General features: G+C 61.7%; 105 protein-coding genes, 5 tRNA genes and 1 pseudogene (1 of these 111 running past the window's edge). 48 read left to right on the top strand and 63 right to left on the bottom strand.

Going from position 1 to position 111,155, the window contains the following annotated elements; all coding sequences use genetic code 11:
* From adk to ACFIQF_RS14805, 7 genes are all read right to left on the bottom strand, one after another.
* Positions 1-376 carry the 5' portion of an adenylate kinase gene (gene adk, locus ACFIQF_RS14835; RefSeq protein WP_393944007.1) on the bottom strand. It extends 281 nt beyond the left edge of the window, so 376 of the gene's 657 nt are visible here — the first part of the coding sequence; the start codon lies at positions 374-376; its stop codon lies beyond the left edge, outside the window.
* 240 nt (positions 377-616) lie between these two features.
* Entirely contained in the window at positions 617-1,405 is a 789-nt protein-coding gene (gene kdsB / locus ACFIQF_RS14830; protein WP_393944005.1) for a 3-deoxy-manno-octulosonate cytidylyltransferase, read from the bottom strand.
* Between the two features lie 198 nt (positions 1,406-1,603).
* A complete protein-coding gene (locus tag ACFIQF_RS14825; protein WP_393944004.1) occupies positions 1,604-2,263 on the bottom strand; it encodes a hypothetical protein in 660 nt (219 codons plus the stop codon).
* Positions 2,264-2,513: 250 nt separating this feature from the next.
* Positions 2,514-2,717, bottom strand: a complete 204-nt coding sequence (locus tag ACFIQF_RS14820) for a Trm112 family protein (protein ID WP_393944002.1) — start codon at positions 2,715-2,717, stop codon at positions 2,514-2,516.
* 13 nt (positions 2,718-2,730) lie between these two features.
* On the bottom strand, positions 2,731-3,822 hold the full coding sequence (lpxK, locus tag ACFIQF_RS14815) for a tetraacyldisaccharide 4'-kinase (RefSeq protein ID WP_393944001.1): 1,092 nt from the start codon (positions 3,820-3,822) through the stop codon (positions 2,731-2,733).
* A 75-nt stretch (positions 3,823-3,897) separates the two neighbouring features.
* Positions 3,898-4,314 carry an ExbD/TolR family protein gene (locus ACFIQF_RS14810; RefSeq protein WP_393943999.1) on the bottom strand — a complete coding sequence of 139 codons (417 nt, stop codon included), beginning with the start codon at positions 4,312-4,314 and terminating at the stop codon, positions 3,898-3,900.
* 19 nt (positions 4,315-4,333) lie between these two features.
* Positions 4,334-4,954, bottom strand: coding sequence for a MotA/TolQ/ExbB proton channel family protein (locus tag ACFIQF_RS14805; protein ID WP_393943998.1), 621 nt, complete (start codon positions 4,952-4,954; stop codon positions 4,334-4,336).
* A gap of 621 nt (positions 4,955-5,575) precedes the next feature.
* Between ACFIQF_RS14805 and xseA the strand changes: the two genes are divergently transcribed.
* The 3 genes from xseA to ACFIQF_RS14790 all read left to right on the top strand — a co-directional run bounded on the left by xseA (position 5,576) and on the right by ACFIQF_RS14790 (position 7,957).
* A complete protein-coding gene (gene xseA, locus ACFIQF_RS14800; RefSeq protein WP_393943996.1) occupies positions 5,576-6,916 on the top strand; it encodes an exodeoxyribonuclease VII large subunit in 1,341 nt (446 codons plus the stop codon).
* An 87-nt stretch (positions 6,917-7,003) separates the two neighbouring features.
* A complete protein-coding gene (locus ACFIQF_RS14795; protein ID WP_393943995.1) occupies positions 7,004-7,219 on the top strand; it encodes a hypothetical protein in 216 nt (71 codons plus the stop codon).
* Positions 7,220-7,372: 153 nt separating this feature from the next.
* Positions 7,373-7,957 (top strand): superoxide dismutase, encoded by a 585-nt coding sequence (locus tag ACFIQF_RS14790; protein ID WP_393943993.1) that lies wholly within the window; start codon positions 7,373-7,375, stop codon positions 7,955-7,957.
* Between the two features lie 140 nt (positions 7,958-8,097).
* Here the strand turns inward: ACFIQF_RS14790 and arfB are convergent, their stop codons facing one another.
* On the bottom strand, positions 8,098-8,514 hold the full coding sequence (gene arfB / locus ACFIQF_RS14785) for an alternative ribosome rescue aminoacyl-tRNA hydrolase ArfB (RefSeq protein ID WP_393943992.1): 417 nt from the start codon (positions 8,512-8,514) through the stop codon (positions 8,098-8,100).
* A 295-nt stretch (positions 8,515-8,809) separates the two neighbouring features.
* Between arfB and ACFIQF_RS14780 the strand changes: the two genes are divergently transcribed.
* The gene (locus ACFIQF_RS14780) at positions 8,810-11,041 is read left to right on the top strand and encodes an NADP-dependent isocitrate dehydrogenase (protein ID WP_393943991.1); all 2,232 of its coding nucleotides are present in this window, start codon (positions 8,810-8,812) and stop codon (positions 11,039-11,041) included.
* Positions 11,042-11,242: 201 nt separating this feature from the next.
* Here the strand turns inward: ACFIQF_RS14780 and ACFIQF_RS14775 are convergent, their stop codons facing one another.
* Positions 11,243-11,725 carry a DUF192 domain-containing protein gene (locus ACFIQF_RS14775; protein WP_393943989.1) on the bottom strand — a complete coding sequence of 161 codons (483 nt, stop codon included), beginning with the start codon at positions 11,723-11,725 and terminating at the stop codon, positions 11,243-11,245.
* A 190-nt stretch (positions 11,726-11,915) separates the two neighbouring features.
* Between ACFIQF_RS14775 and icd the strand changes: the two genes are divergently transcribed.
* Positions 11,916-13,175 carry an NADP-dependent isocitrate dehydrogenase gene (gene icd / locus ACFIQF_RS14770; protein ID WP_393943988.1) on the top strand — a complete coding sequence of 420 codons (1,260 nt, stop codon included), beginning with the start codon at positions 11,916-11,918 and terminating at the stop codon, positions 13,173-13,175.
* Between the two features lie 702 nt (positions 13,176-13,877).
* Here icd and ACFIQF_RS14765 read toward each other — a convergent pair.
* The 3 genes from ACFIQF_RS14765 to ACFIQF_RS14755 form a co-directional block, all read right to left on the bottom strand.
* Positions 13,878-14,078 carry a CsbD family protein gene (locus tag ACFIQF_RS14765; protein WP_393943986.1) on the bottom strand — a complete coding sequence of 67 codons (201 nt, stop codon included), beginning with the start codon at positions 14,076-14,078 and terminating at the stop codon, positions 13,878-13,880.
* 134 nt (positions 14,079-14,212) lie between these two features.
* Positions 14,213-15,409 carry a GNAT family N-acetyltransferase gene (locus ACFIQF_RS14760; RefSeq protein ID WP_393943985.1) on the bottom strand — a complete coding sequence of 399 codons (1,197 nt, stop codon included), beginning with the start codon at positions 15,407-15,409 and terminating at the stop codon, positions 14,213-14,215.
* A 66-nt stretch (positions 15,410-15,475) separates the two neighbouring features.
* Positions 15,476-16,537 (bottom strand): threonine aldolase family protein, encoded by a 1,062-nt coding sequence (locus tag ACFIQF_RS14755; protein ID WP_393943984.1) that lies wholly within the window; start codon positions 16,535-16,537, stop codon positions 15,476-15,478.
* Positions 16,538-16,713: 176 nt separating this feature from the next.
* On the opposite strand from ACFIQF_RS14755, the gene ACFIQF_RS14750 reads away from it, so the two are divergent.
* Complete coding sequence (locus ACFIQF_RS14750) at positions 16,714-18,378, top strand: NAD+ synthase (protein ID WP_393943983.1); 1,665 nt, start codon at positions 16,714-16,716, stop codon at positions 18,376-18,378.
* 116 nt (positions 18,379-18,494) lie between these two features.
* The gene (locus ACFIQF_RS14745) at positions 18,495-18,833 is read left to right on the top strand and encodes a P-II family nitrogen regulator (RefSeq protein WP_393943982.1); all 339 of its coding nucleotides are present in this window, start codon (positions 18,495-18,497) and stop codon (positions 18,831-18,833) included.
* 70 nt (positions 18,834-18,903) lie between these two features.
* Here ACFIQF_RS14745 and ACFIQF_RS14740 read toward each other — a convergent pair whose 3' ends face one another.
* From ACFIQF_RS14740 to ACFIQF_RS14705, 8 genes are all read right to left on the bottom strand, one after another.
* Positions 18,904-19,503, bottom strand: coding sequence for an LOG family protein (locus ACFIQF_RS14740; protein WP_393943981.1), 600 nt, complete (start codon positions 19,501-19,503; stop codon positions 18,904-18,906).
* A complete protein-coding gene (locus ACFIQF_RS14735) occupies positions 19,500-19,955 on the bottom strand; it encodes a diacylglycerol kinase (protein ID WP_393943980.1) in 456 nt (151 codons plus the stop codon). Before ACFIQF_RS14735 ends, ACFIQF_RS14740 begins: the two co-directional genes overlap by 4 nt.
* A 166-nt stretch (positions 19,956-20,121) precedes the next feature.
* Positions 20,122-21,450: an MFS transporter gene (locus ACFIQF_RS14730; protein WP_393943979.1), complete on the bottom strand. Its 1,329-nt coding sequence runs from the start codon at positions 21,448-21,450 to the stop codon at positions 20,122-20,124.
* A 107-nt stretch (positions 21,451-21,557) separates the two neighbouring features.
* Positions 21,558-23,048: an amidase gene (locus tag ACFIQF_RS14725; protein ID WP_393943978.1), complete on the bottom strand. Its 1,491-nt coding sequence runs from the start codon at positions 23,046-23,048 to the stop codon at positions 21,558-21,560.
* A gap of 198 nt (positions 23,049-23,246) precedes the next feature.
* Positions 23,247-23,807, bottom strand: coding sequence for an RDD family protein (locus tag ACFIQF_RS14720; protein ID WP_393943977.1), 561 nt, complete (start codon positions 23,805-23,807; stop codon positions 23,247-23,249).
* Between the two features lie 10 nt (positions 23,808-23,817).
* Positions 23,818-24,729 carry a DUF3106 domain-containing protein gene (locus ACFIQF_RS14715; RefSeq protein ID WP_393943975.1) on the bottom strand — a complete coding sequence of 304 codons (912 nt, stop codon included), beginning with the start codon at positions 24,727-24,729 and terminating at the stop codon, positions 23,818-23,820.
* Positions 24,726-25,172, bottom strand: coding sequence for a DUF3619 family protein (locus ACFIQF_RS14710; RefSeq protein WP_393943974.1), 447 nt, complete (start codon positions 25,170-25,172; stop codon positions 24,726-24,728). The genes ACFIQF_RS14715 and ACFIQF_RS14710 overlap by 4 nt, the downstream gene beginning before the upstream one ends.
* Positions 25,169-25,735: an RNA polymerase sigma factor gene (locus ACFIQF_RS14705; protein ID WP_393943972.1), complete on the bottom strand. Its 567-nt coding sequence runs from the start codon at positions 25,733-25,735 to the stop codon at positions 25,169-25,171. The genes ACFIQF_RS14710 and ACFIQF_RS14705 overlap by 4 nt, the downstream gene beginning before the upstream one ends.
* Before the next feature lie 340 nt (positions 25,736-26,075).
* Between ACFIQF_RS14705 and ACFIQF_RS14700 the strand changes: the two genes are divergently transcribed.
* From ACFIQF_RS14700 to ACFIQF_RS14670, 7 genes are all read left to right on the top strand, one after another.
* Positions 26,076-27,869, top strand: a complete 1,794-nt coding sequence (locus ACFIQF_RS14700; protein ID WP_393943971.1) for an acetolactate synthase 3 catalytic subunit — start codon at positions 26,076-26,078, stop codon at positions 27,867-27,869.
* Positions 27,870-28,033: 164 nt separating this feature from the next.
* Positions 28,034-28,525: an acetolactate synthase small subunit gene (gene ilvN, locus ACFIQF_RS14695; RefSeq protein WP_393943969.1), complete on the top strand. Its 492-nt coding sequence runs from the start codon at positions 28,034-28,036 to the stop codon at positions 28,523-28,525.
* A 347-nt stretch (positions 28,526-28,872) separates the two neighbouring features.
* Positions 28,873-29,889, top strand: coding sequence for a ketol-acid reductoisomerase (ilvC, locus tag ACFIQF_RS14690; protein ID WP_393943967.1), 1,017 nt, complete (start codon positions 28,873-28,875; stop codon positions 29,887-29,889).
* 243 nt (positions 29,890-30,132) lie between these two features.
* Positions 30,133-31,020 carry a CDP-diacylglycerol--serine O-phosphatidyltransferase gene (pssA, locus tag ACFIQF_RS14685; protein ID WP_393943966.1) on the top strand — a complete coding sequence of 296 codons (888 nt, stop codon included), beginning with the start codon at positions 30,133-30,135 and terminating at the stop codon, positions 31,018-31,020.
* Between the two features lie 499 nt (positions 31,021-31,519).
* Positions 31,520-33,235, top strand: a complete 1,716-nt coding sequence (gene leuA, locus ACFIQF_RS14680) for a 2-isopropylmalate synthase (protein ID WP_393943964.1) — start codon at positions 31,520-31,522, stop codon at positions 33,233-33,235.
* Between the two features lie 119 nt (positions 33,236-33,354).
* A complete protein-coding gene (locus tag ACFIQF_RS14675; protein WP_393943962.1) occupies positions 33,355-34,893 on the top strand; it encodes a 2-isopropylmalate synthase in 1,539 nt (512 codons plus the stop codon).
* Positions 34,894-35,010: 117 nt separating this feature from the next.
* Entirely contained in the window at positions 35,011-36,183 is a 1,173-nt protein-coding gene (locus ACFIQF_RS14670; protein WP_431193943.1) for a serine hydrolase, read from the top strand.
* Positions 36,184-36,274: 91 nt separating this feature from the next.
* On the opposite strand, the gene ACFIQF_RS14665 is transcribed toward ACFIQF_RS14670, so the two are convergent.
* From ACFIQF_RS14665 to aat, 3 genes are read right to left on the bottom strand one after another with little or no spacing between them, the layout of a single operon-like run.
* Positions 36,275-37,075 carry an IclR family transcriptional regulator gene (locus ACFIQF_RS14665; RefSeq protein WP_393943958.1) on the bottom strand — a complete coding sequence of 267 codons (801 nt, stop codon included), beginning with the start codon at positions 37,073-37,075 and terminating at the stop codon, positions 36,275-36,277.
* Between the two features lie 59 nt (positions 37,076-37,134).
* On the bottom strand, positions 37,135-37,896 hold the full coding sequence (locus tag ACFIQF_RS14660) for an arginyltransferase (RefSeq protein WP_393943957.1): 762 nt from the start codon (positions 37,894-37,896) through the stop codon (positions 37,135-37,137).
* Positions 37,889-38,668, bottom strand: coding sequence for a leucyl/phenylalanyl-tRNA--protein transferase (gene aat, locus ACFIQF_RS14655; RefSeq protein ID WP_393943955.1), 780 nt, complete (start codon positions 38,666-38,668; stop codon positions 37,889-37,891). Before aat ends, ACFIQF_RS14660 begins: the two co-directional genes overlap by 8 nt.
* A gap of 173 nt (positions 38,669-38,841) precedes the next feature.
* On the opposite strand from aat, the gene ACFIQF_RS14650 reads away from it, so the two are divergent.
* Positions 38,842-39,183: a hypothetical protein gene (locus ACFIQF_RS14650; protein ID WP_393943954.1), complete on the top strand. Its 342-nt coding sequence runs from the start codon at positions 38,842-38,844 to the stop codon at positions 39,181-39,183.
* Positions 39,184-39,240: 57 nt separating this feature from the next.
* Here the strand turns inward: ACFIQF_RS14650 and ACFIQF_RS14645 are convergent.
* The 5 genes from ACFIQF_RS14645 to ACFIQF_RS14625 all read right to left on the bottom strand — a co-directional run bounded on the left by ACFIQF_RS14645 (position 39,241) and on the right by ACFIQF_RS14625 (position 40,237).
* Positions 39,241-39,316: transfer RNA gene (locus tag ACFIQF_RS14645), tRNA-Asn, on the bottom strand.
* 55 nt (positions 39,317-39,371) lie between these two features.
* Positions 39,372-39,447 (bottom strand) — tRNA-Asn (locus tag ACFIQF_RS14640).
* A 55-nt stretch (positions 39,448-39,502) separates the two neighbouring features.
* Positions 39,503-39,578: transfer RNA gene (locus ACFIQF_RS14635), tRNA-Asn, on the bottom strand.
* A 55-nt stretch (positions 39,579-39,633) separates the two neighbouring features.
* Positions 39,634-39,709, bottom strand: a tRNA-Asn gene (locus tag ACFIQF_RS14630).
* 63 nt (positions 39,710-39,772) lie between these two features.
* Positions 39,773-40,237, bottom strand: a complete 465-nt coding sequence (locus ACFIQF_RS14625) for a YbaN family protein (RefSeq protein ID WP_393943952.1) — start codon at positions 40,235-40,237, stop codon at positions 39,773-39,775.
* 98 nt (positions 40,238-40,335) lie between these two features.
* Between ACFIQF_RS14625 and def the strand changes: the two genes are divergently transcribed.
* Positions 40,336-40,875: a peptide deformylase gene (def, locus tag ACFIQF_RS14620; RefSeq protein ID WP_393943951.1), complete on the top strand. Its 540-nt coding sequence runs from the start codon at positions 40,336-40,338 to the stop codon at positions 40,873-40,875.
* Between the two features lie 32 nt (positions 40,876-40,907).
* Here the strand turns inward: def and ACFIQF_RS14615 are convergent, their stop codons facing one another.
* Both ACFIQF_RS14615 and map read right to left on the bottom strand, forming a co-directional pair.
* Positions 40,908-43,532, bottom strand: a complete 2,625-nt coding sequence (locus tag ACFIQF_RS14615) for a [protein-PII] uridylyltransferase (RefSeq protein ID WP_393943949.1) — start codon at positions 43,530-43,532, stop codon at positions 40,908-40,910.
* 484 nt (positions 43,533-44,016) lie between these two features.
* Entirely contained in the window at positions 44,017-44,832 is an 816-nt protein-coding gene (map, locus tag ACFIQF_RS14610) for a type I methionyl aminopeptidase (protein WP_393943947.1), read from the bottom strand.
* A 181-nt stretch (positions 44,833-45,013) separates the two neighbouring features.
* Here map and purL point away from each other — a divergent pair, with 181 nt between their 5' ends.
* Positions 45,014-49,024: a phosphoribosylformylglycinamidine synthase gene (gene purL, locus ACFIQF_RS14605; RefSeq protein ID WP_393943946.1), complete on the top strand. Its 4,011-nt coding sequence runs from the start codon at positions 45,014-45,016 to the stop codon at positions 49,022-49,024.
* A 336-nt stretch (positions 49,025-49,360) separates the two neighbouring features.
* On the opposite strand, the gene ACFIQF_RS14600 is transcribed toward purL, so the two are convergent.
* Positions 49,361-50,269 (bottom strand): helix-turn-helix transcriptional regulator, encoded by a 909-nt coding sequence (locus tag ACFIQF_RS14600; protein WP_393943944.1) that lies wholly within the window; start codon positions 50,267-50,269, stop codon positions 49,361-49,363.
* 183 nt (positions 50,270-50,452) lie between these two features.
* Here ACFIQF_RS14600 and ACFIQF_RS14595 point away from each other — a divergent pair, with 183 nt between their 5' ends.
* The 9 genes from ACFIQF_RS14595 to ACFIQF_RS14555 all read left to right on the top strand — a co-directional run bounded on the left by ACFIQF_RS14595 (position 50,453) and on the right by ACFIQF_RS14555 (position 63,877).
* Positions 50,453-50,776: a hypothetical protein gene (locus tag ACFIQF_RS14595; protein ID WP_393943942.1), complete on the top strand. Its 324-nt coding sequence runs from the start codon at positions 50,453-50,455 to the stop codon at positions 50,774-50,776.
* A 406-nt stretch (positions 50,777-51,182) separates the two neighbouring features.
* The gene (locus ACFIQF_RS14590; RefSeq protein ID WP_393943940.1) at positions 51,183-52,595 is read left to right on the top strand and encodes an SWIM zinc finger family protein; all 1,413 of its coding nucleotides are present in this window, start codon (positions 51,183-51,185) and stop codon (positions 52,593-52,595) included.
* Complete coding sequence (locus ACFIQF_RS14585) at positions 52,592-54,259, top strand: DUF5691 domain-containing protein (protein ID WP_393943938.1); 1,668 nt, start codon at positions 52,592-52,594, stop codon at positions 54,257-54,259. The genes ACFIQF_RS14590 and ACFIQF_RS14585 overlap by 4 nt, the downstream gene beginning before the upstream one ends.
* A gap of 38 nt (positions 54,260-54,297) precedes the next feature.
* Positions 54,298-55,380: an ATP-binding protein gene (locus ACFIQF_RS14580; protein ID WP_393943936.1), complete on the top strand. Its 1,083-nt coding sequence runs from the start codon at positions 54,298-54,300 to the stop codon at positions 55,378-55,380.
* A gap of 33 nt (positions 55,381-55,413) precedes the next feature.
* Positions 55,414-58,017: a DUF5682 family protein gene (locus ACFIQF_RS14575; RefSeq protein WP_393943934.1), complete on the top strand. Its 2,604-nt coding sequence runs from the start codon at positions 55,414-55,416 to the stop codon at positions 58,015-58,017.
* Entirely contained in the window at positions 58,014-59,237 is a 1,224-nt protein-coding gene (locus ACFIQF_RS14570; RefSeq protein WP_393943932.1) for a VWA domain-containing protein, read from the top strand. Before ACFIQF_RS14575 ends, ACFIQF_RS14570 begins: the two co-directional genes overlap by 4 nt.
* A 154-nt stretch (positions 59,238-59,391) precedes the next feature.
* Positions 59,392-61,590 (top strand): 3-hydroxybutyrate oligomer hydrolase family protein, encoded by a 2,199-nt coding sequence (locus tag ACFIQF_RS14565; RefSeq protein ID WP_393943931.1) that lies wholly within the window; start codon positions 59,392-59,394, stop codon positions 61,588-61,590.
* A 431-nt stretch (positions 61,591-62,021) separates the two neighbouring features.
* The gene (locus ACFIQF_RS14560) at positions 62,022-63,029 is read left to right on the top strand and encodes a DUF808 domain-containing protein (protein ID WP_393943929.1); all 1,008 of its coding nucleotides are present in this window, start codon (positions 62,022-62,024) and stop codon (positions 63,027-63,029) included.
* Between the two features lie 233 nt (positions 63,030-63,262).
* Positions 63,263-63,877, top strand: coding sequence for an OmpW/AlkL family protein (locus ACFIQF_RS14555; protein ID WP_393943927.1), 615 nt, complete (start codon positions 63,263-63,265; stop codon positions 63,875-63,877).
* A 156-nt stretch (positions 63,878-64,033) separates the two neighbouring features.
* Here ACFIQF_RS14555 and ACFIQF_RS14550 read toward each other — a convergent pair whose 3' ends face one another.
* Positions 64,034-65,311 carry an O-acetylhomoserine aminocarboxypropyltransferase/cysteine synthase family protein gene (locus tag ACFIQF_RS14550; protein ID WP_393943925.1) on the bottom strand — a complete coding sequence of 426 codons (1,278 nt, stop codon included), beginning with the start codon at positions 65,309-65,311 and terminating at the stop codon, positions 64,034-64,036.
* Between the two features lie 164 nt (positions 65,312-65,475).
* Positions 65,476-66,570, bottom strand: a complete 1,095-nt coding sequence (locus tag ACFIQF_RS14545) for a YeiH family protein (protein ID WP_393943923.1) — start codon at positions 66,568-66,570, stop codon at positions 65,476-65,478.
* Positions 66,571-66,761: 191 nt separating this feature from the next.
* On the opposite strand from ACFIQF_RS14545, the gene ACFIQF_RS14540 reads away from it, so the two are divergent.
* On the top strand, positions 66,762-67,661 hold the full coding sequence (locus ACFIQF_RS14540) for a LysR family transcriptional regulator (RefSeq protein WP_393943921.1): 900 nt from the start codon (positions 66,762-66,764) through the stop codon (positions 67,659-67,661).
* 17 nt (positions 67,662-67,678) lie between these two features.
* On the opposite strand, the gene ACFIQF_RS14535 is transcribed toward ACFIQF_RS14540, so the two are convergent.
* From ACFIQF_RS14535 to cyoA, 7 genes are all read right to left on the bottom strand, one after another.
* On the bottom strand, positions 67,679-68,221 hold the full coding sequence (locus ACFIQF_RS14535; RefSeq protein ID WP_393943919.1) for a response regulator transcription factor: 543 nt from the start codon (positions 68,219-68,221) through the stop codon (positions 67,679-67,681).
* On the bottom strand, positions 68,184-69,482 hold the full coding sequence (locus tag ACFIQF_RS14530) for an ATP-binding protein (protein ID WP_393944185.1): 1,299 nt from the start codon (positions 69,480-69,482) through the stop codon (positions 68,184-68,186). The genes ACFIQF_RS14535 and ACFIQF_RS14530 overlap by 38 nt, the downstream gene beginning before the upstream one ends.
* 135 nt (positions 69,483-69,617) lie before the next feature.
* Positions 69,618-70,373, bottom strand: a complete 756-nt coding sequence (locus ACFIQF_RS14525; protein ID WP_393943918.1) for an SURF1 family protein — start codon at positions 70,371-70,373, stop codon at positions 69,618-69,620.
* A 68-nt stretch (positions 70,374-70,441) separates the two neighbouring features.
* On the bottom strand, positions 70,442-70,873 hold the full coding sequence (gene cyoD, locus ACFIQF_RS14520) for a cytochrome o ubiquinol oxidase subunit IV (protein ID WP_393943916.1): 432 nt from the start codon (positions 70,871-70,873) through the stop codon (positions 70,442-70,444).
* Positions 70,874-70,876: 3 nt separating this feature from the next.
* Positions 70,877-71,506, bottom strand: coding sequence for a cytochrome o ubiquinol oxidase subunit III (gene cyoC / locus ACFIQF_RS14515; protein ID WP_393943914.1), 630 nt, complete (start codon positions 71,504-71,506; stop codon positions 70,877-70,879).
* Entirely contained in the window at positions 71,499-73,502 is a 2,004-nt protein-coding gene (gene cyoB / locus ACFIQF_RS14510) for a cytochrome o ubiquinol oxidase subunit I (RefSeq protein ID WP_393943912.1), read from the bottom strand. Before cyoB ends, cyoC begins: the two co-directional genes overlap by 8 nt.
* A 29-nt stretch (positions 73,503-73,531) precedes the next feature.
* Positions 73,532-74,587, bottom strand: coding sequence for a ubiquinol oxidase subunit II (cyoA, locus tag ACFIQF_RS14505; RefSeq protein ID WP_393943910.1), 1,056 nt, complete (start codon positions 74,585-74,587; stop codon positions 73,532-73,534).
* Positions 74,588-74,773: 186 nt separating this feature from the next.
* On the opposite strand from cyoA, the gene ACFIQF_RS14500 reads away from it, so the two are divergent.
* Positions 74,774-76,117, top strand: a complete 1,344-nt coding sequence (locus tag ACFIQF_RS14500) for an MFS transporter (RefSeq protein ID WP_393943908.1) — start codon at positions 74,774-74,776, stop codon at positions 76,115-76,117.
* Positions 76,118-76,271: 154 nt separating this feature from the next.
* Here ACFIQF_RS14500 and ACFIQF_RS14495 read toward each other — a convergent pair whose 3' ends face one another.
* The 3 genes from ACFIQF_RS14495 to ACFIQF_RS14485 all read right to left on the bottom strand — a co-directional run bounded on the left by ACFIQF_RS14495 (position 76,272) and on the right by ACFIQF_RS14485 (position 79,793).
* Positions 76,272-78,275: a peptidase U32 family protein gene (locus tag ACFIQF_RS14495; protein WP_393943906.1), complete on the bottom strand. Its 2,004-nt coding sequence runs from the start codon at positions 78,273-78,275 to the stop codon at positions 76,272-76,274.
* Positions 78,276-78,344: 69 nt separating this feature from the next.
* The gene (locus tag ACFIQF_RS14490) at positions 78,345-78,965 is read right to left on the bottom strand and encodes a programmed cell death 2 domain-containing protein (protein WP_393943904.1); all 621 of its coding nucleotides are present in this window, start codon (positions 78,963-78,965) and stop codon (positions 78,345-78,347) included.
* Positions 78,966-79,049: 84 nt separating this feature from the next.
* The gene (locus ACFIQF_RS14485; protein ID WP_393943902.1) at positions 79,050-79,793 is read right to left on the bottom strand and encodes an NUDIX hydrolase; all 744 of its coding nucleotides are present in this window, start codon (positions 79,791-79,793) and stop codon (positions 79,050-79,052) included.
* A gap of 139 nt (positions 79,794-79,932) precedes the next feature.
* On the opposite strand from ACFIQF_RS14485, the gene ACFIQF_RS14480 reads away from it, so the two are divergent.
* From ACFIQF_RS14480 to ACFIQF_RS14445, 8 genes are all read left to right on the top strand, one after another.
* Positions 79,933-80,493 (top strand): RNA 2'-phosphotransferase, encoded by a 561-nt coding sequence (locus ACFIQF_RS14480; RefSeq protein ID WP_393943900.1) that lies wholly within the window; start codon positions 79,933-79,935, stop codon positions 80,491-80,493.
* Positions 80,490-81,095 (top strand): HAD family hydrolase, encoded by a 606-nt coding sequence (locus tag ACFIQF_RS14475; RefSeq protein WP_393943899.1) that lies wholly within the window; start codon positions 80,490-80,492, stop codon positions 81,093-81,095. The genes ACFIQF_RS14480 and ACFIQF_RS14475 overlap by 4 nt, the downstream gene beginning before the upstream one ends.
* A gap of 32 nt (positions 81,096-81,127) precedes the next feature.
* Positions 81,128-81,703: a riboflavin biosynthesis intermediates N-glycosidase gene (ybiA, locus tag ACFIQF_RS14470; RefSeq protein WP_393943898.1), complete on the top strand. Its 576-nt coding sequence runs from the start codon at positions 81,128-81,130 to the stop codon at positions 81,701-81,703.
* Entirely contained in the window at positions 81,700-82,608 is a 909-nt protein-coding gene (locus ACFIQF_RS14465) for an ADP-ribosylglycohydrolase family protein (RefSeq protein WP_393943896.1), read from the top strand. Before ybiA ends, ACFIQF_RS14465 begins: the two co-directional genes overlap by 4 nt.
* 157 nt (positions 82,609-82,765) lie before the next feature.
* Positions 82,766-83,395, top strand: a complete 630-nt coding sequence (locus ACFIQF_RS14460; RefSeq protein WP_393944183.1) for an FMN-binding negative transcriptional regulator — start codon at positions 82,766-82,768, stop codon at positions 83,393-83,395.
* Between the two features lie 31 nt (positions 83,396-83,426).
* Positions 83,427-83,681, top strand: a complete 255-nt coding sequence (locus ACFIQF_RS14455; RefSeq protein ID WP_393943894.1) for a hypothetical protein — start codon at positions 83,427-83,429, stop codon at positions 83,679-83,681.
* Positions 83,682-83,754: 73 nt separating this feature from the next.
* The gene (gene tadA, locus ACFIQF_RS14450; protein WP_393943892.1) at positions 83,755-85,131 is read left to right on the top strand and encodes a tRNA adenosine(34) deaminase TadA; all 1,377 of its coding nucleotides are present in this window, start codon (positions 83,755-83,757) and stop codon (positions 85,129-85,131) included.
* A gap of 76 nt (positions 85,132-85,207) precedes the next feature.
* Positions 85,208-86,455 carry a PLP-dependent transferase gene (locus ACFIQF_RS14445; protein WP_393943890.1) on the top strand — a complete coding sequence of 416 codons (1,248 nt, stop codon included), beginning with the start codon at positions 85,208-85,210 and terminating at the stop codon, positions 86,453-86,455.
* Between the two features lie 69 nt (positions 86,456-86,524).
* On the opposite strand, the gene ACFIQF_RS14440 is transcribed toward ACFIQF_RS14445, so the two are convergent.
* Positions 86,525-87,136 (bottom strand): arylesterase, encoded by a 612-nt coding sequence (locus ACFIQF_RS14440; protein ID WP_393943888.1) that lies wholly within the window; start codon positions 87,134-87,136, stop codon positions 86,525-86,527.
* Positions 87,137-87,215: 79 nt separating this feature from the next.
* Between ACFIQF_RS14440 and ACFIQF_RS14435 the strand changes: the two genes are divergently transcribed.
* The 3 genes from ACFIQF_RS14435 to ACFIQF_RS14425 all read left to right on the top strand — a co-directional run bounded on the left by ACFIQF_RS14435 (position 87,216) and on the right by ACFIQF_RS14425 (position 90,390).
* Positions 87,216-87,947: an ABC transporter ATP-binding protein gene (locus ACFIQF_RS14435; RefSeq protein ID WP_393943886.1), complete on the top strand. Its 732-nt coding sequence runs from the start codon at positions 87,216-87,218 to the stop codon at positions 87,945-87,947.
* Between the two features lie 220 nt (positions 87,948-88,167).
* Positions 88,168-88,752 (top strand): phosphatase PAP2 family protein, encoded by a 585-nt coding sequence (locus ACFIQF_RS14430; RefSeq protein WP_393943884.1) that lies wholly within the window; start codon positions 88,168-88,170, stop codon positions 88,750-88,752.
* Between the two features lie 3 nt (positions 88,753-88,755).
* Positions 88,756-90,390, top strand: coding sequence for an ArnT family glycosyltransferase (locus ACFIQF_RS14425; RefSeq protein WP_393943882.1), 1,635 nt, complete (start codon positions 88,756-88,758; stop codon positions 90,388-90,390).
* A gap of 21 nt (positions 90,391-90,411) precedes the next feature.
* Here ACFIQF_RS14425 and ACFIQF_RS14420 read toward each other — a convergent pair whose 3' ends face one another.
* Positions 90,412-91,050 carry a CDGSH iron-sulfur domain-containing protein gene (locus ACFIQF_RS14420; RefSeq protein ID WP_393943880.1) on the bottom strand — a complete coding sequence of 213 codons (639 nt, stop codon included), beginning with the start codon at positions 91,048-91,050 and terminating at the stop codon, positions 90,412-90,414.
* 249 nt (positions 91,051-91,299) lie between these two features.
* On the opposite strand from ACFIQF_RS14420, the gene ACFIQF_RS14415 reads away from it, so the two are divergent.
* Both ACFIQF_RS14415 and ACFIQF_RS14410 read left to right on the top strand, forming a co-directional pair.
* Positions 91,300-91,857: an NADPH-dependent FMN reductase gene (locus tag ACFIQF_RS14415; RefSeq protein ID WP_393943878.1), complete on the top strand. Its 558-nt coding sequence runs from the start codon at positions 91,300-91,302 to the stop codon at positions 91,855-91,857.
* 79 nt (positions 91,858-91,936) lie between these two features.
* The gene (locus tag ACFIQF_RS14410; RefSeq protein ID WP_393943876.1) at positions 91,937-92,596 is read left to right on the top strand and encodes an alpha/beta hydrolase; all 660 of its coding nucleotides are present in this window, start codon (positions 91,937-91,939) and stop codon (positions 92,594-92,596) included.
* 4 nt (positions 92,597-92,600) lie between these two features.
* On the opposite strand, the gene ACFIQF_RS14405 is transcribed toward ACFIQF_RS14410, so the two are convergent.
* The 5 genes from ACFIQF_RS14405 to ACFIQF_RS14385 all read right to left on the bottom strand — a co-directional run bounded on the left by ACFIQF_RS14405 (position 92,601) and on the right by ACFIQF_RS14385 (position 96,486).
* Positions 92,601-93,434: a M90 family metallopeptidase gene (locus ACFIQF_RS14405; protein ID WP_393943875.1), complete on the bottom strand. Its 834-nt coding sequence runs from the start codon at positions 93,432-93,434 to the stop codon at positions 92,601-92,603.
* Positions 93,435-93,437: 3 nt separating this feature from the next.
* On the bottom strand, positions 93,438-94,301 hold the full coding sequence (locus tag ACFIQF_RS14400) for a UDP-2,3-diacylglucosamine diphosphatase (protein WP_393943874.1): 864 nt from the start codon (positions 94,299-94,301) through the stop codon (positions 93,438-93,440).
* Positions 94,302-94,313: 12 nt separating this feature from the next.
* On the bottom strand, positions 94,314-94,820 hold the full coding sequence (locus ACFIQF_RS14395) for a peptidylprolyl isomerase (protein ID WP_393943873.1): 507 nt from the start codon (positions 94,818-94,820) through the stop codon (positions 94,314-94,316).
* A 72-nt stretch (positions 94,821-94,892) separates the two neighbouring features.
* Positions 94,893-95,477 carry a peptidylprolyl isomerase gene (locus tag ACFIQF_RS14390; protein ID WP_393943871.1) on the bottom strand — a complete coding sequence of 195 codons (585 nt, stop codon included), beginning with the start codon at positions 95,475-95,477 and terminating at the stop codon, positions 94,893-94,895.
* A gap of 424 nt (positions 95,478-95,901) precedes the next feature.
* Positions 95,902-96,486 carry a tetratricopeptide repeat protein gene (locus ACFIQF_RS14385; RefSeq protein WP_393943869.1) on the bottom strand — a complete coding sequence of 195 codons (585 nt, stop codon included), beginning with the start codon at positions 96,484-96,486 and terminating at the stop codon, positions 95,902-95,904.
* A 232-nt stretch (positions 96,487-96,718) separates the two neighbouring features.
* On the opposite strand from ACFIQF_RS14385, the gene cysS reads away from it, so the two are divergent.
* From cysS to ACFIQF_RS14350, 7 genes are all read left to right on the top strand, one after another.
* Complete coding sequence (gene cysS, locus ACFIQF_RS14380) at positions 96,719-98,095, top strand: cysteine--tRNA ligase (protein ID WP_393943868.1); 1,377 nt, start codon at positions 96,719-96,721, stop codon at positions 98,093-98,095.
* A gap of 60 nt (positions 98,096-98,155) precedes the next feature.
* Positions 98,156-98,806, top strand: a complete 651-nt coding sequence (locus tag ACFIQF_RS14375; RefSeq protein ID WP_393943866.1) for a DNA-3-methyladenine glycosylase family protein — start codon at positions 98,156-98,158, stop codon at positions 98,804-98,806.
* Between the two features lie 80 nt (positions 98,807-98,886).
* Positions 98,887-99,861 (top strand): acetyl-CoA carboxylase carboxyltransferase subunit alpha, encoded by a 975-nt coding sequence (locus ACFIQF_RS14370; RefSeq protein WP_393943864.1) that lies wholly within the window; start codon positions 98,887-98,889, stop codon positions 99,859-99,861.
* 72 nt (positions 99,862-99,933) lie between these two features.
* Complete coding sequence (gene tilS, locus ACFIQF_RS14365; protein ID WP_393943862.1) at positions 99,934-100,899, top strand: tRNA lysidine(34) synthetase TilS; 966 nt, start codon at positions 99,934-99,936, stop codon at positions 100,897-100,899.
* A 77-nt stretch (positions 100,900-100,976) separates the two neighbouring features.
* Positions 100,977-102,257 (top strand): aspartate kinase, encoded by a 1,281-nt coding sequence (locus ACFIQF_RS14360; protein ID WP_393943860.1) that lies wholly within the window; start codon positions 100,977-100,979, stop codon positions 102,255-102,257.
* A 28-nt stretch (positions 102,258-102,285) separates the two neighbouring features.
* Positions 102,286-102,378: transfer RNA gene (locus ACFIQF_RS14355), tRNA-Ser, on the top strand.
* A gap of 210 nt (positions 102,379-102,588) precedes the next feature.
* Complete coding sequence (locus ACFIQF_RS14350) at positions 102,589-103,782, top strand: tyrosine-type recombinase/integrase (protein WP_393943858.1); 1,194 nt, start codon at positions 102,589-102,591, stop codon at positions 103,780-103,782.
* On the opposite strand, the gene ACFIQF_RS14345 is transcribed toward ACFIQF_RS14350, so the two are convergent.
* The 13 genes and pseudogenes from ACFIQF_RS14345 to ACFIQF_RS14285 all read right to left on the bottom strand — a co-directional run.
* Positions 103,776-103,997: a helix-turn-helix transcriptional regulator gene (locus tag ACFIQF_RS14345; protein WP_393943856.1), complete on the bottom strand. Its 222-nt coding sequence runs from the start codon at positions 103,995-103,997 to the stop codon at positions 103,776-103,778. The two genes, ACFIQF_RS14350 and ACFIQF_RS14345, sit on opposite strands and share 7 nt — an antisense overlap.
* A complete protein-coding gene (locus ACFIQF_RS14340; RefSeq protein WP_393943855.1) occupies positions 103,994-104,203 on the bottom strand; it encodes a hypothetical protein in 210 nt (69 codons plus the stop codon). The genes ACFIQF_RS14345 and ACFIQF_RS14340 overlap by 4 nt, the downstream gene beginning before the upstream one ends.
* Before the next feature lie 161 nt (positions 104,204-104,364).
* A complete protein-coding gene (locus ACFIQF_RS14335) occupies positions 104,365-104,883 on the bottom strand; it encodes an HD domain-containing protein (protein ID WP_393943853.1) in 519 nt (172 codons plus the stop codon).
* Positions 104,884-104,886: 3 nt separating this feature from the next.
* Positions 104,887-105,324, bottom strand: coding sequence for a hypothetical protein (locus tag ACFIQF_RS14330; protein ID WP_393943852.1), 438 nt, complete (start codon positions 105,322-105,324; stop codon positions 104,887-104,889).
* A gap of 32 nt (positions 105,325-105,356) precedes the next feature.
* Positions 105,357-105,833 carry a hypothetical protein gene (locus tag ACFIQF_RS14325; protein ID WP_393943850.1) on the bottom strand — a complete coding sequence of 159 codons (477 nt, stop codon included), beginning with the start codon at positions 105,831-105,833 and terminating at the stop codon, positions 105,357-105,359.
* Positions 105,826-106,572: a hypothetical protein gene (locus ACFIQF_RS14320; RefSeq protein WP_393943848.1), complete on the bottom strand. Its 747-nt coding sequence runs from the start codon at positions 106,570-106,572 to the stop codon at positions 105,826-105,828. Before ACFIQF_RS14320 ends, ACFIQF_RS14325 begins: the two co-directional genes overlap by 8 nt.
* Before the next feature lie 158 nt (positions 106,573-106,730).
* Positions 106,731-107,171, bottom strand: coding sequence for a phage protein NinX family protein (locus ACFIQF_RS14315; protein WP_393943847.1), 441 nt, complete (start codon positions 107,169-107,171; stop codon positions 106,731-106,733).
* Positions 107,172-107,461: 290 nt separating this feature from the next.
* Positions 107,462-107,647, bottom strand: coding sequence for a hypothetical protein (locus ACFIQF_RS14310; protein WP_393943845.1), 186 nt, complete (start codon positions 107,645-107,647; stop codon positions 107,462-107,464).
* Positions 107,647-108,063, bottom strand: coding sequence for a hypothetical protein (locus ACFIQF_RS14305; RefSeq protein WP_393943844.1), 417 nt, complete (start codon positions 108,061-108,063; stop codon positions 107,647-107,649). Before ACFIQF_RS14305 ends, ACFIQF_RS14310 begins: the two co-directional genes overlap by 1 nt.
* Entirely contained in the window at positions 108,060-109,730 is a 1,671-nt protein-coding gene (locus ACFIQF_RS14300; RefSeq protein ID WP_393943843.1) for a hypothetical protein, read from the bottom strand. Before ACFIQF_RS14300 ends, ACFIQF_RS14305 begins: the two co-directional genes overlap by 4 nt.
* 38 nt (positions 109,731-109,768) lie before the next feature.
* The gene (locus ACFIQF_RS14295) at positions 109,769-110,173 is read right to left on the bottom strand and encodes a FaeA/PapI family transcriptional regulator (RefSeq protein WP_393943841.1); all 405 of its coding nucleotides are present in this window, start codon (positions 110,171-110,173) and stop codon (positions 109,769-109,771) included.
* A gap of 282 nt (positions 110,174-110,455) precedes the next feature.
* Positions 110,456-110,800: a hypothetical protein gene (locus ACFIQF_RS14290; RefSeq protein ID WP_393943840.1), complete on the bottom strand. Its 345-nt coding sequence runs from the start codon at positions 110,798-110,800 to the stop codon at positions 110,456-110,458.
* A 34-nt stretch (positions 110,801-110,834) separates the two neighbouring features.
* Positions 110,835-111,155: pseudogene (locus ACFIQF_RS14285) on the bottom strand (hypothetical protein); the annotation flags it as partial.

The raw sequence follows: 111,155 nt of genomic DNA, 5'->3' as shown, positions 1-111,155 counted from the left end.
GGCTGCGGCGGCCGCTCATGCGCTCGATGATGGCTTCAAAGGGGACGTCGATTTCGAGCACGTAGTCGAGCTTGACGCCGGCGGCCTTCATGGCGTCGGCCTGGGGGATGGTGCGGGGGAAGCCGTCGAACAGAAAGCCTTGGGCGCAATCGGGCTGGGCAATACGGTCTTTGACCAGATTGATAATCAGCTCATCACTGACCAGCTGGCCAGCGTCCATGACAGCCTTGGCTTGCAGGCCCAGCGGCGTGCCGGCCTTGACGGCAGCGCGCAGCATGTCACCGGTGGAGATTTGCGGAATACCGTATTTTTGGCAGATGAACGCGGCTTGCGTGCCTTTGCCAGCACCGGGCGCTCCCAACAAAATCAATTTCATGACGGTCCTTGAAGATACAAAACTTGCACGGCAAAAGCGGGCCACCTGAGCCCGCTTTTACACAAAGAAACTGGGCTTGAGCATATCACGCATCAGGCGATTGTCGCCAAAACGGCGGCAAAACTGGTGTCCCGAGTGTGCAATTGGTGCATGGTGCACCGTCTTGCTTACGAAGTGCTTGCATTTGGTGCATGAGCGCCTCAGGGTTGTCCCTGGGGCGGTACGGCACTGTGGCTTGCTTCAAGACATGGAGGCAAAGACCTGGCGCACGCGCACCAGGTCTTCAGGCGTATCGACGCCGGCGCCTGGGTGGTCGGGCGTGACATGGACCGCAATGCGGTAGCCGTGCCACAGGGCACGCAATTGCTCCAGCGATTCGATTTGCTCGGTGGGCGCTTGCGGCAGCTGCGGGAAGCTTTGCAGAAAGCTGGCGCGGTAGCTGTACAGGCCCATGTGGTGCAGCGGCGCAAAGCCGGGCGTGGTGGTAGTGCCGGGGTTTTTCCACCAGGCGGTGTTGACGTGGTCGCGCCCCCAGGGGATGGGTGCACGGCTGAAGTAGGCGGCCAAGCCTTTGGCGTCGAGCACCACTTTGACCACATTGGGGTTGAGCAGCGATTCCAGATCGGCGATGGGGTGGGCCACGGTGCCCATGCTGGCTTCGGGGCGCTCGCCCAGCAAATGGGCGACGGCGTCGATCAGGGCGGGCGCTATCAAGGGCTCGTCACCTTGCACGTTCACCACAATATCGTCGCCGCCCAGTTGCAGAAGCTTGCAGGCTTCGGCTAGGCGGTCGCTGCCGCTGGGGTGCTCGGCCGAGGTCAGCACGGCCTGGATGTCGTGCTGTTTGCAGGCTTCCAGAATCCGGGCGTCATCAGCGGCCACCACCACACGTTGGGCTGTGCTTTGCTGGGCGCGCTGGGCCACGCGCACGATCATGGGCAGGCCGCCGATATCGGCCAGCGGCTTGTTGGGCAAGCGCGACGAGGCCATGCGCGAGGGGATGAGGACGGTAAAAGGAGTGGGCGCCATGGAGCTGATAAGCAAAGAGCCGGTGGCTTTGCGGGCTGCTGGAGTGGGGCTGAAGCGGGCCGGCGCAAAGAGGCTGTCCAAAGAAAAAGGGTTGCAACCAGCGGATGCAACCCAGAGGCTTGAGGGCATTGTAGCGACGGCGTGGCCCGTCGCAGTCTCTCTTCTACTTGTTCGTTGGCGCTGCGGCGGTACGCAGGCTCAGGGAATGATGGCCGGCGAAGGCGCATTGCTGGCCGGAACGCTCACTTCGTCTGGTGCCAGCAGGATTTTTTCGACGGCGCGCAGTTTTTTGGCGTCGATCAGATCGCGCATGCGGGGCAGCAAGGCCACCAGGCCTTGGTAGCCCTGGGCTTTTTCCAGCATCAGCTGCAGGCGGAAGCCTCTGAGCCCCAGCTCGCTGACCAGCACGCTGGCCACGGCGTAGGCTTTCATATAGCGATCAGTGGGGTCGCTTACCTGCACCGGGGCGCTGGCGTGGCGCGATGCAGCGTGGCGCTCTTCGCGGCTCAGCGGCTGGGGGGCGGGTGTGGCGTGTGGCGCTTCTACTTCGGCTTGCACGGTGTCTTCCAAAAGCTGCGGTTCGCTCGCCGGGTTGACCGGGCTGGCCAGCCAGCCAGTCACTTCGCTGGCCGGGGCTGGGCGCAGCAGCTCCAGCAGGCCTTGCTGAACCAGGAGCTTGATGTCTTCGAGCACCTGCAGACGCCCGTTGGACGCGGGCAGCAGTGCCATGACTTGCTCGATGCTTTTGCTGCCGTCGAACATGATGAACGCAGGGCGCAGGCGTTGTGGCAGGGCAGGGTCGCGAGCGCGCAGTGCCTCCAAGCCTTTGTCGGTCTTTTTCAGAATGAGTGTTTGCATGGCAATTCGCTGTAAAAAAGAAGGTCAGACCTGGGGCAAGCGGGGTTGCCTGCCTAAAATTTCAGCGAATTGTGTCAAATTGCAAAGAATTCTGTATTGGGGATTTTCCTGATAAGTCAAATAATTTTTCAGTTTGATTGGGAAATGTCAATCAGAACTGATTTTATGCCGGGTGCAGGGCCTGCCGGGCAATAACGAAGTTGGATGGTGTTATTGCCGTGCCCGCCGCTGGAGACGGGCACGTGCCGCTTTACGCATTGTCGCCAGCGGCAATGGCGTCGATTTCGTCGTCGCTCAAGGGGCGGGCTTCGACTTCCAGCATCACCGGAATGCCGTCGCGCACCGGGTAGGCCAGGCGGGAGCTGCGCGATACCAGCTCTTGGCGCTCGCGGTCATAGCGCAGCGGGCCTTTGGTCACGGGGCATACCAGCAGTTCAAGCAGTTTCGGGTCCATGGGCAAATCTCTTTCATTGGGGGTGGCGGGGGCGCAGTGCTTGCAAGCGTTGCTCAACTTGCCGGGCAAAGCCGGCATCGATCACCACCTGCAGCGGCACAGCCAGGGCTTGTGGCGCAATGCGCCACAGCTTGTGGGCATCTTTTTCAGTGCATAAAAGCACCGGGGCATTTATTGTAGGCCCAGCCTCAGCGGTCAGCCCCAACTGCGCCAGCCATTGCGGGTCGGTCAGGTCGGCGTGGTCGGGCAGGGCGTCGCTGCGCTCGAGCTGCAGGCCGGCCGCTTGCAGCATGGCAAAGAACTCTTGCGGGTAGGCCACGGCGGCCAGGGCGCGCAGTTTGCGGCCACGCAGCTCGGTCAGCGGGATTGGCTGGCCGTTTTGGCCAAGGGCGTAGTCGGCCAATTGGCGCTTCACTGGCCAGGTGGCCGCGCCGCTGCTGGCCAGGCCAGCTGGGGGCTCGTTGGCGTAGAGCGCCATGTCGAGGCGACGGGGCCAGGCTTCGCGCAGCGGGCCCGCTGGCAATTGCCAGCCGTTGCCAACACCCAGGCGGTTGAAGACGGCAATTTCCAAGTCGCGCGCCAAGGCCAGGTGTTGCAGGCCGTCGTCGCAAATAAGAACATCGGTTTGCGGATGCGCAGCCAGTGCGGCTTGCGCAGCCAGTGCGCGCTTGTTGGCCACAAAAACTGGCACGCCGGTGCGTTGCGCAATCAGCAGTGGCTCGTCGCCCACCTGGCTAGGGTCGCTGGCGGCAGTTACGGCCAGCGCCGTGGATTCTGCCTGCTGGCTGCGGCCATAACCGCGCGATACCACGGCCGGGTGCCAGCCTTGTGCCTGCAAGGCCTGGACCAGATGCATGGTGACCGGGGTTTTGCCGCCGCCGCCAGCAATCACATTGCCAATCACGATGACGGGCACGGGCGCTCGGTAACTGTGCAGCCAGCCCAGCTTATACAGAGAGCGGCGTAGGCCATTGAGCCCGGCATAGATCCAAGACAGCGGCAGCAAGGCGCAGGCCAGCGGTCCGCGGTGCTGCCAAGCATCGGTGATGCGGGCAGACAGCGGGCGGCTGCCGGGGGTGGTTGGAGGTGCGGGGGGCTGGCTCATGCAGGTTCGCATGCTAGCACTGCTGGCTAGCAGAGCCGGGCAGGGCTGGGCCTGCCCTGGATCTGTCGCTGTGGCTCAGTTGGCAGCCGATTGGGTGGCGAAGGTGATCTGTTGCAGGCCCACGCGGCGGGCTGCTTCCATTACCGACACCACCGATTGGTGCGGCGCCATGGCATCGGCGCTGATGATGATCACGCTGTCTTTGCCAGCCGTAGCGGCTTCGCGCAAGGCGCTGGCCATGTCGGCCACGGTCTTGCCTTCGATAGCGGTTTTGTTCACCGCGTAACGGCCATCGGAGGCCACGGCCACGATGATTTCCTTGGGCCGGTCACGCAACTGCTCGGCGTTGGCAACGGGCAAAGTCAGTTGCAGCTCGGTGAACTTGCTGTAGGTGGTGGAGAGCATCAAAAAGATGAGCACCACCAGCAACACGTCGATGAAGGGGATCAGGTTGATCTCAGGCGCTTCCTGGGTGCGGGGGCGGAAGTTCATGCGCGGCTCCAGCGGGCGGTCAAGGCTTGCGCAGCTTGTTCAGGTGGCGCAGGAACTGCTCGGACGACAGCTCCAGCGTCAGCAAAAAGCCATCGACGCGGCTGCGGAAGTAGCGCCAGAAGATCAGCGTCGGGATGGCCACGATCAGGCCGAAAGCCGTGTTGTACAGCGCGATCGAGATGCCGTGAGCCAATTGGGCGGGGTTGTTGCCGCCGCCGCCCTGCGAGCCGAAGATCTCGATCATGCCGATCACGGTGCCCAGCAGGCCCAGCAGAGGCGCTGCCGAGGCAATGGTGGCCAGGGCGGTGAGGTATTTCTCGAGCTTCTGGGCCTCGCGGCGGCCGGCGCTTTCCATGCTGGCGCGCAGGTCGGCTTCAGAAATGCGGGGCTCCAGCGTGATGGAGCGCAGGCCGCTGGCCAGCACTTCGCCGAGGGCCGAGTTTTGGCCCAGCTGGTTCACCACTTCGGCGCTGGGCACGCCGTTGGCGGAGACGGACACCGCCTCTTGCAGCAGGTTGGGAGGAGCGACCTTGGCGGTCTTCAGGGCCAGAAAACGTTCAACAATCAGCGCCAGGGCCAGGATGGAGCAGGCGATCAAAGGCCAGATCGGCCAGCCTGCGGCTTGGATAATGGAAAACAAATCTCTCTCCGCTCGTTTCTTCTCAACTTTGCATTATGGCCCAAGCAGGCTCGCCGTCCGCCTAAAATTGTGCCAGTCGCAGCCTACAGCCAACAGGCTGAAGCGCGCACAGCGGAGGCGGCAAAAGTCTTCCACAGAATATGTGGATAACCATGTGGGCAATCTGTCATCAGCCGGAAAAATCGTTGCAATGACGGGCTTTTTGTTAGATTGCTTAAAAAATAAGCTGATAAAAATACTTATAAATCAATGGCTTGTACGAAGGTTCAATCTTTTGTGCTACAGAGTATGACGTGCTGATGACGCCCTGCGGCGCCCCGGTGGCTGTGGACTACCGGTGTCGCTCCTGTGCGGAACTGTGGCTGCAGCGCAGGCCATGGCCGGCTGCCTGGCCGGTATTTGGCCGCAGTTGCGCGGCAGATGGCAGCAAGATGGCGCTGGAATGCACTTGTTTGGTGCGTATGGGGAGGCTGCTCACTGCTGTCTCGGGCGCCTGGGTTGAGCGCACTGGCGGTGCTATGCTTGCGGCCTTGCTGGTGCCGGCTTGGGCAGCATTGGCATCACTCTCAAAAAAGAAGCTGCAAACGCTGGCTGGGTGGCGTGAAAGACGGTGTTATGGCTATGTTTGATTCGGATCAGTCTACTGCAATGGCGGCCCCACGTGTCTGGGATGTGGGCGCGCTGTGCCGCGCCGTGGGCGATGCCTTGGCGGCCCGCTTCAACCCGGTCATGGTGCGGGGCGAGCTCAGCGGGTTTTCGCGTGCGGCCAGCGGCCACTGTTACTTCAACCTCAAAGATGCCAATGGCCAGATCCGTTGCGCCATGTTCAAGCGTGCTGCCCAAGGCTTAGGCTTTGCGCCGCGCGATGGCGAGCTGGTGGAAGTGGTGGGCAAGCTGGGCGTGTACGAGCAGCGCGGCGATCTGCAACTGATCGTCGAAGACATGCGCCGCGCCGGTCAAGGCGCTTTGTTTGAGCAGTTTTTGCGCCTCAAGGCCCAGCTCGAATCCGAAGGTCTGTTCGCCGCCGAGCGCAAGCGCCCCTTGCCTATGATGCCGCGTGGCATTGGCATTGTTACCTCGTTGGGCGCGGCCGCTTTGCATGACGTGGTTACTGCCTTGCGTCGGCGCGTACCGCAACTGCCCGTGGTGTTGGTGCCGGCCCTGGTGCAAGGCGCGCAGGCCGCGCCTTCTATGGTCGATGCGCTGCAGCGCCTTTACCAGTTGGCGCTGGACCAGATTGCATTCGACAACGGCTTGCTGGAGCAAGCGCCAGCCCAGGCCATTGACGCCATCTTGCTGGTGCGCGGCGGGGGCTCGCTCGAGGACCTGTGGGCTTTCAACGACGAGCAACTGGCCCGCACCATTGTGCAAAGCCCGGTGCCGCTGGTCAGCGGCGTGGGCCACGAGACCGATTTCACCATTGCCGATTTCTGCGCCGACCTGCGTGCGCCTACGCCCACTGCGGCGGCCGAGCTGGTTTGTCAGCCGCGTGACGTTTGGCTGGGTGCTTTGGAGTTGCTGCAAGAGCGTTTGAGCGATGCGGTAGAGCGCCACATCGACCGCCAATGGCAGCGCCTCGATGTGGCCGCGCGCCAGATTGCCCGGCCTTCCGCCTTGGTGCACGGCCAGCAGCAAGTGCTGGATCGCTTGGGCCAGCGCCTGCAATCGGCCGTGCAAACGCATTTGCATGCGCAAGACAAGCGCGTACAGCATCTGGCCAGCACTTTCCCGGTCAGCGTGGAGCGCCGTGTGGAGCGCCAACAGCAAAACCTGGAGCGCCTGGGCGCCCGGCTGGAGCTGCTCAACCCGCGCCAGGTTTTGTCGCGCGGCTATGCGTTGCTGACCAGCATGGACGGCCAGGTTATCAGCTCGGTAACCCAGGCGACACCGGGCAAGGCCATGCACGCCGAGCTGGCCGATGGCAGCATGGACGTGGTCGCCACTCAGCGCTTGCTGGTGTAATGGCGCAGCAACCCGATCTGTATTTCTTGAACCACCAAGGCTGAGCGACGCGCTCAAAAGCCTGCTCCCCACCTGCCACCAATACCTGTGTCTACGCCCACTACAACCTCCGAGCTGCTTACCAGCTACCGCAAAGCCGCTGCCGAAGCGGCCAAGAAAACCGAACTTGTCAAAGCCGCTGCCGCCAAAGGCCCGCGCGCCATTGCCACCGCCAGCGAAGTGGCTGCCAAAGCGGTGCGCCGGCGCAATGTGCTGGCAGCCCAACTGGCGCAATTGGGCGTGGCCTTGCCAGACAAAGCCTGATATCGCGCCGCTTTGTAGCAAGCGGTATCCGTATTCGCCATCAGGTCGAAAATCCTTTCTACAATCGACTGCTGAACCCCGAAGGCGACGATACGCCCGCAAGCCGGCCGCGTCGCCCGCATTGCCAACCATACCAACCACGAGGAAACGACGATGGAACGTACTCTGCCACCCCTGCCATATGCAATCGATGCCCTGGCTCCCGCTGGCTACAGCAAGGAAACCATGGAGTACCACTACCTCAAGCACCACAATGCTTATGTAGTCAAGCTCAACGAACTGCAAAAGGGCACCGAGTTCGAAAACATGGAACTGGAAGACGTGGTCAAGAAGTCCTCCGGCGGCATGTACAACCAGGCAGCCCAAATCTGGAACCACACCTTCTTCTGGAACTGCATGGCCCCCAACGGCGGTGCAGAACCCACCGGCGCGCTGGCTGATGCCATCAACAAAAAGTGGGGCAGCTACGCCGAGTTCAAGAAGGCCTTCGTGGCTTCGGCCGTGGGCAATTTCGGCTCCGGCTGGACCTGGCTGGTGAAGAAGGCCGACGGCTCGGTCGACATCGTCAACATGGGCGCCGCCGGCACCCCGCTGACCACCGCCGACAAGGCCCTGCTGACCGTGGACGTGTGGGAACACGCCTACTACATCGACTACCGCAACCTGCGCCAGAAGTTTGTCGAAACCTTCTTCGACAAGCTGGTGAACTGGAAGTTTGCCGAAGCCAACTTCGCTTAAGCGAAGCCCGGCGCCTGCTGATCTGTTCAGCGCCTGAACAAGCCTCCTGCGGGAGGCTTTTTTGCGTCTGAAGCGTCTGCATGCAGGCTTTGCATCTTGATGCAATAGCGCGCAAAGCCTCAATGCAGCTACTGCGCCGTTTAATCGCGCACCTTGCCGCGCAGCGCTTTCACATTCGAGCGCAGGCTTTTGCCTTGCAGGCGGCGCTGCTGCGAGCCCCAGGTGGGTTTGGTGGCTTTGCGTTTGCGTGGCACATGGGCGGCTTGGGCCACCAGGGCATTCAGGCGCTCCAACGCGTCCCACAGGTTTTGCTCCTGCGTGCGGTACTGCTGGGCTTTGATGACGACCACACCCTCGGCGGTGATGCGCTGGTCGGCTGTTGCGAGCAGGCGCTCTTGCACGGCGGCCGGCAAGTGCGAGGCGCGGATGTCAAAGCGCATGTGCACGGCGCTGCTGACCTTGTTCACGTTCTGACCACCCGGGCCCTGGGCGCGCACCGCCGTCCATTGCACGTCGGCCTCGGTCAGGAGCAGCGAAGAGGGGGCGGGCGTGGTCATGGCGAGAGAGTGCGGTGCAAGGGGAGGTCTTGGTGGAAAAGTCGGTATTTTGCGCCAGCCAACATGGCTTGGCTCAATAATTCGCTGGGTCAACTCTTGTATAAGACTTAAAAAACGGCGACAATCCCTGGCTGTTGAATTCCGTATTGTGATATTGCATTGCACCATTTCGCTGGCCTTGCCACCGGGATGCCATGCGATCATCATAGGATCGGTTTCCCACAGACGCGAAGGCAGCCCAGACCCCTGCCGCCAGCCGCGTCGAACCCTGAACTTTTGCCACTTGAAAGACCAGATGACTACCCAGCAACCCACCATCATCTACACCCTGACCGACGAGGCGCCCCGCCTGGCGACGGCAGCGTTCCTGCCCATCGTGCGCAGCTTTGCCGGCGCAGCAGGCATCAATGTGGCCGAGAGTGACATTTCGCTGGCTGCACGTATCCTGGGCCAGTTCCCCGAAGTGTTGACCGACGCACAGCGCGTGCCCGACAACCTGGCTGAGCTGGGCAAGCTGACGCTGACCCCCGATGCCAACATCATCAAGCTGCCCAATATTTCGGCATCGGTGGGCCAGCTGCAAGAGGCGATCAAGGAGCTGCAGGACAAGGGCTACAAGCTGCCCGATTACCCTGAAAACGCTTCGACCCCCGAAGAAAAAGACATCAAGGCACGCTACAGCAAGTGCATCGGCTCGGCCGTGAACCCTGTGCTGCGCGAAGGCAACTCCGACCGCCGCGCTCCCGCTGCCGTGAAGAACTACGCCAAGAAGCACCCCCACTCGATGGGCGAGTGGAAGCAATGGTCGCAAACCCATGTCTCGCACATGGACCAGGGCGACTTCTACCACGGCGAAAAGTCGATGACGCTGGACAAGGCGCGCGACGTGAAGATGGTGCTGGAGACCAAGTCGGGCCAGACCATCGTGCTCAAGGAAAAGGTCAAGCTGCAAGACGCCGAAGTGATCGATTCCATGTTCATGAGCAAGAAGGCCCTGCTGGCTTTCTATGAAAAGGAAATCGAAGACTGCCGCGAATCGGGCATTCTGTTCTCGCTGCACGTCAAGGCCACGATGATGAAGGTCTCGCACCCCATCGTGTTCGGCCACTGCGTGCGCATTTTCTACAAGGAAGCATTCGAGAAGCACGGCAAGCTGTTCGACCAGCTGGGCGTGAACGTGAACAACGGCATGGCCGATCTGTACGCCAAGATCGAAACCCTGCCCGCCTCGCAGCGCGACGAAATCGTGCGCGATCTGCACAAGTGCCAAGAGCACCGTCCGCGTCTGGCCATGGTGGATTCGGCCAAGGGCATCACCAACTTCCACTCGCCCAACGACGTGATCGTGGACGCCTCCATGCCCGCCATGATCCGTGGCGGTGGCAAGATGTGGGCGGCCGACGGCAAGCCTTACGACTGCAAGGCCGTGATGCCTGAGTCGACCTTTGCCCGTATCTACCAGGAAGTGATCAACTTCTGCAAGTGGCACGGCAACTTCGACCCCAAGACCATGGGCACCGTGCCCAACGTGGGCCTGATGGCGCAAAAGGCCGAGGAATACGGCTCGCACGACAAGACCTTCGAGATCTCCGAAGACGGCGTGGCCAACATCGTCGACATCGCCACTGGCGAAGTGCTGATGAGCCAGAACGTGGAGCAAGGCGACATCTGGCGCATGTGCCAGGTCAAGGACGCCCCGATCCGCGACTGGGTGAAGCTGGCCGTAACCCGCGCCCGCAACTCCGGCATGCCTGCCGTGTTCTGGCTGGATCCGTACCGTCCTCACGAGTCCGAGCTGATCAAGAAGGTCAACAAGTACCTCAAGGATTACGACACCGCCGGTCTGGAGATCTACATCCTCTCCCAAGTGCGCGCCATGCGTTACACCCTGGAGCGCGCTGCTCGCGGCCTGGACACCATCTCGGTGACCGGCAACATCCTGCGCGACTACCTGACCGACCTGTTCCCGATTCTGGAGCTGGGCACCTCGGCCAAGATGCTGTCGATCGTGCCTCTGATGCAAGGCGGCGGCCTGTACGAAACCGGTGCTGGCGGCTCGGCCCCCAAGCACGTCGAGCAGTTGGTGGAAGAGAACCACCTGCGCTGGGATTCGCTGGGTGAGTTCCTGGCGCTGGCCGTGTCGTTCGAAGATCTGGGCATCAAGAACAACAACAACCGCGCCAAGCTGCTGGCTAAGACCCTGGACGAAGCCACCGGCAAGCTGCTGGATCTGGACAAGTCGCCTTCGCGCCGCACCGGCGAGCTGGACAACCGTGGTTCGCAGTTCTACATCGCCATGTACTGGGCCCAGGCCCTGGCCGCTCAGACCGACGACAAGGAACTGGCAGCCAAGTTTGCGCCTATCGCCAAGGAACTGACCGACAACGAAGCCAAGATCGTGGGCGAGTTGAAGGACGTACAAGGCAAGGCAGCCGACATCGGCGGTTACTACCAGCCCGACGTGGCCAAGCTGGACGCCGTGATGCGCCCCAGCGCTACCTTCAACAAGGTGGTGGCTGAGATCTGAGCGATGCGTTCAGGTAGCTGAAAGCGAAAGCTTCAGCTAAACAAAAACCGCAGCTCTGCAGGGGGCTGCGGTTTTTTTATGGGTTTTCTCGGTTTACCGGGGTGGTGGCAAATGCCGGATTCGCCGTTTGTTATTCAAGCAGCATTGCTTCGCAATGGCGCGGGCGCGAAGCGCCCGACAGACAGCTGCGAAAAGTCATTTTTACTGGCTGAAAGGCCGTCCACGCAGTTGTGTGCCTTCGGCGATGCCCTTTTGCTTGAACCAGCCCTGGTTCATCTCCAGCACATAGCGCACCGGCTTTTTCGAGCAGTGCGAATTTTCGGTCATGGGTTGCATGTCGGCCAGGTTGACGATGGTGCCGTCGTCGGCCACAAAGGCGGCGGTCAGCGGCAAGAGCGTGTTCTTCATCCAGAAGCACTGCGTGGAAGGGCGATCAAAGACAAACAGCATGCCTTCGTTGGCGGGCATCTCCTTGCGGAACATGAGGCCGATCTCTTTCTCGCGCGAGGTCTGTGCCACCTGGGCGTGGATGCGGTGCATCCCGGCCGACAACTCGGTGCGCGCCAGATTCATCTGGGGTTGGCCCTGCGGGGCATCCTGGGCCACGGCGGGCAGACCCAGCAAAGTGGTGGCAAGCACTGCGGCAGCGGGCAGGCTGCGGGCAAGAAAATTCAGGCGGGACATAGCGAGCAAAAGCCTTCCAAACAAATCGAACAGCGCCGGGCGCAGCTGGTTTTATACACGATCTGCAGCCACTGCGCAGCGGCAGGCACGGGCGACAGCCGGGCCCAGGATTGTCGCTAGAATCGTTTGCAGAACGCTGCCAGGCCTGTGCGGGCGGCTGCCAGTTTTTTGCGTATTTGGAGACTTTGCCATGCCTTACCAACATATCCAGCCGCCAGCGGACGGCCAGGCCATCACGGCCAACAGCGACCACAGCTTGAACGTGCCCAACGAGCCGGTGATTCCCTTTATTGAAGGTGACGGCGTGGGCCGCGATATCACGCCGGTGATGCGCAAAGTGGTGGATGCCGCCGTGGCCAAGGCTTATGGCGACACGCGCCGCATTGCCTGGATGGAAATTTATGCAGGCGACAAAGCCACCAAGCTCTACGGCGAAGGCCAGAGCCTGCCGCAAGAAAGCCTGGATGCTATTGCGCAATACCTGGTGGCCATCAAAGGCCCGCTGAACACGCCGGTGGGCGGCGGCCACCGCTCGCTCAACGTCACGCTGCGCCAGACGCTCGATTTGTATGTTTGCCTGCGCCCGGTGCGCTACTTTGCCGGCGTGCCCTCGCCCGTGCGCGAGCCGGAAAAAACCGATATGGTGATCTTCCGCGAGAACTCGGAAGACATCTACGCCGGCATCGAGTTTGCAGCCGGCTCGGACATGGCGGTCAAGCTGATCGAGTTTCTGAGAAAAGAGCTGGGCCAGCAGAAGATTCGTTTCCCCGAGACCTCGGGCATCGGCATCAAGCCCGTGTCGCGTGAGGGCAGCGAGCGTCTGGTGCGCAAGGCCATCCAATATGCGATCGACCACGACAAGCCCAGCGTCACCTTGGTGCACAAGGGCAACATCATGAAGTTCACCGAAGGCGCTTTCCGCGACTGGGGCTATGCGCTGGCGCTCAAAGAGTTCGGCGGCGAGCTGATCGACGGCGGCCCCTGGGTGCGCGTGAAGAACCCCAAGAGCGGCCAGGAGATCATCATCAAAGACGTGATTGCCGACGCCTTCTTGCAGCAGGTGCTGCTGCGCCCGGCCGATTATTCGGTCATTGCCACGCTCAACCTCAATGGCGACTACATCTCGGACGCGGTGGCCGCGCAGGTGGGCGGCATTGGCATTGCGCCAGGCGCCAACATGTCGGACAGCGTGGCTGTTTTCGAGGCCACGCACGGCACTGCGCCCAAGTACGCCGGCAAGGATTACGTCAACCCCGGCTCGCTCATTCTCTCGGCCGAGATGATGCTGCGCCACATGGGCTGGACGGAAGCGGCCGACCAGATCATCCGCGCCATGGAAACCACCATCCAGTCCAAGCGGGTCACCTACGATTTTGCCCGCCTGATGGACGGCGCCACCCAGGTGAGCACTTCGCGCTTTGGCGACGAGATGATTGCGAATATGGCGTGATCTGTTTGCGCTGCGCGCGGGCTTTTTGTGGCCCATCGCGCACTAGTGGAAGAGATATGCAGGGTTTATTGCCTGCCGTCTCTCGCAGGTAGTCCATTTCTTTACAGCCCGGCCGCTTTTTCAACTGGTGTTGCTTGGCTTTGCTGGCTGCAGCTGGCCGGGCCTCGCCCCGGCAGGCGACTGACTTTCTTGCTGCACGGCAAGAAAGTCAGCAAAGAAACGTGCCCTACATCCAGCGTCCCCGAAAGCTTCGCGGAGCGAATCTTTCGGGGCAACCTGCGCTCGAAGCAAACACCGGCGTGCGGCAGAACTCATTTCGCGCTAAAGCGCTCCATTCAAACAGCTGCCGCAAGTCAGTCCACGAAGTTTGGCTGTCCTGCGGCAGCCAAACCGCCGGCGTTTACTCCGATCGCAGGCGCTGGCTGAAGGGGGCAATCAACAGCCTGCGAGAACTGCGCCGATTCACTCATGCTGCTGCAATGAAACGGGCTGCCCGCCAGCAACCCGCGGCCATTGTGCAACAGGCAAAAAAATGCCAGCACTGAGGCTGGCCAAGGAGGGGTTCTTCAAACCGATGGGGGCATGATGCCTCAAATCGGCGGCCACTTGCGGGCCTAATTTGTGTGAGTTCGTGACGGGCTTCCCATCAGCTGTTACACGCGGCTACGGCTGCGGTCGTGGCAGCCGTTGTTGCCGCCGTGCTCAGATGCTTTTCTTCACTTCGTCCAAGGTGTCTTTGGCCGCTTGTCTCAGGTCACCCTTGGCTTTTTGCAGCTCGCCTTCGGCTTCCAGCGCCTGGCCCTTGGCGACTTGCTCGGGGCTGTTGATGGCCTTGCCAATGCCCGCTTGCGCTTCGCCAGCGAGGTCCTTGATTTTGCCTACGACTTGGTCCTTGTTGATCATGCTAACTCCTTGGTTCGGTTGCTGATGACTGCATTGTGGCGGGCGCGCAGGCGCAGCCATGTCAGCGAGCCCAAGGCATGTGTGTGCGGGATGGCCGACAGCGCTGCAGGCGGTTGGCGCAGGCTGGGTGGCAGTCAGCGCTGAGAGGGTTTTTTCAGCGGGCTGTGCGCCTGCAGCGCTTGCTGGTAAGCATGCAGGTGCTCGGTTTCGCGCTCCAGGTACTGGGCGATCGCGCGGGCAAAGCGCGGGTCGGCCACCCAGTGCGCGCTGGGCGTGCTGGTGGGTAGCAAGGCGCGAGCCATTTTGTGCTCGCCCTGTGCGCCGCCTTCAAAGTGCTCAAAGCCGTTGGCAATGCACCATTCGATGGGTTGGTAGTAGCAGGCTTCAAAGTGCAATTGGTCCACGCGGGCCAGCGCTCCCCAGTAGCGGCCATAAGCGGTGCGGCGGTCGGCGCTGATGGCGATCAGGCTGCAAGCGATGCCTTGGCCGCCTTGCTCGGCCACAAACAGCACCCAGTTCTCGGGCATGTGGCTGCGCATGGCGTCAAAAAACGCCGGGCTGAGGTAGGGCGCATTGCCGTGTTCGAGGTAGGTGCGCTCGTAGCAGCGGTAGAAGAAAGCCCAGTCTTCAGCGCTGATCTGCTGGCCTTCTGCGTGGCGGAAAGTGACACCCGCCTCGGCCACTTTGCGCCGCTCCTGGCGGATTTTTTTGCGTTTTTCCTGCTGCAGGCTGGCGAGAAAATCGCCAAAGTCAGCATAGGCTGCGTGCTGGCGGTTGTGCCAGTGGAACTGCACGGTTTCGCGTTGCATCAGCCCGGCTTGTTGTGCAGCCTGCAGATCAGCCGGGGCGGCAAACAGCATGTGCAGCGATGAGAGTTTTTGCTGAGCGCAAAAGTCCATGGTTGCTTGCAGCAGTGGCAGGCGCAGTGCTTCATCGGCCACCAGCAAGCGGCTGCCGGGCACGGGTGTAAAGGGCACGGCGATCACGGCCTTGGGGTAGTAATCGAGCCCGTGCTCGGCATAGGCGCGGGCCCAGGCAAAGTCGAAAACGTATTCGCCGTAGGAATGCGTTTTGGCGTACAGCGGGCAAGCGGCCAGCAATTGCTTGCCTTGCCAGAGCGTGATGTGGCACGGCTGCCAGCCGGTTTTCGCTGTGGCGCTGCCGCTCGATTCCAGCGCCAACAAATACGCATGCCGCATGAAAGGCGTGGGCTGCTCCTGCTGGGCCAGCAGGCCGTCCCAGGCCGCTGCATCAACCTCGGCCATGCTGGGCAGCACGCGCAATTGCACAGTGGTAGGCAGAGGCGAGGGGCGAAGCGGCGCAGCAGTCATACGCTGATTGTGGCCGCTGCCGGATGCCGTTGCGCCGATGCGGTCATGCGACAAGACAGGGGCCGCTCAAGCAGCGCTTTGGATGGCAGCCAGTAGTGCTTGCACTTCTTCGCTGCTGGACGACCAGGCGGTGACGAAGCGCACCACCAGCTCATCGTCTGCCACGCTCATACCTGGCGGCACGCTGGTGGCGTACCAGTCTGCGCAGCGCACGCCTTGGGCCAGCAAGTGCTCGTACAGGCTGCGCGGCATGATGGCAAATACCTCGTTGGCCTCGGTGGGCCAGCTCAGGCGCACGCGGCCGCTGGCGGCCAAGGCGGCGGCCAGTTCGGCAGCGATGGCATTGGATTGGCGTGCCAGCTGCAACCAGTAACCGTCTTGCAACCAGGCGCAAAACTGCGCGCCTATCAGACGGCTTTTGGAGACCAGTTGGCCGCTGCGTTTGAGGCGCGGGCGAAAGTCACGGGCCAGCGAGGTGTCGAAAAACACCACCGCTTCGGCCATGAGCGCACCGTTTTTAGAAGCGCCCAGGCTGAGCACATCAACGCCGGCTTTCCAAGTGATGTCGGCAGGCTGGCATTGCAGCGCTGCTACCGCATTGGCCAGGCGAGCGCCGTCCATGTGCAGGCGCAGGCCGTGGCGGCGTGCACTGGCCGACAATGCGGCCACTTCGTCTGCCTGGTAGACCAAGCCGTTTTCCGACACCTGCGAGATGCTGACGGCGCTGGGCAGCATATTGTGCGGTGCGCTGGCCGGGTAAGTGGCGAGAAAACGATCTACATCGCCAGCACCGAGTTTGCCGTTGGCGGTGGCCAGCGGCAGCAGGCGGGCGCCGCCGGTGAAAAACTCGGGGGCGCTGTTTTCGTCGATGGCGATGTGTGCCATGTCGTGGCAGAGCACAGCGTTCCAGGGCTGCGCCAGCGTAGAGAGCGCCAGGCAGTTGGCGGCTGTGCCGGTGGTCACAAAAAAGGCTTGCAGCTCGGTGCCAAAGGTTTCGCACAGCATTTGCTGGGCGCGGGCACTCCAGTCGTCGTTGCCGTAGGCCGACTGGATGCCGCTGGACGCTTGTGCCAGCGTTTGCAAGATGGCGGGCGCTACGCCGGCCTGGTTGTCACTGCCAAAGTTCATGGTGCGGGAGCGAGGTAGGGCAAAGCCTGCGATTTTGCGCGCAAACCAGGCCGCACAGGCGGACAAAGGCGACGCATTGCGCCCCTGAGGCTTGCCAGTGCGCTAGACTGTTTGGCTGTACCGGGCGCTGTCCCTTGGGTTGCGCCCGCTGCCAGATTCACTGCCACACCAACTCCATGTCCAATTTTTCCGTCGCAAGCGCCCAGCTGAACTTTGTTGTGGGCGATATGCCGGGCAATGCCCGCAAGATCATCGATGCAGCAACGCAGGCAGCGGCCCAGGGTGCTCAACTGCTGCTGACGCCTGAGCTGGGGATTTGCGGCTATGCCGCTGAGGATTTGTTCCAGCGTCCGTCTTTTCTGGCCGCTTGCGCTGCCGCAGTGCAAGAAGTGGTGCAGGCCTCGGCCCAATGGCCGGAGCTGACGCTGGTGCTCGGCCACCCGCAAGTGGCAGAGCAGGCCGTGCATGGCCGTTGCTACAACGCAGCCAGCGTGGTGCGTGGCGGCCAAGTGCTTGCTACCTACCGCAAGCAGTTGCTGCCCAATTACCGCGAGTTCGACGAAACGCGCTATTTCGTAGCCGGTGCCGAGACCTGTGTGTTTGAAGTGGCTGGCACCAAGCTTGGGCTGCTGGTGTGCGAAGACGCCTGGGACCAAGGCCCGGCGCTGGCTGCCAAAGCGGCGGGTGCGCAGATGCTGGTGGTGATCAACGCATCGCCTTTCCAGATGGACAAGCCTGCGCACCGTGAGCAAGTAATGGCCGAGCGCACGCGCCAGACGGGTTTGCCGCTGGTGTACACGCACTTGGTGGGTGGCCAGGACGAGCTGGTGTTCGACGGCCATTCGTTCGCCTTGAATGCCGACGGTACAGTGGCCGCACGCGCTCCCGGTTTTGAGGAAAAGCTGTTGTTCACGCAGGTGCAAGCCCCGCTGTCTGCTGCTGGCGCATTGCGTTTGCAAGGCGAAGTAGCGCCGCAGGGCGATACCAACAGCCAGCTGTGGCATGCGTTGGTGTTGGCAGTGCGCGATTACCTGGGCAAGACCGGCTTCCCTGGCGCAGTGCTGGGTTTGTCGGGCGGCATCGATTCGGCCCTGGTGCTGGCGATTGCGGTAGACGCCATCGGCGCCGACAAGGTGCGCACGGTGATGATGCCTTCGCCTTATACGGCTGACATCAGCTGGATCGACGCGCGCGACATGGCCGAGCGCCTGGGCGTGCAGTACGAAGAGATTTCGATTGCGCCGCAGTTCGAGGCTTTCAAGGCCGCGCTGGCACAAGACTTTGCCGGCAAGCCCGAGGACACGACCGAAGAGAATCTGCAAGCGCGCATTCGCGGCACTTTGCTGATGGCTTTGTCCAACAAATTTGGCTCAATTGTGCTGACCACCGGCAACAAGAGCGAGATGGCCACCGGCTACTGCACGCTGTATGGCGATATGGCGGGCGGCTTTGCCGTGCTGCGCGATGTGCTCAAGACCCGCGTGTTCGAGCTGGCGCGCTGGCGCAACGCCAACGATCCGTATGGCACGGGCCGCGACCCCATCCCCGAGCGCATCATCACGCGCCCGCCCAGCGCCGAGCTGCGCCCCGACCAGAAGGACCAGGACAGCCTGCCGCCTTACGAGGTGCTGGACGCGATCATCGTGCGCTACATGGAGCAGGATGCCGATATCGACAGCATCGTGGCCGCCGGCTATGAGCGCGCGGATGTCGAGCGCGTGGTGCGGCTGATTCGTATCAACGAGTACAAGCGCCGTCAGGCCGCCGTGGGCCCGCGCTTGTCGGCCCGTGGTTTTGGCCGCGATTGGCGCTACCCGATCACCAACCGTTTCCGTGGCTGAACGCGCGAAGATTCACCATGCCGCGCGTGTTGGCATCGCATTCTTGAAGCACAATAAGCCCAGTTGCTGCGCCCGCTGAGACGCAGCGTGTATTTGCCCCATCCCAGGAGAAGCCCATGAAAATGATCACCGCCGTTATCAAACCGTTCAAGCTCGACGAAGTGCGCGAGGCCTTGGCCGAGGTGGGCGTGACGGGCTTGACGGTCAGCGAAGTCAAAGGCTTTGGCCGCCAGAAAGGCCACACCGAGCTGTACCGCGGCGCCGAGTACGTGGTCGATTTTCTGCCCAAGGTGAAGATTGAAGTGGCCGTGAAGGACGAAGACGTGGACCGCTGTGTGGACGCCATTGTCAACGCCGCCCGCACCGGCAAGATCGGTGACGGCAAGATTTTTGTGACCGATGTGGAGCGCGTGATCCGCATCCGCACCGGCGACATGGACGAGGCTGCGGTTTAAGCTGCACGCATCCCACGCCCCATAAAAAACGCCTGCTTCGTGCAGGCATTTTTGTTGGCGTTGCGAGCGCTCAGATCACGTTCTTGAGTTCGGCGTTTTGCATGGCCAGGCCGGCTTCTTCCACCAGCTGGGTCAGTAGCGCCTCGTGGTCGGTGCCGCTTTGCACCAGGCCCATTTGCCATTCGTCCATGAAGCCCTGGCTCACGCATTGGTTCAGAAACTGCAGCATGGCGTCGTAATAGCCATGCGCGTTGAGAATACCGATGGGCTTGTCGTGGTAGCCGAGCTGACGCCAGGTCCAGATCTCGTACAGCTCTTCAAAAGTGCCGATGCCGCCGGGAATGGCCACAAAGGCCTGGCTGCGCTCAGCCATCATGGCTTTGCGCTCGTGCATGGTAGTGACCACATGCAACTCGTCGCACAGCTCATTGGCCAGCTCGCGGTCGACCAGCGCCTTGGGAATGATGCCAACCACGCGGCCACCGGCCTCGCGCGTGGCGCGCGCCACCGTGCCCATCAGCCCCGATTTGCCGCCGCCGTAAACCAGCTGGCCGCCGTGGCGGCCGATCCAATGGCCCACGGCCTGGGCAGCGGCGCTGAAGGCCTCGTCCTTGCCGGGGCGCGAGCCACAGTAAACGCAAATTGAAAAAGCAGGGGAGTGGGTGGTCATCGTGCAAATCTTTCAAACAAGGCAGCCAGCCAGACCGCGCCGCACAGCAAGAGCGCCAGAAAAACGGCGGCGCTGCCCATGTCCTTGGCTTTTTTGGACAGCGCGTGCCACTCGGGCCCGAAGCGGTCAATCGCCGCTTCGACGGCGCTGTTGAGCAGTTCGGTGATCAGCACCAGAAAAACCGGTGCGATCAGCAAGGCCCATTCGCGCCAGTCGCGGGCCAGCCAGATGGAGGCAGGCAGCAGCACAATGGCGAGCAGGACTTCCATGCGGAAAGCCTTTTCGCCCCAGCCGGCACGCAGGCCTTGCAGCGAATAGCCGGCCGCGTGGCGCAGGCGCGAAAAGCCGGTACGGCCCTTGTGCGGGTTGATCTGCAAATAGGCGGCCGATGCGGCGGTGCTGTCTTGCGCATCAGAGGGAGCAGGGGTGCGAGGGGGCGGCGTAGTGGTCATGGCAAAAGCGGCACCCGACGGGCGCCATCTGCATACTATATTGCAGCGCAGCAAGTTTGTGCAGGATGGGCGGTGGAATCTGTTGTCAGATGCATGACGGCAAAAAAGCCCAGTTCGCCGGGGCGAAGCTGGGCTTGCAAGGAGAGCAAAGTGCTCAGGGGTGCGCTCAGTGCGTGCTGCGTGCTGGCTGGGCTGCGGATGCTGGCGCGGCACCGGTTGGTGCTGTGGCGGCCGTGCTGTCGGCTTCAGCATCCAGTTGTTCCAGTTTCAGGCCACGGGTTTCCGGCAGCAGGCTGGCGGCGATGATGACCACCGCATAGCCAGTGCCCGCCACCACGGCGATAGCAATGCCCAGGTCGACCTTGCCGGTGCTGAGCGTCCCCACGGTCAGCGGGAACAGCGAGGCGATCACGCGGCCCACGTTGTAGGCAATGCCGTAACCTGTGGCGCGCACGGCGCTGGGATAGGCTTCGGAGATGGTGGCGCCAATGCCGGCGAACATGCCTTGCATCATCATGCCCAGCGGAAAGCTCAGCAGCAGCATCGAGGCGTTGGACAGCGGAATCATCATGTACGACAGCGCCATCGCCAGGGCGCAGACGGCAAAGATGATGTAGGTGTTGCGGCGGCCAATGCGGTCGGTGGCGTAGGAGCCGGCCACATAGCCCATGAAGGAGCCCAGAATCATCACGCCCAAGTACGAGCTGGTGCCAAAGATGGACAGGCCGCGCTGGTTGGCCAGGTAGGTGGGCAGCCAGGTGGCAATGGCGTAGTAACCGCCGAGCATGCCGCCCGAGAGCAGGCTGCAAAGCACGGTTTTGCGCAGCAGCGGGCCGCTGCAAACGGTTTTGAGGTTGCTGTGCCAGGCGGCGTTGTTGCGGGCAGTTTGCGACTTGGCAAAGATTTCTGGCTCTTGCAGGTTGCGGCGCAGGTAAATCACCACCAGCGCGGGCAGCGCGCCGAGGAAAAAGCAGATGCGCCAGGCGACCTCTGCCGGAACAAAGGCAAATACGCCGGCAAACACCAGCGCTGCAGCGCCCCAGCCAAATGAGTAGCTGCTGGCGGTAAAGCCTGAGTACTTGCCACGGTGCGCGGGGTTTTTGATCATCTCAGCCACCAAGACCATGCACAGCGACGATTCGCCGCCAAAGCCCAGCCCTTGGATGGCGCGGCAAATGGCCAGCTGCGTAGGTGAGTTGGTAAAGCCTGCGGCAAAGGTGGCGCCGGCAAACACCACAATCGTCCACTTGAGAACGCGCACGCGGCCGTAGCGGTCGGCCAGCACGCCGGCGACGATGGCGCCCACCAGCGAAGCGATCAGCGTGTAGGTGACGATGGCGCCGGCTTCGGATTTGGACATGCTCCATTGCAGGAGCAGGGTGGGGATGAGAAAGGTGTAGATCATGAAGTCGAACACATCGACCGCATGGCCTAAAAAGGCACCGTAGAAACCTTTGCGCTCGGTGGCACTGAGCTCGCGAAACCAGGAAAACATCTTGCTTGTCTCTCTTTGAAAAGGGGCTGGGCGAAGAAAAAAGGCAAAGCCGGGCCAGAGCCCGAGGCGTGCGGGCCCAAAAAATGCTCGGCAAAGGGAGTTGCGGGCTAGCTGGGGGTGGTGTCTAGCCGGGGCGCACGCCAGTGGTAACCGGCGTCTTCGAGCAGCTGGGCGAAACGCAGCGTGCTCAGGTCTTGGAAGCGGTTGCCGATGATTTGCGCGCCCACCGGCAAGCCGGGTGCATCACCCCGGATGGGTGCCACAGTGGCAGGCAAGCCGCACAGGCCGCCAAGGCCTGCCCAGAAAAGCTGCGAAACCACGGGCTGCGGTTGGCCGTTGACCTGCAACTGCCGTTGCCACGGTTCTTGCTCATGCATGTGCGGGAAGGCCAGCGTGGCTGCAGCCGGGCACAGCAGCAGGTCGTAATGTTGAAAATAGGCATCCCAGGCTTGCTGGAAGCGCGCCACGGATTTTTCGTGCTGCAGCCACTCGCGGTGCGTCATGGTGGCGCCCAGCACTTGCAGCGTGGCGTAGCTGTCGTCTTGCGGATCCAAGCCGGCACGGGCGCTTTGCAGCTGGGCAAAAGCGGCCTCGGGTGTGTAGAGCGAGGTGGAGGCGCGCAGCATTTGCACGTAGGTGCGCCACAATTCGCGGGAATCGATGGCCGGACGGGCTTGCCAGTCCACCTGAGCGCCCAGCGCCTGCAGGTGTTGGCCCAGGTGGCTGATGGCATCGGCCACGGGTTGGTCGATATGGCAGTAGGTATCGTCCAGTGCAATGCCTACGCGGTACTCGGCCAGAGAGCTGCGCGTGTCGGGTTTCAGCCGCAGTTGGCCGGCGCGTTGGGCGTCGCCAGGCAGATCGGCCAGCACCTGGACAATGGTTTCCAGATCGTAGGCCGAGCGCGCCAAGGGGCCGGCGCAGTTGATGGCCGGCACCGGATCGTCGCTGTCGATGCCGTGGCCTTGCAGCGAAATAAGCCCGTGGCTGGCCTTGTGCGAAAAAATACCGCAGTAATGGGCCGGGTTGCGGATGGAGGAGCCGATGTCGGAGCCCACATCAAAAAAAGCCATGCCGCTGGCGACCGCTGCAGCGCTGCCACCGGAAGAGCCGCCCGGGGTTCTGCCGCTGTCGTGCGGGTTGCGGGTGACGCCATAGACTGCGTTGTAGGACTGCCAGTCGCGCAGATAAAGCGGAACATTGGTTTTGCCAAGCAAAACGGCACCGGCATCCAGCAAGCGCTGTACTACGGCCGAGTGGCGGGCTGCGCGGTGCTCACGACGCGCCGGGTCGCCACAGGTAGTGGGCCATCCGGCTACGTCAAATGATTCCTTGATAGTGAACGGAATGCCATGCAAAGGCCCGCAGGGGCGACCTTGGAGCAGTGTCTGGTCGGCCTGTGCAGCAGTTTGCAAGCTGGTGGTCACGTCTTGCAGCACCACGGCATTCAAGCGGGGGTTGTGGCTGTTGATCTGGTCTTGGCACTGTTGAACCAGCGAAACGCTGGTGCTTGCGCCGGTGTGCAGCGCTTGGGCGGCCTCTTGGATGCGAACGTGGGTGCGTGGTGCTGGCTGCAAAGCTTCAGGAGAGGCAGACATGGCGGATAGAGTGTTTGGCAAAGTGCAAACGGTGGAATCAATATTTGTATACAGTATACGCACAGAGAGTGAGTTTTGACCTATCGCAAACCCTGAAATGGCACCGTCACGGTCTTTTGAGAGACCGTTGAGTCTATTTTTGTATACATTTTCAGTGCCTGATCGCCTGCCCGAGACCAAGGCGGTTACAGCCCAAGCTCAGGCTTTGGCGCGTGCGGGCGGTGTGTGGCTGACCAGGCGGGTGCCGGCCAGGGCGTCGTGCCAGAACTGGCCTTGGGGGTGCAGGCGGCTGGCCAGGGCCCAGAAGACGATCCAGCCGGTCAGCAGCACCAGCACTTCGAGTACAGGCAGCTGGAAAGGCAGGGTGGCTACCAGCGGCGGCAAAAACCAGAGCCAGCTGCAGGCGTAGCGCAGCAGGGCGCGAGCTTGGCTGAGTGGCTGGCCCTGGGCATCGAGCACGCGGATGTGCCAGGTTTTCATCGCCAGGGTCTGGCCTTTGTGCCAGAACCACACAAAGTAGATGCCAAAGATGATGAAAAGGAACAACTGCAGGCCGTGGCGGTTGTCCAGCGCATTGCGCGTTTGGCTGAGCGTGCTGTGCAGGTAGCCGGCGAGAAACACCACGCCAAACATGAGCATGCCTTCGTACAACCAGCAGGCCATGCGCCGCGCCAGGCGGGGTGCTTGCAGGCTTTGAGGCGGTATAGCTGCCACGCTGGCAGTAGCGTTTGGGGTGCTGGGCGTGGCGGCGGGTTGCATGGTGCCAGTATCAGGCGGGTGGGTGGACGGGAGTGTCGCTTGTGCGCGACTGCGGTTCGCTGGGGGCGGGCAGTGGCTGCAGATCCATGGGGGGTAATGGCGCCGGTGTGACGGGTGCTGGCACCTGCACGGGTGCCGTCTCTGCAGCCGGTGTTGGTGCGGGGGCTGGCGTTGTTGCTGGCGCCGGACTGGGTGCTGCCACGGGTGCGGCAGGCAGCGGGCCGACCTCGACCGGGGTCACCACGCCGCGCGACTGAATGCGGATCTCGGGCGGCGGCAGGATTTTGGGCGGGTTGGCGCGGTTGGGGTTGATGGCCGCTGCCGGCACCTTGACCAGGCGCCCGGTGGAGTTGGCGTTGGGGCGCGGAGCGAGCGCCACGCCGCCGGGGCGCAGCAGGCCGCCTTGGGCCAGGCGCTTGCGCTCGCGCGCGCTCAGCGCCAGGTAATCCTCCCAAAGTCGGCGCTTTTCTTCGGCTGACAGCTTGCCGAAGGTGGAGTAGTTCAGCCGTGCCTGGCTTTGGTCGGCCAGGCTGAAGCGGGCCCACTCTTTCATGTGCTCGGCGATGCGCAGCTGCTCTTCGGGGGAGAAGTCGTCAAAGCTGTCGGCAATCAACAGCCAGCGGCGCTTTTGCTGTTCGGTCAGCCAGCTCCATTGCTCTTGCAATGGGGCCAGTGTGGCCTGCTGCTCGGCTTCCAGCGCGTCCCACTGGGGGCCTTCGTTGCGCGGGGCGCTGCTGCGGGTGACGCTGTTGGCGCTGACCAGATCGCTGGGCGCGCTGCCGTAGACGTTGCGCGCCTGCTTGCTAGCCATGACGCCGGCAACTGCAAAAGCAGCCAGCAAAATGCTGGCTGCGATGGTGGGGAGAGAGGAGGTGGTGGGCGCTGGGCCGCCTGCCTCGTCAAAGTCTTGTTCGTGTCTCAACGCTGGTCGGTTGGCTGCTTTTGGGCAGCAATCTTCAGATACTGGGCAAATCCAGGATCAGTATAGGCGTTTGGCGGCAACTCGTCAGCCAGCAAGGTGGCATCGTACTCGGCCATTTCGGTGGCGCCTTCGTCTGCCTGCACGCCGTTGAAGAAGGCCAAGCCTGCCACCATGGCGCTCAGAGGCACTGCCGACACCACCGCGCGCCACCAATTGCGTTTGCCGGAAGGGGCGCCCGCAGTGGCTGCTTCTTGCTGGGGTTGGCGGGCAATGGCCGGGGTGGCCACCACTTTGCGCTTGGCCAGCGCCTGCTCACGCGCGGCGCGCAGGCGCTCGCTGATGTCGTAGCTCAGGTCGGCCTCGGCTTCGCTCAGCCGGGCGGTGACGCGGCGGGCAAAAATTTCGGCTTGGGCAACTTGTTGGGCAGTGTTGTGGCGGTTCATAGCACGATTCCTTTGGCTTTGAGCACTTTGCTCAAAGTTTGGATGGCACGGAAGCAATGGGTTTTGACGCTCCCTTCCGAGCAACCCATGGCCGCTGCAGTCTCTGCAATGTCCATCTCTTCCCAGTAACGCATGAGAAACGCTTCGCGTTGACGCGCTGGCAACTCTTGTATCTCTTTTTCTATCAATGCAAGCGTTTGTTTGCGATCGGTGTGGCTTTCGGCGCTCTCATCCGACTCGCCTTGCTGGGCGTTATAGGTTTCTAACAGATCGAAGTCGCCCCCTTCATCGTCGGGGCCTTCGAAGGCACTCATATTGGTAAAGAGTGCATTGCGGGTTTTTTGCCGGCGAAACCAGTCGAGCGTGCTGTTCGACAGGATGCGCTGAAAGAGCATGGGCAGCTCTGCGACGGGCTTGTCACCATAGTGTTCGGCCAGCTTCATCATGCTGTCTTGCACGATGTCGAGGGCCGCTTCTTCGTCGCGCACATGAAAAAGCGAGCGCTTGAAAGCTCGCTTTTCAACGCTTTTCAGAAAATCGGACAGTTCTCGTTCAGTAGCCAAGTCGTACCCAACACCAAGGTTATTGGCGGCAAACCTTGCCGCACAGGCGCAAAAACGCGAACGTTACCCGTATTTACCCAGGTAGAACGCCGCGCTGTGGCAGAAAACACCGCGCCAAACGCAAGATTATCGCATCCTGCGCAAAAAAATTCCGAGCTTTGTCGCAAAGCGATGTTGCAGTGCGATAATGGTTTGAAGTCATATCAAGGCAAAAGGGTCACGGTCCGGCGTCGCAAGCATCTCGCCCATGTCCGTTGGCCTCAAGTTCCAAGCAGGCTCCACAAGAGCTGGGCAAGGGGCACCAGAGGTTTTTCGTTAGAGAAATTCACAAAGGTTGATCATGGAAATGTCCAAGGCCGAACAGAACTCGGCACAAGCGGCGAACCAGTCCGCACAAAAAGCACAAGAACTCATGGGCGCTGAAGTGCTGGTCAAAGCACTGCAGGCTGAAGGCGTTGAGCAGCTCTGGGGTTACCCTGGCGGCGCTGTGCTCTATATCTACGACGCTCTCTACAAGCAAGACACCATCAACCACGTATTGGTGCGCCACGAGCAAGCTGCCGTGCACGCCGCCGATGGTTTTGCCCGTGCCACGGGCAAGGTGGGTGTGGCGCTGGTTACTTCCGGCCCCGGCTTGACCAATGCGGTTACCGGTATTGCTACGGCTTACACCGACAGTATTCCCATTGTGGTGATTTCGGGCCAGACGGCGACCACCGCCATCGGCTCTGACGCTTTCCAGGAGTGCGATACCGTCGGCATCACGCGTCCCATCGTCAAACACAACTTCTTGGTGAAGGATGTGCGCGATCTGGCGCTGACGATGAAAAAAGCCTTCCACATCGCCCGCACCGGCCGCCCCGGTCCGGTGGTGGTTGATATTCCGAAAGACGTGTCTTTCAAGAAGGTGGCGTACAGCGGCTATCCGGCATCGATCGAGATGCGCTCGTACAACCCGGTGAAAAAAGGCCACAGCGGCCAAATTCGCAAGGCACTGCAGTTGTTGCTGGCGGCCAAGCGCCCTTATATCTATACCGGTGGCGGTGTGCTGCTGAGCGGTGCCGAGCAAGAGCTGCGCACCCTGGTCGATCTGTTGGGCTACCCGGTGACGCACACCTTGCTGGGCCTGGGTGCCTACCCGGCCAGCGACAAAAAATACCTGGGCATGCTGGGCATGCACGGCACGATCGAAGCCAACAACACCATGCAGAACTGCGATGTGCTGCTGGCTGTGGGGGCGCGCTTTGACGACCGCGTCATTGGCAACCCCAAGCACTTCATGTCGGTGGCCGATCGCAAGATCATCCACATCGACATTGATCCATCATCCATCTCCAAGCGCGTCAAGGTCGATGTGCCTATCGTGGGCGATTGCAAGGAAGTGCTGACCGAGCTGATCGCCATGATTCGCGAATCGCAGGCCAAGCCCGATGCAGCCGCTTTGCAAACCTGGTGGAAGACCATCGAAGGCTGGCGCAGCCGCGATTGTCTGCGTTACGACCGCGACAACAAGGAAGTGATCAAGCCGCAGTACGTGGTGGAAACCTTGTGGAACATGACGCAGGATGCCGATTGCTACGTCACCTCCGACGTGGGCCAGCACCAGATGTGGGCCGCGCAGTACTACCGCTTTGAAGAGTCGCGTCGCTGGATCAACTCCGGCGGTCTGGGCACCATGGGCGTGGGCATTCCCTACGCCATGGGCATCAAGCTGGCCAAGCCCGATGCCGAGGTGTTCTGCATCACCGGCGAAGGCTCGGTGCAGATGAACATCCAGGAGCTGGCCACCTGCCGCCAGTACGAGACGCCGATCATCATCTGCGCGCTCAACAACCGCTACCTGGGCATGGTGCGCCAGTGGCAAGAGATCGAGTACTCGGGCCGCTACAGCCACAGCTACATGGATTCGCTGCCCGATTTCGTGAAGCTGGCCGAGGCCTATGGCCATGCGGGCATGCTGATCGAAAAGCCCGAAGACGTGGAGCCTGCCTTGCGCGAGGCGCGCCGCATTGCGCGTGAAGAACGCAAGAGCGTGTTCCTCGACTTCCGCACCGACCCGACGGAAAACGTCTTCCCGATGGTGCAGGCCGGCAAGGGCATCACCGAGATGTTGCTGGGCGCAGAAGACCTGTAAGGTTTGCTGCGGCATCCCGCCTCATCGAGCATTAACTTTTAGACGAATCTATTGCCTGCCAGACCCGTCGCTTACCGGCGCGGGCGAGGGCAGCACAAACGGCAGCACACAAGCGAACACTGGTTGGTCGCGCTGGCGTCGCAAAAAGAGGAATCGAGCCTGATATGAAACACATCATTGCCGTTCTCCTGGAGAACGAACCTGGCGCCCTGTCGCGCGTGGTGGGCCTGTTCTCGGCCCGTGGTTACAACATCGAGTCGCTCACCGTGGCGCCGACCGAAGACGCATCGCTCTCGCGCATGACGATCACCACGGCTGGCTCGGACGACGTGATCGAGCAGATCACCAAGCACCTCAACCGCTTGATCGAAGTGGTCAAGGTGGTCGACCTGACCGAAGGCGCCTACACCGAGCGTGAGCTGATGATGGTGAAGGTGCGCGCCGTCGGCAAGGAGCGCGAAGAGATGAAGCGCATGGCCGACATCTTCCGCGGCCGCATCATCGACGTGACCGAAAAAAGCTACACCATCGAGGTGACCGGCGACCAGGCCAAGAACGACGCGTTCTTGAGCGCCATCGACCGCTCGGCCATTCTTGAGACCGTCCGCACCGGTGCCTCGGGCATCGGCCGCGGAGAACGCATCTTGCGCGTGTAATGCGCTGGTGCTGCCAGCTGCTGCGCCAGCGTCGGTTGATAGCCGGAGTGGTGCTGCTGCTGGTGGGGCTTGTGCTGATTGTCTCTGCGCTGCAGCGAGACGACCCGGAGTGCTCCTGGGAGCAAGACCTCTGGGTTCAAATTCGCCAATGCGACAGCTCAAACACACAAGCCGAGGATTCCGCTTTGGAACGCACCTATCCTTGGTGGCCTCTCATAGTAGGATTGGGCGCTTTTGTAGCGGGAGCTTATTTGCTGGCTTCAGGAAACACCGCAAGGCCCCCTGACGACGCAGATTCTTAAACAAGTGTTTGTTTGCATTTTTGACTGATACCAACGGAGCGAAGCATGAAAGTTTTTTACGACAAGGACTGTGATCTGTCCCTCATCAAGGGCAAGACGGTTGCCATCATCGGCTACGGCTCGCAAGGCCACGCCCACGCCCAGAACCTGAACGACAGCGGCGTGAAGGTCATCGTCGGCTTGCGCAAGGGTGGTGCTTCGTGGCCCAAGGCTGAAAAAGCCGGCCTGACCGTGATGGAAGTCAACGACGCCGTCAAGGCCGCTGACGTGGTCATGATCCTGCTGCCTGACGAAGACATCGCCAAGGTCTACACCGACAACGTCAAGGACAACATCAAGCAAGGCGCTTCGCTGGTGTTTGCTCACGGCTTCAACGTGCACTACAACCAGGTCGTGCCCCGCGCTGACCTGGACGTGTGGATGGTGGCTCCCAAGGCCCCAGGCCACACCGTGCGCAACACCTACACCCAAGGCGGCGGCGTGCCCCACCTGATCGCTGTCCACCAGGATAAGTCGGGCAAGGCCCGTGATCTGGCTCTGTCCTACGCCATGGCCAATGGTGGCGGCAAGGCTGGCATCATTGAAACCAACTTCAAGGAAGAAACCGAGACCGACCTGTTCGGCGAACAGGCCGTGCTGTGCGGTGGCGCTGTCGAGCTGATCAAGATGGGCTTCGAAACCCTGGTGGAGGCCGGCTACGCTCCTGAAATGGCTTACTTCGAGTGCCTGCACGAGCTCAAGCTGATCGTCGACCTGATCTATGAAGGCGGCATCGCCAACATGAACTACTCGATCTCGAACAACGCCGAGTACGGCGAGTACGTGACCGGCCCCGAAGTGATCAACGAAGAATCGCGCAAGGCCATGCGCAATGCTTTGAAGCGCATCCAGAACGGCGACTACGCCAAGATGTTCATCCAGGAAGGTCGCCTGAACTATCCTTCGATGACCGCTCGCCGCCGTAACACTGCCGATCACCAGATCGAGCAAGTGGGTGGTCAGCTGCGCGCCATGATGCCTTGGATCGCCAAGAACAAGCTGGTCGACCAGACCAAGAACTGATTGTTGCTTGCAGCACCGCCGTCCAGCGGTGCGCGACAGCCATCACACCAGGACTGCTTCGGCAGTCCTTTTTCATGCCTGCTCAAAGCGGTCGGCCCATGCAGTCAGCATGGCGGTTGGGGCGGTGGATGCCGGGCGATAAAGGTACACTGTGCAGCTTGTGTTACAAGGTGCAGGCCTTGTAGAAAACTATAAAATTGATAGCTGATTGCGCTTGCTTACCAAGCGCCGGAGTTGAATCGGATGCTGGATAACAACGATACCAAGGCCAAGGCGGGTGCTGAGAGCCAGGCGCTCGCCCACCGCAAATGGCGCAAGGGCATTTATGTGCTGCCTAACTCGTTCACGCTGGCGGCTTTGTTTGGTGGTTTTTACGCCATTGTGATGGCGATGAACGGCCGCTTTGAGGCAGCCGCTGTGGGCGTTTTCTGTGCCATGGTGCTTGACAGTCTGGACGGTCGCGTGGCCCGCATGACGCATACCCAAAGCGCGTTTGGCGAGCAGATGGATTCGCTGTCCGACATGGTGTCTTTTGGAGCCGCGCCTGCCTTGATTGCCTACGAATGGGCGCTGCGCCCCTTGGGCCGTTGGGGCTGGATTGCGGCCTTTGTCTACTGTTCGTGCGCGGCGCTGCGCCTGGCACGTTTCAATGTGAATACGGGTGTGGTGGACAAGCGCTATTTCCAAGGTATGCCTTCGCCAGCGGCGGCGGCTTTGGTGGCAGGATTTATCTGGCTGACCAGCGCGCTGCTGGTCTCGCACCGCGATGTGCCTATTTTTGGCGAGGTGATTGCGCTTTTCGGTGGCCATCCGGCCAGCCGTGATGACCTGTCGTGGATCATGTTTGCCATCACCTTGTTTGCTGGCCTGACGATGGTGACGAATATTCCGTACTACAGCTTCAAAGGCGCTGGCATGGCCAAGAGCGTGCCCTTTATCTCGCTCGTCGTGGTGGTGCTGGTGCTGGCGCTGGTAAGCATTGAGCCGGCCACCATGCTGTTCCTGATCTTTGTCGTGTATTCGATCTCGGGCTACGTCATCTACGCCTGGCGCCGTGCCAAGGGCCAGCAGGTGTCGATTGTTGCTACCAGCACGGATGAGCCCGACGAGCGTGGTCTGCACCATGATTAAGGGCTAATGCAGAGCGCCAAAGTGGGCGCCTGAAATTATGGTTTTTGGAGTTTCAGCAGCCCACCTGCGCAGCGTAGCGGGCGCCGGAAATCACACCCCCAACGGCAAGATGGCCGCTTAGGCTAAGGGTTGTTGGCGCAGACAATACTTTGGTATGGCAAGCCAGCAACACAACGCATAAGCGGTCATATTGCCATCCCCAAACGAAAACTCGCGACGCCAAAGCAGCGTGTATTTCGTCATGGCACTGGCAATCACACTTTACCCTGACACAAAAAATTTTCTTCCACGCTATAAAAGCTGTGTTAGAGTGCTCCTCATGCAAATTTTGTCCCTAGCTCTACTACTAATGTCCAACGGGCAGTTAGAGTAGCGCGCGTAAAAATTTCGCACCCCTACACCATCGGCCCGTTTGCACCAGCAACGGGCCGTTTTTGTATCTGTAGGTTGCTGGCGTCCACCCCGAACCCTTTGTTTCGATGAGAAAGACCCGACAACCATGTTGAACCAACCCGCTAGCAAGTACCGCGCATTTCCAGCTGTTGCGTTGCAAGGCCGTACCTGGCCTGATGCCCAGATCACCCAGGCGCCGATCTGGCTGTCGACGGATCTGCGTGACGGCAACCAGGCTCTGATCGAGCCTATGGATCTGGCGCGCAAGCTGCGGATGTTCGACATGCTGGTGAAGATCGGCTTCAAGGAGATCGAGGTCGGCTTCCCCGCTTCGTCGCAGATCGAATTCGATTTTGTGCGCCAGCTGATCGAGGAAAAGCGCATCCCTGCGGATGTGACCATCCAGGTGATGACGCCCGCTCGCCCCGAACTCATCACCCGCACGGTCGAAGCCTTGCAAGGTGCGCCGCGCGCCATCGTTCACATCTACAACGCGGTGGCTCCCGTGTGGCGAAAAGTGGTGTTTGGCATGAGCGTGCCCGAGGTGATGGATCTGGTGAAAACCCAGGTCACGCACCTCAAGCAACTCACCGATGCCCAGCCGGGCACCGAGTGGATCTTGCAGTACTCGCCCGAGACCTTCTCGTTGGCCGAATTGGAAGTGTCCTTGCAAGCCTGCGAAACCGCCATCACCGCCTGGGGCCCGGGCCGCAACATCATTCTCAACCTGCCCACCACGGTGGAGAACACTACGCCCAATGTGTTTGCCGACCAGATTGAATGGATGGTGCGCCAGTTCCAAGGCCGCCCCGAGGTGGTGATTTCCGTGCACCCGCACAACGACCGTGGCACCGGCACGGCCAGCGCAGAAATGGCTTTGCTTGCTGGCGCGCACCGCGTGGAAGGCTGCTTGTTTGGCAATGGCGAGCGCACCGGCAACCTCGACATCGTCAACGTCGCCCTCAACATGTATGTGCAAGGCGTGTCGCCGAAGCTGGATTTTTCCGACATCGATGCGATCCGCGCCGAGGTCGAATACTGCAACCAGTTGCCCGTGCCGGCGCGCCATCCTTATGCCGGCGACTTGGTCTACACCTCGTTCTCGGGTTCGCACCAAGACGCCATCAAAAAGGCTTTCGCTGCACGCAATGAAGGCGATATCTGGGAAATGCCTTATCTGCCTATCGACCCCAAGGACCTGGGCCGCAGCTACGAGGCGGTGATCCGCGTCAACAGCCAGTCGGGCAAGGGCGGTATCTCTTACTTGCTCGAAGAAGAGTACGGTCTCACCATGCCACGCCGCTTGCAGATCGAGTTCAGCCAGGTGGTGCAGCGCGCCATGGATGTGGCTGGTACCGAATTCACCGCGCAAGATCTGTGGGACATCTTTGCCCGTGAGTACCAATTGGAAGCAGCGCAGGCCGTGGGCCCGTGCCGCGTCGAGCCGGCCGATGGCAGCGATGTCCGTGTCTCCGGCTCCGTACAAGTGGCTGGCCAGGCGTTTACGGTGGCCGGCCAAGGCAATGGACCGATCGACGCTTTTGTGCATGCCATCAGCAGTGCAACCGGCGTGCCGGTGCGAGTGCTCGATTACAGCGAACACGCCATGCATTCAGTCGCTAATGGCGCAGGCCGGCAGGGCGCCAATGCCAAGGCGGCCGCGTATGTGGAGTTGCGGGTGAACGACGAGCACACCTTGTACGGCGTGGGCATGGACAGCAACATCACCCAGGCGGCTTTCCGCGCCGTGGTGAGCGCGCTGGCCCGCAGCGGCGCTGTCGCACGGGTGAATATGCCAGCAGCCGATACGGTTGCCGCTTAAGAAAATGGGCGCAATGCACGTAAACTGTAGGGCTGTGCCCGGCAGCGGGCGTGTTGCGCATTGAGAAAACAGGGCAGCGCCACAAGCGCTTGCCACCACACCATGCCATGGAGAACACGATGAGCGATCAACTGATTATTTTTGACACCACCTTGCGTGACGGCGAACAGTCGCCCGGCGCGTCGATGACCAAGGACGAAAAGCTGCGTATTGCACGCCAGCTCGAGCGCCTGAAGGTGGATGTGATCGAAGCTGGTTTTGCCGCCAGCTCCAACGGCGATTTCGACTGCGTGCACAGCATCGCCTCCATCATCAAAGACTCGACCGTGTGCTCGCTCTCGCGCGCCAACGACCGCGACATAGCCCGTGCGGCCGAGGCGCTCAAACCCGCCAACCGTGCGCGCATCCACACCTTCATCGCCACCAGCCCGCTGCACATGGAGAAAAAGCTGCGCATGACGCCCGACGAGGTGTTTGAGCAGGCCAAGATGTCGGTGCGCTTTGCCCGCAACCTGGTGGGCGATATCGAGTTCAGCCCCGAAGACGGCTACCGCAGCGACCCGGATTTTCTCTGCCGCGTGATCGAGGCGGTGATCGCCGAAGGCGCCACCACCATCAACGTGCCAGACACCGTGGGCTACGCCGTGCCGGAGCTGTATGGCGAGTTCATTCGCAATTTGCGCGAGCGCATTCCCAACAGCGACAAGGCCATCTGGTCGGTGCACTGCCACAACGATCTGGGCATGGCTGTGGCCAACTCGCTGGCCGGCGTCAAGATCGGCGGCGCCCGCCAGGTGGAATGCACCATCAACGGTCTGGGCGAGCGCGCTGGCAACTGCTCACTCGAAGAAGTGGTGATGGCCATCAAGACCCGTAAGGACTACTTCGGTCTGGACGTGAACATCGACACCAAGCACATCGTGGCCGCCAGCCGCATGGTCAGCCAGACCACTGGTTTTGTGGTGCAGCCCAACAAGGCGGTGGTGGGTGCCAATGCGTTTGCGCACGCTTCGGGCATTCACCAAGACGGCGTGCTCAAGGCGCGTGACACCTACGAAATCATGCGTGCCGAAGATGTGGGTTGGAGCGCCAACAAGATCGTGTTGGGCAAGCTGAGCGGCCGCAACGCCTTCAAGCAACGCCTGCAAGAGCTGGGCGTGGTGATGGAGAGCGAAAGCGAAATCAACGCCGCGTTTACCCGCTTCAAGGATCTGGCCGATCGCAAGAGCGAGATTTTTGACGAAGACATTCTGGCCCTGGTCAACACCGAAGGCGCGCAAAGCGAGACCGAAACCTATCGCTTTGTCTCGCTCGCGCAGTCGAGCGAAACCGGCGAGCAGCCCAAGGCTAGCGTGGTGCTGGTGGCCAATGGCAAGGAAGTCAGGGGCGAATCCAGCGGCAATGGCCCGGTGGATGCCTCGATGAAAGCCATTGAGTCGCAGGCCAAGAGCGGTGCCGAAATGGTGCTGTACGCCGTCAACGCCATCAGCGGTTCGACCGAGAGCCAGGGCGAGGTGACGGTGCGCTTGCAGCGGGCTGGTCGTATCGTCAACGGAGTGGGCGCTGACCCGGATATCGTGGTCGCTTCGGCCAAGGCTTATATCGCGGCGCTCAATAAGTTACAAAATCCTACAGAGCGGGTGGCTGCACAAGGCTGAGACTTCGGAATATAATTTCACTTAAATAATTGAAGAGTCGCGTAAGTTCATGAAATTTCGCGACTTTTTTAATTCTCAATTCCAAGTCTGGCTATCGTTTTTGTAGGGAGCAGAATAATGGCGCCACGTCACCGCAGTGTTTTGCGTCGTTTTTCACACATTTTTGCAATCTGTGCGTTGGCAATTGGCATCGGTATGCCGCATGCCCATGCCAACACCAAGAAAAAAGCTGCACCGGCCAAAACCCAGGTAGCGGCCAAGCCGGGCAAAAAGCAGGCCGCCGTCGCCAGCAAGGGCGAGCGCAATGGCCGCAACCACAAGGAAGTGGCCGCTGCCAAAGGCGGCAAGAAAGTAGCAGACAAATCCGCTGGCAAAGGTGCCAAGGGCAAGGGTACGGCTGTTGCCAAGGCTGGCGGTAAACGTGCTGCCAAGGCGGCTGCCATAGCCGCTGCCGCAGCGGCCGCTGTAGAGGTGGTGCCAGCGCGCCAATCGTTCGGCCAGATGGCGGGTTTGCATGATGTGAGCGACCCGTTGGCACTGAAGTCCAGCGTGGCGCTGGTGCTGGATCAGGACACGCACGAAGTGCTGCTGTCCAAGAACGACCATGCCGTGCTGCCCATCGCTTCGCTCACCAAGCTGATGACGGGCGTGATCATCTCGCAGGCCAATCTGCCGATGGCTGAAGAAATCACCATCACCCAAGACGATGTGGATACCGAAAAGCACAGCAGCTCGCGCTTGCGTGTGGGCACTACGCTGATGCGCGGCGAGCTGCTGCACCTGGCGCTGATGTCCAGCGAAAACCGTGCGGCTCACGCACTGGGTCGCACCTATCCGGGCGGCATGTCGGCTTTTGTCAGCCAGATGAACATGAAGGCCAAGATGCTGGGCATGGCCGATACGCGCTACGTCGAGCCTACGGGCCTGTCGAGCTCCAACCAGTCGAGCGCGCACGACCTGGCCACGCTGGTGAATGTGGCGCACTCCGATCCGCTGCTGCGCGAGCTGACCACATCGCCTTCGTACCAGGTGGAAGTGGGCGAGCGCACCGTGCAGTTCAACAACACCAACCGCCTGGTGCACAGCCCCGAGTGGAACATTGGCCTGCAAAAAACCGGCTACATCTCCGAGGCCGGCCGTTGCCTGGTGATGCAGACCCAGGTGGCGGGCCGAAAGCTGATCATGGTGTTCCTGGATTCGGCCGGCAAGTTCAGCCGCCTGGCCGATGCAGAGCGCGTGCGCCACTGGGTTGAAGGCTCGGGCAGCCACCTGCTGGCCGCCAAGCGCTGAGGCAAAACCATCCCATGAAAAAACCTGCCACTGGCAGGTTTTTTTGTTGTCTGCGAAGTGCTGCGCTAGGGCTGGCGCCAGCTTCGCATGTTCAGCGAGCAGCTGCGCTTTGGCGTTGCTCGTCAAAACCCAGCGCGGCTGAGATCTCGCTGGCCGTGGACTGCAGTTTGTTGGCCCAGCTTTCTTCCAGGCGGTCGGCCGGTGCCGAGACCGAGAGGCCGGCCACCAGGCGCCCCTGGTCGTCGTAAATGCCGGCAGCCATGCAGCGCACGCCGAGCTCCAGCTCTTCGTTGTCGCGCGCCACGCCGTACTGGCGGGTTTTGGACAGCTCACGCTCCAGCACGGCCAGGTTGGTGATGCTGTTCTTGGTGTTGCCTGCCAGGCCGGTGCGCATGGCGTAGGCGCGTACGCGCTCGGGCTCGTCGGCGGCCAGGAAAAGCTTGCCGGTGCTTGTCAAATGCAGTGGCGCGTGGCCGCCAATGGCGCGCACCACCTGCATGCCCGAGCGCTCGGAAAAACTGCGCTCCACGTACACGATCTCGTCGCCCTGGCGCATGCTCAGGTTGATGGCCTGCTGCGTGGCCAAATGCAAGCGGCGCATGGGTTGCAAGGCCACTTCGCGCACGTTGATGCGGGCCTTCACCAGGTTACCCAGCTCCAGCAGGCGCATGCCCAGGCGGTAGCTGCCCGATTCGGGGCGGTCGACAAAGCGGCCGATCGTCAGGTCGTTCAGGATGCGGTGCGTGGTGGAGGGGTGCAGGCCGGTGAGTTCGCTCAGCTCTTTGAGCGACACCGCCTCCTCGCGCGAGGCGAGCACGTCCAGCAGCGTGAACATGCGCTCCAGCACTTGCACACTGGGTTTGGCGGCGATGTCGGGTTGGGGTTTGGTCATGCGGTGGCTGGCGTTCAGATGGTAAAAAACTGGTGTTGGTGGCTTATGGTGCAAGCAGCTCAAGCTGCAGAATGTATAGCAAAACTGCCGGCTTGCCAGCGCTGGTCCAGATAGACCTCGTAGGGCTGGTAATCGGCCTTGTATTGCATCTTGCGGCTGGCGGCTATCCAGTAGCCCAAATAGAGGTAGGGCAGGCCCATGGTGCGGCACTGGGCAATCTGCCAGAGCACGTTGTAGGTGCCGTAGCTGGCGTGTGCCTCGGGCTCGTAGAAGGTGTAGACGGCGGACAAGCCGTCGTTGAGGATGTCGATGATCGACACCATCTTCAGTGCGCCGGGTTGCTGCGGGTTGCCGCTGGGTGCGCGGAACTCCACCAGGCGGCTGTTGACGCGGCTTTGCAGCATGAACTGTGAGTACTGCTCGATGCTGTCTTCATCCATGCCGCCGCCGGTGTGGCGTGCCGCCTGGTAGCGCAGGTAGAGCTCGTAATGCTCGCGCAGAAAACCCAGTGGCAGCACGCGCACTTCCAGGTCTTGGTGTGCCTTGAGCGCGCGGCGCTGGTGGCGCTTGGGCTTGAACTCGTGCGCGTTCACGCGCAGCGGCACGCAGGCTTGGCAGCCATCGCAATAAGGGCGGTAGGTGAACAGGCCGCTGCGGCGAAAACCTTGTTGGATCAGCTCCGAATACACCTCGTTCTGGATGGCGTGGCTGGGCGTGGCCACCTGCGAGCGCGCCATGCGCTCTTCGAGGTAGCTGCAAGGGTAGGGCGCTGTCGCATAAAACTGCAGGGTCTGCAGGGGCAGTTCGTTGAGCCTACTCATCCGTTGGTGGAGATGTCATTTCAGATAGTGGGATTATGTCAGCCCAATCGCTGGCTGCAAACTCCCAGCGCATGGCGGGCTGCTCTATTTGCTGCGCGACCGTGGCGACAAACTGCTGGCGCGGTATTTCGGCGGCGCCCATGAAGGCCAGGTGGCCGGTGTTTTGCTGGCAGTCGATCATGGGCGCGCCTTCGCGCCGGCACAGCGCTACCAGGGCGGCCAAGGCGATTTTCGAGCCGTTGCTGATGGTGGTGAACATGGATTCGCCAAACACTGCCCGGCCAATGGCAACGCAATACAGACCGGCCACCATTTGGTCGTGCAGCCACACTTCCACGCTGTGCGCAAAGCCGTCGCGGTGCAGCTCGGTGTAGGCGGCCTGGATATCGTCCACGATCCAAGTGCCGTCCTGGCCGTCACGCCGGATCTGGCTGCAGGCGGCAATCACGCCGGCAAAGTTGCTGTCGATGCGCAGCGCAAAGCCGGGCAGGGCGGTGGCTTTGCGAATAGCTTGTTTGAGCGAGCGGTGCAGGCGGAACTGCGCGGGCTGCAGCACCATGCGCGGATCGGTGGACCACCACAGAATCGGCGAATCGCCGCTGTACCAGGGAAAAATGCCTTGGCGATAGGCTTGCTGCAGGTGGGCGCTGTCGAGCATGCCGCCCGCTGCCAGCAGGCCGGGGTGAGGCGTTTGCGGGCCCCAGGCTTTTTCTACCGGGGGAAACGGGTCTTCTGGCTCCAGCCAGGTCAAGGGCGGCAATGGGCGCGTCAAGTCGGCTTCTTTCGATTGACAAAGTTTCACCCTGCATTGTGCGGGAGATGCGCGGATGACAGAGGCAACTGGTTTTTGGCCTACACCGGCGCGGCGGCGCTTGCGGCATCGTAGCAATCAAGCTGTCGGCTACCGCAGGCAGTGGCGGGCGATTTGTCACCGAGGAGGATGCCATGATGTTTAACAAGGGCAAGGGCCGCTTCTCTGATCCCAAGCACATTCGGCGTGCGCGTGCTTACCTGGAAGAGGCGCGCATGGCCATGCTTGAGCACTCGATTGCAGCCGAGCACTACCAGGCCATGACGGCAATGTATGCCCAGCGAGTGCAGCGGCTGGAGCGCGATATTGCAGCCTGGGAGGCGGGTGAGTCGGTGCCGGCGCAGCCACTGCGCTCTGCTCCTGAGGCTGCTGTTGTCGAGCCTGTGGCTGCCGCCAAGCCGCGGGCCAGCACCTCGGGCATTGTGATGCCCATGCCTGGTGGCGAGCAGCCGCCCGATCCGCGCCGTGCGGCATAAGTGTCAAATGTTGGGGCAAAGAAAAAACCCATCAATCGGGGATTGATGGGTTTTGAGTGGCTCCTCAACCTGGGCTCGAACCAGGGACCTACGGATTAACAGTCCGGCGCTCTACCAACTGAGCTATTGAGGAATGTTGGTATCAAATTTTTTGCGGCGCTTTGTACAATTGCAAAGCACCAAGCTTTTGGCTCCTCAACCTGGGCTCGAACCAGGGACCTACGGATTAACAGTCCGGCGCTCTACCAACTGAGCTATTGAGGAATGTTGGTATCAAATTTTTTGCGGCGCTTTGTACAATTGCAAAGCACCAAGCTTTTGGCTCCTCAACCTGGGCTCGAACCAGGGACCTACGGATTAACAGTCCGGCGCTCTACCAACTGAGCTATTGAGGAATGTTGGTATCAAATTTTTTGCGGCGCTTTGTACAATTGCAAAGCACCAAGCTTTTGGCTCCTCAACCTGGGCTCGAACCAGGGACCTACGGATTAACAGTCCGGCGCTCTACCAACTGAGCTATTGAGGAACAAGACCGCAATTATAGAACGAAAATTTGGCTTCAAAAAGTGAAGCAGACTTTTTTTGCCATTTAGGCCTCGGCGGCCTGCTTGACGGGCTCGGGGCGGCACCACAACCAGGCCAAGACGCAGGCCATGCAGCCGATCGACACGGCCTTGGCCCAGGCAGGCGCTGGCACCAGCAGCATGACGATGGCACACACCGCCATGGTGACCGAAGCGCTCCATTTGGCGCGGCGGCTGACAAAGCCGCCCGCTGCCCAGTTGCGCAACATGCCGCCAAACAGCTTGTGCCGCCACAGCCAGCCATGCAAGCGGGCCGAGCTGCGGGCTGCGCAAGCGCCGGCAATCAGCACGAACACCGTGGTGGGCAGGCCGGGTACAAAAATCCCCACAATGCCCAGGCCCAGGCTCAGCAGCGCACACAGCAGCAGCGCCCAGCGCAGCAGCGGGCTGCGGATGGGGCAGTACACCGGCGTCAGCTCGGAGGCGGCGACAGCGGGGAGACTGGCTTGGGGCGGATGGGGCTCGGGCATGGCGGGCAGTATTTTGCCTGGGCAGGCTAATCTGTGACTTGATGCTGGTCAAGTGCGCTGGTGGCGCGGCGCTGGCCGGAGCGCGCTACCATGCGCGCATGGCGATATATCCAATCTTGAAAATGGGCGATGCCCGCTTGCTGCGCACCGCGCAGCCGGTGACCGAGTTCGACACCGATGCTTTGCACCAGCTGGTGCAGGATTTGCTCGACACCATGCGCGATGCCAACGGCGCCGGCCTGGCGGCGCCGCAGATCGGGGTGGATTTGCAGGTGGTGTTTTTTGGCAGCCACGAGCGCAACCCGCGCTACCCGGACCGCCCCCTGGTGCCGCCCACGGTGCTGATCAACCCGGTGATCACGCCTTTGTCCGACGAAGAAGAGAACGACTGGGAAGGCTGTTTGTCCGTGCCCGGCATGCGTGGCCTGGTACCGCGCTGGAGCAAGATCCGCTACACCGGCTTTGACCAATGGGGCGACCCGATCGATCGCATTGCCGAAGGCTTCCACGCTCGCGTCGTGCAGCACGAATGCGACCACCTCTGGGGCAAGCTGTACCCCATGCGCGTGCGCGACTTCCGCCAGTTCGGCTTTACCGAGGTGCTTTTCCCCGATATCAATGCGGCGGAAGACGATTGAGCGCGCAGGGGCAGCCGTTTACCGACTGCCCATCAAGCTTGGGCGCCGCTGCCTGGCGTCTTGTCCGCCAGCGCCCACAGCAACTCCGTCTCGATCGCAATCTGGCTGATATTGTTTTGCAGCTCCGGGCCTTGCAGCAGGAAAGTGTCTTCCACGCGCTCGCCCAGGGTGCTGATCTTGGCTAGCTCCACGCTCAGTTGGTGGCGGGCCAGAATGCGGGCCACGGTGTAGAGCAGGCCGGCGCGGTCGGCGGCAGAGATGGATAGCAGCCAGCGCTGGCCTTTGTCGTCCGGCCGCAGCAGCACGCGCGGAGCCACCGGGAAGCTCTTGACGCGGCGTGACACGCGGCGCTGCATGGGCTCGGGCAGCGGCTTGGCTTCGGCCAGCACGCGGCACAGATCGCTCTCCACCAGGTTGATCAGCTCGCGGTAGCTTTGCGGCGCGGTGGTGGCGATCACCTGGAAAGTATCGAGCGCGTGGCGGTTCAAGGCCGTGTGCACGCGTGCGTCCAGAATGGAGAAGCCGGCGCGGTCGAAATAACTGCAGATGCGCGCAAACAGATCGGGCTGGTCGGGCGCATACACCATCACCTGCAAGCCTTCGCCGGCCAGCGATTGGCGGGCGCGCACAATCGGCGTGGTGCTGCCCACGTAGCGCGACAAGTGGCGCGTATGCCAGGCAATATCAGCCGCCTCGTGGCGCATGAAATAGTCCACGCCCAGCGTGTCCCACAGCGCTTTCTGCGATTCGTGCGGTTGTGCGGACAATGCCAGCAGCACCATCGCCTCGCGCTTGCGGGTTTCCACTTGCGCGGCCAGATCGGGGGCGCGGCCGCCCAGCACGCGCAAAGTGGCGCGGTACAAATCTTCCAGCAGCTTGCCTTTCCAGGCGTTCCACACCTTGGGGCTGGTGCCGCGAATATCGGCCACGGTCAGCAGGTAAAGCGCGGTCAAATAGCGCTCGTTGCCCACGCGCTGGGCAAAGGCGGTGATCACATCCGGGTCCGAGGTGTCCTGCTTTTGCGCCACCTGGCTCATCGTCAAATGCTCTTGCACCAAAAAGGTGACCAGCTGCGTGTCCTCTTTGCTCACCTGGTGCTCGCGGCAAAAGCGGCGCAGCTCGGCAGCGCCAATCTCCGAATGGTCGCCGCCACGGCCCTTGCCAATATCGTGGAACAGCGCGGCCAAGTACAGCAGCCAAGGCTTGTCCCAGCCGGCGGCCAGCTGCGAGCAGAACGGGTACTCGTGCGCGTGCTCGGCCATGAAAAAGCGCCGCACATTGCGCAGCACCATCAGAATATGCTGGTCCACCGTGTAGACGTGGAACAGGTCGTGCTGCATCTGGCCGACGATGCGGCGGAAAGGCCAGAGATAGCGCCCCAGCACCGAGGTCTGGTTCATCAGCCGCATCGCGTGGGTGATGCCGCGCGGCTGCTGCAAAATCTGCATGAAGGTGGCGCGGTTCACCGGGTCCTGGCGGAAGCTGGCGTTCATCAGCGTGCGCGCGTGGTAGAGCGCACGGAAGGTGCGGGCCGACAAATCCTTCAGCCCCGGCTCGGTTTCGTAGAGCAAAAAGGTGCGCAAAATCGCGTGCGGGTTGCGCTGGTAGACCTCGTCGTCGGCCACCTCGATCATGCCGGCCTTCTCGTAAAACTCGTCGTCAATGCGGTGCAGCGCGTGGCTGGCCGGGTGCAGGCGCTCGTCCATATTGAGCAGCAGAATCTGCGTCAGCTGCGCCACTGCTTTGGCGGCCCAGTAATAGTGCTTCATCAGCTCTTCGCTGGCACGTTTGGGGAAGCGCTGGCCGCTCGGCGTTTCGGTCTTGAAGCCAAAAGACTCGGCCACAGCCGTCTGCAGATCGAACACGAGCCGGTCCTCGCGCCGCTTGGCCACAATGTGCAGGCGCGCGCGGATCAGGCTGAGCAAATCCTCATTGCGCTGCAGGTTGCGCACCTCGTAATCGGTCGCCAGGCCGTTGGCGGCCAGGGCTTTCCAGCTGTCACCCAGGCCGGTGGCGCGGCCCAGCCAGATCACCAGCTGCAGATCGCGCAGACCGCCGGGCGACTCCTTGCAATTGGGCTCCAACGCGTAGGCGGTGTTTTCGTACTTGTTGTGGCGCTGCTGCATCTCCAGCACCTTGGCCACCACAAAGGCCTGCGGGCTGATGGCTCGCTCCAGCGCTTGCTGAAACTGTTGGTAAAGCGGCTGCGCACCGGTGATACAGCGTGATTCGAGCAGCGCGGTCTGCACCGTCACATCCGCCTCGGCCTCGGTAATGCACTGCGCGATGGTGCGCACGCTTGAGCCAATCTCCAGCCCCGCGTCCCAGCACGAGCCGATGAACTGCTCGATTTGGGTGCGCAGCGTGGCATCGCTGTCCAAATCGGTGCCTGCGGGCAGCAGCAGCAGCACGTCAATATCCGAGTGCGGGAACAGCGTGCCCCGGCCAAAACCACCCACCGCCACCAGGCTCAGGCTGCCGGGCAATTGCGCGCATTGCCACAAATCGCACAGCAGCCCATCGGCCAGGTGCGATAGCTTGCGCAGCTGGCCCTGGATGCCGCGGGTGCTGGTGCCGCCCGCCATGATGGCGTCAAACACGGCCGCGCGCCGGGCCTGGTACTGCTCGCGCAGCGACGAAATACGGGGATCGTTCATGGTGCAATTCAGAGCTGTCGCTGGCAGTGTGCCATAGCAGGAAAACAGCGCGCAGCTATAAGCAGTTTTTGTGCCAAGTGCACCAGTTGGGGGCGTGGCACGCCCGGGGGTGCTTTGCGGAATCGTGGGTGGGTTATCTGCGGTTTGTGCAGAAGTTAGTGGGGCGGTGTTCAACTGGCGTTGTGCAAATTGCTTGCTGCAGCTGGCCGGGTCTCGCCCCGGCAGGCGACCGACTTTCTTGCTGCACGTCCGGTGTGCCGGCCCAGAAGAAAGTAAGCAAAGAAACGTGCCCTACATCCAGCGTCCCCGAAAGCTTCGCGAGGCGAATCTTTCGCGGCAACCTGCGCTGGCTGAAAGGGGTTGTGGGACATCCTCAACAGCCAACAGCCGGTAAACGCTACGGTGCCGTTGGGCTTTGGGTGCAGACGTAAAAAAGCGACCCGCAGGTCGCTTTGTTGGGCTGGCGCTCAGTGCTTGCTGGGGCTTAGCACTTGGTCGTCGTCACAAAATCGGGCAGGGCGGGCGAGCCTTCGGACAGGGTCAGCACCTCGTAGCCGGTATCGGTCACCAGCACTTCCAGCTCCCATTGGGCCGACAGGCTGTGGTCCTTGGTGATGACGGTCCAGCCGTCGCTGCCCAGATCCTTGATGTCCTTCTTGCCCAGGTTCAGCATGGGTTCGATGGTGAAGATCATGCCGGTCTTCAGCTCCACGCCGGTGCCGGGGCGGCCGTAGTGCAGCACCTGGGGCTCGTCGTGGAACACCTTGCCGATGCCGTGGCCGCAATACTCGCGCACCACCGACAGGCCATTGCCTTCGGCAAACTTCTGGATCGCGTGGCCGATATCGCCCAGGTGGGCGCCGTTTTTGACCTGCTGAATGCCGTGCCACATGGCCTCGTAGGTCAGCTTGCACAGGCGCTTGCCGGCGATGGTGCCGTCGCCGATGACGAACATGCGGCTGTTGTCGCCAAAATAGCCTTCGGGCGTGATGATGGTCACGTCCACGTTGACGATGTCGCCCTTCTTCAAAGGCTTGTCATTGGGAATGCCGTGGCAGACCACGTGGTTCACCGAGGTGCAGACATAGGCCGGGTAGGGCGTCATGCCCGGTGGCTGGTAGCCGATGCAGGCGGACTTGGTGCCTTGCTTTTCCATGGCCTCGGCGCACAGCAGATCGATCTGCTTGGTGGTGATGCCGGGCTGGATGTGGGGGGTGATGTAGTCCAAAACCTCCGAGGCCAGGCGGCCTGCGATGCGCATCTGGGCAATGTCTTCTTCGGTATTGATTTTGATAGTCATAGCGGGCAATTATCCCACCGCCCCGATTGGCATGTTGGCCGCACGGCTACCGGGTGGGGGCAGGCACAGTAGAATCCCGGGTTAACCCACCCCTTGACCTGCTTGCCACGGCCCGCCCGTGGCGGTGGCCAAGGCGCATGTGTGCTTTTCTCCATCCTCCTAGATCCACATAGGCTGCCACGTGACACTGCACCTGACCCAGCTCGCCGGCGGAAACGCCCTCAGCTCCTTCCGCGCCCAACAACTGCTGACCGCATTGACGGCGATCCATCCAAAAATAACGGGCATTGCTGCCCGTTTTGTGCATCTGGTGGCTACCGACAAGCCCCTCAGCGCTGCCCAAGCCGAGCGCGTGGCTGCCTTGCTCACCTATGGCGACCCGTTTGAAGGCAAGGACGAAGGCCAGGCTTTTGTGGTCACACCCCGCATGGGCACCATCTCGCCCTGGGCCTCCAAGGCCACCGACATTGCGCGCAACTGCGGCCTCGATGTGTTCCGTGTTGAGCGCATCACCGAATACCGCGTCAGCCTCAAATCCGGCCTGCTGGGCGGCACGCCTGAGCTGAACGCCGAGCAAACCGCGCAAATTGCCGCCTTGCTGCACGACCGCATGACCGAATCGGTCTTCGCCACCCGTGCCGAGGCTGAGCAACTGTTCTCCGCGCTGCAAGCTGCACCGATGGAGTTTGTCGACGTGCTGGGCGGTGGCCGCGCAGCGCTGGAAAAAGCCAACAAGCAGTGGGGCTTGGCGCTGGCCGATGATGAGATTGATTACCTCGTCAACGCTTTCAATGGCTTGAAGCGCAACCCGACCGATGTGGAGCTGATGATGTTCGCGCAGGCCAACTCCGAGCACTGCCGCCACAAAATCTTCAACGCCAACTTCACCATTGACGGCGTGGCGCAAGACAAATCGCTGTTCGGCATGATCCGCAACACCGAAGCCGTCTCGCCCCAGCATACCGTGGTGGCTTACTCCGACAACGCCTCCATCATGGAAGGCCACCAGGTCGAGCGCTTTGTGGCGCAGTTCAACGCCAATGGCGGCGAAGCCGTCTCGCCCAGCTACCAAAAAACCAGCGCCACCAACCATGTGCTGATGAAGGTGGAAACGCACAACCACCCCACGGCCATCTCGCCTTTCCCTGGCGCTTCCACTGGCAATGGCGGCGAAATCCGCGACGAAGGCGCCACTGGCCGCGGCTCCAAGCCCAAGGCCGGCCTGACGGGCTTCACCGTCTCCAAACTTTGGGGCAGCGAAGTGGGCAAGCCCGAGCACATTGCCAGCCCGCTGCAAATCATGATCGAAGGCCCGCTGGGCGGCGCCGCTTTCAACAACGAATTCGGCCGCCCGAGCCTGACGGGTTACTTCCGCGAATACGAACAGCAAGTGGGTGACATCACCCGCGGCTACCACAAGCCCATCATGATCGCTGGCGGTCTGGGCGTGATCGACGCTGAGCAGACCAAGAAAATTCTCTTCCCCGCCGGCACCTTGCTGATCCAGCTGGGCGGCCCCGGCATGCGCATCGGCATGGGCGGCGGCGCGGCCAGTTCCATGGCCAGCGGCACCAACGCAGCTGAACTGGATTTTGACTCGGTCCAGCGCGGCAACCCCGAGATTGAGCGCCGTGCGCAAGAAGTCATCAACCACTGCTGGCAGCAGGGCGAGAAGAACCCGATTCTGGCCATCCACGACGTGGGTGCGGGCGGCCTGTCCAACGCCTTCCCCGAGCTGACCAACGACGCAGGCCGTGGCGCACGTTTCGATCTGCGCAAGGTCAACCTCGAAGAGTCAGGCCTGGCGCCAAAGGAAATTTGGTCCAACGAATCGCAAGAGCGCTACGTGCTGGCGATTGCCCCTGAGTCGCTGGCCGAGTTCACCGCATTCTGCGAGCGCGAGCGCTGCCCGTTTGCCGTCATCGGCACCGCCACCGAAGAGCGCGAGCTGGTGTTGGAAGACACGGCCGTCGCCTCGGGCGACCAGAAATTCCCGGTTGACATGCCGATGAACGTGCTGCTGGGCAAACCGCCCAAAATGCACAAAGACGTGAAGACCGTGCAGCGCGAGCTGCCCGCGATCGACCTGACCGGCGTACCGCTGGAAAAAGCCGTGATCGAAGTGCTGGCGCACCCCACCGTGGCCTCCAAGCGCTTCCTCATCACCATTGGCGACCGCGCCGTGGGCGGCCTCACGCACCGCGACCAGATGGTCGGCCCCTGGCAAGTGCCGGTGGCCGATGTGGCCGTCACGCTGGCCGATTACAAAGGCTTTGCCGGCGAGGCCATGGCCATGGGCGAGCGCACGCCGCTGGCTGCCATCAACGCGCCTGCATCGGGCCGCATGGCCGTGGCCGAAGCCATTACCAACATGCTGGCGGCGCCCATCGAGCTGAGCAAGGTAAAAATGTCCGCCAACTGGATGGCCGCTTGCGGCGAAGCCGGTGAAGACGCGGCGCTCTACGCCACCGTCAAGGCCGTGGGCATGGAACTGTGCCCGGCGCTGAACATCTCCATTCCCGTGGGCAAAGACAGCTTGTCCATGCGCACGCAATGGGCTGAGAACGGCGTCACCAAAAAGGTCACCTCGCCCGTCAGCCTGATCATCACCGGCTTTGCCAGCATCGACGACGTGCGCAGCACGCTCACTCCGCAGCTCAACGCCAGCGAAGACGACACCACCCTGGTGCTGGTCGATCTGGCACGCGGCAAGATGCGCATGGGCGGCTCCATCCTGGGCCAGGTGCTGAACCAAAGTGGCAACGAAACGCCGGATCTGGACCAGGCGCAAGACCTGATCGCTCTGGTTGACGCTGTCAACGCCTTGCGCGCCAAGGGCCAGATTCTGGCCTACCACGACAAGGGCGACGGCGGCCTGCTGGCCACCGTGGCCGAAATGGCCTTTGCCGGCCATGTGGGCGTAGCGCTGAACGTGGACATGCTCGTCACCGAAGGCGACGGCATCAGCGACAGCCGCATGGACAGCGGCGAAGGCAAGAACTGGGGCGAACAAGTGGCCGGCCGCCGCGAAGACCTGACCCTGCGCGCGCTCTTCAACGAAGAGCTGGGCGCCGTGCTGCAAATCAAAACCGCCGACCGCGATGCCGTCATGCAAACCCTGCGCGAACACGGCCTGGCCACCTGCAGCCACATCATCGGCAAAACCCGCCCCGAATCGTCTGCCATGGACATGGGCAAGGGCGAGCTGCAAGTGTGGCGCGACGCCAAGAAGGTATTCGGCGCTACGCTGAGCGACCTGCACCAGGTCTGGGATGCCGTGAGCTGGAAGATTGCCCAGCAGCGCGACAACCCCGCCTGCGCCGACAGCGAACACGCTGCCGCCGGCGTGCCCGCCGATCCTGGCATGCACCTGCACCTCACGTTCGACCCGCAAGACAACGTGGCTGCGCCCTTCATCAACGTGGCTGCCAAGCCCCGGGTGGCTGTGCTGCGCGAGCAGGGCGTGAACTCGCACGTGGAAATGGCTTACGCCTTTACCGAAGCCGGCTTTGAAGCGGTAGACGTGCACATGACCGACCTGCAAACCGGCCGCGCCCAGCTCAAGAACTTCGCAGGCGTTGTGGCTTGCGGCGGCTTCAGCTACGGCGACACCCTGGGTGCCGGCATCGGTTGGGCACGCTCCATCACCTTCAACGACCGTCTGTCGGCCGAGTTCCAACAGTTCTTTGGCCGCAGTGACACCTTCGGCCTGGGCGTCTGCAACGGCTGCCAGATGTTTGCCGAGCTGGCCGACATCATCCCCGGCGCGCAAGACTGGCCGCGCTTCACGCAAAACCAGAGCAACCGCTTTGAAGCGCGTCTGAGCATGGTCGAAGTGCTCGAATCGCCCAGCCTGTTCCTGCAAGGCATGGCCGGCTCGCGCCTGCCCATCGCGGTGGCGCACGGCGAGGGCTACGCCAACTTCAAGTTCCGCGGCAACCAAGACAAGGTGCTGGGCGCCATGCGCTACGTGGACAACCACGGCCAGCCCACCGAGCAATACCCGTTCAACCCCAACGGCTCAGCCGGCGGCCTGACCGCCGTCACCACGGCCGACGGCCGCTTTACCGCGATGATGCCGCACCCCGAGCGCGTCTTCCGCAACGTGCAGATGAGCTGGACCTCGGGCGACAAGTCCGAATTCAGCCCCTGGATGCGCGTGTGGCGCAACGCTCGCAAGTGGTTGGGATAAGCAAGGTTTAACCCGTGTTGCGCACGGGCTAGGCGACTGGCTTCCCACGCTCAAGCCCTGCAGAGGTTGCTCTGTGGGGCTTTTTTGTTGTTTGCTGACGCTTGCTGGATGTGTTTTAACTGGCGTTGGTGGCATTGCAAACGCCAGTTAAAACACAAGCCTCCCTCGGCATCTGCGCGAAGTGCAGCCTTGCTCGTAGAGATAGCAGTGGCCGCCGCTGCGCGACCGCAATAAACCCAGCGGCCAGCAAAAAGCCTAACGCCAGCTAAAACACAGAGCACCAGCTTGCGCTCCAGCGCCAACCGCAAGCAGGCTGCGTCAGCCGCGTTACGGCTCTCAACTCAGCGCCGCATCAATCGGCTGGTTCTCCAGCGCTTGCAGATACTGCTGCAAGCTGTTTTGCAGGGCCTGCGCATAGTCCGGGTGGTCGACGATGCGCACGTGCGGAATCCAGTAGCGCAAGGTGGGCAGCAGTTGCTCGGGGTGGCGCACTTCGGTGGTGACGACCAGGTGGTTGCTCAGTTCGCGCACTATGCGTTGGTGCGGCAGTTGTTGGCGGCGGCGGAAGTAGTCCATGGCCAGGCCGCTGACGTGCAGGGTGACGGTGGTTTTGGGGCCGAACCAGATGCCGTCGCTGTGCTCAATTTCTTGCACCAGCTCGGGCTTGGGCGCAAACGCGGTGTCGCCCACCAGCACGTGGCTGCATTGCGAAAGTGCAAAGGCTTTGAGCTTGCCGGCCTCGGCGGCGGCCAGGTACCAGATGCCTTGCTGGTTGACCAGGCGGTAGGGCTCCAGCGTGCGGGTTTTGCCGCGGTAGCGCAGGTGGCAGAGCAGGCGCTTTTGCACGGCTTCGTCGAGGCGGGCCACGTCATTGCGGTCCACGCCTTCCATCTCGGAGGCCGGGCCGCGGAACAGGTAGCTGGATTCGTCTTCGGGTGCGTCGACCTGCTGGGTCAGGCGCATCAGCATGTTGCCGGGGAAGAGCTCTTGCATGTCGAGCAGCTCGAACAAGCTGTTCAGGTGCTTGGGCTGCAGCTTTTGGCGCAGGTGCGGCTTGAGCTGGTAGCGGTAGTCTTCGGTGGTTTCGATCCAGCCTTCCAGGCGCTCGAGATCGCGAAAGATGGTGCGCTCGCTCACGCTGAACTCGGCTATCAGCGCCTCGCGCTGCAATTGCTCGCCGGCATACAGGCGGCGAATCAGTTCCGCCAGACGGGCGGAGAGTTTTTTGCTGGTGTCGGAAGCCATACAAGCCGATAAGTGATGTTTGGCGCGGATTGTAAGAGCAAAAATGCCGATTAAGCGCTGGCGTATTTATTTTATCGATCAACTGATTCTGATAATAAAAAATGGCAGCGGTTAAATGTTGGCTGACATTTCCTGTCAGTCCCCATTTTTACGATTTCAGGCATTGTGACTGCTGTGAATGCCGTGAAGAATAAATTTGCCAAATACGCTGCTGGAGACGCTTTTTATGTGGTGCGCAGCGAGAGCACCTGCCTGGCAGGCGTGGATGCCTTGTTTCAGCGCTGGGTAACCACCGGCTTGGTAGGCGAGAGCCTGGTGTTCTGCGCTGCCGACTTGCGTGGTGCCAGCCCGCAGGCCGTGCTGCAACTGGCCGCGCAGCACCCGCAGGTGCAAGACGCCAGGCAGCTGCGCTTGCTGCAGCAAGAGGGTTTTGTGGTGGTGCAGTTCAACTTTATCCATTTGCTGGGCGCTCAACCGGCACTGCCACACCCTGTCAGTCAGCCCTGATAGCATCGGCACCGCTGCGAAAACTGGTATTTTTAATAATGCGCTTTATAAACGCCTTGGGTGATTTTTTTACTGAAATAGTTGCTGAAATTAGGGCTTGAAAAATATTTAAAGGCTTGGCGGCTGGTGATTTTTCGGCAAATGCTGAAAATCAACTCTCTGCTGTCGCTGGTTGGACAGAGTTTTGCCACCGTAGGCTGTATGGATGGCTAATGGGCGCGCGCCCAAAGGTGGCCAAAGCGCGGTATCTGCATTGTGTATGTTGGCCTCTCAGTGAGCGCTTGCCTGCATTAAAACTGCGCGGCGCTTTTTTAAGTTTTGTTGCATCTGGCGCTCACGGTTCAATGGTAGGCTTTCGCGCTATTGCTGCCTGGGCAGCGCATAAGCAAAACCGGAGGGAGGCCAGGTGTCGCGTGTACTAGCAACCGAAGCAGAGGTGTTGGCTTTGTCGCCCGATGCTGCTTCGTCCAAGGCCGCCAAGGGGCTGCAATCGCCGGGCAAATGGCCCAGCCTGGGCTGCAACGAGCAGGCGGCCTGGGGCGAATGCCAGGGCAGCGGCAGCAAGCCTTACCAGACCCAGGTGGATCTGAGCGGGCCGTCTTTCAAATGCTCGTGCCCAAGCCGCAAGTTCCCCTGCAAGCATGGCCTGGCTTTGATGCTGCTGCGCGCCGCCGGCCAGGTGAGCGAAGGCGCCGAGCCGCCCGAATGGGTGAGCAGCTGGCTGGGCAGCCGCCAAGAAAAAGCCGAGAAAAAAGAGGCCAAAGCCGCCGCCTTGGCCGCCGCGCCGCCGCCCGATCCCGAGGTGCTGGCCAAGCAACAGGCCAAGCGCGAAGACAAGCGCTGGGACAAGGTTGCGGCCGGCATGCAAGAGCTCTCGCTGTGGATGCAAGACATGGTGCGCAACGGCCTGGCCAACCAGTCCGGCGACCGCCAGGCGCGCCAGCATTGGGCCAATATGGCCGCCCGCATGGTGGATGCGCAGGCCACCGGCATGGCCGCCCGCATCAAAGAAGCCTGGGAGCTGGTGGACAGCCACCCGCAGTGGGCGCGCGATCTGCTCGTGCAACTGGGCCACTGGCAATTGCTGGTGGACGCGGTGGAGCGGCGCGATGCGCTCAGCCCCAAACTCAAGGCCAATGTCATGGCCGCGCTGGGCTGGCCCATGGACAAGGCCGAGGTGCAAGCCCAAGGCGAGGCTCTGGCCGACGAATGGCTGGTGGTGGGCCTGCGCATGATCGAGCGCGAAGGCCGGCTGACCGAGCGCCGTGTCTGGCTGCAAGGCTTGCAAAGCGGGCGCGTGGCGCTGCTGCTCGATTACGCCCAGGGCGGGCGCGGTTTTGAAACGGCCTGGGTGCCGGGCCAGAGCTACCGCGCCCAGTTGCATTTTTATCCCGGCCAGGCCGCGCTGCGAGCCATTGCCGCCAACGGTGCTGAGCTGCTGGATGCCGCACAGGCCCTGCTTTTGAGCGCTACGGCCTGGGCCGATTCGCTGCAGCACTTGAGCCAGCGCATTGCCGGCAACCCCTTGCAAGCTGTGCAGCCGCTGTGGTGTGGCCAGGCGCGTTTGCAGTTTGCCGATGGCCAATGGCTGGCCTTGTGGCCGCAAGGGGCCGAGCAGTGGGCACCTGTGCCGCTGGCCATTGCCGAAGAGCAGGCCTGGCAGTTGCAAGCCTTGAGCGGCGGCGCGCCCATGGCCTTGTTTGGCGAATGGGAGCCGGGCCCGCAGATAGGGCGCTGGCGCTTGCTCAGCGCTTGGCAAAGCACGGAATCAGGCACAGGCTGGGCGCAGGCCTGGCAAAACCCGGGAGAGCTGTCATGAGCAATGCCAATGTGTGGGCGGCTTTGCAGCAGTCCAGCCTGGTCGGCGCCGAGCGCTTGGCTGTGCCCAGTATTTTTACGACAGGCGTAGACAGCACCGCGCCTGCCACGCAACAAGCCGTGCAAACGGCGCTGCAACAACCGGCAGCATCCACCGCGGCGCAAGTGCTGCGTGCCAGCGCGGTAGCGGCCGTGTTGGAGCGCGCTGGCTGGGTGCCGGGTGCGCAAGTGGTGTTGCGTGCGCCGCTAATGCCGCCCAGCACGCCTGCGGCCGAATCGCGCAGCGCACCGCAAGACGAGCGCTTGCTGGCGCTGCTGCGCGAGCTGTTGCAAGAGGGCCCGCAAGAGCTGCTGGCGCCCAGCTTTGCCACCTTGGACCAGGCCGGTTTGCGCTTGCCGCATGCCTTGCTGGTGGACGCTTTGAACCAGGGCCGCCAGTCCGTTGATCTGCGTGCGTGGTTGACGCCGGTGCTCGGCGAGCGCGGCCGTTGGCTGGCCACCCAAAACCCGCAGTGGGCCTATGCCAGCGGTGTGCAAGAAACCGCCAATGCCGAGCAGATCTGGCAAGAAGGTTCGCTGGAGCAGCGCGTGGCTTTGTTGGCGAGCGAGCGCGAGAGCGACCCGGCAGCGGCTCGCATACGCTTGGAAAACAGCTTGAAAGAGCTCAACGCCAAAGAGCGCGCACCCATGGTGCAGAGCTTGGAAACCGGCTTGTCGCTGGCCGACGAGCCGCTGCTGGAAAAGCTGCTGAGCGACCGCAGCAAGGAAGTGCGCGAGAGCGCCGCCCGCCTGCTGTCGGTCTTGCCGGACAGCGCGCACAGCCAGCGCATTAGCACCTGGCTGCAAGCCATGCTGAGCCAGGATGCCAAGGGCGAATGGCAGATTGAGCCGCCCGAAGAAGGTAATAAAGACTGGGAGCGCGATGGCATCACGCTGCAGCCGCCGGCCTACATCAAAGGCGTGAAAGCCTGGTGGCTGGAGCAGTTGGTGGAGATGGCGCCCATCAGTTTTTGGCTGCAGCAACTGGGAAAAACGCCTGAGCAGCTCTGGGAGTGGAGCCGCCGCAGCGACTGGAAAACCGCGCTGCGCCAAGGTTGGCTGGCCGCGCTGCGCACGCAGCACGATGTGCGCTGGCTGCCGCTGCTGCAAGGCATGGAGCGCGATGCGCGGGCCGAATCACTGCTGCCCGCCTTGCTCTCGCAGCTGAGTGCCGAGCAGCGCGATGCGCTGTGGCTGGCGCAGTTGCAGCAGACCAAGGGCGCGCTGATCGACGCCATCAACCGCATAGACAGCCATTTGTCGGAGACCGAAACGCTGTCGCCCGCCTTGTCGGAAACCTTGGTTGATGCCTTGCACCAGGCGCTGGGCGGCAAGCAAGTGGTGGGCAGTTGGCACAGCTGGCAGGCCGACCAGGCCATGCTCGCTTGCGCCCGCAATTTGCACACTGCCAGTTTGCCGCGCTTTGCACAGTTGTGGCGCACGGCCAAGGCGGCCGAGCTCAGCCCGGCGCCTGAGCAAGATGCTGCCGGCATTGCGCTCACGCCCGAGCAGGAGAACAAGCTGCAACGCGCCCGTCTGCGCCCCTGGGACGACGAGCGCGTGCTGGCACCGCTCAACCGCATTGTCGATTTGCGCCTGGCCTTGCAGGCCGCCACCCAACCCTGAAGCCCCCCGTTTTTTACGCATACCACCGAAAGCACACCATGAGCCAAGTACTACGCCAGCACGCCGAACAGCAATTTGCCGACGAACTCGACGCCCTGCAAAAGGCGGACGACCGCCCGCGCCCGCCCAACTGGAAGCTCTCGCCCTGGGCGGTGCTGCAATACTTGATGGGCGGCCAACTGAGCAACGGCTTTGAGGTGAGCGCCAAATACATCGGCAACCCGCGCCTGATGGAGATTGCCGTTTCCACCTTGGCCACCGACCGCGCACTGCTGCTGTACGGCGTGCCGGGCACGGCCAAATCCTGGGTGTCCGAGCATTTGTCGGCTGCAGTCAGCGGCGATTCGACCATGCTCATCCAGGGCACGGCCGGCACCAGCGAAGAGCAGCTGCGCTACGGCTGGAACTACGCGCAACTGCTGGCGCATGGCCCGTCGGAAAAAGCGCTGATCCCCAGCCCGCTGGTGCATGCCATGCGCCTGGGGAAAATCGCCCGTATCGAAGAGCTCACGCGCATCCCCGCCGATGTGCAAGACACTTTGATCACAGTGTTGTCGGAAAAAACACTGCCCGTGCCTGAGCTGTCTACCGAGTTCCAGGCGGTGCAGGGCTTCTCTGTGATTGCCACCGCCAACAACCGCGACAAGGGCGTGAACGAGCTCTCCAGCGCTTTGAAGCGCCGCTTCAACACCGTGGTGCTGCCGGTGCCGGCTTCGCAAGACGAAGAGGTGCAGATTGTCACCAAGCGCGTCAGCGAGCAAAGCCGGGCGCTGCAATTGCCGGCCGAGCCGCCAGCGTTGCAGGAAGTGCGCCGCGTGGTGCAGATCTTCCGCGAGCTGCGCAACGGCCAGACCGAAGACGGCAAGACGGTGCGCGTCAAATCACCCAGCTCCACGCTGTCGACTGCCGAGGCCATATCGGTGATCAACAGTGGCATGGCCTTGGCTGGCCATTTTGGCGACGGCGTGCTGCGTGCTGGTGATGTGGCTTCGGGTTTGCTCGGCGCTGTTATCAAAGACCCGGTGCAAGACACCGTGGTGTGGAAGGAATACCTGGAAACCGTGGTCAAAGAGCGCGCCGACTGGAAAGACCTGTACCGCGCCTGCCGCGAGCAGCTGTAAAGCCTGCGCCTTTTGTGATTGCTGACTTAGCCCATGGCCACTTCTGCTGATTCGATCCACTTTTTTGGCATTCGCCACCACGGGCCGGGCTGCGCGCGCAGCCTGCTGCAAGCGCTGGAGCAATTGCAGCCCGATTGCCTGCTGGTAGAAGGTCCGCCCGAAGGCGAGGCGCTGCTGCCGGTGCTGCAAAGCGCCGAGCTGCGGCCGCCGGTGGCCATGCTCGTCTACATGCAGGACGAGCCGAGCCAGGCCGCTTTCTACCCGTTTGCCGAGTTCTCGCCCGAGTGGCAAGCCCTGCAATGGGCCAGCCGCCAAGGCGTGGCGACGCGCTTTATCGACTTGCCGCAAACCCACGCCATGGCGCTGGATTGGGCGCGGCGCGAGGCCTTGAAAAAGACCATTGCCGCCGAAGCCGAAACAGATGCCGAAGAGGGCGCTGGCGACAAGGACAGCGAGCCCGCTGAGGCGCAGGTGGTAGAAGCCACAGTGCCGGAAACTGCAGCGGCAGAACTCGCTGAGGCCGCAGGTGATGCCGCGCCCAGCGACAACGCAGACACCGCCACTGACAGCAGCGACCTCGCCATGCCCAGCCACCGCGATCCGCTCGACTGGCTGGCGCACGCCGCCGGTTTTGACGATGGCGAAAGCTGGTGGAACCGCCTGGTGGAAGAGCGCGGCGACAGCGAAGCGCTGTTCGAGAGCATCAGCGAAGCCATGGCGGCAGTGCGCGGCGAGCTGGCCAAAGACGGCGAGCACTGGCGCGGCCCAGCCTATGTGCAGCGTGAGGCCATGCGCGAAGCGCACATGCGCCAATGCATCCGCGAAGCGAGCAAGGCCGGCTACCAGCGCATTGCGGTGGTGTGTGGCGCCTGGCACGTGCCGGCTTTGAAAGAATCCGTCACTGCCAAGGCCGACAACGCTTTGCTCAAAGGCTTGCCCAAGGCCAAGGTGCTGGCCACCTGGGCGCCGTGGACTTACCGCAATTTGGCCAGCAGCAGCGGCTATGGTGCAGGCGTTACATCGCCAGGCTGGTACGAGCATTTGTGGCGCTGCTACCAACGTGCGGCAGTCGAAACTGCGGTAGCCGATGCGTCCGCAGAGCAGGGCGAGCCCCAGCCTGCCGCAGCGCAGAAATACCCGGTCAGCGCGGCCACTTTGCGTACGGCTGGCTGGTTGACGCGGGTGGCGCATCTGCTGCGCGAGAAAGACCTGGATTGCTCCAGCGCCCACATCATCGAGGCCACGCGCTTGTCCGAAAGCCTGGCGGCTTTGCGCGGCCAGCCCACGCCAAGCCTGGAAGAGATCAACGAGGCCATCGTCACCGTGGTCTGCATGGGCGAGACTGCGCCGCTGCGTTTGATTGACGAAGAGCTCACCGTTGGCCATGTGCTGGGCGCCGTGCCGGCCGATGTGCCGCAAGTGCCTTTGCAGCGCGATATTGAGCAGCAGCAAAAATCGCTGCGCATGAAGCCCGAGGCTGCCAGCAAGTTGCTGGCGCTGGATTTGCGCAAGGACACCGATCTGGCGCGCAGCCACTTTTTGCACCGGCTGCGCCTGCTTGGCATTGGCTGGGGCGTGCGGGCGGCCGATGCGCAGCGCAACCGCGGCACCTTCCGCGAAAGCTGGCAGATGCAGTGGGAGCCCGAGCTGGCGGTGCGCATTATCGAAGCCAGTGTGCATGGTGCCACCGTGGCGCAGGCCGCCACGGCCAAGCTGCGCGCCAGCATGACGGCCGAGACTGCCTTGCCCGAGATTGCGCAGGCGATAGACGACGCACTGTTGGCCGATCTGCCGCAATTGGTCGAAGCCTTGATTGCCACCTTGGCCGAGCGCGCCGCTACTACGGGCGATGTGGCGCAACTGCTGCAAGCCTTGCCGCCGCTGGCCAATGTGTACCGCTACGGCAGCGTGCGGCAAACCGATACTGCGCTGCTGGCCACGGTGATTGATTCGCTGGTTTTGCGCGCCGCCATCGGCCTGCCCGTGGCTTGCATGGCAATGGACGAAGACGCCGCCGCGGCCATGAAGCTCAAGGTACTGGCCGCGCACGATGCGCTGCGCTTGCGCAGTGGCGAAGGCGAGGCGCAAGAGGCCGTCAACGCCTGGCGTGCAGCGCTGCGCAGCTTGGCGGTGGGCGATGCGGCGGCGGCTTTGTTGCGCGGCATGGCTTGCCGTTTGCTGCTCGACGAGCATCTGCTGGAGAGCACCGAGGTGGTGCAGCAGTTCAACCGCAATCTCTCGCTGGGCGCAGCGCCCATGGATGTGGCCGCCTGGCTGGACGGTTTTCTGAACCAGCAGGCGCTGGTGCTGATGCACGACGAGGCGATCTGGGGCGCGGTCGACGCCTGGCTCACCGGCCTGGGCGAGGTGCAATTTGCGCAGATTCTGCCGCTGGTGCGGCGCAGTTTTGCCAACTTCAGCAACCACGAACGCCAAAGCCTGGGCGAGAAAGCCAAGCGCGCACCGGTCGCCGGTGGCGCGGCTGTGGTGGCCGTTGCCAGTGATGACCAGGATTCGCCTTGGGACGAGCAGCGTGCTGCGCTGGCCTTGCCTGTGCTCAATGCCCTGCTGGGCCTGAACTTGCCGCCAACACTGATGGAGCAGGCACACACAATGCCTGCCGGGGACACACCATGAACACCAAGGCCAACCCTGTCAATGACGCCGCAGCAGACAACGAAGCTGCGGCGCTAACCGACGAGCTGCAACCGACCTCGCGCCTGCAGCGCTGGCGCCTGGTGCTGGGCAGCCCGGCAGATGCAAGCTGCGGCGGCGTGAGCGGCCGCCTGCAAGAGATGGACCAGGCGCTGGCCGCTTTGTATGAGCCGGACCAGCAGCTGACTTCGCGCAAAGGCGGACGCGGTAATTCGTCGCCCTCGGTGGCGCGCTGGCTGGGCGATATTCGCAAGTATTTCCCGAGCCAGGTGGTGCAGGTTTTGCAGCGCGACGCGATGGAGCGCCTGAAGCTGCGAGAGCTGTTGCTGCAGCCCGAGATGCTGGAGAACGTGCAGCCCGATGTGCACCTGGTGGCGGATCTGATTTCGCTGGGCTCGGTCATCCCGCAAAACACCAAGGCCACGGCGCGCCTGGTGGTGCGCAAGGTGGTGGACGAGCTGATGAAAAAGCTCGAAGAGCCCATGCGCTCTGCCGTGGCCGGTGCGCTGGATCGCAGCCAGCGCAACCGCCGTCCGCGCCACGCCGAGATCGACTGGAACCGCACCATCCGCGCCAATCTGCGCCATTGGCAGCCCGAGTACAAAACCATCGTGCCGCAGACGCTGATCGGCTACGGCCGCAAGGCTCGCCGCCCGCAGCGCGAGGTAATTTTGTGCATAGACCAAAGCGGCTCCATGGCCAATTCGGTGGTGTATTCGAGCATCTTCGGCGCGGTAATGGCCAGCCTGCCGGCGGTGGCAACCAAGCTGGTGGTGTTTGATACGGCGGTGGTCGATTTGACGGAAAAGCTGGACGACCCGGTCGATGTGCTGTTTGGCGTGCAACTGGGCGGTGGCACCGATATCAATGGCGCCGTTGGCTACTGCCAGAGCCTGATCAGCGAGCCGCGCAACACTATCCTGGTGCTGATCTCCGATTTGTACGAAGGCGGCGTGGAATCAGGCTTGCTGCGCCGCGCCAACGAGTTGGTGGAATCGGGCGTGCAGTTCATCACCTTGCTGGCGCTCAGCGACGAGGGCGCGCCTTCTTACGACGCCGAGCTCGCCGCCAAGCTGGCGGCGCTGGGCGTGCCGTCTTTCGCTTGTACGCCAGATGCTTTTCCGCAGTTGATGGCAGCCGCTATTCGGCGCGACGATGTGGCATCGTGGGCCGCCACGCAGGGCTTCAAAACCAGCAAGTAGGGCTGCCGGTAAATCCGTAAGTAGAGTTACGCATTGGTGTTTCACCTAGCGCCGTGCAGCTTGCAGCCGCACGGCGCTGTCGTTAGTGTTGCACGGTCGGCTTGCGCTGCCTTTGGGCGGTGCCTGACCGGCCTACAACAACACAGGAGACGACATGCACGAGATGAACAAGAGCGCCCGCCTGCGCGCCATGCGCTGGAGCCTGAGCACGCTGGCAGCGGCCAGTTTGGTGGCTTGCGGCGGCGGTGGTGGATCGGACGCCAAGAACGAGCTGCCCGCAGGCGTTCGTGAAATCAGCCAGACCAGCTACCCTGCCACGGTGGCCGGCAGCGGCAGCACAGCAGCCACGCAAGATTTGCTGACAGGCGGCCTGGGCAAAACCGGCCTGGGCGCGGCTGCTGCGCCGGCCTATGCCGACCCGGCGCACCCCACGGTGGCCGAGCTGCGCCGCAACGCCTTGTTCTCCAACTACCGCGGCATTCTTGATTACACCGCTGGCGGCGGCTATGGCAGCCTGTACGGCCCGAATGTGAGCGCTGACGGCGCTGTCACCAGCAAAGAAGGTTTGATTCCTGGCAGCGAGCACTTGGCCGTGCTGGACGATGGCTCGGGCCGCAAGCAAACCGTGATTGCAGTGCTGGTGCCCGACAGCTTCAGCGCCAGCAACCCTTGTATTGTGTTGGGCCCCTCGTCGGGCTCGCGTGGCGTATACGGCGCCATCGGCACGGCGGGCGAATGGGGCTTGAAAAAAGGCTGCGCGGTGGCGTTGACCGATGCGGGCAAAGGCATTGGCTTGCACAACCTGAGCGACGACACCGTGAACCAGGTGGACGGCTCGCGCGCCACGCGCAAAGCGGCAGGCACCATGGCGCAGTTTGCTGCCAATTTGAGCGATGCAGCGCTGGCCGCTTACAACGCTGCGTTCCCCAACCGCATTGCCATCAAGCACGCGCATTCGCAGCAAAACCCCGAGAAGGATTGGGGCAGCGATACCTTGGTGGCAGCGCGTTATGCCTTCTATGTGCTGAACGCCAAATACGGCAGCAAGGACGAGCCGCTGCCATTTGCCAAGGCCAATACGCTGGTGCTGGGCGGCTCGGCTTCGAACGGCGGCGCTGCCGTGCTGCGGGCGGCGGAGCTGGACAACGACGGTCTGATTGACGGTATTGTGGCCAGCGAGCCGGTGACGCAAATCCCGGCCAGCGCATCGCTCAACATCCAGCAAGGCAGCCAGAAAACCAGCGGGCCGGTCAAAGCGCTGGGCGAGTACACGACCTGGGGCAATATTTACCAGCCTTGCGCGGCGCTGGCCGATGCAGCGGCTTTGAGCGAGACGTCGATCTTCAACTACATCGGCCTGACGGCGATGAAAGCCCGCGCCGAAGCGCGTTGCGATGGCCTGGCCGCCAAGGGCCTGGTCAGCGGCAACACCACGGCCGAACGCGCTGCCGATGCGCTGGCCAAACTGCATTCGTTTGGCTGGGCGCGCGAGCAAGACCAGATGCACAACGCGCACTACGGCCTGGGCAACGGGCCTATTTTGTCGGCCATGTACACCATGGCTTACGGCCGTTTTGCTGCCGACGCGAACCTGTGCAACAGCAGCTTTGCCGCTGCCAATGCAACGGGTGAGGTGGTGGCAGCCGCGCCAACTGCCTTGGCGCAAAGCGCGGCGGTAGCCAACGGCACTGCCAATGGCTCGCCAGCGACGGTGATCTATAACGACTCGGTCGGTGGTGCTCGTTCTTGGGCGCTGGCGGTGTCGCCTTCCACCGGCAAGGCCGATCTGGGGCTGGACAACGCGCTGTGCCAATACGCCTTGGCCAGCGGCAAGGACCCGCTGACGGGCGCTGCCTTATCGGCCAACAGCGTGCCCAGCAAAGCGCAAAGCGATGCCGTGCAAACGGGCATGAAGGAAGTGCGTGTCAGCGGCAACCTGCGCGGCAAGCCGGCCATCATCGTGGCGGGCCGCAGCGATGCGCTGATTCCCGTCAACGCCAACGCGCGGGCTTACACCGCTTTCAATGCGCAAGTGGAAGGCGCCAGCTCCAAGCTGCGCTATATCGAAGTGGCGAACGCGCAGCACTTCGACGCTTTCCTGCCCTTTGGCGGCTTTGACACGCGCTTTGTCCCGCTGCACGGCTACTTCAACCAGGCCATGGACAATCTGTGGGCGCATTTGAAGAACGGCGCCGCATTGCCGGGCAGCCAAGTGGTGCGCACCACGCCACGCGGCGGCACGCCAGGCGCAGCCAACCCGATCAGTGCTAGCAACGTGCCCGCCTACAAAGCCGTAGCCGGCGCGGGCGATGCCATTACCGTGGCCAGCGGCAGCATTGTTTTGCCGGACTGAGTGCAACCTGAACACCGAGCATGCGGCCAGGTGCCGTGTGCTTGGTGCAGGGCACTGCGCCAAAAACAAAGCCCCGCAGAGCGGGGCAAAGATGGAAATAAAGAGTAACTACAGTGAACTCAGGTGCGATGTATTCCGGCCCTTGGTTGCCGGCATCGCCTTGCCTGCAGGTCGTGCATCACAGGCGGGCGGGAGCGCGCTTGCGGTCACGTTCGTCTTCAGGCCATACAGCAAATACAGTGTTCATCGGGTTTCCTTTCAACTCCTGGTGGAGATGCGTGTTCAACGGGTAAACCCGCGCAGGCGTTGACAGCCGTCGTATAAAGTTTTGTGAACCGAATCCAACAAAACGTAGAACAGGCGTGGTTTTGCCCTGCTGCTGAGCATTGAAATCGCTATGATTTGCCAGCTTTTTTTCAAGGAGTTGGTGGATGGCTGGTGCAGGTTTATTGATGCTGCTGGACGATATCGCGAGCTTGCTCGACGATGTGGCGCTGATGAGCAAGACGGCGGCGGGCAAAAGCACGGCGATTCTGGACGACGTGGCCACGCAAACCAAGGTGGCCATGCAAAAGACGGCCGGCGTGCTGGGCGATGACCTGGCGCTGAACGCCGAGCAGGTGACTGGCGTCAAGGCCAATCGCGAGCTGCCGGTGGTCTGGGCGGTGGCCAAAGGTTCGCTCAAGAACAAAGTGGTGCTGGTGCCGGCCGCATTGTTGATCAGTGCTTTTGCGCCCTGGCTGATAACGCCGCTGCTGATGGTGGGCGGCGCTTTTCTGTGCTTTGAAGGCGTGGAAAAGATCCTGCATCTTTTCGACAAGCAGCAAAAACATGAGGCGGCCGACGTCATTGCCGAGGTGCAAAAGGCCGAGCAGATGGGGGTTGCGCCTTCGTCCGTGCGGGCAGCGACCGAGAAGAACCTCGATCCTGTGGAATACGAAAAGTCCAAGGTGGCTGGCGCGGTGCGCACGGATTTCATTTTGTCGGCTGAGATCATGGCGATCGCATTGGGCACCGTGTCTACCAAGCCGCTGTGGGAGCAGTTCACCGTGTTAGTGGCCGTGGCTGTCGCGATCACCGTGTTCGTCTACGGCCTGGTGGCGATGATTGTGCGCATGGACGATATGGGCAGCTGGCTGATGGCCAAGCAAAGCGCAGCAGCGCGCGCTCTGGGGCGCGGCATGATTGCTTTTACGCCTTGGCTGATGCGCGGCTTGTCGATTGTGGGCACGGCGGCCATGTTCATGGTGGGCGGCAGCTTGCTGGTGCACGGCATCGGGCCGATCGAGCACTGGGTGGCGCAAAGCATCGTGCCGCAGGGCGGCGTGGTGGCTGCCGTGGTGCCAACGCTGGTGCACGTGGTGGTGGGCGCGGTGATTGGTGGCGCGGTAGTGCTGTGCGTGGAGGCCTGGCACAAGGTGCGCGGCGGCGCACACTGAAAAGCTTTTTCCAAGAACTGAGGCGGCTGGACAACACCCAGCCGCCTTTTTTGCGTTAGCTGCAGAGGCAACTGATCTGTATCAAGTCTGTTGCAAAGCCGGTTGTTGATGATAACGGACATGGATAGCCGCCTCGCCGCAGGCAGCAGACACTTCCAAGGTGCTGCCGGGCTTGGCGCTCAATCCAACCGTTTCTCAATCCACGCGACCAGCTTCGCAAGAGGGTATCAACGATGAAAAAAATGATGTTGGCTGCAGCCGCTGTTTGCGCCTTCACTTCTGGCGCCGCCATGGCACAAGAGGCACAAAGCCCCTGGATGATCCGCGTACGCGCCGTGCACCTGGATAGCGCCAACAAGGATTCCACCGGCCTGGGCTTGTCGATCAACAACAAGACCATCCCCGAGTTTGACGTGTCGTACTTCTTCACGCCCAACATCGCAGCCGAGCTGATCCTGACCTACCCGCAAAAGCACGATCTGCGCGCTGACGGCCTGGGCAAGATCGGTACGCTCAAGCACTTGCCACCCACGCTGCTGGCGCAATACCACTTCACCAACTTTGGCGCTTTCAAGCCTTATGTGGGCGCTGGTGTGAACTACACGCGCTTCTCCAATGTGCGCTTTGCTCCCGCCGTGCGTGATGCGCTGGATCCTTCGATCAAGAAGAACAGCTTCGGCGGCGCCGTGCAAGTGGGCTTTGACTACGCACTCGACAAGAACTGGTCGCTGAACTTCGACGTGAAGAAGGTCTACATCAAGACCGACGTGCGCTCGGCCGGTACCAAGGTCGGCTCGTTCAAGGTTGACCCATGGCTGGTGGGCGTGGGCGTGGGCTACCGCTTCTAAGCCACAACAGGCTTTAGCCAAAAACAAAAGGCATGCTGACAACAGCATGCCTTTTGTGTTTTTGTTTCCCGGTTGGGATGCTCTGGCTCCAAACCGGAAAAATGTTCAAGGAGCCAGCCGCTGGCGCTGCCCGGGCAAGCGCCAGCGGTGCTGGTTTTACACCTGGGCCAGCGCCTGGTCCAGATCGGCCAGCAGGTCGTCAATGTGTTCAATGCCGACCGACAGGCGCACCATGCCTTCGGTCACGCCGGCCTTGGCCAGCTCGGCCGCATCGAGCTGGCGGTGCGTGGTGGAGGCAGGGTGCGTGGCCAGCGATTTGGCATCGCCAATGTTGACGAGGCGCGTGAACAGCTGCAGCGCATCCAGAAAACGGGCGCCGGCGGCACGGCCTTCGCTGCCTTTGAGGCTGAAGGACAGAATGCCCGAGGCGCGGCCGCCCGATTGCTTTTGCACAATGGCGTGGTCCGGGTGGTCTTTGAGGCCGGCGTAACGCACCCATTCCACCTTGGGGTGTTTTTGCAGTGCTTCGGCAATCTTTTGCGTGTTTTCGCAGATGCGGTCCATGCGCAGCGCCAGGGTCTCGATGCCTTGCAAAATCTGGAAAGCGTTTTGTGGCGAGATGGCGGCGCCCATATTGCGCAGCGGCACCACGCGGGCGCGGCCAATGAAGGCGGCAGGGCCCAGTGCTTCGGTGTAGACCACGCCGTGGTAGCTCACATCCGGCTCGTTCAGGCGCTTGAAGCGTGCCTTGTGCTCGGCCCAGGGGAATTTGCCGCTGTCCACAATGGCACCGCCCACACTGGTGCCGTGGCCGCCAAGGTACTTGGTGAGCGAGTGCACCACAATGTCGGCGCCATGCTCAAACGGGCGCAGCAAATAAGGCGAGGGCACGGTGTTGTCCACGATCAGCGGCACGCCATGCTGGTGCGCCACATCGGCCAGCGCACGGATGTCGGTTACGTTGCCGAGCGGGTTGCCAATGGACTCGATGAAAACGGCCTTGGTCTTGGCGTCGATCAGTGCGCCAAAGCTGGCCGGATCGCGCGGATCGGCAAAACGTACCTCAATGCCTTGCTGCGGGAAAGTGTGCGCAAACAGGTTGTAAGTGCCGCCATACAAGGTGCTGGCGCTGACGATGTTGTCGCCCGCTTCGGCCAGGGTTTGGATAGCTGCGGTGATGGCTGCCATGCCCGATGCCACGGCCAGCGCCGCAATGCCGCCTTCGAGCGCCGCCACGCGCTTTTCCAGCACGTCGGTGGTCGGGTTCATGATGCGGGTGTAGATGTTGCCGGGCACCTTCAGGTCGAACAAGTCGGCGCCATGCTGCGCGCTGTCAAACGCGTAGGCCACCGTCTGGTAGATAGGCACGGCAACAGCCTTGGTGGTGGGTTCGGGCGAATAGCCGGCGTGAACGGCAAGTGTCTCAATGCGCATGGTGCTTGGCTCCAAAGTTGTTGTAAGAACGCGCTGACGTTCTGTGGGAAAGCTTTGGTTGTAACAGGTTTTGCGGCTGAGGCAACGATATTGTTCGCATGAGCTTATGGCGCAAAAAAGCCGCTGCGCAGGTGGGCGCAGCGGCGGGTGTTGAGTGAGCAGATTTACAGCAGGCTGTTGAGTACCAGGCCACCAGCGCTGAGCCAGACAAACAAAATCAAAGCCAGCAGCAGAGGCTTGATGCCTGCGGCCTTGACGGCACGCACATGGGTGGTCAGGCCCAACGCCGCCATGGCCATGGTGAGCAGCACATTGTCCAGCTGCACGCCAAGCGTCAGCGCGCTTTGCGGAATCACGCCCAGCGAATGGATGCCGGCCACGGCCACAAAGCCCAGCGCAAACCAGGGAATGGTGACACGGGCCAGCAGCGATGGCTTGTCGCCCGCATGGCTGGCAGCCGGTGCCGAGCTGTCGCGGGCAGCCAGCCAGGCGGACAGTGCGATGAGGAAGGGCGCCAGCATCATCACGCGCACCATCTTGGCTACCACGGCCATATCGGCTGCGGCAGGGCTGATGGCTCCGCCGGCGGCCACGACTTGCGCCACTTCGTGCACGGTCGAACCCACCCACAGGCCGTAGGTAGATTCGGGCAAGCTGACCCACTGCGTGGCCAGGTTCCATTGGTAGAACGCGGGGTAGAGAAAGGTGCCAATGGTGCCGAACACCACCACGGTGGCAATGGCCACGGCCACGTCGTCGGCCCGCGCTTTGGCGACCGGTGCGGTGGCCAGCACGGCGGCAGCGCCGCAGATGGAGCTGCCTGCGCCCACCAGGATGGCGGTGCGCGCATCCAGCCCCAACCAACGCTGGCCCAGCCATTGCGCCAGCACAAAGGTGCTGCACAGCACGACGGCGTCGATCAGCACGCCTGAGATGCCCAGGTCGCCGATGTCCTGAAAAGTCAGGCGCAGCCCGTACAGGATGATGCCCAGGCGCAGCAGCCTCTGCTTGGCCAGGCCCACGCCGGGAGCGGCAGGTGCTTGTACCCAGCCATAGACGGTGTTGCCGATGAGCATGCCGATGACGATGGCCACAGTCAGCGCGCTGAGGCCGTGGCTGGCAAACCAGGGCATGGCGGCCAGATAGGTGGCGATCCAGGTGATGGCGCCGCACAGCAGCAGGCCGGGCAGCCAGGCCCAGACGGTGCTGAGCAGCGGGTGCTGGCTGGGGGAAGAGGCAACAGAAGAGCTCGAAGACATGGTGACGATTCCTTGGCCGCCAGACCGCTGCGCAAAAGGAGCAGGGCGCAGGGCTTCACGGCAATGGCGTCACTATAGAAATTTTGCTTATATGTGTATAACTGATTGTTTTTGTATCATCTATCGATAAAATAGGTAGATCTGACAAAAACCAGTGTCTGCGCCTGTAAGCAGACCCGCTGCTCCTGACCATGCTCCACCTCAGTCTGCGCCAATGGGAAGTGTTTTGTGCCATCGCGCAAAGTGGTAGCACGGTGGCTGCGGCCGATGCCATGGGTTTGTCGCAGTCGGCCGTCAGCGCTGCTTTGCAGCAGCTGGAAGCGGGCATGGGCGCGCAGCTGTTTTCGCGTGCCGGCAAGCGCCTGGTGTTGAACGATCTGGGTCGCAGCCTGTGGCCCGAGGCGCAAACCTTGCTGGAGCAGGCGCAACTGCTGGAAAAAGCCACGCAAGCCACAGCGCCTGCTGCGCCCGTGCAATTGCGGCTGGCGGCCAGCACGACTATTGCCAACCATGTGCTGCCGCCCATCCTGGCCGATTTCATGCAACGCTACGAGCAGGTGCGCTTTGATGTGGTGATTGGCAATACGCGCGAGGTGGCGCAGGCGGTGGTCGATGCGCGCGTAGACATCGGCTTTATCGAAGGTGCCAGCCATTGGCCGGAGCTGGAAGTGCAGCCATGGCGCGAGGATGAGCTGGTTCTGATCGCCGCCGCAGGCGACAGCCTGGTGCAGCATGCGCAACAAGCGCCGCTCACGATCCAGGAGCTGCGCGCTTGCCGCTGGCTGCTGCGCGAAGCAGGTTCAGGCACGCGCGAGGCGGTGGAGTTTGCCGTGCTTTCGCAATTGCACGATTGGTCGGTAGTTGCCGTATTGGGCAGCTCGGAGGCTATCTGTACCGCAGTGGCGCGTGGCGCCGGCATCAGCTGCCTGTCGCAAGTGATTGCGCAGCCCTGGATAGAGCGCGGCGAGCTGGCACTGCTGGCCAGCGAACTGCCGCCCATGCGCCGGCCTTTTTCGCTGTTGCAACGCCGGGGCAAAAAGCGTTCGCCTTTGTTGCAGGCCTTGGTGGCCGCTTGTGTGGAGGCTGCTTAGCCTGAGCGTTTGCTGCCTCAGCGCACGTGGTGTTTGTCGAGCTTGCGCGCCAAGGTGCGGCGGTGCATGCCCAGGCGGCGCGCGGTCTCGGAGATGTTGAAGCCGGTTTCGGCCAGGGTCTCGTGGATTTTTTCCCATTCCAGGGTTTTGATCGAGGTGGTGGCCATGGGCAGATCCACCTCGGTCGTGCCTTCGACGCGGCTGAACGCGGCCTCGATGTCGTCGGTGTTGGAGGGTTTGGCCAGGTAGTGGCAAGCCCCCAGTTTGATGGCCTCGACCGCCGTGGCAATGCTGGCGTAGCCGGTCAGCACCACAATCAGCGCCTCGGGGTTTTGTGCGTGCAATAGCTGGACGCAAGACAGGCCGGAGGAGTTGCCGGCCAGCTTCAAATCCATCACTGCATAGTGGGGTCGCTCGGTTTGCAGCAGCACTGCCACTTCTTCGGCGCTGCTGGCGTGCAGCACGCGGTAGCCGCGACGCTCGAAAGAGCGACGCAAGGTGCGGGCGAAGGCGGCATCGTCTTCAACCAGCAGGAGTAAGCGTTCTTGCGTTGGCGTCATGGGTTTCGTCGTTCAAGGCGATGGCAGCGAGCGGCAGGCTGATGCGCACTTCGGCGCCGCCACCCAGGTGTTGTTCGCGGTTGCGGGCCTGGACATGGCCGCCCAGCGAGCGCGCTACGTTCATGACCAGGAAAAGGCCCAAACCACCGCCGGGACGGCCTTTGGAGGATTGGTAGGGCTTGCCCAGCTGGGCCAGGATGTCGGCCCGGAAACCCGGGCCGCTGTCGCTCACCACCAGTTGCAGCTGCGGGTTGTCGCCGCTGTCGCAGTCGACGAACAGCTGCACAAAACCGGGGGAGGCTTCCAGTGCATTGTCCAGCACATTGAAAATCATCTGTTGCAACGCGGTATCCGAGATGATGGGGACATCGCTCGGCAATTGTTCGCGGTAAACAAAGTTGGCCGGCTGGCGGTGGCCGCGCCACTGCGCCACCACGCGCTCCATGAAGGTGACCAGGGTGGTGGTTTCAGGCGCATCGCCCCGGGTTTCGCCCGCCGACATGAGCACGCCGGTGACGATGGATTTGCAGCGCTGCACCTGGTGCTCCATCTCATGCAGGTCGTCCATCAGATCGCGCTCTTGCGCAATTTGCGGCATGCGCTGCCAGTCGCCCAGAATCACCGCCAGGGTCGACAACGGCGTGCCCAGCTCGTGCGCTGCGCCGCTCGCCAGCAGGCCCATGCGCACAATGTGTTCTTCTTCGGCGGCACGCTGGCGCAGATCGGCCAGGCGCGCATCGCGCAGCTGCAAGTTGGCCATGATGCGGTTGATGAAGGCGACCAGCAAGATGGCGTTGAGCCCGAAGCTGATCAGCAGGCCGATCAGGTAGAGCGAGTGCATGGAGCCGCCCCGGTTGGTCATGATCTGCAGCGGCTGGTAGAAGAAGGCCAGAGCCACGGCGCAGCAAGCCGTCACCACCACAATCGCCCAAGCGTAAAACGGCTTGAGCAGCACCGCGCCCAGCGTGATCTGCAGCAGAAACAGCGTGATGAAGGGGTTGTTGGCACCGCCGCTCAGGTAGAGCAGCATGCTGAGCGCGCTGACGTCGGCCAGCAGGGCGATGAACAGGTCGGTCGACGCAATGTCGTGCTCGCGCCAGTGCAGCCACCACATGCAGCCCAGGTTGATGATGACCAGGCCCAGCAAGATGGCGAACATCTCGTGCAGCGGCAGGTGGATGTCCAGCCCCCAGTGCACCAGCGAGATGGTGACCACTTGCCCGACCACTGCCAGCCAGCGCAGCTGGATGAGCAGCTGCATGTTCTGGCGGTCGGTGGTGTGGGTGACCTGAAAGGGGGATTCTGCAGAAAAAGGCACGGGGCGATTGTGCCGCAGTAGCTGCGTTCAATCACCCCGTGTGTCTTGCAAATTGTGCTATGCGCGACGGCGCAGGCCTCAGCCTTTGCGGCGCTGGTGGCGCATGACCAGCCAGGCTGCACCCACCACCATCAGCGCCAGCCCATACCAGGTGAGGGCGTAGACCAGGTGGTTGTTCGTAAAGCGGATTTGCGTGAGCCCGGTGCGCGGCCAGACCTGGTTTTGCAGATCGGCGGCGCTGCTGCGCTTGGCCTCGCCCACCACCTGCGTGCTGGCGTCGGGCATGCCAGCGTCAACGAAGAAAGGCGCTGCGGCGGCCAGCCCCTGGCTTTGCGCAATGGCTTGCACATCGCGCGAGAACCAGCGGTTGTTGGCCGGCTCGTTATTGCGCAAAAAGCCGCCCTTGGGCTCAGTCGCACGCAAGAGGCCGGTAACGGTGACTTCGCCTGTGGGCGTGGCGGCGGCCAGTTGCTGCGGGTCGCTCCAGGTGGCGCGCAGGCTGTCGGGCACAAAGCCGCGGTTGACCAGGACCTGGCTGCCATCCGCCTGTTGCAGCGGCGTCAGCACCCAAAAGCCGGCGCCGAGCGCGGTGGTGGCTTGCGTCAATACGGTTTTGCCGGCCAGCCATTGGCCTTGCACGGTGCTGGGCTGGTATTCCAGCGCCTTGGCGTCGAGCTGCTGCCAGCTCGCGGGCGCGGGCAGCGCTTGCGGTGCCGAATGCACGCGGCGCTCCACGCGGTCGATCAGATCGAGCTTCCATTGCAGGCGATAGACCTGCCAGGTGCCCAATGCACAAAAGCCCAAAAACAAGGCGATGCCTACAAATGCAAGCATCGCCTGGAAGAAGGGGGAATGCGGGGGCTTTACATCCGCATTCCCTTGCGTTTCGGGGTTCAAAACGTTCAGTGGTTGCTGTGTTCCTGCGCGGGGGCGGGTTGCGTAGCAGCCGCTGGCGCGGTCAGGTGCTTGTGGGCAGGCATCATGTTGGCGTTCATGTGGAACATGACCCACAAGGTACCAGCCAGCGTGACGGCCACGAACACGATGGTGAAGATGGTGGACATCAGCGTCCAGCCGCCTTCGATCTTGCCGTTCATGTGCAGGAAATACACCATGTGCACGATGATTTGCACCACCGCGAAGAAGGCGATCACCGCCACCGTGGTGTTGCGGTTGTCGAACACGTCGCCCATCACCACAGCGAAGGGGATGGCCGTCAGGATGATCGACAGGAAGAAGCCGATCATGTAGCCCGAGAAGGTGCTGTGCGGGCCGTCGTCATGACCATGGTGGTCATCGTGGCCGTGTGCAGCGTGATTGTGTTGTGCGCTCATTTTTTACAGCACTCCCATCAAATATACGAAGGAGAAGACGCCGATCCAGACCACGTCCAAGAAGTGCCAGAACATCGACAGGCACATCAGGCGACGCTTGTTCTCATGGGTCAGGCCGTGCTTGCCGATTTGCAGCAGCAGCACGATCAGCCAGATCAGACCAAAGCTGACGTGCAGACCGTGGGTGCCGACCAGGGCAAAGAAGGCCGACATGGCGGCGCTGCTTTGTGGGCCTGCGCCCACATGGATCAGGTGGTGGAACTCGTAGAGTTCGACCGCCAGAAAGCCTGCACCGAACAGGCCGGTGATGATCAGCCAGGTGATGGTGCCGCGCACCGAACCCTTTTGCTTGGCCAGCATGGCAAAGCCGAAGGTGATCGACGAGAACAGCAGCAAGGCCGTGTTGATGGCGACCAGGGTCAGGTCGAACAGCTCGGCGCCGCCTGCGCCGCCTGCATAGTTGCGGCCCAGCGCACCGTAGGTGGCAAACAGGGCGGCAAAGATCAGGCAGTCGCTCATCAGGTAGAGCCAGAAGCCCAGAGCGGTACCGTTTTCTACATGCGGCTCTTCCTTGAGGAAGTAGTCGCGGCTCATGGCGCCGGGCGCACCGGCGATGGTGTGGTGATTAGACATGGCGGGCCAACAGTTGGGTACGAGCTTCTTCGGTGGCTTCTACCTGCGAGGCAGGGATGTAGTAGTCACGCTTGTAGTTGAAGGTGTGGATGATCGAGGCCAACACGATTGCGGCGAAGCTGATGCCAGCCAGCCACCACATGTGCCAGATCATGGCGAAGCCAAATACCAGGGCGATCATCGAGATCACAAAGCCGGCGCCGGTGTTCTTGGGCATGTGGATTTCCACAAAACCGCTGAGCTTGCGCTTGAAGCCATGCTTCTTCATGTCCCACCAGGCGTCGCTGTCGTGCACGGCAGGCGTGAAAGCGAAGTTGTACTGAGGAGGAGGCGAGGAAGTAGCCCATTCCAGGGTACGAGCATCCCAGCAGTCGCCGGTCACGTCACGCAGCTGGTCGCGCTTGAGGTAGCTGACGAACAGTTGGATGAAGAAGCAAGCGATACCGGCAGCGATCAGGGCTGCGCCGCAGGCGGCCACGATGAACCAGATTTGCAGCGAGGTGTCGTCGTAGTGGTTGACGCGACGGGTCACGCCCATCAGGCCCAGAACGTACAGCGGCGTGAAGGCGACCCAGAAACCAACGAACCAGAACCAGAACGATGCCTTGCCCCAGAACTCGTCGAGGCGGTAGCCGAAGGCCTTGGGGTACCAGTAGTTGATACCGGCGAACACGGCAAACACCACACCACCAATGATCACGTTGTGGAAGTGGGCGATCAGGAACAGCGAGTTGTGCAGCACAAAGTCAGCAGGCGGAACGGCCAGCAGCACACCGGTCATACCACCGATGGTGAAGGTCAGCATGAAGCCCACGGTCCACAGCATGGGAACGGTGAACTTGATGCGGCCACGGTACATGGTGAACAGCCAGTTGAAGATCTTGGCGCCGGTCGGGATCGAGATGATCATGGTCGTGATGCCGAAGAACGAGTTCACGCTGGCACCCGAGCCCATGGTGAAGAAGTGGTGCAGCCACACCAGCCACGACAGGATGGTGATACACACGGTGGCGTACACCATCGAGGTGTAGCCGAACAGACGCTTGCGCGAGAAGGTTGCAACGATTTCCGAGAACACGCCAAAGCAAGGCAGGATCAGGATGTAGACCTCAGGGTGGCCCCAGATCCAGATCAGGTTCACGTACAGCATGGGGTTGCCGCCCAGCTCGTTGGTGAAGAAGTTGGTGCCGACGTAGCGGTCCAGCGTCATCAGAACCAGCACAGCGGTCAGGATCGGGAACGAAGCCACGATCAGGGCGTTGGTGCACAGCGAGGTCCAGGTGAAGACGGGCATCTTCATCATGGTCATGCCGGGAGCGCGCATCTTGATGATGGTGACGATCAGGTTGATACCGGAGAGGGTGGTACCGACACCGGCAATCTGCAGCGCCCAGATGTAGTAATCCAGACCCACGCCAGGGTGGTATTCGCCCAGACCCGACAGAGCCAGCCAGCCCAGGGTGGAGAACTCACCGACGAACAGCGAAGCCATCACCAGCACGGCGCCGGAGGTGGTCATCCAGAAGCTGAAGTTGTTCAGGAAGGGGAAGGCCACGTCACGGGCACCGATTTGCAGCGGCACCAGATAGTTCATCAGGCCGGTCACAAAAGGCATGGCCACGAAGAAGATCATGATCACGCCGTGGGCGGTGAAGATCTGGTCGTAGTGGTGCGGGGGCAGGTAACCCATGCTTTCGCCGGCGGCCATGGCCTGCTGGCCACGCATCATCACCGCGTCAGCAAAGCCGCGCAGGAACATGATCAGACCGAGGATCATGTACATGATGCCGATGTTCTTGTGGTCGATGGAGCAGATCCAGTTCTTCCACAGCGGACCCCAGAGTTTGAACTTGGTGATACCGGCAACGACGACGAGGCCGCCCAGGACCACGGCGATAAAGGTCCACAACACGATGGGCTCATGCACCATCGGTATGTCATTCCATGTCAACCGCCCCAAGAGCGGGTCATGGCTTACGTTTGTAGCTACGGACATATTGAGTCTCTTTGAAAATTCGCGATGGGTTACTGCGTCACAGGAGCGCTAGGCTCTTTTTCGCCCAAGGCAGTGATCACCTCAGCGGCGTTGCCAGCCGTGCAGACGTCGTCGGCAGGCAGCAGCGAGACGCTCTTGCCAGCCTTGGCGCGGGCGTTGATGTTGGCCACGGCATCTTTGGCCATGATCTCGTCCATGCACATCTTGCCGGCTTCCACGCAACGGTTCAGCACCGCGTGGTAGAGCGTGTTGTCGACCGAGCTGAACAGGCGGACCGGGTCACGCTCGCTGGGCTTTTCCAGCTTGAGGTACTCGGCGCGGTCCAGGGCGGCGCCCTCGGTCTTGGCCTTTTGCACCCAGGCGTTGAAATCGCCGTCGTTCAGACCGTGGAACTTGAAGGTCATGCCGGCAAAGCCCGAGCCGCTGTAGTGCGAGCTCATGCCCTTGTACACACCGGGCTTGTTGATGACGGCGTTCAGCTGCGTCTGCATCGAAGGCATGGCATAGATCATGCCGGCCAGATCAGGCACGTAGAAAGCGTTCATCGTGGTGGTGGCCGTCAGCTTGAAGCGGATCGGGCGATCCACGGGAGCTGCCAGCTCGTTGATGGTGGCAATGCCTTGTTCGGGGTAGATGAACAGCCACTTCCAGTCCATGGCGACCACTTCCACCTCAAGCGGCTTGACCTCGGCGGGCACGGCGCGCTTGGCATCGATACGGTCCAGCGGACGGTAGGGATCGAGCTTGTGGGTGTAGATCCAGGTGAGGGCGCCCAGGGCGATGATGATCAGCAGGGGCACGGTCCAGATCACCAGCTCCAGCACCGTCGAGTGGTGCCACTCGGGGTCGTAATCGCTGGGGTTGTTGGACTCGCGGTATTTGAAGGCGAACAGAACAATCAGGATCATCACCGGAACGATGATGATCAGCATCAGCAAGGTGGCGATGATCACCAGATTGCCGGACTGTGCTGCCACGTCTCCCGCGGGATTGAGCACGACAGTATTACAGCCAGCCAGGCTGGCGGCGGCCAGTAACGCCGCAACGAGCCGAGACGGCCCGTGAAGTTTCTTGAGATCAGGCATGCGGAAGGGCGCGGCAAGCGCGCTTAGGTATAAACATGGATTGCAAAATCCCACCAAATGTAAATGCTAGAGGCAGGCCTGTCGATTGGACATTTTGTCCTACGTCCTCTGAGAAAGTACCCTGCTAGGCTCCTGGATGGGTACGGTCGTCACAGGCCTGTTACAGCTTGAGGAAGGAGCTTTCGTATGAGTAGTCTCGGTTACGCAGCATCTCCCGTCGGCGGCAAGCAAAGCGCTGATCCACAGTCCCGGTCCAGCGCCGATGATCACGTCACACCTGGTGAAATTGCGGTCGGCGTTATTATCGGACGTTCGTCAGAGTATTTCGACTTCTTCGTATTTGGCATAGCGTCGGTCTTGGTCTTTCCGGCGGTTTTCTTTCCCACTTTCTCCAAACTCAACGGCATCCTGCTGTCGTTTGCCATTTTCTCCATCGCGTTCATTGCGCGCCCGGTGGGGACGGCGCTGTCCATGGCCATCCAGCGCCGCTGGGGCCGTGCCACCAAAATGACCGTGGCTTTGTTCGCGCTGGGTGTGGCCACCGTGGGTATCGCATTTTTACCCGGGTATGAAAGCCTGGGTCGCACGGCGATCTACCTGCTGGCCTTGTTCCGTTTCGTCCAAGGTCTGGCGCTGGGCGGCTCCTGGGATGGACTGCCATCGCTGCTGGCGATGAGCGCGCCGCCAGAGCGCCGTGGCTGGTACTCGATGATCGGGCAACTGGGCGCACCGCTGGGCTTTGTCATCGCGGCCAGCCTGTTTGCCTACCTGTACAGCACGCTGTCCGAGAGCGAATTCCTCAGCTGGGGCTGGCGCTATCCGTTCTACGTGGCCTTTGCTCTGAACGTGGTGGCCCTGTTTGCCCGCCTGCAACTGGTGCTGGGCCAAACCTATACCCAGGCCATGGAGGAGCGTGAGCTGGAGCCGGTCAGCGTCACCCGCCTGATCGATGAAGAAGGCAGTCACGTCGCCATCGGCGCCTTTGCCGCGCTGGCCAGCTTTGCGCTGTTCCACCTGGTGACGGTGTTCCCGCTGTCGTGGATTTTGCTGTATTCCGACCAGTCGCTCACCGAGGTGTTGCTGGTGCAGATTGCGGGCGCCTGCTGCATGGCGCTGGCGGTGGTGGCCTCGGGCAAGCTGGCAGACAACTTTGGTCGGCGCAACACCCTGGGTGCCATGGCGGTGCTGATCGGTCTGTTCAGCCTGGCCACGCCCAAGCTGCTGTCCATGGGCGTAGTGGGGCACGATATTTTCATCATCGTCGGCTTCATCTTGCTGGGTCTGTCGTACGGCCAGTCTTCGGGCACGGTCACGGCCAACTTCTCCAGCAAGTACCGTTATACCGGCGCAGCGCTGTCTACCGATATGGCCTGGCTGGTGGGCGCTGCCTTTGCGCCGCTGGTCGCTTTGGGCTTGTCGGCCAAGTTCGGCCTGGTGGCTGTCTGCCTGTATCTGCTCTCGGGCGCCATCTGCACCTTGGTGGCGCTGGGCATCAACCGCGCGCTGGAGTCCCGCGAGTCGGGCGCTTGATCTTCGTCACGGGTTCTCTTGGGCCCGTGCCTGGTTTTGTCGAATGCGGCTCTATTGCTGAGCCGCAGCAGCTGACGGATTGACTGCCGGCTGCGAATCGACGTAAAAAGAGCTGCTTGAAGGCAGCTCTTTCTGTTTTTGGGGCCGGGCCTGATCAGCCTTGGGTCGGCGTGGGGCGCGTGCGGTAGAACTGCATCGGGTGCTCCTGCATCTCTTTGGCGTGCTGGTTCAGCACCGATTTCTTCATCTTGCCCACCACATGCATCTCGCAGGGCTTGCAGTCAAAGCGCAAGGTGAGCTTTTCCTTGCCGTTGATGAGTTGCAGCGGCTCGGCTTTGATGGTGCCCTTCACGCCGATCACGCCCTTGGCTTGCTTGGGGCACAGGCTCATCGAGAAGCGCACGCAGTGCTTGGTGATCATCAGCGAGACTTCGCCTTCTTCTTCCTTGCTCTCGTAGGCCGCGTCGATCACCTTCACGCCGTGCTTGACGTAAAAATCGTGCGCTTTCTGGTTGAAAACGTTGGCCAGATAGGTGAGCGTGTCTTCCGGGAAGGGCACGGGCGGCTCGACCGGTGTTGCGCGTGGCAGACGGATCAGGCCTTTTTCTCGCGTGGCTTCCAGCGCGGCCACGGCTTCGCGGCGCAACTGGTTGAGCGCCGAAGCGGGCACAAACCAGGGCTGCGACAGGTTCAGCGCAATATCGTGTACGGCGAAAATCGTCGTGCCAAAGCGGCCCAATTGCTCGCGCAGGCTGGCCTCGGCCTTGCTGGCGTCGGTGGCCGGCTGGTGCTCCTGGGCAATGCTGGCGGTGGCGGCAAAGCCGTCTTCGTCGGTCAGCGTGAGCGCAAAGCCCTCGGCCGTTTCCTTGAACTCGGCCCACAAGCCAATGCGGCGCTCGCTCGACTTTTTCTCCAGCGTGCGCACCCAGTCCATATCGCGGTTGCGGTTGATCTCCAGGCCCTTGCGCAAATCCTTGAACTCGGCAATCTCGTTCTTGGGGAATACGCGCCAGATGCCTTTCTTGGCGTTCATGCATTCGGCGCGGTTGATGTGCACGCCCACCAGCTCTTTTTGCAGGTCGTAGTAGCACAGGCCGTCGCCGTTGTGCAGCTCGGTGGCCTTGTCTGCGGCTTCCAGCTCGAACCACTTGTCGCCCACTTGCGTAACCCAGCCGATGGAGCGGCCGGGGGTTTTAGGCGTATCGAAGGCGCCGATATCGTCCTGGCGGCCGTTGACGAAATAGTCGGTGAACTCTCGGTTGAAGTTCTGATCCGGATCGGGCTCGAAAGTGAAGGTGGTGCGGCCAGACGACGAGCGCGCCAGCGGCGCATCGGAGAACTCGCGCTCCTCGATCACCTCGTCGATCAGCTTGCGGTAATGGGCGGTGATGTTCTTCACATAGCCCATGTCCTTGTAGCGCCCCTCAATCTTGAAGCTGCGCACGCCGGCGTCGATCAAGGCGCGCAGGTTGTCGCTCTGGTTGTTGTCCTTCATCGACAGCACGTGTTTCTCATGCGCGATGATGCGGCCGCTCTGGTCGGTCACCTCATAGGGCAGGCGGCAAGCCTGGTTGCAATCGCCCCGGTTGGCGCTGCGGCCGGTGTGCGCGTGGCTGATAAAGCACTGGCCAGAATAGGCCACGCACAGCGCGCCGTGCACAAAGAATTCGATAGTGGTGCGCGATGGATCCGTTGCCTCGCGGATCGCCTTGATCTGCTTGAGGTCCAGCTCCCGCGCAATCACGATCTGCGACAGGCCGGCGTCTTGCAGAAAACGCGCCTTCTCGGGCGTGCGGATGTCGGTTTGCGTCGATGCGTGCAGCTGGATCGGCGGCATGTCCAGCTCCAGCAAACCCATGTCCTGGATGATCAGCGCGTCTGCGCCCGCGTTGTACACCTGCCAGGCCATCTGGCGGGCGCCTTCCAGCTCGTCGTCGCGCAAAATCGTGTTCAGCGTGATGAAAATGCGGCTGCCATAGCGGTGCGCGTGCTTGATCAAGCGCTCCAAGTCGCGAATATCGTTGCCCGCCGTAGCGCGCGCGCCAAAGGCCGGGCCGCCGATGTAGACAGCGTTCGCGCCGTGGTTGATGGCTTCAATCCCGATATCGGCATCGCGGGCCGGGGAGAGCAGTTCGAGCTGGTGGGGCAGGAGAGACATAGGGGCAGGATTATCTCAGGTGCGGCTGCTGACGGCATCGGAGGGTAATTGCTCGGCGCTCGGCCGCTGTCAGCACTGCCAGAGCAGCTTGCCCAGCCCGGGCTGGGTGCAGCCGCAGCGGAACACGTAGCCGCAGCCGCTGCCAAAGTTCATGGCTGTCCGGTGGTCTGGCCCTTCCTCCAGCTGGGCCAGCAATTGCATGGGTTGGCCGCAGGCGTCGCAATCAGGCGTTTCGTCGTTTTGAACCCATGTGGGCTCGCCACCCATTTGGCCCAGCACGTGGCGTGGCGATTCGCCACTCTCATCAGCCCACTGTTGGTGTGCACTGTCGTAGTTGGGCTCGGCCGAGTTGAGCAGCTTGGCGCCATAACGCGTGGCGCGCACGGTTTGCCCTTTTTCGGGTGGGGTGACCAGTTGCAGGTTGCTCGCGGGTACCACCAGCACCTTGTTGCCGCCTTCATTGGCATCCCATTCGTCACAGCAACCCGGGTCGTTCTGGCACATGAACACCAGCAGCAAACTCGAATCGGCCGTATTGCGCAGCTGTCCTTCAAACTCCATGGGTCCGCCGCAGGTGGCGCAAGTTGGCCAATCCAGCTGACCTGCTGGTGCACTGGGTCTGCCGCCGAACATGGTTTGGTCCGAGGCTTGTTCGCTGGCTTCCGGTTGGTTGATCATCAAAATCGTCATGGTTGCTTCCTCATGAGCTGGCAGACAGACTGCATGGTGAATGGAGGCGAATGCGATTGCCCAGACGGACTAACCCCATGTGCTTTAAGAGCGCGGGCTGAAAGTGCGTGGAAACATCACTACCTCATGGCGGTCGCTGAGCCGGTAGCCCATGGCCGGGCGGTTCGACGGGCCTTCGACATGGCCGGCTTCCACCAGAAAATGCGCCGCCAACATGCGCGTGCGGAAGCCGCTTTTGTCCACCGGGCGGCCCAACACGGTCTCATACACCTGCTGCAACTGCGGCAGCGTGAACGGCTCGGCCAGCAAAAACGCGGGCAGCGATGTGTATTCCACCTTGCTGCGCAGGCGCTCTACGGCAGTGCGCAATATCTCGCTGTGGTCAAACGCCAGCTGCGGCTCGGCCAGCAAGCCGTCTACCGGAAACCAGGCCACATCGGCCGCGTTGGCGCCCTTGCTCAGCTGCAGGTGTTGGCCGGGAATCAGCGCAAAGTACACATGCGTGGCCGACCAGCCGCGTGGGTCGCGCTGCCGGCCGCCCCAGCTGCCCAATTGCTCCAGATAAGGGCTGTCCACGGCGGTTTTTTCGCGCAGCTTGCGGCGGGCGCAGGCCTCCAAATCGGCATCCAGCTCCACATTCACAAAGCCGCCGGGTAGCGCCCACTGGCCGGGGAAGGGCTCCTGGTGCTCGGCCGTGCTGTGGCTCGGGCGCTGCACCAGCAACACCTGCAGCGCACCTTCGGCCACGGTGAAGATCACCACATCTACCGTGGTGAACGGGCGGGGAAAGTCGGGGGTGGCTTTTGTGTGAATGGCGGTAACACCCATGGCGCAGGTCTTGACGAACGAGAAGTTAGGTTGTATTGTACAACTTGCTTTAAGTTGCTCTGTACAACTTAAAGCGGCCAACCAGACAAATCCAAAACAAAATCCAACAAGAACAAAACAAAAACGAGAGAGAAAAACCATGAAAAACAAGAAAAACCAAGACAGCTTGGTCGCCCACAGCAAGTTTCTGAGCCTGGTGCTGCGCCACAGCCCGCAAAGCATCGGCCTCCGGCTTGACAGCGCCGGTTGGGCGCAAACCCGTGAGCTGCTGGCCTGCCTGCAAAAGTCTCGCTACCCGATGGGGCTGGAGCTGCTGCAGCAAGTGGTGGCGGCAGACGGCAAGCAGCGCTATTCGTTCAGCGACGACGGCTTGCGCATCCGCGCCAACCAAGGCCATTCCATAGCAGTGGAGCTGGGCTTGATGCCGCAGCAGCCGCCGGCACAGCTTTTCCATGGCACGGCCACGCGCTTTCTGCCAGCCATTCTGGAGCAGGGGCTGACACGCCAACAACGCCACCATGTGCACCTGTCTGCCCAACAAGAGGTTGCCGCTACCGTGGGTCGGCGCTATGGCCAACTGGCCCTGCTGGCGGTGGACGCGCAGGCCATGCATGCAGAAGGGCACTGCTTTTATTGCTCGGACAACGGCGTCTGGCTGACCGATGCGGTGCCACCACGCTATTTGAAAGTACTGCCATGACCCAGAACACCAAGCGGATTGCGCTGGACGCAGACGGCGTTCTGCTCGACTACAACCTGGCATACGCCAGCGCCTGGGAGCGCGCTTTTGGTGTGCGCCCCGAGCTGCGCGATCCACAAGCCTATTGGGCGGTAGACCGCTGGGGCGTAGAGCGCTTGGCTGGCGAGCGCCTGGACCGACTGCGCGCCAGTTTTGACGAGCAGTTCTGGTCCGGCATTCCCGCCATTGCGGGCGCGCTGGCTGCTTGCCAACAGCTCGCCCAGGCGGGCTATGAACTGGTCTGCGTCTCGGCCGTGCAGCCGCAATATGCAGATGCGCGCTTGCGCAACCTGCAGGCCCACGGCTTTCCTATAAAAAGCGTACATGCCACCAGCAGTGCAGGCGCAGGCCGCAGCCCCAAAGCTGCAGCGCTGGAGCAATTGCGCCCGGCTGCCTTTGTGGACGACTATTTGCCTTACTTCCAAGGCATGCCTGGCGACATGCATTTGGCGCTGGTGCTGCGCCAAAGCGGTGGTTCACCGAACGTGGGCCCCGAGCTGGCGAATGTGCATTCCACCCATGCCGACCTGGCCGCGTTTGCGGACTGGTGGCTGGCGCGATAAACAGAACAATGAATCAGAACAGGAAAACTGTCATGCGTACCAACTACTCCTTTCGATCGGTAGAAGATTTGCTGCAGGCACTCAATGCCGGTTACCAGGCCCATTACCTGTGCTTCTGGGGCCATCAGACTGAGGCTGACGGCTCGGTGGGCAAGGGCTGCCTGAGCCAGTGGTTTCCGGCTGAATTCAGCGTGGACGGAGATCGCTACGCCACAGCGGAGCACTACATGATGGCCGAGAAAGCGCGGCTGTTTGCCGACGAGCCGGCGCGCCAACAGATTTTGGCCAGCGCCACGCCCGCAGAGGCCAAGGCCTTGGGGCGCGGCGTTCGCGGTTTTGATGGTGAACGCTGGCAAGCCGCCTGCCTGGACATCGTGGTCCAGGGCAATGTCGCCAAGTTTGGCCAAAACGAGGCCATGCGGGCGTTTTTGCTGGGCACGGGCAGCAAGGTGCTGGTCGAGGCCAGCCCGCGTGATCGTATCTGGGGCATTGGCATGGGCGCGGCCAATCCTGCCGCCACCCAGCCTGCGCAATGGCGCGGCCGCAACTTGCTCGGCTTTGCCTTGATGGCAGCGCGCGAGCAACTGCTTGCCGGAGGCTTGGCATGAGCCAGCTCGATCGCTTTCACGGAGCATTGCTGGGCCTGGCCTGTGGCGATGCTGTAGGCACCACGGTGGAGTTCCAGCCCCGAGGCAGTTTTGCGCCGCTGGTCGATATGGTCGGTGGCGGCCCGTTCTCGTTGCAGCCCGGGCAGTGGACGGACGACACCTCGATGGCGCTTTGCCTGGCCGAAAGCCTGGTCACCCAGCAGGCGTGCGACCCGTTGGACCAGATGCAGCGCTATGTACGCTGGTACCAGCAAGGGCATTGGAGCTCGACTGGGCGCTGTTTCGATATCGGCATTGCCACCAGCGCCGCACTGAACCGTTTTCTGCGCAACGGCGACCCTTTGGCTGGCAGCGTGGAGGCGCGTAGCGCAGGCAATGGCTCGCTGATGCGGCTGGCGCCAGTGGCCATGTTCTACGCCGGCGACGAGGCCGCCGTGCAAGAAATGGCGGCGCTCAGCTCGCGCACCACGCATGGTGCCGAAGAATGCATTGAGGCTTGCCGGGTGTTCGCGGTGGCATTGAGCCGCGCTTTGCTGGGTGCGGACAAGGCCGCAGTGCTGGATTTGGGCGGCTTGCCTTTGCACAGCCCGAAGATTGCGCAGATTGCCCAAGGCAGTTACCGGCATAAAACGCGCGAGCAGATTCGCGGCTCGGGCTATGTGGTGGACAGCCTGGAAGCGGCCTTGTGGTGCTTTGCGCGCCACGACAATTTCCGCGATGCCGTGCTGGAAGCTGCCAACCTGGGCGACGACGCAGACACTACAGCGGCGATTACCGGCCAGATCGCAGGCGCGTTTTGGGGCGAGCAAGGCATTCCGGCACCATGGCTGCAGCGGCTTTGCAGGGCGGGCGATATTCGCGGCCTGGCGATGCAGTTGGCACAAGCGCAGCAGCCAAAACCGTAGCCCGGCCTGCCGCTGGCATTGATGCGCGGTGCGCATTGCAGTCTGCCGATAACAGCGGCCCGGGCGGCCCCGGCTTTGGTTATGCTTGTCGTTCCCTTAGCCGATTCTTCTTGTGCTCTCCATGGAAAAACAAAAGCCCCACGCCGTTCCGCCCAGCATGTACATGCCGCGCCAGTTTGCCAGCGACCGGCTCGACGACGCCCTGATCCTGATGCGCGAGCATCCGCTGGCCACGCTGACTTCGGTCGATGGCGAAGGTTTTCCCTTTGTCTCTTACCTGCCGCTGCATGTGCAGGCGGGCGAGGGCGGTGAGCTCACCTTGTGGGGCCACCTGTCACGCGCCAACCCGCATTGGAAAATGCTGCAAAACCAGGCGCAGGCCTTGGTGGCTTTTCGCGGTGCGCACAGCTACCTGTCCCCCAAGGTCTACCCGGATCTGCAGCGTGTGCCCACTTGGAATTACGTGGCCGTGCACTGCCGCGTGCAGGTAGATTTGGTGGACGACCCGGAAGACAAAGACGCCTTGCTCAAATGCCTGATCGGCGACCATGAACCCGCCTATGCCGAGCAGTGGCGCGGGTTGGACGCTGATTACGCGCGCAAGATGCTGGCCGCCGTGGTGGGCATGCGCATGCAGGTGTTGCAGTGGGAATGCAAGCTCAAGGTCAACCAGCACCGTGCCGAATCCTACGATGCGCAACATGCGGCTTATGCGGCGCAAGCCGCGCAGGGCAATAACCACGCGCAAGAACTGCTGCAATGGATGGAGCGCCTGGCCGCGCGATAATTGGCGCTGATAGTGCTTGCGAGGAGGGCTTATGCGCGCTGTATTTGGATTGGCAGGACTGTTGGTGGTAATGGCCATTGTGGCCGTGCTGATGAAGCAAAACCTCAACGCTACACGGGCTGGCGCTGTACCTGCGCCGGTGGCGGTCGATGGCGTGAAAGTGCCGCAGATCGACACCAGCAAAAACGTGCGTGAGCAAAGCCAGCAAATCCAGCAGCAGGTGCAAGACCAGCTCAACCAGGCCGCGCAGCAAGACGCCAAGCGCCTGCAAGAGCTGGACAACTGAGCCATGCGCTTGGGTTGTGTTCATCGCGCACTCGTAGCGCCTTTGTCTGCGGCCTGGCGCCGCATTCTCACCCATGGCTGAAAGCAAGGCGCAGTGCGCCCAGCTCGATGACGAGCGTTGGATGCAGGCTGCGCTGGCGCAAGCACGCTTGGCGGCCGAAGCGGGCGAAGTACCTGTGGGTGCCGTCGTGGTGCGCAATGGCCAGATCATTGGCCGCGGCTACAACCAGCCCGTGGCCAGCCACGACCCGAGCGCCCATGCCGAAATCCAGGCGCTGCGCGCTGCAGCGCGCCAACTGGGCAACTACCGGCTGGAAGACTGCACGCTCTACGTTACTTTGGAGCCTTGCGCCATGTGCGCCGGGGCCATCTTGCATGCGCGTTTGCCGCGCGTAGTGTGGGGCGCCGCCGAGCCGCGCACCGGTGCGGCGGGTTCGGTGATCGACCTGTTCGCGCAGCCGCAACTCAACCACCAAACCAGCACCACGGCCGGCGTCTTGGCAGCAGAAGCGGCGGCTGTGCTGACAGGCTTTTTTGCAAGCCGCCGCCAAGCGCAGCAAGTGGCAGCCAAGGCTGCACACCCTTTGCGAGACGATGCTTTGCGCACGCTGCAAACCTGTTTTGATGCGGCTTGTGATTGCGCCTGCGTCTCGTGCTTTTACAGCGACTGGCCGTCCTTGCAAGGTCTGCGCTTGCATGTGAAAGACAGCGGTGCTCCCAGTCAACCGGGCGCGCCTGCTTGGCTGCTTTTGGCTTCCAGCCCGGCGCAACAAAGCCTGTTTCGCCGCCTGGCCGCAGGTTTGCAAGCCGAAGGCGAGCAGGTGCTGGTGCCCGATTGGCTGGGCTTTGGACGCAGCGACAAACCCAAAAAAGACGTGGCGTTGAATGACGCGCGGCAGCTGGCCGTGCTGCAGGATTTGCTGGCCCAGCTTGCCATGCCTTCTGAGACGCCGCTGGTGATTGCAGCGCACGGCGACGCAGCACGCTTGGCGCTGGCATTGCAGCGCAGCCGGCCTGCTGCGCGGCTGTGGCTGATCAACCCCGCGCTGCCGGAGCGCATGACGCCCGCATACCGTGAATGGTTGGAACAAGTGCAGCGCAAACCGCTGCTCGACATAGCCCAAGCGCTTGCCAGCAGTGCGATGCAGGATGTGGCTCCTGCTGATTTGGCGCAATGGCAAGCGCAGTTCCCCGACAAAGGTTTCCGCGCCGGCTTGCGCGCCTGGGCGCGTGATGCATCGGCCTGGATGGGCGCGGCGGCTGACCTGACCCCATTGCCAGCCGACACGCTTGTCTCTTGGGGCGACGCCGCAGTCTGGTGGCCGGAGCAGGCTTTGCCCGTGCCACCAAGCCAGGTACAGCGCTGCGCTGGCGGCGATTGGCTGCCTTTGCAAAACCCCGCTGCGCTGCTGCAGCACGCAGAGTTTTTCCGCACTGCGGCGCAGCGTTGATTCGGCATTGGCGGCGCCGCCTTGGCTGGTGCTGCACAATGGCCGGGCATAAAAACCGTAATCCGAGACTTTTGCCATGACCGAAGCACAGAAACCCGCGAGCAGCGCGCTGACCGAGCTGATCCACCATTCCTACCAGCCCAGCGCGCCTTTTGCGGCCCCGCAGCCTGGTGTCTTCAAGGCTTCCAGCATCTTCTTCCCCAATGTGCAAGCCATGCGCAGCTGGGACTGGAAGGACAAATCCGCCTTCACCTACGGCCTGCACGGCACGCCCACGCACTACATTCTGGAAGAGCGCATTGCTGCGCTCGAAGGCGGCAAACACTGCCTGCTGGTGACCAGCGGCCTGGCCGCGATTTCGGTTGTGGGCCTGGCTTTGCTCAAGGCGGGCGACCACATCTTGTTGCCCGACAACGTGTACGGCCCGAGCAAAGGCTTTGCCGAAAGCGAGCTGGCACGCTACGGCGTGAGCGTAGGCTACTACCAGCCGCTGAGCGTAGAGCACTGCGCCAGCCAGATCCAGCCGAACACGCGCCTGGTCTGGATTGAGGCCGCCGGCTCAGTGAGCATGGAGTTTCCCGATGTACCTGGCCTGGTGCGGCTGTGCCGCGATTTGGGCATCACCACGGCGCTCGACAACACCTGGGGCGCCGGCCTGGCTTTCAATGCTTTTGATCTGGATGGCGACGGCTCCTACAACCTGGGCGTGGACGTGTCCGCGCACGCGCTCACCAAATACCCCAGCGGCGGCGGCGATGTGCTGATGGGCTCCATCACCACACGCGATGCCGCTCTGCACCGCCGCCTGCAGGCCACCCACATGCATATGGGTTTTGGCGTGGGTGTGAACGATGTCGAAACCATTTTGCGCAGCCTGCCCAGCATCTCGCTCCGCTACCACGCACACGACGCCGTGGCCCGTGGGCTGGCTCAGTTCATGGCCCTGCAAGCGGCGGTCGTGCAAGTGCTGCATCCGGCACTGGCAGGCTCGCCCGGCCACAACCACTGGAAAGCCCTGTGCGGTGCCAAGACCGGCCCGCATGGCTTGCCTGGCGCGGCTGCCGGCCTGTTCAGCGTGGTGATCGACCCGCGCTACACGCAAGCGCAGATCGACCAGTTCTGCGAAAGCCTGCGTCTGTTCAAGCTGGCCTACAGTTGGGGCGGCCCGATCAGCCTGGTGGTGCCGTACAAGATTGGCAACATGCGCTCGCTGCCTGAACAAAGCCTGCAAGCGGGCACGGTGGTGCGTTTCTCGATCGGCCTGGAAGATGCGGCCGATTTGCAGGCTGATCTGGCGCAGGCTATGCAAAAGGCTTTTGGCTGATGGCCTGAGCTTTCCAAGCAAAAACGCTGCCGATTGGCAGCGTTTTTTGTGGCCTGAATCACTCAGAGATCACTTCTGCATCAGCTTTTGCAGCGCGGGCCACACGTTGGCCAGCAGCGTAGGGTGGGCACTGGCAAGCGGGTGGATGCGGTCGGCCTGGAAGTTCTTTTCGAAGTTCGCCACATCGGCAACGCCCTTGAGCAAAAACGGCACCAGGCCAGTTTTTTTCTGCTCTGCCAGGCTGGTGAAAACCTGGGCGAAATCGGCCGTGTATTTGGCGCCATAGTTGGGGGGCACTTGCATGCCCAGCAGCAGCACCTGGGCGCCGGCTTGTTGCGAGCTGTCAATCATGGCGGCCAGGTTGGCCTGGGTGTTGGGCAGCGAGAGGCCGCGCAGCGCGTCGTTGGCGCCCAGCTCGATCACCACGATGGCGGGTTTGTGTTGCTGCAGCAGGCCGGCAAAGCGGGCGCGGCCGCCCGCGCTGGTGTCGCCGCTGATGCTGGCGTTCACCACCTGGTAGGGCGATTTGCTTTGCTGCAGCTTTTGCTCCAGCAAGGCCACCCAGCCGCTGCCACGGGCGATGCCGTATTCGGCGCTGATCGAATCGCCCACCACCAGGATATTGCCGCCCGCTGGCGCTGCCACTGCAGCAGCGCTAAGACCCAGAGCTGCGGAGGACATCAGTGTGGCCGCTACGATGGTGCGCAAACACTGGCGCCGCTCGGCGCTGGTTGGGACTTTAAGGGAAAGATACTTTTTCATGACAGATGCTTTGCATAGTGCAGCGCAAGCGGGTGATGCGGTGCTGGTGGCCCGGGGGCTGGGAAAATCCGTTACCGATTCCACGGGCACGCTCACGATCTTGCATGGGGTGGACTTTAGCATTGCACGCGGAGAGACCGTGGCCATCGTCGGTGCATCGGGTTCGGGCAAAAGCACCTTGCTGTCGATCCTGGCCGGGCTCGATACGCCCAGCACCGGTACTGTGTTGGTGGGCGGGCAAGATTTGTTCAGCCTCGACGAAGATGCCCGTGCCGCCTTGCGTGCCCGCACCATGGGTTTTGTGTTCCAGAGCTTTCAGCTGATGGGCAATCTGACGGCGCTGGAGAACGTGATGCTGCCGCTGGAGCTGGCGGGCCAGCGCGATGCTCGCAAGCAAGCCACCAAAATGCTCGAGCGCGTGGGCCTGGGCCAGCGCCTGGCGCATTACCCCAAGCTGCTCTCGGGCGGTGAGCAGCAGCGTGTGGCGCTGGCGCGGGCCTTTGTGGTGCAGCCCCAAGTGTTGCTGGCCGACGAGCCCACCGGCAGCCTCGATTTCGCCACCGGCGAAGCGGTGATGCAGCTGATTCTCGATCTGAACCGCGAAGCCGGCACCACCTTGATGATGGTGACGCACGACCGCGCCATTGCCGCCCAATGCCAGCGCTCCATCACCATTGCCGCAGGCGCGGTGGTGGCGGACGAGCGCCGCAGCGCTGCGTCTGCGCTGTGATAGCCCGCTAGAAAAGTCCGCTGGCCACCCCGGCGGCTTCGGGGGAAACCGGCCCGCGTTCACCCGCTCCAAAGATGAAATTTTGGTAATGGAGCTGGGGTCCGGAATCTTTTAAGAAAATCGTAAGGCGCCAACGCCACAGTCCCTTGCCACAGCGCTTGCTGCAGTCCGGGTTGTTTCAGACCCACTGCTGCCAGGCCTGCAAGCACAAGGTGTGGCAATGGAGAACCTCAACTGGCAATGCTTTGTTTGGATGGCTGCGGGCTTTCATCCGCAACCGGTGCTGTTAGCCATCGCGCAGTGGTTGGCGGTCTATGGCGCTTGGCTGACGGTGGCAGTCATGCTGGCATACGTTTGGCGCAACGCTGACGAATGGGTCTATCTGGCAGGCACGGTGCTGCTGTGCTTGCTTTCCATCTGGCTGGGGCATCGTCTGGCGGTCGTGTTAGCGCATCCGCGTCCCTTCATGGTGGGCATGAGCCCAGCCTATATTCCCCATGCGGTGCGCGGCTCTTTGCCCAGTGTTCACGCCTGTGCCTTGTTTGCGCTCGCCTTTGGCATGCTGGCGCGCAAGCCTATGCGCTGGGCGGGTGGCGTGGCTTTGCTCGTGGCCTTGTTGGTGGGTTGGGCGCGGGTTTATTGCGGCATCCATTTCCCATTCGATATTGTGGCTGGCGTTGCCTTGGCTGGCTTGTTGGCCACGGTTTATGCATGGCTGTGGAGCCGCTACGGTCTGCTGTTGCAACCCGAGCCCAGGCCTCTGGCTGTCACAGTGATCGGCTCCGGCACAGTGAAGGTGGACTGATCGATGCAGCAGCTATGGAGCGCAGCGGCTGTGCGCAGCAAACGCTGGGAAAGCCAGGGTTGGGCATATTGGGGGCTGTGCATTGCCTTGTGGCTGCTGGCACTGGCCTGGCTGCGGCCGCTGAGCGACCCGGATGAAGGCCGCTATGCGGTGGTCGCCCTGGACATGCTGCGCAGCGGCGACTGGGTCACTCCGCATCTCAACGGACTGCCTTTTTTTCACAAGCCGCCGCTGTATTACTGGCTGGCTGCGGCGGGTTTTCAGCTGTTGGGTGTGCATGAATGGGTGGCGCGCCTGCCGTCGCTGCTGGGCGCCTGGTTGGCCGCAATGAGCTTGTTGGCGCTGCTGCAACGCATGGCCGGAGCGCTGGAAGCGAAGGCTGTGGTGCTGGTATTTGTGACCCTGCCGTTTGTCTACCTGGCCGCGCAGTACGCCAATATGGACATGTTGCTGGCCGGTTGCATGAGCGCTTGCACGGCTTGCGCCGTGTGGGCCAGCGTGCAATATGGGCGCTCCGCCTCTTGGCGCTGGTGGATGGCAGGCGCGGGCGTATTTGCCGGCCTGGGCTTTTTGGCCAAGGGTTTGATTGGCATGGTGCTGCCGGGCATGGTGTGGTGCGCCTGGTGGCTGTGGGAGCGCCGTTGGCAATCTTGGCATCTGGCGCTGTATCCGCCCGCCTGGCTGGCTGCGGGGGCTATTGCTGCGCCTTGGGCCTGGTTGGCGCAGCAACGCCATCCCGGGTTTTTTCACTATTTCTTTGTCACCCAGCATTTCCAGCGCTACACGCAAACTGGGTTCAACAATCCGCAGCCCTGGTGGTTTTATTTGGCAGTGATACTGCTGGCCGGTTTGCCTTGGACGGCGCTGGCCATGGTGGCCGCAATACGCTGGTGGCAACAGCGCAAAACAGCGGAGCACGCGAGCGGCCAGCCCGTTGGGCCAGATTGGGCGCGGCGCAGTCTGGATCGCTGCATGCTGGTTTGGGCGGTGGTGGTGTTGCTGTTCTTCTCTGTCCCGCAGAGCAAAATTGTGGGCTATGTGTTGCCGGCTTTGCCGCCATTGGCCTATGCGGTGGTGCGCTGCTGGGGCGCAGTGTGGCGCGCCAATGGTTCACCGGGGCAAGGTGAGAGCCTGGGGCTGCGCGGTTGGCGCGGGTTTCGGCTCGCCATTGGTGTAGCTGCCGCAGTGTGTGTGGTGCTGGCGGTTGGCCTGGGAACGAAGGCTGTGCCCGCCAAGGCCCAGTGGCAAAGCCTCAAAACCCTGGCTGCCCATAGCGGCGAGCGCGTAATGATGCTGGGCCATCTGTACTACGAAGTACCTTTTTACTTGCCTGCCCAGTACCCTGCCTGGGTGGTGGACGACTGGCACAGCGATCCTGCCAAACAGGCGGACAACTGGAAAAAAGAACTGTTGGATGCTGCGCAGCTGGCGCCCGAGCAGGCCTCGCAATGGCTGCTGCAGGGGCCACAAGCTGCAGAGCAGCTATGCGCAAAAACCGTGGTGTGGGTAGTAGGCGAGCGCGCTGCGTTTGCGGCACTGGCACCGGCGCTGGCCGCAGAAAAGCCGATGGCGCAGATAGGACCCACGGCCGTCTGGCGTATTGACCCGTCGTCTGCCATTTGCCGCGCCCAGCGCTGAGCGCGTGAACGCGGCGGGCGCTCAGTTGTCGCTGCGAAAGCCCGCTTTTACGTGGCTGCCGTCGCAATACGGCTTGTTTTGCGACTGGCCGCAGCGGCACAGCCAGGCATCGGTCACGCGGTTGAGGGTTTTGCCGGTGCCTGACACCACTTCCAGCGCGCCCGTTACATGCAGCGGGCCGTTGGGCGTGGGGTCAATGGTCAGCGTGCCATTGCGTTGGGCGAGCGTTTCGGAGTTTTGCGCAGCGGGCTCGCCAGTGGCCACAAAGTTGGCGGGCGCGTGGCTGCCGTCGCAAAACGGCTTGTTCTTGGAATGGCCGCAGCGGCACAGCGTGGCGCGCAAACCTTCGTCTTGCCCGGCTACCTGCAGCGGCGCATGAAAGGCCAGCGGCCCGTTCTCGCGCACGTGCACCAGGTTGACGATGGGCGGCTGCTCCAGCGCACTGCCATCGGGCGCTTTGCACTGGATGGCGCCGGACGGGCAGTTGTGCGCAATTTCCAGCACCTCGGCAGTGCTGGCTTTTTCTGGGTGGATCCATTCACCGACCACGTTGGGCACAAACACGTCGGGGCGGTTGAGCACGCAGTTGCGCGAATGGATGCAGCGGCTGCCGTCAAACTCGATGGTGACGGTGGCGGATTTCACAATTTCTTGGCTCATGGTTTTTGGGAGTGCGTGGGGGATCTGAGCTGAAAACGCTAACCCAGCGCCCGGTGCATGCGTGTAGGACAAAGCGCAGGCGGCAAAGCCCGGTCAGTTTTGCCTATGGCAGGCTGGTACTTGCTTGCAATCGGGCTGCAGCAGTGTTTGCATTTGCCGACATCTGCCTGCATCGGCCTACAGGCGATCTGGGAGCGGCGGGCTATAAACCAGCTTTGGTTCAAGCACACACAAACCGGGAGCAGCAGCATGGCAAAACCTTCAATTGGCATCATCGTTGGCAGCAACAGCAAGGATTCGATCAACCGCAAACTGGCCCAGGCCTTGGCCCGCTTGGTGCAGGACGAGGCAGAGGTGGAGCTGATCGATCTGAGCGCTTTGCCTTTTTACAACCGCGATGACGACGCCAATGCCTATCCGGCAGCCTTTACGGCGCTCAAAAACCAGGTGCGCAGCAAAAGCGGCATCTTGTTTGTGACGCCTGAGCACAACCGTTCTGTGCCGGCGTTGCTGAAAAACGCGCTCGACGGGGCCAGCCGGCCCTATGGCTCCAGCGCCTGGGCGGGCATTCCGGCGGCTGTCATCGGCACATCCGGCGGCGGCCCTGCTACCAGCATGGCGCAGCAGCACCTGCGCAATGTGCTGTCTTATCTGGACATGCCGACCATGGGCCAGCCCGAAGGCTTTATCCGCTGGAGTGACGAGCTGCTGGACGCGCAGGGCAATGTGGGCGCAGGCAGCCATGAGTTTTTGAGCAAATTCATGCACAAGTTCCTGGCCTGGGTGGCCAAGCACCCCAAAGGCTGAAGAGCAGCCAGCGCACCGGCAATGTATGGCCTGGCTGCTGCTACCATGCAGCCAAGTTTTTCCCCGAGGATACCGAGCCATGCTGAATCTGCCTTTGCAACACCTGTACAAAGCGGCGAGTGCTGCCGAAACATCGCCCTGGTTGCTGGTGCTGATGCACGGCGTGGGCAGCAACGAAGAAGACCTGTTTGGCCTGGCCGACTTTGTGCCGCCAGCTTTCCATGTGCTCAGCTTGCGCGCGCCCTACACCATGGCGCCGCACATGTACGCCTGGTTCCAGTTCTCCGTCAACCCGGATGGCAGCCGCAATATCGACGATCAGCAAGAAAAAACCAGCCGCGCTTTGGTAGAGCAAGCCTGCCAGCAAGCCTGCGAACAACTGCAGATTCCGCCTGAGCGCGTGGTGCTGGGCGGCTTCAGCCAAGGCGGCATCATGTCGTTGTCGGTGCTGTTGACGCAGCCCGCTTTGCTGCGTGCTGTGCTGGTGTGGCACAGCCGTTTGCTGCCGCAGATTGCTGCGCGTGAAGTGGATGCAGCGCAGTTGGCCGAGCACAAAGCCTGGGTGAGCCATGGCACCGAGGACGATGTGATTCCGCTGGCGCAAGCGCATGCGATTCGCAGCCACTTGCAAGCCACGCCGTTGGAGCTGAGCTACCACGAATACCCTTGCCGCCACCAACTGCACCCGCAAGAGCTGCGCGAGAGCATGCAGTGGCTGCAGGCGCTGGCGCGCGGCTGAGGCCTCAGTTACGCGCTTGCTCGGGCCAGCCAAACAAGGCGGCCAGCATGCGGTCCAGCGCCGGCCATTCTTGCGCGAACTGGCGGCGGTTGACGAAGAAGGCCTCGCAAGCCACGGCAAAAAACTCGGCTGGCGCGGTAGCGCCATAGCTGTCCAGCCAGGGCGCGGGCTCGCCAAAGCGCTCGGCCTTGGTGATGGCGTGGCGGAACTGCTCGTAAGCCGTGCTCCAGGTGTTGCCCCAGGCCTGGCGCGCTTGTGCGGAGCTGGTCATGCCCAGAAAGCCGGCGGGCAGGGCAGGGAAGCCATCCGCGCCGCCGTTGCGCATGTCGAGCTTGTGGCAGAACTCGTGGATCACTACGCAGGTGCCGTGGGCGGTTTGCTCGGCCGGGGTTTCGTCAATCGCGGCCCAGCTGAGGGTGACGGGGCCGCGCTCCATGGCTTCGCCTTCGAGCATCATGCGGCGCTGCGAAACCAGGCCGGCTTCGTCGTGCACATCGCGCGCGGCCACCATGGTGCCGGGATGGACGACGATGCCTACAAAATCGTCATACACGCGGATGGCTTTTTGCGCCTCGCCACGGTAGAGCAAGGGCACGCAGGCTTGCGCCGCAATCGTCAGCGCCATGCTGTCGCTCACCACCAGTCCGTGCGCTCCGGAGAATTGTTTGTTGCGCAGAAACAGGGCGCTGAGCGCACGCAGCTTGGATTTTTCTTCCAGCGACAGGGCCTGCAGAAACGGGTGCTTTTGCAGCACCTGCAACCAGAGCGTGGAAGGGATTTCTGGCACCGGCCGCAACAGTGCACGCAAGCGGTAACCTATGCGCCGCAGCCAGGCCATGGCTCAACCTTGGGCCGCTTGTGGCGGCTGTGCCAAGTAGGCGCTGAGCGCAATGCGTTGCGGCTGGGCGTGCAAACCAATGCGTAATATTTCGGCGCGCGGCGGCTCCATATCGGTGTCCCAATCGGTCAGCACCAGGCGCTGGTGCTGAGCATCGAGCTGGTGCAGTGCGGGCCGGTGCGTGTGGCCGTGGATCAGCGTTGGCGCCTGGGCGCGCTGCAGCCATTCCAAGGCGGCTGCGGTATCGATATCGGCCGTGATGACCTCGCGCATTTTGCGCGCTTCGCTCTCACTGCGGATGCTGCCAGCCAGTTGCCGCCTTTGCGCCAAGGGCTGGGCCAGAATCTGTTGCTGCCAGGCGCTGCTGCGGGCTACGGCGCGGAAGCGCTGGTAATCGCTGTCTTCCACGCACAGCGCATCGCCGTGGCTCAAAAGCCAATGCTGGCTGGCAAAGTGAAGGCAAGTGGGATCGGGCAGCAACTGCATGCCGCTGCGCTCGGCGAAGTGCGGGCCAATCAGAAAATCGCGGTTGCCGTGGATAAAAAACAGGGCGCGCTGGGCGCTGGTTTGCTGCAGCAGCTGGGCGCATTCGGCCTCAAAACTGCCGGCTTCGTCGAGGGCGTCGTCGCCGACCCAGGCCTCGAACAAATCGCCCAAGATAAAGATCGCATCTGCCGTGCTCGCTTGCAGGTAGCGCTGCCAGCTGGCCCAGGTGTTGGGCAGCTGGGGCTGCAGATGCAGATCGGAAATGAATTCGATGCTGCGCCAGGCGGCTGGCGCAGACAGGTGCTGGATAGCCGTTTGTGCCAGTGCAGCGCGAATGGTGTCGGCGCTGCTGGCTGCGGTGGGAGCGAACGGGCTATCCATGCGAGGGCTTGCTTACAGAGCCACAGCCTTTTCGATCACGACTTCTTCCTTGGGCACGTCTTGGTGCATGCCTTTGGAGCCGGTCTTCACGCCCTTGATCTTGTCGACCACATCGTTGCCCTTGACCACTTTGCCGAACACGGCGTAGCCCCAGCCGCTAGGTGTGGGCGAGGTGTGGTTGAGGAAGTCGTTCTTGGTCACGTTGATGAAGAACTGTGCCGTAGCCGAGTGCGGGTCGCTGGTGCGAGCCATGGCGATGGTGTAGTTGTCGTTCTTCAGGCCGTTCTTGGCTTCGTTCTCGATCGGAGCTTGCGTGGGCTTTTGGTCCATGCCCGAGGCAAAACCGCCGCCTTGGATCATGAAGTTGTTGATCACGCGGTGGAAAATGGTGCCGTCGTAGTGGCCGCTCTTGACGTAGTTCAGAAAGTTTTCGGTGGACTTGGGGGCCTTGTCAGCGTCCAGCTCCAGCGTGATCACGCCGTAGTCCTTGATGTGCAGTTCGACTTGTGGATTGCTCATGGTGTTTTTTCCTGTTGCGTTGAAAGGGGAGGAGCCTGCGCGGCGTGGCGTCAGAACAGGCTACGGAGAGTTTTACTTGACGACGCTGGCCGAATTGATGACAACCGGCGTCGTGGGCACGTTTTGGTGTGGGCCGGCATTGCCGGTGGCCACGGCCTTGATCTTGTCGACCACCTCGGTGCCGCTCACCACCTTGCCGAACACGGCGTAACCGTGGCCGTCGGGGCTGGGGGCGTTGAGCGAGTCGTTGTTCTTGACATTGATGAAGAACTGCGACGTGGCCGAATCCGGGTTGCCGGTGCGGGCCATGGCAATGGTGTAGGTGTCGTTCTTCAGGCCGTTCTTGGCTTCCAGCGGGATAGGCGCGCGCGTGGGCTTTTGCTTCATGTCGGGGGTAAAGCCGCCGCCCTGGATCATGAAGCCGTTCATCACGCGGTGGAAAACGGTGCCGTCATAGTGCTTGTCGTTGACGTACTGCAGAAAATTCTCCACCGTCTTGGGCGCTTTTTCCGGGTTCAGTTCGACGACGATGTCACCCATCGAGGTTGCCAGCTTGACCTTGGGGTTGTCGGCCGCGTGCGCCGCACCGGCAAAAAACAGCGAGCCGGCCAATGCCAGGCCGCCCAGGGCAGAAAGGGTTTGTCGTTTGGTGGGCATGGGCTTTCCTTTATCGACGAGGTTGGCAGGTGGCTCGCGCACGCAGCAGCGCGCCGAGTCACCCGATGGGAGGGCCGGCAAAAGCGCCGGCAAGCAGAAACAGATGTTGCACCGAGGTAAGGGCAGGTGCAGCCAGATTCAAGGCAGGCAGCCATATTTTTTTGATTTTCACAAAATACCTTGGCAATCTGGCTGAGTGACGAAGCTTGTTGTGGTGCTGGTTGTGAGAGTTTTCGTTTTGAGGTGGCGAGATGGCCGCTTATGCTTTGTTGCGTTGGCTTGCCGTACCCAGGTACTGATTGCGCCAACGGCGTCGCGCCTAAGCGGCCATCTCGCCATTGTGGAGGTTGATTCATGCGCCCGCTTTTCTGCGGGCACCGCTGTTTCCATACCTTCGGCGGCCATCCTCAAAACTGCGTTGACCTTATTTTTTTGCAGCCGGCTCGGCGCTGGCAGCACCATTGGCGCTGCCGCTCGCCTGGGCACGCGTTACCAGCAAGCGCAGGCTGCTGATCTTGGGCTGCAGGCGGGGCTGCTGCGCAGGCGCCAATTGGCTGGCTTGCTGCAAGGCTTTTTCGGCGAGGCGGATATAGATGTCGCCCAGGTTCTCGTACGCCGTGGCGTAGCTGGGGTTGGCGCGGATGGCATCTTGCAGGGCGCGGCTGGCTTTTTCCAGCTCGTTGTTCTGCGCGTACAGCACGGCCAGGTTGTTGTAGGGCTCGGGCAGCTCGGGGTACTCTTGCACCAGCTTTTCAAAAGTGGCGGTGGCCTGGGCGCGCTGGCCTTCGTTCATTTGCGCCACGCCTTGCAAAAAGCGCCATTGCGGATCACGCGGCGCGTCTTTGATCTTGGCTTCCAGTTGCTCCAGGGCCAGCGACGACTGGCCCGACTGGATCAGTTTTTCCACGGCCGTGTACGCGTCTGCATAGGCGGCGTTGCCAAACAGTGCCAAGGCCAGCACAGCAGCGCGGGGCAGCAGGAAAGAGGGGATGCAACTGACTAACTTCATAGGTTTCAAGCGCGGTTCACGCGCGTTTACGGCCTGCAGGCTTATACTGCAGCGCATTGTAGCTGAGGGGCTGGTGCCGCCGCTGCGAGGCCTGCAGACGGTTTTTCGGCAGCATCTTGGGCATCGGCTACCATACATGGTTCGGCAGCCATTGCTGAGCCCGGGCACGGTGAACACCGCGCTGCCGATCGCCGCCAGGCGGTCATTCCAACCATTATCTCGCTAGTTTTTCATGAGTCTGCGTATCTACAACACGCTATCGCGTGCGCTGGAGTCTTTTACCCCCATTGAGCCGGGACATGTCCGCATGTACGTCTGCGGCATGACGGTGTACGACCTGTGCCACCTGGGGCACGCGCGTTCGATGGTGGCGTTCGACATAGTGCAGCGCTGGTTGCGTGCCAGTGGTTACCAGATAACCTACGTGCGCAACGTGACGGACATTGAGGACAAGATCATCAAGCGCGCCGTGGAAAACGGCGAAACCATCCGCAGCCTCACTGACCGCATGATCGATGCGCTGCACCAGGATGCAGATGCGCTGGGCATCGAGCGCCCCACACATGAGCCACGCGCCACGGAATACGTGCCGCAGATGCTGTCCATCATCAGCCAGCTCGAAGGCAAAGGCTTGGCCTACCGCGCCGACAACGGCGATGTGAACTACTCGGTGCGCAAGTTCGCCGGCTACGGCAAGCTCTCGGGCAAATCGCTGGACGAGTTGCAGGCCGGCGAGCGCGTGGCAGTGCAAGACGGCAAGCAAGACCCGCTCGATTTTGTGCTGTGGAAAAGCGCAAAGCCCACCGAGCCAGAAGGCGCCAAGTGGCCTAGCGACTACGGCACGGGCCGCCCAGGCTGGCACATTGAATGCTCGGCCATGAGCTGCGCGCTGCTGGGCGAGACTTTCGACATTCACGGCGGTGGAGCTGATCTGCAGTTTCCGCACCACGAAAACGAAATCGCACAAAGCGAAGGCGCACACGGCAAGGCGCTGGCCAAGGTGTGGATGCACAACGGCTTCATCAACGTGGACAACGAAAAAATGTCCAAGTCGCTGGGCAACTTCTTCACCATCCGCGACGTGCTCAAGGAATACGACGCCGAAACCGTGCGTTTCTTTGTGGTGCGCAGCCACTACCGCAGCCCCTTGAACTACAGCAATGTGCACTTGGACGACGCCCGCAGCGCCTTGAAGCGCCTGTACACGGCCCTGAGCCTGGTACAAGCGGCCGATGTGCAGATTGACTGGGGCAACGCTTATGCAGCGCGCTTCCAGGCCGCGATGAATGAAGACTTTGGCACGCCTGATGCCGTAGCTGTGCTGTTTGAGCTGGCCGCCGAGGTCAACCGCAGCAAATCGGCCGAGCTGGCTGGTTTGCTCAAGGCGCTGGGCGGTGTGCTGGGCTTGTTGCAAGCCGATCCGGCCACTTTCTTGCAAGCCGGTGCCAGCGTGGATGCTGCCTATATTGAAGAGCAGATTGCGCTGCGTGCAGCCGCCAAGGCCGCCAAGAACTATGCCGAATCAGACCGCATCCGCGCAGCGCTGCTGGCGCAGGGCGTGGAGCTGAAAGATTCCGCCCAGGGCACCACCTGGACGGTGACGCAGTAAGGCAGGCCGCATTTTGACCAATCACCTGGGTCTGTGCCCCAACGGCGAGCGCTAGCGGCCATGGTTGCTATTGCCAACAAACCGCTGTCGGCGGACGACTGGGCCACGGCCTGCAAGCACCTGGCCCGTAAGGACCGGGTGCTGCGGCGCCTGATCCCCGAGTACGCCGGCCAATTGCTCAGCCGCGATGCCGATGGCTTTGCGCTGCTGGTGCGCAGCATCGTGTGGCAGCAACTCTCGCTGGCCTCGGCGCAGCAATTGTGGAAGCGCTACCAGGCTTTGCCTGGCGCTTGCACGGCCAAAGGCCTGCTGGCCACCAGCGACGAGGCGCTGGCCGCCATCCGCCTGCCGCAGCGCAAAATCAGCTACCTCAAAGATTTGGCGCACTGGTTTGCCCAGTCGCCCAAAGACGCGCTCAGCTGGGTCAGCGAAAGCGACGACGCTGTGGCCGAGCAGTTGCTGGCCTTGCGCGGCCTGGGGCGCTGGAACGTGGAGATGTTTCTCATCTTCCACCTCGGGCGGCCCAACGTGCTGCCCATTGACGATGCGGCTTTGCAAGCGGGCATCAGCGAACACTATTTTTCGGGCGACCCCGTCAGCCGCAGCGATGTGCGCGAGGTGGCACAGGCCTGGCAACCTTGGAGCAGCGTCGGCGCCTGGCTGATCTGGCGCTCACAAAATGCCATGCCGATGGCCCTGAATACGGATTGACCGACTTGGGCTGCATGCGGTTACACTGTCGGTCGTTTTGAGGCTGGCTGCCCGGCGGCCACCCCTCGAGGAGAATCATTTTGGCGAAAAGAACATTCCTGGATTTCGAGCAACCAATCGCGGAGCTGGAAACCAAAATTGATGAACTGCGTTACGTGCAAAGCGAAAGCGCAGTCGATATCTCTGAAGAAATTGACCAGCTGAGCAAAAAAAGCCAGCAACTCACCAAAGACATCTACAGCGAGCTGACGCCGTGGCAGATCACCAAGATCGCGCGCCACCCCGAGCGTCCGTACACGCTGGACTATGTGAACGAGATCTTCACCGATTTCATCGAAATGCACGGTGACCGCCACTTTGCCGACGACCAATCGATCGTGGGCGGCCTGGCGCGCTTCAACGGCAACCCTTGCATGGTGGTGGGCCACCAAAAGGGCCGCGACACCAAGGAGCGCACCTTGCGCAACTTTGGCATGAGCAAGCCCGAAGGCTACCGCAAGGCGCTGCGCCTGATGAAGACGGCCGAAAAGTTCAAGCTGCCCGTGTTCACCTTTGTCGACACGCCCGGCGCTTACCCCGGTATTGACGCCGAAGAGCGTGGCCAGTCCGAAGCCATTGGCCGCAACATCTACGAGATGGCGCAGCTGGAAGTGCCAATCATCTCCACCATCATCGGTGAAGGCGGCTCGGGCGGCGCGCTGGGCATTGCCGTGGCCGACCAGGTGCTGATGCTGCAATACTCGGTGTACTCCACCATCAGCCCCGAAGGCTGCGCCTCGATTCTGTGGAAAACCAGCGAAAAAGCGCAGGAAGCGGCCGATGCCATGGGCATTACCGCGCACCGCCTCAAGGCGCTGGGCCTGGTGGACAAAATCATCCACGAACCCGTGGGCGGCGCACACCGCGACCACAAGCAAATGGCCGCTTTGCTCAAGCGTGGCCTGAGCGATGCGTACCGCCAACTGGCCGACCTCAAGACCAAAGAACTGCTGGACCGCCGCTACGAGCGCCTGCAAAGTTATGGCCGCTTCTCGGACACCAAGGCCGAGAACTGATGCCGGTGCAAATGCACAAAACCAGCCAGGAAGCCTCCCGTTGTGGAGGCTTTTTGCTATGGGTTGGCCGCCATGGCTGAGCCGCAGATTCTGAGCGCGCTACAAGGTTGGCAGCCACTGCTGCCGCTGGCGGTGGCTTACAGCGGCGGCGCCGATTCCACCGCATTGCTTTGGGCTTGCACGCAGCGCTTTCCCGGCCTGGTGGCGGCCATTCACATCAACCACGGCTTGCAGGCTGCGGCAGCGCAGTTTCAGGCGCACTGCCAGCAGCAATGCGAGCGCTGGGGCGTGCCGCTGCATGTGGTGCAAGTGGCGGCCAAAAATGCGCCCGGCCAAAGCCCGGAAGACGCAGCACGTATTGCGCGTTACCAAGCCTTGGCGCAAATCACCCAGGCAGGCCAGGCGCTGGCAGGCACCAAAACCATCGCCATTGCGCAGCACGCGGACGACCAGGTAGAGACGGTGTTGCTAGCGCTATCGCGTGGCGCAGGTGTAGCTGGCCTGGCGGGCATGCGGCCTAACTGGGAGCAGGGCGGTGTGCGCTGGGAACGGCCGTATCTAGGTGTGCGCAGTGCGGTCATTCGTGACGAATTGCAGCGTTTAGGCATTGATTGGATCGACGATCCGACAAACGCCGATTCGGCCTTCACGCGCAATCGCATTCGCAACCAGGTGTTGCCAGCGCTCTTGCAGGCCTTTCCGCAGTTTCCGCAAACGCTGGCGCGCAGCAGCGCACATGCAGCGCAGGCGGCGGAGCTGCAAGATGATCTGGCGCAAATAGATCTGCAAACCGCGGGCAGCCCGCCTGCCATCAAAGCGCTGCAAGCCTTGTCTGGCGCACGTTTGGCCAATGTGCTGCGCTATTGGCTGCGCACCGCGCACGGCCAAACCCCGAGTGCGGCGCAGCTGGCACAGCTGGCCCAACAGTTGCGGCGCTGCACCACACGCGGCCACCAAATCCACATAAAAGTGGGGCAGGGGTATATAGAGCGCCGGGGGGGCTTGATCGATTGGTACAATCCGTCAGTTTTGGTCTGATTAATGTACGGGGCCGACGGCGTGCCAAAACACTTTGCATCAACGCCGAGTTTCGTGTTTCGTCATCGTGATATTCAATGGCACTGATCGTTCATAAGTACGGCGGCACATCGATGGGCTCCACCGAGCGCATCCGCAATGTCGCCAAACGCGTCGCCAAGTGGGCTCGGGCCGGCCACCAGATGGTGGTGGTGCCAAGCGCCATGAGTGGCGAAACCAACCGCCTGCTGGGCCTGGCCAGCGAACTGGCTCCGAGCCGGGCGGACAAATCCTATTACCGCGAGCTCGACATGCTGGCCGCCACGGGCGAGCAGGCATCGTCGGCCCTGTTGGCGATTGCGCTGCAGGCCGAAGGCGTGCCTTCGGTCAGCTACACCGGCTGGCAAGTGCCGGTGCGCACCGACGACAGCTACACCAAGGCGCGCATTGAATCGATCGACGACAAGCGCGTCAAGGGCGATCTGGACGCAGGCCGTGTGGTGATCGTGACGGGTTTCCAGGGTATCGACCCTAATGGCAACATCACGACGCTGGGCCGTGGCGGCTCTGATACGTCTGCCGTGGCCGTGGCCGCCGCGCTGAAGGCCGCCGAATGCCTGATCTACACCGATGTGGATGGCGTCTACACCACCGACCCGCGTGTGGTGCCTGCAGCACAACGCCTCAAGACCGTCAGCTTTGAAGAAATGCTGGAAATGGCGAGCCTGGGCTCGAAGGTCTTGCAAATCCGCTCGGTGGAATTTGCCGGCAAGTACAAAGTGCCCATGCGCGTGCTCTCGAGCTTCACGCCCTGGGATATTGCATTGGACGAAGAGGCCAAGTCCGGCACTCTGATCACTTTTGAGGAAGACGAAAAGATGGAAAAGGCCGTCGTATCCGGTATCGCTTTCAACCGCAGCGAAGCCAAAATCTCTGTGCGCGGTGTGCCCGATACCCCAGGTATCGCCTACCAGATCCTGGGCCCGGTGGCCGAGGCCAACATCGATGTGGACGTGATCCTGCAAAACATCGGCAAAGACGGCAAGACCGACTTCAGCTTCACCGTGAACCAGGGCGACTACAACCGCACGCTCGAGCTGCTGCGCGACACCGTGCTGCCCAAGCTGGGCGCTGACGAAGTCATTGGCAACCCCAACATCTGCAAGGTGAGCATTGTCGGTATCGGCATGCGCAGCCACGTGGGCGTGGCCTCGACCATGTTCCGCGCACTGAGCGAAGAAGGCATCAACATCCAGATGATCTCCACCTCGGAAATCAAGACCTCCGTCGTCATCGACGAGAAGTACCTGGAGCTGGCCGTGCGCGCCCTGCACACCGCTTTCGGCTTAGATTCTTCGGAAGTTTCTAAATCGGCCTGAAATTAGGGTTACAATAACGTTCATCGCAGGAAACGTGACCGAGTGGCCGAAGGTGCTCCCCTGCTAAGGGAGTATGGGGTGTAGAGCCTCATCGAGGGTTCGAATCCCTCCGTTTCCGCCAAGAACCAAACCCCAAGTGATCCGTCACTTGGGGTTTTTGGTTTTCTGGGCTATTGCCACCAAATACCCCGCTAATGCGGGCTTTTTTTCGCCCATTGCACCCAAAAATTCCTGCAATCCAAATCTTATTGGCTACTTTCGCCTAAAACTGGACAGATAAGCCATAATTTTGATGGCCTACAGGATGGCCTACAGATTTTTGGAGGGCGGAATGCCGAAGCTCGCAAGGGAATTGGGTGCGCTGGAAGTGTCTCGGCTCAAAGACGATGGAGAGCATGCCGTGGGGGTAGTGCCTGGGCTGCTGTTGAGAGTCGAAGGGGCCAGCCGGGCCTGGGTGTTGCGGTATGCCATCAATGGCAAACGCCGCCGCATGGGCCTGGGCGCGTACCCCATGGTGACATTGGCGGCCGCCAGAGATTTGGCGCGAGAAGCCCAGCAAAAAATTGGCGTGGGCATTGACCCGATTGAAGAGCGCGGGGACAAGCGAGCCAAGCGGCAGCTTGAGGCGGCCAAGAAGCTGCTGTTCAGGGATGCGGCGCGCGCCTGCATCCGGTCGAAGTCTTCGGAGTGGTCCAACCCAAAGCATGCTGCGCAGTGGGCCGCAACCCTGGAGACATACGCATTTCCAAAAATTGGCGATATGGATGTGACTTCGATCGACACCCAGCACATCCTGGCGATTTTGGAGCCTATCTGGCGGACCAAGACAGAAACGGCGACTCGCGTTCGGGGCCGGGTTGAAACGGTGCTGGATTGGGCGGCTGTTTACTGTGGGCACAAGCTGCCGAACCCAGCCAGGTGGGCTGGCCACTTGGACCAGATCCTGCCCAAGCCCAACAAAATTGCCAAGGTGCGCCACCATGAGGCAGTGCCTTATAAAGATGTTGCAGGGGTTTTCAAGCAGATTACCGGGGTTGATGGACAGGGCGCCCGCGCGCTACTGTTTCAAGTGCTGACTGCAGTGCGCTCGGGCGAGGCGCGAGAGGCTGTGTGGAGTGAATTTGATCTGGATGCGTGTGTGTGGACGATTCCAGCTGGCCGAATGAAGGCCCGGCGTGAGCACCGCGTGCCGCTGTCAAAACAGGCGGTCGCGTTGCTTGCGGGGCAGGCCAGGGTAGAGGGGTGCGATTTGGTGTTTCCTGGCACGAAGGGCCAGACGCTATCGGATATGACGCTTACGGCGGTCATGCGCCGAATGGGGTTAACGGCTGTGCCCCACGGTTTTCGCTCGACGTTCCGAGACTGGGCTGCTGAATGCACGAGCTATGAAAAAGATGTAGTCGAGATGTCGCTGGCCCACACCATTGAGTCCAAGGTGGAGGCCGCTTACCGGCGTGGCGACATGCTGGAAAAGCGTGCACCTTTGATGCAGGCCTGGGCCGACTACTGCGATGGCCATCAGTAAATGCCGGTGGCCGTGGGGCGGGCGGCGAGCCAGGCCTTGATTGCCTCAACGGGCCAGCCTACCTTGCGGCCGCCTAGCACCACGGGCGACGGGAATTCCTTTTTCTTGCGCATGTTGTCGATGGTGGCTTTGCTCAAGCCCACCACGGCCGGGAGCTGGGCTTTGGTGTACACGAGGGGCGCTACTTGGGTGGCGGGTGCAGTGGTCTTGGTCATCGTGTTTTTCCTTTGATCTGTAGGTTTGGCCCGCGCTGGGTGAGGGCAGGCGGCAGGCCCGCGTTTTGGTAGGCGGTCCAAAGAGCGAGCCCTTCGGGGCAGCGCTCCTGGCGCATGGCGCCGGCTGCAATGCAGTCTGCGCATTTGGAGTGGTGGGCGAGATAGGCCTTGTCGGCCCGCTCCCATTTGTTGGTGTCAGGCGGCATGGCTTCTCCCAAAAAAACAAACCCCGCTCAGTGGCGGGGTTCGGGGTTGCGTTTCTCGTTGTCGCGCTCTCGTCGGGCGCGGCGGATGTCTCGTTTGCGTGTCATGGTTTCCTCATTCCCGATCGGGAAATTTCCGGCTGTAGCGGGGTGTTTTGGGTGGTTTATTTCCCGTTCTGGAAATTTACGTTCTGATAGGCCAGCTCGCGTAGGCGCGGGTCAGCTTTGGTCATCACATCAAGCAGCAGGCGCTTTTCCTCTAGGTAAGTGACGGCAAACTTAGGATCGTGTCGGACGATGCTGCTAGTGTTGCTGATGAGGTCGGCGCACTTGATTGTCTGAATCCAGCCAGAGCACCCGGCGAGCCGTTCGCGCGCCTTGGCCTTTCGCTCTGCGCGGTTGGCTCCTGTCTCGTTGTCGGTCAGGCCGGAAACCCCAAGGGCAACGGCAAAGCCGAATCGCCTTTCGATTTCCGTCAGCTCAACGCCGCAGTCCTCAACCGTGTCGTGAAGCCACGCGACTGCAATCATGACGCCTGCTTGCCCGTTGATTGATTTCCAGACTGTCGCCACAGTCCCCGCAACTTCTGCCAAGTGGTCGGTATACGGGTTGCCTGTGTACTTGCGAACTTGGTCTTTGTGCGCCTCACGGGCAAACTGCATCGCAGCGAATGCAATGTTCATAGCTCACTCCCCCTGTGGCAGCGGGGCTGCGGGTAGTGGTTGCCAATGGGTTGGGTTGGTGCGCCAGACGTTCGGCACATCATCAGCTTCTACGGATGTTTCAAACCATCCTGGCTCCACGCCATCGGGGTCTTCCCACAACTCGTCAATTTCCTCTTTAGAAAACCACTCGCCACGCATTGTTCGCCAGTGCCCATGGGAGTTCGCATACCCAAGCAAGATAGTCTTGTCCTTCGGCGCTGTCTCAATAGGCTGCCAGGCGTCCGCCTCTTTGTGGGCCATGGCGGCTTGCTGGTCATACCGTCCCCTCATGTACCCGATGTATGTTGCTTCCATGTGTGTGTAGACATACTGATCGCCGGAACGCTCTAACATTCCTTCCTTGTAGTTTTCTGCTGATCGCATCCACTTCTCAAATGCCTCACGGCTTGGGTCAGTCATTGGGGTTCCTTTCGGGCAACAAAAAACCCGCACTAGGCGGGTTGCTGGTTGGGGGGCGACTTGGGCGCACTAGGCAGGGTTCGGCGCAGCTCTAGCAGCTTGCGCGCGAACTGCCGATAGCCCCAGGACTTCAAAAATCCGTTCGCGCCATCGGGCATCGAGTTGAAAATCTCGTCTATCTGGTCGTCGGTCACCACTGGGTTGCTAGTGCTCATGCGGGTTTCCTTGTTGTTTGATGACACTTGGTCACCAGTGCTGCGATTGCGGATGGCTTGAAGGCACTTGTTAGCCATCCATCTGCCCGGGCTGTCTTCGGAATAAGTCTGCGCTATACCCTCAACAGCCATTTCGCACGCCTCCCGCTCCCCCTCTACAGCTTTCTGGGCGACGGCTTGGGCAATCTCATCAACGAAAGCAAAGAGCCCTTCGTGCAAGAACTCTTTGTGCTGCCCGCTGGTGCATATTGCGTACTTTGTGGCCACGGCAATGATGGTGTCTCGATCAATCATGGGTGGCTCCTATTCCGTGTGCATTTACACTCTTTTTTAGTGTGAGCACCAGCGTTCCAGTCTTGAATGCCTGTACGCGATCAAGCCGCATTTGTGATGGCAGCATCATTCTCAGTGATTCATTCCACCACTCGACACGCCACGCCTTACCGTTTTTCGGCTCTCGCAAATCGTCTGCGCTCAGCGGCTTCCGCCCAGGTTGGTGCGTTTTAATTCCCTCGAATTCGACGGAATTAGATTGCTCAGGCGGGGGAGGGGCGGCTGAGAGCATGGACTTAAATACGGCTTTGTAGTCATCTGGTGCATCTTCTTCAAGGCCGGACAAAGGTGTGTCGCGTCCAGCTTGTAGCATTTCCTCAGTCGGCTCTACTGGCACCAGCTTCCAGCCATCGGGCACAGCCTGCGCCTGGGAGAGTTGGGCCAACCGCTCGGCCAGCACTGCTTCACCGGGTAATGGTGGTGCTGCAAGAAATTCGCCTGCCGCATCGCAATGTTTGAACGGGTCTTTGCGCATGGCCTTCAAATGCCCCAGTGCCTGCATGCGGTGGCCGTCGAATTGCAGGGCAAGGTCACGCCATTGGTTTGCATGCTCAAGCTCAGCCTCTAGGGAGGCGATGCGGTCGAGTAGGGCCTTCACTCGCTCCACGGAATAACCTCGGATGCGTATTCCAGTATGGCCCGCTGTGTCTATGTCTAGCTCTGGCATGGGGTCGATCATTGCGTTGTCTGGTGTGGTCATGCTGGCTCCTTAATCGAATTTCTTGTGTGTACCGCATACCGTGCAGCGGCAGTAGTAGCGAGTCCATGTTTCATATTTACTGTCACAACGCTTTTGATCAATGGTTTCCCATTTGTGCAAGTGCCAGTCACCAGTCAGCAGGAATCGAAGTAGCCGGATCATGCTGGCTCCTTGGGGGTGGCGATCAAGCAGTCGGGCACATCAACCTCGGAGCCCAGCTTGCTTGCCACATAGCAGCGCATGGCGGCGACAAGCGGCTCGGTTTCGTGCCACGCGACGTTGCGCTTGCCATCGACGCCTGCGTGCCATGTGCTTGCCGTCCAAACACCGGATGCGCCCCAGCCTGCATTTGGGCCGCCAATGCGATGCACTCGCGCCGTCGGCGGGCTGATGCCGATCCTGTTTTTAACGGCGATGCCAAAGCCCGTGGCGTAGTCGCTGGATGGTTCAAACGGGTAGCACAGCTCGCAGTTTTCCGGCGTGCGCCACCGCGTGTAGCCGTATTCGTCAGCAGCGCCTGCGATTGTGTAGCCCAGCGCTACTGCTACAGCGTAGTCGAGCGCTGCCCCGTTCAGCTTGCTTGTTTGTACCGTTGCCATATATCAATCCTCTCCCTTGGCCTGTGCGGCCTAGAAAAATTGTCCATACATCTTGCGGATCGCTTTGCGACGACCGGCTTGCGCTTTGACTTTCTTGGAGCGCTTTACGGGCTGTCGAGCCTCTGCCGCTGCACGTTGCCACCCTCTGTAAAGAGCATGTTGGCGGCCGCGGTGTCCGTCATCGGGCGGGCAAGGCAAGCCGTCTTTAAACATCTTTCGGCCTTTTGCGTCGTTACTGAACACCTCCCGTGAGAGTCGTTTAGACAACGCGACGGCACCTATGCTGCGGCTCATTGGGACTCCTTCTGTTGGGGTGGGGTGCGCTTGGCTTCAATGGCTGCGGCTGCTTCCTTATGCCACTCCAGTGCCTTGCCTTCGCTGCCTGCAAACAAGTGAACAGCGAAGCCGGGGAGCAAGGCCCCCATAGCCAGCAGGACCAGAAAGGCCCACCCGATAAATTCAGCGAACTGGCGCATCACCCCTCCTTCGCCACTGGTGGCGCGATCAGTTCAGCTAGCAAGTAAATGGCTCGCGCTTTCACCCCGATTGGGGTGGGGCGCTCGGTCTTGCCGCACGCCAGCTTGGCATCCATCAGCGCCTTCCATTCAGCCTTACCGTTTGGCACGACCGAGTGCGGGCCGCCGTCGTACAGCTTTCCAAGCTCGCCGGATGACTTGCGGTAGTACGGCGTGCTACGGGCGATTGCTGCGGCCATGTCCTTTTTGACAGCAATGCAACTGCCGTATTGGCAAATGCTGCGAGCCTCGGCTTCGTCGTAGAGCCCTGCCTTATCAATGCAGATGGTGTAGCCCAAGCTCTCTGGCTTCCACCAGGTGATGTGCTCGCACCATTTCGTGGTGTGCCCGATGTGGGCGATCAGGTACTGGCTCATTGGTTGTCATCCTTGGTAGTCGCCACGGGCGTAGCGGATTGGGCGGCGTCGATTGCTGCGCGCAAATACGGCCCTGTCGTTGCATGCGCTCCGCCAATTCGGAAATTCCAGCCGGTTTTGCCGGGGAGAATTTCAACTGTTGCGCCTGCGCTCTGGAGATAGTCAAGTCGCTTGGTATCGGCCTGTTCCCCCTCTGTGGCTACAGGAGATGCAAACACCGGGCGAACTGTCCAGCCCAGCTCTCGCATGCACTCTTTGTCAGTGCCTCTGAAGCCTCCGAATTGAGCGATGGCCAGGACGTTGGCAATGACAGAAGATTCCGAGTGGCCTGCGTAGCTGGGCAGCGCCATGCCATCGTTTCCAAAAACTGTGTAGAACACAGGCTTCTGTTGCTCGGCAACGGCTACAGGGGAAGCGTAAAGCTTGGTGCCTACAGGGAGATTTCGATAGAGCAACCCGGTAGTGTTCCCGCGGACATCTATCGGTTCCACGATGCCCACCGGCTCTTGCTCCCCCGCCCGCATGGCGCTATTCGCCTTCGGCCCTGCAAAAACAATTGCCCATGCCTTGTCGTATGCCGCTTGAACCTCGTCAGGCATTCGCCCGTGGTGGCGCTCGCGCAAGACATTCGTTAGATCGGACAGGGCTGCAAACACTTCGTTATCCGACCCCGCCCGCATGGCGTGGGTGGCGTCTGCGTAGGCGCGCATTTGATAGTCAGAGTAAACGTTCACTTCTTCTTTGTCGATTTCGTCGTAGAAGCAATCAAGCGCCTTTGGCAGCGCTGGGTACTCCCCCACAGGGGCTGGCTGGGATAAACCTACCTGGCCATTCTCTAAACCGACCTGGTCGGCTGGCTGGGTGGCGGCGACGAGAGCTAGGACTCGGCGCGCAAAAAGGTGCTGCTTAGTGCGCTGATTGGAAACATGGAAGATCGCGTCTGCCGGTTCATCCAGGATCGCATCTATCTGGGCATCGGTCACAGACACGGCTGGCTGGGTGGTGGCGAGGGCTGCTCGGGTTTCATCAATCAACGCTTGAAACTTGGCCCATGTCGCATCAGACTTGTTCTGCTGACTGATGAATTCACTATCGGCTTGTTGCCAATAGGTTTGACCGAGTTGCCATGCTTTGCGCAGCGCCAGACTAACGAGGTCGAGCACGTCGCCATTGATCACATGACTCGCTGGCTCCACCTGGGGCTGGGGTGCAGCCCGCGATGCCGACCAAGCCCGCGCCCAGATCGCTTTCATCTCGTTGCCCGCAGGATCATTCCAGTCGCGTTCATATTCGGACTCAAATGCCGCTTGCATATCTGCCTGGGGGTGGTGCGCTGCGACCGGGTGTGCATCAAGCCACTTTTGAATGCAGCCACGCAGAAACGACTTCATGTTGTTGAATACACGCCCGTCATACTGTGCGCCCATGCGCGTCAGCCAGGCATCCATTTCCCAGCCAAGATCATTGAGGCAGTCGTCGTATTCAACTTGAGCTGTCGCCCCCTCGGCAGTCTTGAGGGGGGAGCGGAGCGATTGCACGCCACCGGCTCCGACTGCTTCTAGCTCGGCTTCCAGCTTGTCGATGCGATCCGCTTGAGCTGCAATCAGATCGTCTTTGCTTGCATACTGGCTCATGGTGAACTGGGTAGGGGTGGTGTTGTCAGCCATGGGGGCTCCAGAAAAAGAAAATGCCCCGAAGGGCTTGGTTAGAGGTGTTGGGCCAGATCGAAAACTGAAACCGGAATTCGCCGGATTGACGCCTGCTCTTTGGATTTCTTCGCGGCTTCACGCTTCATGAGCATTCGTAAGCGCCGCGTTTCTCGCTGTCTGTCCAGATCGGGAGGTGGGCACTTGGCATCCTCGCCTTGGCCCGCTTTGTAAATGGGCTGTCTTGCACCGCCGCTGGGGCCGGGCTTCTTCCAGCCCGCTACGTGAATCAGCTTCTTCTTGTGCAGCATCCACAGGTAATAGCGTGCAGTTGAGAGTTGCAAGCCCATCGCTTTAGCAATCTGCGCTGTACTAAATCTCCGCGATCCGATATCGTTAATGTGGGCGCGGAGCTTTGAGAGAATGGAATCAGGATTGGGCTTGAAGGTTGTTCTTGTCCGCATCCTCTCTTGCCCTCCGGCTGTACGCTGCGGCCTGTGCATTGCCGCTTGCGTTGTAAATCTTCAAGAATTGGTGCGCCACAGGTAACGGCGCTTTGTGCTGGCAATCAGCTGGACAGCGCTTGTCGTTGACCCCTGCAAGCTGGTCAAGCGAGTGGCGGCAGTAGCCGTAGGAGATGGCCCAGGTAGCACCAGGCGCTTGCTTAGCGTCCTTGCACGGGTAGGGCGCATCCCCGTTGCTATGCTTAGCGCTGGGCGCTTGGTTGATGGTGTTGTCTGCTGGCACTACGCGGCCTTCTTCAACTGCTGCTCTTTGGCAAGCAACCACACCCGGCCTCGGCCATCGGTGTGATAGCGTGACTGCACCCGAACTTCAAGCTCATCATCACGCTTGCGAGATTGAATCCACTGGCGCAAAGCATTGCTAAGCGGTCCGGCTTCTTGGGGTTCGCATCTGATGCACTGACCAACTCGCAAGCGACGAAACAGGGCGTCATACTTTCCTTCTGGCGGTGCCCGCTTCCCAGTGAATGGGTCGTTTCCAATCTCAAGCAGATCGGGGTCAATTTGTCTCATGGAGTGCTTCGGTTTGCGTGCGAGCTGGGCGAATGGGTTGGCTTGTTTGGTCATATCAAAAGAAAACCGCCTCTAGGGCGGTCTTGGGTTAGATCACTGAATACAGACGGAGGCTGCGGCGCATGGGGTCGATGAATGGGATGTCGTCGACCATATCTTCAAAGCCTCCGCCGCCTTGGCGGGGTGCCGGAGCTGGGCGTGGCGCTGGTGCCGGGGCCGGTCGGGGAGCTGGTGCAGCTGCTTCCTGGCGATTGCCATCGCGGGCGAAGTCGTCAAAGTCGGCCACGCCCTCCAGTGCGAAACCCTCGCTGCCGTCGCTCTTTTGGAAGGTAGCAATGTGCAGATCGCGGACGATCAACGAGACTTGCTTGCCCTTTGTCAGATGTGGCGCGAGCGATTCCGCCTGCTT

The sequence above is a fragment of the Comamonas trifloxystrobinivorans genome (assembly GCF_043359985.1).
Lineage (GTDB): Bacteria > Pseudomonadota > Gammaproteobacteria > Burkholderiales > Burkholderiaceae_C > Comamonas > Comamonas trifloxystrobinivorans.
This window is presented reverse-complemented; position numbering and strand designations above follow the sequence as displayed.

Excerpts from the sequence above, each read along its gene's own strand:
- kdsB (WP_393944005.1), bottom strand. The coding sequence starts at position 1,405 with ATGGCGCCCACTCCTTTTACCGTCCTCATCCCCTCGCGCATGGCCTCG.
- ACFIQF_RS14825 (WP_393944004.1), bottom strand. The coding sequence starts at position 2,263 with ATGCAAACACTCATTCTGAAAAAGACCGACAAAGGCTTGGAGGCACTG.
- ACFIQF_RS14820 (WP_393944002.1), bottom strand. The coding sequence starts at position 2,717 with ATGGACCCGAAACTGCTTGAACTGCTGGTATGCCCCGTGACCAAAGGC.
- lpxK (WP_393944001.1), bottom strand. The coding sequence starts at position 3,822 with ATGAGCCAGCCCCCCGCACCTCCAACCACCCCCGGCAGCCGCCCGCTG.
- ACFIQF_RS14810 (WP_393943999.1), bottom strand. The coding sequence starts at position 4,314 with ATGAACTTCCGCCCCCGCACCCAGGAAGCGCCTGAGATCAACCTGATC.
- xseA (WP_393943996.1), top strand. The coding sequence starts at position 5,576 with ATGTTTGATTCGGATCAGTCTACTGCAATGGCGGCCCCACGTGTCTGG.
- ACFIQF_RS14790 (WP_393943993.1), top strand. The coding sequence starts at position 7,373 with ATGGAACGTACTCTGCCACCCCTGCCATATGCAATCGATGCCCTGGCT.
- arfB (WP_393943992.1), bottom strand. The coding sequence starts at position 8,514 with ATGACCACGCCCGCCCCCTCTTCGCTGCTCCTGACCGAGGCCGACGTG.
- ACFIQF_RS14780 (WP_393943991.1), top strand. The coding sequence starts at position 8,810 with ATGACTACCCAGCAACCCACCATCATCTACACCCTGACCGACGAGGCG.
- ACFIQF_RS14775 (WP_393943989.1), bottom strand. The coding sequence starts at position 11,725 with ATGTCCCGCCTGAATTTTCTTGCCCGCAGCCTGCCCGCTGCCGCAGTG.
- icd (WP_393943988.1), top strand. The coding sequence starts at position 11,916 with ATGCCTTACCAACATATCCAGCCGCCAGCGGACGGCCAGGCCATCACG.
- ACFIQF_RS14765 (WP_393943986.1), bottom strand. The coding sequence starts at position 14,078 with ATGATCAACAAGGACCAAGTCGTAGGCAAAATCAAGGACCTCGCTGGC.
- ACFIQF_RS14760 (WP_393943985.1), bottom strand. The coding sequence starts at position 15,409 with ATGACTGCTGCGCCGCTTCGCCCCTCGCCTCTGCCTACCACTGTGCAA.
- ACFIQF_RS14755 (WP_393943984.1), bottom strand. The coding sequence starts at position 16,537 with ATGAACTTTGGCAGTGACAACCAGGCCGGCGTAGCGCCCGCCATCTTG.
- ACFIQF_RS14750 (WP_393943983.1), top strand. The coding sequence starts at position 16,714 with ATGTCCAATTTTTCCGTCGCAAGCGCCCAGCTGAACTTTGTTGTGGGC.
- ACFIQF_RS14745 (WP_393943982.1), top strand. The coding sequence starts at position 18,495 with ATGAAAATGATCACCGCCGTTATCAAACCGTTCAAGCTCGACGAAGTG.
- ACFIQF_RS14740 (WP_393943981.1), bottom strand. The coding sequence starts at position 19,503 with ATGACCACCCACTCCCCTGCTTTTTCAATTTGCGTTTACTGTGGCTCG.
- ACFIQF_RS14735 (WP_393943980.1), bottom strand. The coding sequence starts at position 19,955 with ATGACCACTACGCCGCCCCCTCGCACCCCTGCTCCCTCTGATGCGCAA.
- ACFIQF_RS14730 (WP_393943979.1), bottom strand. The coding sequence starts at position 21,450 with ATGTTTTCCTGGTTTCGCGAGCTCAGTGCCACCGAGCGCAAAGGTTTC.
- ACFIQF_RS14725 (WP_393943978.1), bottom strand. The coding sequence starts at position 23,048 with ATGTCTGCCTCTCCTGAAGCTTTGCAGCCAGCACCACGCACCCACGTT.
- ACFIQF_RS14720 (WP_393943977.1), bottom strand. The coding sequence starts at position 23,807 with ATGCAACCCGCCGCCACGCCCAGCACCCCAAACGCTACTGCCAGCGTG.
- ACFIQF_RS14710 (WP_393943974.1), bottom strand. The coding sequence starts at position 25,172 with ATGAACCGCCACAACACTGCCCAACAAGTTGCCCAAGCCGAAATTTTT.
- ACFIQF_RS14700 (WP_393943971.1), top strand. The coding sequence starts at position 26,076 with ATGGAAATGTCCAAGGCCGAACAGAACTCGGCACAAGCGGCGAACCAG.
- ilvN (WP_393943969.1), top strand. The coding sequence starts at position 28,034 with ATGAAACACATCATTGCCGTTCTCCTGGAGAACGAACCTGGCGCCCTG.
- ilvC (WP_393943967.1), top strand. The coding sequence starts at position 28,873 with ATGAAAGTTTTTTACGACAAGGACTGTGATCTGTCCCTCATCAAGGGC.
- pssA (WP_393943966.1), top strand. The coding sequence starts at position 30,133 with ATGCTGGATAACAACGATACCAAGGCCAAGGCGGGTGCTGAGAGCCAG.
- leuA (WP_393943964.1), top strand. The coding sequence starts at position 31,520 with ATGTTGAACCAACCCGCTAGCAAGTACCGCGCATTTCCAGCTGTTGCG.
- ACFIQF_RS14675 (WP_393943962.1), top strand. The coding sequence starts at position 33,355 with ATGAGCGATCAACTGATTATTTTTGACACCACCTTGCGTGACGGCGAA.
- ACFIQF_RS14670 (WP_431193943.1), top strand. The coding sequence starts at position 35,011 with ATGGCGCCACGTCACCGCAGTGTTTTGCGTCGTTTTTCACACATTTTT.
- ACFIQF_RS14665 (WP_393943958.1), bottom strand. The coding sequence starts at position 37,075 with ATGACCAAACCCCAACCCGACATCGCCGCCAAACCCAGTGTGCAAGTG.
- ACFIQF_RS14660 (WP_393943957.1), bottom strand. The coding sequence starts at position 37,896 with ATGAGTAGGCTCAACGAACTGCCCCTGCAGACCCTGCAGTTTTATGCG.
- ACFIQF_RS14650 (WP_393943954.1), top strand. The coding sequence starts at position 38,842 with ATGATGTTTAACAAGGGCAAGGGCCGCTTCTCTGATCCCAAGCACATT.
- ACFIQF_RS14625 (WP_393943952.1), bottom strand. The coding sequence starts at position 40,237 with ATGCCCGAGCCCCATCCGCCCCAAGCCAGTCTCCCCGCTGTCGCCGCC.
- def (WP_393943951.1), top strand. The coding sequence starts at position 40,336 with ATGGCGATATATCCAATCTTGAAAATGGGCGATGCCCGCTTGCTGCGC.
- ACFIQF_RS14615 (WP_393943949.1), bottom strand. The coding sequence starts at position 43,532 with ATGAACGATCCCCGTATTTCGTCGCTGCGCGAGCAGTACCAGGCCCGG.
- map (WP_393943947.1), bottom strand. The coding sequence starts at position 44,832 with ATGACTATCAAAATCAATACCGAAGAAGACATTGCCCAGATGCGCATC.
- ACFIQF_RS14600 (WP_393943944.1), bottom strand. The coding sequence starts at position 50,269 with ATGGCTTCCGACACCAGCAAAAAACTCTCCGCCCGTCTGGCGGAACTG.
- ACFIQF_RS14585 (WP_393943938.1), top strand. The coding sequence starts at position 52,592 with ATGAGCAATGCCAATGTGTGGGCGGCTTTGCAGCAGTCCAGCCTGGTC.
- ACFIQF_RS14580 (WP_393943936.1), top strand. The coding sequence starts at position 54,298 with ATGAGCCAAGTACTACGCCAGCACGCCGAACAGCAATTTGCCGACGAA.
- ACFIQF_RS14575 (WP_393943934.1), top strand. The coding sequence starts at position 55,414 with ATGGCCACTTCTGCTGATTCGATCCACTTTTTTGGCATTCGCCACCAC.
- ACFIQF_RS14570 (WP_393943932.1), top strand. The coding sequence starts at position 58,014 with ATGAACACCAAGGCCAACCCTGTCAATGACGCCGCAGCAGACAACGAA.
- ACFIQF_RS14565 (WP_393943931.1), top strand. The coding sequence starts at position 59,392 with ATGCACGAGATGAACAAGAGCGCCCGCCTGCGCGCCATGCGCTGGAGC.
- ACFIQF_RS14560 (WP_393943929.1), top strand. The coding sequence starts at position 62,022 with ATGGCTGGTGCAGGTTTATTGATGCTGCTGGACGATATCGCGAGCTTG.
- ACFIQF_RS14555 (WP_393943927.1), top strand. The coding sequence starts at position 63,263 with ATGAAAAAAATGATGTTGGCTGCAGCCGCTGTTTGCGCCTTCACTTCT.
- ACFIQF_RS14550 (WP_393943925.1), bottom strand. The coding sequence starts at position 65,311 with ATGCGCATTGAGACACTTGCCGTTCACGCCGGCTATTCGCCCGAACCC.
- ACFIQF_RS14545 (WP_393943923.1), bottom strand. The coding sequence starts at position 66,570 with ATGTCTTCGAGCTCTTCTGTTGCCTCTTCCCCCAGCCAGCACCCGCTG.
- ACFIQF_RS14540 (WP_393943921.1), top strand. The coding sequence starts at position 66,762 with ATGCTCCACCTCAGTCTGCGCCAATGGGAAGTGTTTTGTGCCATCGCG.
- ACFIQF_RS14535 (WP_393943919.1), bottom strand. The coding sequence starts at position 68,221 with ATGACGCCAACGCAAGAACGCTTACTCCTGCTGGTTGAAGACGATGCC.
- ACFIQF_RS14530 (WP_393944185.1), bottom strand. The coding sequence starts at position 69,482 with ATGCAGCTGCTCATCCAGCTGCGCTGGCTGGCAGTGGTCGGGCAAGTG.
- ACFIQF_RS14525 (WP_393943918.1), bottom strand. The coding sequence starts at position 70,373 with ATGCTTGCATTTGTAGGCATCGCCTTGTTTTTGGGCTTTTGTGCATTG.
- cyoD (WP_393943916.1), bottom strand. The coding sequence starts at position 70,873 with ATGAGCGCACAACACAATCACGCTGCACACGGCCACGATGACCACCAT.
- cyoC (WP_393943914.1), bottom strand. The coding sequence starts at position 71,506 with ATGTCTAATCACCACACCATCGCCGGTGCGCCCGGCGCCATGAGCCGC.
- cyoB (WP_393943912.1), bottom strand. The coding sequence starts at position 73,502 with ATGTCCGTAGCTACAAACGTAAGCCATGACCCGCTCTTGGGGCGGTTG.
- cyoA (WP_393943910.1), bottom strand. The coding sequence starts at position 74,587 with ATGCCTGATCTCAAGAAACTTCACGGGCCGTCTCGGCTCGTTGCGGCG.
- ACFIQF_RS14500 (WP_393943908.1), top strand. The coding sequence starts at position 74,774 with ATGAGTAGTCTCGGTTACGCAGCATCTCCCGTCGGCGGCAAGCAAAGC.
- ACFIQF_RS14495 (WP_393943906.1), bottom strand. The coding sequence starts at position 78,275 with ATGTCTCTCCTGCCCCACCAGCTCGAACTGCTCTCCCCGGCCCGCGAT.
- ACFIQF_RS14490 (WP_393943904.1), bottom strand. The coding sequence starts at position 78,965 with ATGACGATTTTGATGATCAACCAACCGGAAGCCAGCGAACAAGCCTCG.
- ACFIQF_RS14485 (WP_393943902.1), bottom strand. The coding sequence starts at position 79,793 with ATGGGTGTTACCGCCATTCACACAAAAGCCACCCCCGACTTTCCCCGC.
- ACFIQF_RS14480 (WP_393943900.1), top strand. The coding sequence starts at position 79,933 with ATGAAAAACAAGAAAAACCAAGACAGCTTGGTCGCCCACAGCAAGTTT.
- ACFIQF_RS14475 (WP_393943899.1), top strand. The coding sequence starts at position 80,490 with ATGACCCAGAACACCAAGCGGATTGCGCTGGACGCAGACGGCGTTCTG.
- ybiA (WP_393943898.1), top strand. The coding sequence starts at position 81,128 with ATGCGTACCAACTACTCCTTTCGATCGGTAGAAGATTTGCTGCAGGCA.
- ACFIQF_RS14465 (WP_393943896.1), top strand. The coding sequence starts at position 81,700 with ATGAGCCAGCTCGATCGCTTTCACGGAGCATTGCTGGGCCTGGCCTGT.
- ACFIQF_RS14460 (WP_393944183.1), top strand. The coding sequence starts at position 82,766 with ATGTACATGCCGCGCCAGTTTGCCAGCGACCGGCTCGACGACGCCCTG.
- ACFIQF_RS14455 (WP_393943894.1), top strand. The coding sequence starts at position 83,427 with ATGCGCGCTGTATTTGGATTGGCAGGACTGTTGGTGGTAATGGCCATT.
- tadA (WP_393943892.1), top strand. The coding sequence starts at position 83,755 with ATGGCTGAAAGCAAGGCGCAGTGCGCCCAGCTCGATGACGAGCGTTGG.
- ACFIQF_RS14445 (WP_393943890.1), top strand. The coding sequence starts at position 85,208 with ATGACCGAAGCACAGAAACCCGCGAGCAGCGCGCTGACCGAGCTGATC.
- ACFIQF_RS14440 (WP_393943888.1), bottom strand. The coding sequence starts at position 87,136 with ATGTCCTCCGCAGCTCTGGGTCTTAGCGCTGCTGCAGTGGCAGCGCCA.
- ACFIQF_RS14435 (WP_393943886.1), top strand. The coding sequence starts at position 87,216 with ATGACAGATGCTTTGCATAGTGCAGCGCAAGCGGGTGATGCGGTGCTG.
- ACFIQF_RS14430 (WP_393943884.1), top strand. The coding sequence starts at position 88,168 with ATGGAGAACCTCAACTGGCAATGCTTTGTTTGGATGGCTGCGGGCTTT.
- ACFIQF_RS14425 (WP_393943882.1), top strand. The coding sequence starts at position 88,756 with ATGCAGCAGCTATGGAGCGCAGCGGCTGTGCGCAGCAAACGCTGGGAA.
- ACFIQF_RS14420 (WP_393943880.1), bottom strand. The coding sequence starts at position 91,050 with ATGAGCCAAGAAATTGTGAAATCCGCCACCGTCACCATCGAGTTTGAC.
- ACFIQF_RS14415 (WP_393943878.1), top strand. The coding sequence starts at position 91,300 with ATGGCAAAACCTTCAATTGGCATCATCGTTGGCAGCAACAGCAAGGAT.
- ACFIQF_RS14410 (WP_393943876.1), top strand. The coding sequence starts at position 91,937 with ATGCTGAATCTGCCTTTGCAACACCTGTACAAAGCGGCGAGTGCTGCC.
- ACFIQF_RS14405 (WP_393943875.1), bottom strand. The coding sequence starts at position 93,434 with ATGGCCTGGCTGCGGCGCATAGGTTACCGCTTGCGTGCACTGTTGCGG.
- ACFIQF_RS14400 (WP_393943874.1), bottom strand. The coding sequence starts at position 94,301 with ATGGATAGCCCGTTCGCTCCCACCGCAGCCAGCAGCGCCGACACCATT.
- ACFIQF_RS14395 (WP_393943873.1), bottom strand. The coding sequence starts at position 94,820 with ATGAGCAATCCACAAGTCGAACTGCACATCAAGGACTACGGCGTGATC.
- ACFIQF_RS14390 (WP_393943871.1), bottom strand. The coding sequence starts at position 95,477 with ATGCCCACCAAACGACAAACCCTTTCTGCCCTGGGCGGCCTGGCATTG.
- ACFIQF_RS14385 (WP_393943869.1), bottom strand. The coding sequence starts at position 96,486 with ATGAAGTTAGTCAGTTGCATCCCCTCTTTCCTGCTGCCCCGCGCTGCT.
- cysS (WP_393943868.1), top strand. The coding sequence starts at position 96,719 with ATGAGTCTGCGTATCTACAACACGCTATCGCGTGCGCTGGAGTCTTTT.
- ACFIQF_RS14375 (WP_393943866.1), top strand. The coding sequence starts at position 98,156 with ATGGTTGCTATTGCCAACAAACCGCTGTCGGCGGACGACTGGGCCACG.
- tilS (WP_393943862.1), top strand. The coding sequence starts at position 99,934 with ATGGCTGAGCCGCAGATTCTGAGCGCGCTACAAGGTTGGCAGCCACTG.
- ACFIQF_RS14360 (WP_393943860.1), top strand. The coding sequence starts at position 100,977 with ATGGCACTGATCGTTCATAAGTACGGCGGCACATCGATGGGCTCCACC.
- ACFIQF_RS14350 (WP_393943858.1), top strand. The coding sequence starts at position 102,589 with ATGCCGAAGCTCGCAAGGGAATTGGGTGCGCTGGAAGTGTCTCGGCTC.
- ACFIQF_RS14345 (WP_393943856.1), bottom strand. The coding sequence starts at position 103,997 with ATGACCAAGACCACTGCACCCGCCACCCAAGTAGCGCCCCTCGTGTAC.
- ACFIQF_RS14340 (WP_393943855.1), bottom strand. The coding sequence starts at position 104,203 with ATGCCGCCTGACACCAACAAATGGGAGCGGGCCGACAAGGCCTATCTC.
- ACFIQF_RS14335 (WP_393943853.1), bottom strand. The coding sequence starts at position 104,883 with ATGAACATTGCATTCGCTGCGATGCAGTTTGCCCGTGAGGCGCACAAA.
- ACFIQF_RS14330 (WP_393943852.1), bottom strand. The coding sequence starts at position 105,324 with ATGACTGACCCAAGCCGTGAGGCATTTGAGAAGTGGATGCGATCAGCA.
- ACFIQF_RS14325 (WP_393943850.1), bottom strand. The coding sequence starts at position 105,833 with ATGATTGATCGAGACACCATCATTGCCGTGGCCACAAAGTACGCAATA.
- ACFIQF_RS14320 (WP_393943848.1), bottom strand. The coding sequence starts at position 106,572 with ATGACCACACCAGACAACGCAATGATCGACCCCATGCCAGAGCTAGAC.
- ACFIQF_RS14315 (WP_393943847.1), bottom strand. The coding sequence starts at position 107,171 with ATGGCAACGGTACAAACAAGCAAGCTGAACGGGGCAGCGCTCGACTAC.
- ACFIQF_RS14310 (WP_393943845.1), bottom strand. The coding sequence starts at position 107,647 with ATGCGCCAGTTCGCTGAATTTATCGGGTGGGCCTTTCTGGTCCTGCTG.
- ACFIQF_RS14305 (WP_393943844.1), bottom strand. The coding sequence starts at position 108,063 with ATGAGCCAGTACCTGATCGCCCACATCGGGCACACCACGAAATGGTGC.
- ACFIQF_RS14300 (WP_393943843.1), bottom strand. The coding sequence starts at position 109,730 with ATGGCTGACAACACCACCCCTACCCAGTTCACCATGAGCCAGTATGCA.
- ACFIQF_RS14295 (WP_393943841.1), bottom strand. The coding sequence starts at position 110,173 with ATGCGGACAAGAACAACCTTCAAGCCCAATCCTGATTCCATTCTCTCA.
- ACFIQF_RS14290 (WP_393943840.1), bottom strand. The coding sequence starts at position 110,800 with ATGACCAAACAAGCCAACCCATTCGCCCAGCTCGCACGCAAACCGAAG.